90 protein-coding genes and 1 pseudogene (2 of these 91 only partly in view) are annotated in these 88,528 nt (G+C 66.4%); 53 read left to right on the plus strand and 38 right to left on the minus strand.

All coding sequences use genetic code 11. The features are described from left to right. Positions 1 to 202, plus strand: the final stretch of a protein-coding gene (tgt, locus tag OKW52_RS07880; RefSeq protein WP_264505211.1) for a tRNA guanosine(34) transglycosylase Tgt. Its footprint begins 929 nt before the window's first position; the window shows 202 of its 1,131 coding nt (coding positions 930-1,131); its start codon lies beyond the left edge, outside the window; its stop codon occupies positions 200 to 202. A gap of 31 nt (positions 203 to 233) precedes the next feature. On the opposite strand, the gene OKW52_RS07885 is transcribed toward tgt, so the two are convergent. The 3 genes from OKW52_RS07885 to OKW52_RS07895 all read right to left on the minus strand — a co-directional run bounded on the left by OKW52_RS07885 (position 234) and on the right by OKW52_RS07895 (position 2,892). Next, positions 234 to 656 (minus strand): hypothetical protein, encoded by a 423-nt coding sequence (locus OKW52_RS07885; RefSeq protein ID WP_264505212.1) that lies wholly within the window; start codon positions 654 to 656, stop codon positions 234 to 236. A 228-nt stretch (positions 657 to 884) separates the two neighbouring features. Further along, entirely contained in the window at positions 885 to 2,180 is a 1,296-nt protein-coding gene (locus OKW52_RS07890; RefSeq protein WP_181954479.1) for an HlyC/CorC family transporter, read from the minus strand. Between the two features lie 142 nt (positions 2,181 to 2,322). Then, the gene (locus OKW52_RS07895) at positions 2,323 to 2,892 is read right to left on the minus strand and encodes a YcbK family protein (RefSeq protein WP_264505213.1); all 570 of its coding nucleotides are present in this window, start codon (positions 2,890 to 2,892) and stop codon (positions 2,323 to 2,325) included. 509 nt (positions 2,893 to 3,401) lie between these two features. Between OKW52_RS07895 and OKW52_RS07900 the strand changes: the two genes are divergently transcribed. Genes OKW52_RS07900 through OKW52_RS07915 form a run of 4 tightly spaced genes read left to right on the plus strand, consistent with a single transcriptional unit; the run spans position 3,402 to position 7,688 of the window. Then, positions 3,402 to 5,012: a L,D-transpeptidase family protein gene (locus OKW52_RS07900; protein WP_264505214.1), complete on the plus strand. Its 1,611-nt coding sequence runs from the start codon at positions 3,402 to 3,404 to the stop codon at positions 5,010 to 5,012. Between the two features lie 54 nt (positions 5,013 to 5,066). Further along, positions 5,067 to 6,170 (plus strand): UDP-3-O-(3-hydroxymyristoyl)glucosamine N-acyltransferase, encoded by a 1,104-nt coding sequence (locus OKW52_RS07905; RefSeq protein WP_264417240.1) that lies wholly within the window; start codon positions 5,067 to 5,069, stop codon positions 6,168 to 6,170. Between the two features lie 15 nt (positions 6,171 to 6,185). Further along, on the plus strand, positions 6,186 to 6,479 hold the full coding sequence (locus OKW52_RS07910) for an acyl carrier protein (RefSeq protein ID WP_127104749.1): 294 nt from the start codon (positions 6,186 to 6,188) through the stop codon (positions 6,477 to 6,479). Positions 6,480 to 6,482: 3 nt separating this feature from the next. Beyond that, a complete protein-coding gene (locus OKW52_RS07915) occupies positions 6,483 to 7,688 on the plus strand; it encodes a beta-ketoacyl-[acyl-carrier-protein] synthase family protein (protein ID WP_264505215.1) in 1,206 nt (401 codons plus the stop codon). Positions 7,689 to 7,706: 18 nt separating this feature from the next. On the opposite strand, the gene OKW52_RS07920 is transcribed toward OKW52_RS07915, so the two are convergent. From OKW52_RS07920 to fabD, 3 genes are all read right to left on the minus strand, one after another. Beyond that, positions 7,707 to 8,324 carry an invasion associated locus B family protein gene (locus OKW52_RS07920; protein ID WP_264505216.1) on the minus strand — a complete coding sequence of 206 codons (618 nt, stop codon included), beginning with the start codon at positions 8,322 to 8,324 and terminating at the stop codon, positions 7,707 to 7,709. A 346-nt stretch (positions 8,325 to 8,670) separates the two neighbouring features. Continuing rightward, positions 8,671 to 9,888 carry an MFS transporter gene (locus OKW52_RS07925; RefSeq protein ID WP_264505217.1) on the minus strand — a complete coding sequence of 406 codons (1,218 nt, stop codon included), beginning with the start codon at positions 9,886 to 9,888 and terminating at the stop codon, positions 8,671 to 8,673. A gap of 316 nt (positions 9,889 to 10,204) precedes the next feature. Then, entirely contained in the window at positions 10,205 to 11,134 is a 930-nt protein-coding gene (gene fabD / locus OKW52_RS07930; RefSeq protein ID WP_264505218.1) for an ACP S-malonyltransferase, read from the minus strand. Positions 11,135 to 11,242: 108 nt separating this feature from the next. Between fabD and OKW52_RS07935 the strand changes: the two genes are divergently transcribed. Further along, positions 11,243 to 12,676, plus strand: coding sequence for a methyl-accepting chemotaxis protein (locus OKW52_RS07935; protein ID WP_264505219.1), 1,434 nt, complete (start codon positions 11,243 to 11,245; stop codon positions 12,674 to 12,676). Here OKW52_RS07935 and OKW52_RS07940 read toward each other — a convergent pair. Beyond that, complete coding sequence (locus tag OKW52_RS07940; RefSeq protein WP_264505220.1) at positions 12,649 to 13,890, minus strand: SAM-dependent methyltransferase; 1,242 nt, start codon at positions 13,888 to 13,890, stop codon at positions 12,649 to 12,651. The genes OKW52_RS07935 and OKW52_RS07940 overlap by 28 nt on opposite strands. A gap of 266 nt (positions 13,891 to 14,156) precedes the next feature. Between OKW52_RS07940 and rpsF the strand changes: the two genes are divergently transcribed. From rpsF to OKW52_RS07995, 11 genes are all read left to right on the plus strand, one after another. Continuing rightward, positions 14,157 to 14,570, plus strand: coding sequence for a 30S ribosomal protein S6 (rpsF, locus tag OKW52_RS07945; protein ID WP_264505221.1), 414 nt, complete (start codon positions 14,157 to 14,159; stop codon positions 14,568 to 14,570). Positions 14,571 to 14,596: 26 nt separating this feature from the next. After that, positions 14,597 to 14,824 carry a 30S ribosomal protein S18 gene (rpsR, locus tag OKW52_RS07950; RefSeq protein WP_127104741.1) on the plus strand — a complete coding sequence of 76 codons (228 nt, stop codon included), beginning with the start codon at positions 14,597 to 14,599 and terminating at the stop codon, positions 14,822 to 14,824. Between the two features lie 10 nt (positions 14,825 to 14,834). Beyond that, positions 14,835 to 15,416 (plus strand): 50S ribosomal protein L9, encoded by a 582-nt coding sequence (gene rplI, locus OKW52_RS07955; protein WP_264505222.1) that lies wholly within the window; start codon positions 14,835 to 14,837, stop codon positions 15,414 to 15,416. A 260-nt stretch (positions 15,417 to 15,676) separates the two neighbouring features. After that, positions 15,677 to 15,988, plus strand: coding sequence for an ArsR/SmtB family transcription factor (locus OKW52_RS07960; RefSeq protein ID WP_264507675.1), 312 nt, complete (start codon positions 15,677 to 15,679; stop codon positions 15,986 to 15,988). 145 nt (positions 15,989 to 16,133) lie between these two features. Then, positions 16,134 to 16,970, plus strand: a complete 837-nt coding sequence (locus OKW52_RS07965) for an ABC transporter substrate-binding protein (RefSeq protein ID WP_264505223.1) — start codon at positions 16,134 to 16,136, stop codon at positions 16,968 to 16,970. Continuing rightward, positions 16,967 to 17,821: an amino acid ABC transporter permease gene (locus OKW52_RS07970; RefSeq protein WP_264505224.1), complete on the plus strand. Its 855-nt coding sequence runs from the start codon at positions 16,967 to 16,969 to the stop codon at positions 17,819 to 17,821. Before OKW52_RS07965 ends, OKW52_RS07970 begins: the two co-directional genes overlap by 4 nt. Positions 17,822 to 17,825: 4 nt before the next feature. Further along, on the plus strand, positions 17,826 to 18,563 hold the full coding sequence (locus OKW52_RS07975) for an amino acid ABC transporter ATP-binding protein (protein WP_264505225.1): 738 nt from the start codon (positions 17,826 to 17,828) through the stop codon (positions 18,561 to 18,563). 122 nt (positions 18,564 to 18,685) lie between these two features. Then, on the plus strand, positions 18,686 to 19,981 hold the full coding sequence (locus tag OKW52_RS07980; protein WP_264505226.1) for a flavin-containing monooxygenase: 1,296 nt from the start codon (positions 18,686 to 18,688) through the stop codon (positions 19,979 to 19,981). Position 19,982: 1 nt separating this feature from the next. Continuing rightward, positions 19,983 to 20,879: a bile acid:sodium symporter family protein gene (locus tag OKW52_RS07985; RefSeq protein WP_264505227.1), complete on the plus strand. Its 897-nt coding sequence runs from the start codon at positions 19,983 to 19,985 to the stop codon at positions 20,877 to 20,879. Beyond that, positions 20,876 to 21,784, plus strand: coding sequence for an SDR family oxidoreductase (locus OKW52_RS07990; RefSeq protein ID WP_264505228.1), 909 nt, complete (start codon positions 20,876 to 20,878; stop codon positions 21,782 to 21,784). The genes OKW52_RS07985 and OKW52_RS07990 overlap by 4 nt, the downstream gene beginning before the upstream one ends. Then, the gene (locus OKW52_RS07995) at positions 21,781 to 23,250 is read left to right on the plus strand and encodes an SDR family NAD(P)-dependent oxidoreductase (RefSeq protein ID WP_264505229.1); all 1,470 of its coding nucleotides are present in this window, start codon (positions 21,781 to 21,783) and stop codon (positions 23,248 to 23,250) included. Before OKW52_RS07990 ends, OKW52_RS07995 begins: the two co-directional genes overlap by 4 nt. A 145-nt stretch (positions 23,251 to 23,395) precedes the next feature. On the opposite strand, the gene plsY is transcribed toward OKW52_RS07995, so the two are convergent. From plsY to hisA, 7 genes are all read right to left on the minus strand, one after another. After that, on the minus strand, positions 23,396 to 24,010 hold the full coding sequence (plsY, locus tag OKW52_RS08000; protein WP_264505230.1) for a glycerol-3-phosphate 1-O-acyltransferase PlsY: 615 nt from the start codon (positions 24,008 to 24,010) through the stop codon (positions 23,396 to 23,398). Continuing rightward, on the minus strand, positions 24,010 to 25,287 hold the full coding sequence (pyrC, locus tag OKW52_RS08005; protein WP_264505231.1) for a dihydroorotase: 1,278 nt from the start codon (positions 25,285 to 25,287) through the stop codon (positions 24,010 to 24,012). Before pyrC ends, plsY begins: the two co-directional genes overlap by 1 nt. 270 nt (positions 25,288 to 25,557) lie before the next feature. Then, a complete protein-coding gene (locus OKW52_RS08010) occupies positions 25,558 to 26,013 on the minus strand; it encodes a hypothetical protein (RefSeq protein ID WP_264505232.1) in 456 nt (151 codons plus the stop codon). Between the two features lie 47 nt (positions 26,014 to 26,060). Further along, on the minus strand, positions 26,061 to 27,101 hold the full coding sequence (hflC, locus tag OKW52_RS08015) for a protease modulator HflC (protein WP_264505233.1): 1,041 nt from the start codon (positions 27,099 to 27,101) through the stop codon (positions 26,061 to 26,063). Then, positions 27,101 to 28,270 carry an FtsH protease activity modulator HflK gene (gene hflK, locus OKW52_RS08020; RefSeq protein WP_264505234.1) on the minus strand — a complete coding sequence of 390 codons (1,170 nt, stop codon included), beginning with the start codon at positions 28,268 to 28,270 and terminating at the stop codon, positions 27,101 to 27,103. The genes hflC and hflK overlap by 1 nt, the downstream gene beginning before the upstream one ends. Positions 28,271 to 28,409: 139 nt before the next feature. Continuing rightward, positions 28,410 to 29,765 (minus strand): glutathione-disulfide reductase, encoded by a 1,356-nt coding sequence (gene gorA, locus OKW52_RS08025; RefSeq protein ID WP_264505235.1) that lies wholly within the window; start codon positions 29,763 to 29,765, stop codon positions 28,410 to 28,412. A 228-nt stretch (positions 29,766 to 29,993) separates the two neighbouring features. Then, positions 29,994 to 30,716, minus strand: coding sequence for a 1-(5-phosphoribosyl)-5-[(5-phosphoribosylamino)methylideneamino]imidazole-4-carboxamide isomerase (gene hisA / locus OKW52_RS08030; RefSeq protein WP_264505236.1), 723 nt, complete (start codon positions 30,714 to 30,716; stop codon positions 29,994 to 29,996). 197 nt (positions 30,717 to 30,913) lie between these two features. Between hisA and OKW52_RS08035 the strand changes: the two genes are divergently transcribed. Together OKW52_RS08035 and OKW52_RS08040 are read left to right on the plus strand one after the other, a co-directional pair. Then, positions 30,914 to 31,102 (plus strand): hypothetical protein, encoded by a 189-nt coding sequence (locus tag OKW52_RS08035; RefSeq protein WP_127104721.1) that lies wholly within the window; start codon positions 30,914 to 30,916, stop codon positions 31,100 to 31,102. Further along, positions 31,102 to 32,568 (plus strand): sodium:solute symporter family protein, encoded by a 1,467-nt coding sequence (locus OKW52_RS08040; RefSeq protein WP_264505237.1) that lies wholly within the window; start codon positions 31,102 to 31,104, stop codon positions 32,566 to 32,568. The genes OKW52_RS08035 and OKW52_RS08040 overlap by 1 nt, the downstream gene beginning before the upstream one ends. A gap of 98 nt (positions 32,569 to 32,666) precedes the next feature. On the opposite strand, the gene OKW52_RS08045 is transcribed toward OKW52_RS08040, so the two are convergent. From OKW52_RS08045 to OKW52_RS08070, 6 genes are all read right to left on the minus strand, one after another. Next, positions 32,667 to 33,545 (minus strand): DMT family transporter, encoded by an 879-nt coding sequence (locus tag OKW52_RS08045; protein WP_264505238.1) that lies wholly within the window; start codon positions 33,543 to 33,545, stop codon positions 32,667 to 32,669. A gap of 92 nt (positions 33,546 to 33,637) precedes the next feature. Continuing rightward, on the minus strand, positions 33,638 to 34,030 hold the full coding sequence (locus tag OKW52_RS08050; RefSeq protein ID WP_264505239.1) for a DUF2147 domain-containing protein: 393 nt from the start codon (positions 34,028 to 34,030) through the stop codon (positions 33,638 to 33,640). 83 nt (positions 34,031 to 34,113) lie between these two features. Next, positions 34,114 to 34,536 (minus strand): EVE domain-containing protein, encoded by a 423-nt coding sequence (locus OKW52_RS08055; RefSeq protein WP_264505240.1) that lies wholly within the window; start codon positions 34,534 to 34,536, stop codon positions 34,114 to 34,116. After that, positions 34,533 to 34,907, minus strand: coding sequence for a VOC family protein (locus tag OKW52_RS08060; RefSeq protein ID WP_264505241.1), 375 nt, complete (start codon positions 34,905 to 34,907; stop codon positions 34,533 to 34,535). The genes OKW52_RS08055 and OKW52_RS08060 overlap by 4 nt, the downstream gene beginning before the upstream one ends. A 46-nt stretch (positions 34,908 to 34,953) precedes the next feature. Then, positions 34,954 to 35,658: a helix-turn-helix transcriptional regulator gene (locus tag OKW52_RS08065; protein WP_264505242.1), complete on the minus strand. Its 705-nt coding sequence runs from the start codon at positions 35,656 to 35,658 to the stop codon at positions 34,954 to 34,956. 122 nt (positions 35,659 to 35,780) lie between these two features. Further along, the gene (locus tag OKW52_RS08070) at positions 35,781 to 36,677 is read right to left on the minus strand and encodes a helix-turn-helix domain-containing protein (RefSeq protein WP_264505243.1); all 897 of its coding nucleotides are present in this window, start codon (positions 36,675 to 36,677) and stop codon (positions 35,781 to 35,783) included. Positions 36,678 to 36,759: 82 nt separating this feature from the next. Between OKW52_RS08070 and pobA the strand changes: the two genes are divergently transcribed. After that, on the plus strand, positions 36,760 to 37,935 hold the full coding sequence (gene pobA, locus OKW52_RS08075; RefSeq protein WP_264505244.1) for a 4-hydroxybenzoate 3-monooxygenase: 1,176 nt from the start codon (positions 36,760 to 36,762) through the stop codon (positions 37,933 to 37,935). A gap of 106 nt (positions 37,936 to 38,041) precedes the next feature. Here the strand turns inward: pobA and OKW52_RS08080 are convergent, their stop codons facing one another. Both OKW52_RS08080 and OKW52_RS08085 read right to left on the minus strand, forming a co-directional pair. Beyond that, positions 38,042 to 39,955, minus strand: a complete 1,914-nt coding sequence (locus OKW52_RS08080; protein WP_264505245.1) for a TRAP transporter permease — start codon at positions 39,953 to 39,955, stop codon at positions 38,042 to 38,044. 13 nt (positions 39,956 to 39,968) lie between these two features. After that, positions 39,969 to 40,895: a TAXI family TRAP transporter solute-binding subunit gene (locus tag OKW52_RS08085; protein ID WP_264505246.1), complete on the minus strand. Its 927-nt coding sequence runs from the start codon at positions 40,893 to 40,895 to the stop codon at positions 39,969 to 39,971. A 137-nt stretch (positions 40,896 to 41,032) separates the two neighbouring features. On the opposite strand from OKW52_RS08085, the gene OKW52_RS08090 reads away from it, so the two are divergent. After that, entirely contained in the window at positions 41,033 to 41,683 is a 651-nt protein-coding gene (locus OKW52_RS08090; protein ID WP_264505247.1) for a dienelactone hydrolase family protein, read from the plus strand. On the opposite strand, the gene OKW52_RS08095 is transcribed toward OKW52_RS08090, so the two are convergent. The 3 genes from OKW52_RS08095 to OKW52_RS08105 form a co-directional block, all read right to left on the minus strand. After that, the gene (locus tag OKW52_RS08095) at positions 41,684 to 42,439 is read right to left on the minus strand and encodes a sulfite exporter TauE/SafE family protein (protein WP_264505248.1); all 756 of its coding nucleotides are present in this window, start codon (positions 42,437 to 42,439) and stop codon (positions 41,684 to 41,686) included. Between the two features lie 120 nt (positions 42,440 to 42,559). After that, on the minus strand, positions 42,560 to 44,353 hold the full coding sequence (locus OKW52_RS08100) for a gamma-glutamyltransferase family protein (protein ID WP_264505249.1): 1,794 nt from the start codon (positions 44,351 to 44,353) through the stop codon (positions 42,560 to 42,562). Continuing rightward, a complete protein-coding gene (locus OKW52_RS08105; RefSeq protein WP_264505250.1) occupies positions 44,350 to 45,417 on the minus strand; it encodes an AbrB family transcriptional regulator in 1,068 nt (355 codons plus the stop codon). Before OKW52_RS08105 ends, OKW52_RS08100 begins: the two co-directional genes overlap by 4 nt. 83 nt (positions 45,418 to 45,500) lie before the next feature. On the opposite strand from OKW52_RS08105, the gene OKW52_RS08110 reads away from it, so the two are divergent. Further along, on the plus strand, positions 45,501 to 46,181 hold the full coding sequence (locus tag OKW52_RS08110) for a GntR family transcriptional regulator (RefSeq protein ID WP_264505251.1): 681 nt from the start codon (positions 45,501 to 45,503) through the stop codon (positions 46,179 to 46,181). A 127-nt stretch (positions 46,182 to 46,308) separates the two neighbouring features. Here the strand turns inward: OKW52_RS08110 and OKW52_RS08115 are convergent, their stop codons facing one another. Continuing rightward, the gene (locus OKW52_RS08115) at positions 46,309 to 46,950 is read right to left on the minus strand and encodes a nitroreductase family protein (protein ID WP_264505252.1); all 642 of its coding nucleotides are present in this window, start codon (positions 46,948 to 46,950) and stop codon (positions 46,309 to 46,311) included. Positions 46,951 to 47,075: 125 nt separating this feature from the next. Here OKW52_RS08115 and OKW52_RS08120 point away from each other — a divergent pair, with 125 nt between their 5' ends. Further along, positions 47,076 to 47,441, plus strand: a complete 366-nt coding sequence (locus OKW52_RS08120; RefSeq protein WP_264505253.1) for a winged helix-turn-helix transcriptional regulator — start codon at positions 47,076 to 47,078, stop codon at positions 47,439 to 47,441. On the opposite strand, the gene OKW52_RS08125 is transcribed toward OKW52_RS08120, so the two are convergent. Next, positions 47,417 to 47,878: a hypothetical protein gene (locus tag OKW52_RS08125; protein WP_264505254.1), complete on the minus strand. Its 462-nt coding sequence runs from the start codon at positions 47,876 to 47,878 to the stop codon at positions 47,417 to 47,419. The two genes, OKW52_RS08120 and OKW52_RS08125, sit on opposite strands and share 25 nt — an antisense overlap. Between OKW52_RS08125 and OKW52_RS08130 the strand changes: the two genes are divergently transcribed. Then, positions 47,877 to 48,509, plus strand: a complete 633-nt coding sequence (locus OKW52_RS08130) for an AEC family transporter (protein WP_264505255.1) — start codon at positions 47,877 to 47,879, stop codon at positions 48,507 to 48,509. The genes OKW52_RS08125 and OKW52_RS08130 overlap by 2 nt on opposite strands. Positions 48,510 to 48,582: 73 nt before the next feature. Further along, entirely contained in the window at positions 48,583 to 49,917 is a 1,335-nt protein-coding gene (locus tag OKW52_RS08135; protein ID WP_264505256.1) for a cytochrome-c peroxidase, read from the plus strand. Positions 49,918 to 49,979: 62 nt separating this feature from the next. On the opposite strand, the gene OKW52_RS08140 is transcribed toward OKW52_RS08135, so the two are convergent. Both OKW52_RS08140 and OKW52_RS08145 read right to left on the minus strand, forming a co-directional pair. Beyond that, positions 49,980 to 51,452, minus strand: coding sequence for a CRTAC1 family protein (locus OKW52_RS08140; protein WP_264505257.1), 1,473 nt, complete (start codon positions 51,450 to 51,452; stop codon positions 49,980 to 49,982). Next, complete coding sequence (locus tag OKW52_RS08145) at positions 51,449 to 52,729, minus strand: ROK family protein (protein ID WP_264505258.1); 1,281 nt, start codon at positions 52,727 to 52,729, stop codon at positions 51,449 to 51,451. Before OKW52_RS08145 ends, OKW52_RS08140 begins: the two co-directional genes overlap by 4 nt. 215 nt (positions 52,730 to 52,944) lie before the next feature. On the opposite strand from OKW52_RS08145, the gene xylF reads away from it, so the two are divergent. The 4 genes from xylF to xylB all read left to right on the plus strand — a co-directional run bounded on the left by xylF (position 52,945) and on the right by xylB (position 57,694). Beyond that, positions 52,945 to 53,970: a D-xylose ABC transporter substrate-binding protein gene (xylF, locus tag OKW52_RS08150; RefSeq protein WP_264505259.1), complete on the plus strand. Its 1,026-nt coding sequence runs from the start codon at positions 52,945 to 52,947 to the stop codon at positions 53,968 to 53,970. Positions 53,971 to 54,071: 101 nt separating this feature from the next. After that, a complete protein-coding gene (locus OKW52_RS08155) occupies positions 54,072 to 55,496 on the plus strand; it encodes a sugar ABC transporter permease (RefSeq protein WP_264505260.1) in 1,425 nt (474 codons plus the stop codon). Then, complete coding sequence (locus OKW52_RS08160) at positions 55,496 to 56,257, plus strand: ATP-binding cassette domain-containing protein (RefSeq protein WP_264505261.1); 762 nt, start codon at positions 55,496 to 55,498, stop codon at positions 56,255 to 56,257. Before OKW52_RS08155 ends, OKW52_RS08160 begins: the two co-directional genes overlap by 1 nt. A gap of 3 nt (positions 56,258 to 56,260) precedes the next feature. Beyond that, positions 56,261 to 57,694: a xylulokinase gene (gene xylB, locus OKW52_RS08165; RefSeq protein WP_264505262.1), complete on the plus strand. Its 1,434-nt coding sequence runs from the start codon at positions 56,261 to 56,263 to the stop codon at positions 57,692 to 57,694. Here the strand turns inward: xylB and OKW52_RS08170 are convergent. Genes OKW52_RS08170 through OKW52_RS08185 form a run of 4 tightly spaced genes read right to left on the minus strand, consistent with a single transcriptional unit; the run spans position 57,691 to position 61,260 of the window. Continuing rightward, positions 57,691 to 58,632, minus strand: a complete 942-nt coding sequence (locus OKW52_RS08170; RefSeq protein ID WP_264505263.1) for a zinc-dependent alcohol dehydrogenase family protein — start codon at positions 58,630 to 58,632, stop codon at positions 57,691 to 57,693. The genes xylB and OKW52_RS08170 overlap by 4 nt on opposite strands. A gap of 37 nt (positions 58,633 to 58,669) precedes the next feature. Next, positions 58,670 to 59,872 (minus strand): 3-oxoadipyl-CoA thiolase, encoded by a 1,203-nt coding sequence (gene pcaF, locus OKW52_RS08175; RefSeq protein ID WP_264505264.1) that lies wholly within the window; start codon positions 59,870 to 59,872, stop codon positions 58,670 to 58,672. Beyond that, complete coding sequence (locus tag OKW52_RS08180) at positions 59,873 to 60,556, minus strand: 3-oxoacid CoA-transferase subunit B (RefSeq protein WP_264505265.1); 684 nt, start codon at positions 60,554 to 60,556, stop codon at positions 59,873 to 59,875. Then, positions 60,553 to 61,260, minus strand: a complete 708-nt coding sequence (locus tag OKW52_RS08185) for a 3-oxoacid CoA-transferase subunit A (RefSeq protein WP_264505266.1) — start codon at positions 61,258 to 61,260, stop codon at positions 60,553 to 60,555. Before OKW52_RS08185 ends, OKW52_RS08180 begins: the two co-directional genes overlap by 4 nt. A gap of 106 nt (positions 61,261 to 61,366) precedes the next feature. On the opposite strand from OKW52_RS08185, the gene OKW52_RS08190 reads away from it, so the two are divergent. Continuing rightward, on the plus strand, positions 61,367 to 62,128 hold the full coding sequence (locus tag OKW52_RS08190; protein ID WP_264505267.1) for an IclR family transcriptional regulator domain-containing protein: 762 nt from the start codon (positions 61,367 to 61,369) through the stop codon (positions 62,126 to 62,128). Between the two features lie 8 nt (positions 62,129 to 62,136). Here the strand turns inward: OKW52_RS08190 and OKW52_RS08195 are convergent, their stop codons facing one another. Beyond that, on the minus strand, positions 62,137 to 63,057 hold the full coding sequence (locus OKW52_RS08195) for a LysR family transcriptional regulator (protein WP_264505268.1): 921 nt from the start codon (positions 63,055 to 63,057) through the stop codon (positions 62,137 to 62,139). Positions 63,058 to 63,237: 180 nt separating this feature from the next. Here OKW52_RS08195 and OKW52_RS08200 point away from each other — a divergent pair, with 180 nt between their 5' ends. The 3 genes from OKW52_RS08200 to OKW52_RS08210 are packed head-to-tail and all read left to right on the plus strand — an operon-like array spanning position 63,238 to position 66,754. Then, a complete protein-coding gene (locus tag OKW52_RS08200; protein ID WP_264505269.1) occupies positions 63,238 to 64,368 on the plus strand; it encodes a maleylacetate reductase in 1,131 nt (376 codons plus the stop codon). Beyond that, positions 64,365 to 65,204: an intradiol ring-cleavage dioxygenase gene (locus OKW52_RS08205; RefSeq protein ID WP_264505270.1), complete on the plus strand. Its 840-nt coding sequence runs from the start codon at positions 64,365 to 64,367 to the stop codon at positions 65,202 to 65,204. The genes OKW52_RS08200 and OKW52_RS08205 overlap by 4 nt, the downstream gene beginning before the upstream one ends. Positions 65,205 to 65,245: 41 nt before the next feature. Then, positions 65,246 to 66,754 carry an aldehyde dehydrogenase family protein gene (locus OKW52_RS08210; RefSeq protein WP_264505271.1) on the plus strand — a complete coding sequence of 503 codons (1,509 nt, stop codon included), beginning with the start codon at positions 65,246 to 65,248 and terminating at the stop codon, positions 66,752 to 66,754. Positions 66,755 to 66,806: 52 nt separating this feature from the next. Here the strand turns inward: OKW52_RS08210 and OKW52_RS08215 are convergent, their stop codons facing one another. Continuing rightward, complete coding sequence (locus OKW52_RS08215; RefSeq protein ID WP_127104692.1) at positions 66,807 to 67,373, minus strand: nuclear transport factor 2 family protein; 567 nt, start codon at positions 67,371 to 67,373, stop codon at positions 66,807 to 66,809. Positions 67,374 to 67,727: 354 nt separating this feature from the next. On the opposite strand from OKW52_RS08215, the gene OKW52_RS08220 reads away from it, so the two are divergent. From OKW52_RS08220 to OKW52_RS08255, 8 genes are read left to right on the plus strand one after another with little or no spacing between them, the layout of a single operon-like run. Beyond that, entirely contained in the window at positions 67,728 to 68,891 is a 1,164-nt protein-coding gene (locus tag OKW52_RS08220; protein ID WP_264505272.1) for an amidase, read from the plus strand. Then, a complete protein-coding gene (locus OKW52_RS08225) occupies positions 68,891 to 70,036 on the plus strand; it encodes an acyl-CoA dehydrogenase family protein (protein WP_264505273.1) in 1,146 nt (381 codons plus the stop codon). Before OKW52_RS08220 ends, OKW52_RS08225 begins: the two co-directional genes overlap by 1 nt. Before the next feature lie 46 nt (positions 70,037 to 70,082). Then, a complete protein-coding gene (locus tag OKW52_RS08230) occupies positions 70,083 to 70,454 on the plus strand; it encodes a hypothetical protein (protein WP_264505274.1) in 372 nt (123 codons plus the stop codon). Positions 70,455 to 70,458: 4 nt separating this feature from the next. Next, a complete protein-coding gene (locus OKW52_RS08235) occupies positions 70,459 to 71,733 on the plus strand; it encodes an aromatic ring-hydroxylating dioxygenase subunit alpha (protein ID WP_264505275.1) in 1,275 nt (424 codons plus the stop codon). Continuing rightward, a complete protein-coding gene (locus OKW52_RS08240; RefSeq protein WP_264505276.1) occupies positions 71,730 to 72,227 on the plus strand; it encodes an aromatic-ring-hydroxylating dioxygenase subunit beta in 498 nt (165 codons plus the stop codon). Before OKW52_RS08235 ends, OKW52_RS08240 begins: the two co-directional genes overlap by 4 nt. Positions 72,228 to 72,238: 11 nt before the next feature. Further along, entirely contained in the window at positions 72,239 to 72,985 is a 747-nt protein-coding gene (locus OKW52_RS08245; RefSeq protein ID WP_246022275.1) for an SDR family NAD(P)-dependent oxidoreductase, read from the plus strand. Continuing rightward, a complete protein-coding gene (locus OKW52_RS08250; RefSeq protein ID WP_264505277.1) occupies positions 72,982 to 73,950 on the plus strand; it encodes a PDR/VanB family oxidoreductase in 969 nt (322 codons plus the stop codon). Before OKW52_RS08245 ends, OKW52_RS08250 begins: the two co-directional genes overlap by 4 nt. A gap of 14 nt (positions 73,951 to 73,964) precedes the next feature. After that, positions 73,965 to 74,462: a flavin reductase gene (locus tag OKW52_RS08255; protein ID WP_264505278.1), complete on the plus strand. Its 498-nt coding sequence runs from the start codon at positions 73,965 to 73,967 to the stop codon at positions 74,460 to 74,462. A gap of 15 nt (positions 74,463 to 74,477) precedes the next feature. Here OKW52_RS08255 and OKW52_RS08260 read toward each other — a convergent pair whose 3' ends face one another. After that, entirely contained in the window at positions 74,478 to 74,939 is a 462-nt protein-coding gene (locus OKW52_RS08260) for a MarR family winged helix-turn-helix transcriptional regulator (RefSeq protein WP_264505279.1), read from the minus strand. Positions 74,940 to 75,062: 123 nt separating this feature from the next. Between OKW52_RS08260 and OKW52_RS08265 the strand changes: the two genes are divergently transcribed. The 3 genes and pseudogenes from OKW52_RS08265 (at position 75,063) to OKW52_RS08275 (ending at position 77,883) form a co-directional block, all read left to right on the plus strand. After that, a complete protein-coding gene (locus tag OKW52_RS08265) occupies positions 75,063 to 76,085 on the plus strand; it encodes a TRAP transporter substrate-binding protein (protein ID WP_264507676.1) in 1,023 nt (340 codons plus the stop codon). 58 nt (positions 76,086 to 76,143) lie between these two features. Further along, the gene (locus OKW52_RS08270) at positions 76,144 to 76,605 is read left to right on the plus strand and encodes a TRAP transporter small permease (RefSeq protein ID WP_264505280.1); all 462 of its coding nucleotides are present in this window, start codon (positions 76,144 to 76,146) and stop codon (positions 76,603 to 76,605) included. Beyond that, a pseudogene (locus tag OKW52_RS08275) lies at positions 76,598 to 77,883 on the plus strand (TRAP transporter large permease). Before OKW52_RS08270 ends, OKW52_RS08275 begins: the two are co-directional and overlap by 8 nt. A gap of 2 nt (positions 77,884 to 77,885) precedes the next feature. Here OKW52_RS08275 and OKW52_RS08280 read toward each other — a convergent pair. Continuing rightward, positions 77,886 to 78,914, minus strand: coding sequence for an AraC family transcriptional regulator (locus OKW52_RS08280; RefSeq protein WP_264505281.1), 1,029 nt, complete (start codon positions 78,912 to 78,914; stop codon positions 77,886 to 77,888). Between the two features lie 146 nt (positions 78,915 to 79,060). On the opposite strand from OKW52_RS08280, the gene OKW52_RS08285 reads away from it, so the two are divergent. The 9 genes from OKW52_RS08285 (at position 79,061) to msrQ (ending at position 88,115) form a co-directional block, all read left to right on the plus strand. Beyond that, positions 79,061 to 80,434, plus strand: a complete 1,374-nt coding sequence (locus OKW52_RS08285; protein ID WP_264505282.1) for an aminotransferase class III-fold pyridoxal phosphate-dependent enzyme — start codon at positions 79,061 to 79,063, stop codon at positions 80,432 to 80,434. A 151-nt stretch (positions 80,435 to 80,585) separates the two neighbouring features. Next, positions 80,586 to 81,524, plus strand: coding sequence for a tripartite tricarboxylate transporter substrate binding protein (locus tag OKW52_RS08290; protein ID WP_264505283.1), 939 nt, complete (start codon positions 80,586 to 80,588; stop codon positions 81,522 to 81,524). Positions 81,525 to 81,593: 69 nt separating this feature from the next. Next, positions 81,594 to 82,133 carry a tripartite tricarboxylate transporter TctB family protein gene (locus OKW52_RS08295; protein ID WP_264505284.1) on the plus strand — a complete coding sequence of 180 codons (540 nt, stop codon included), beginning with the start codon at positions 81,594 to 81,596 and terminating at the stop codon, positions 82,131 to 82,133. A 10-nt stretch (positions 82,134 to 82,143) separates the two neighbouring features. After that, entirely contained in the window at positions 82,144 to 83,637 is a 1,494-nt protein-coding gene (locus OKW52_RS08300) for a tripartite tricarboxylate transporter permease (protein WP_264505285.1), read from the plus strand. Between the two features lie 75 nt (positions 83,638 to 83,712). Further along, on the plus strand, positions 83,713 to 85,062 hold the full coding sequence (locus OKW52_RS08305; protein ID WP_264505286.1) for an FAD-binding oxidoreductase: 1,350 nt from the start codon (positions 83,713 to 83,715) through the stop codon (positions 85,060 to 85,062). Then, the gene (locus OKW52_RS08310) at positions 85,062 to 86,147 is read left to right on the plus strand and encodes a pyridoxal phosphate-dependent decarboxylase family protein (RefSeq protein ID WP_264505287.1); all 1,086 of its coding nucleotides are present in this window, start codon (positions 85,062 to 85,064) and stop codon (positions 86,145 to 86,147) included. Before OKW52_RS08305 ends, OKW52_RS08310 begins: the two co-directional genes overlap by 1 nt. A 46-nt stretch (positions 86,148 to 86,193) precedes the next feature. Beyond that, entirely contained in the window at positions 86,194 to 86,466 is a 273-nt protein-coding gene (locus OKW52_RS08315; protein ID WP_264505288.1) for a hypothetical protein, read from the plus strand. 106 nt (positions 86,467 to 86,572) lie between these two features. Continuing rightward, positions 86,573 to 87,475 (plus strand): protein-methionine-sulfoxide reductase catalytic subunit MsrP, encoded by a 903-nt coding sequence (gene msrP / locus OKW52_RS08320; protein ID WP_264505289.1) that lies wholly within the window; start codon positions 86,573 to 86,575, stop codon positions 87,473 to 87,475. A gap of 1 nt (position 87,476) precedes the next feature. Beyond that, positions 87,477 to 88,115, plus strand: a complete 639-nt coding sequence (gene msrQ / locus OKW52_RS08325; RefSeq protein WP_264505290.1) for a protein-methionine-sulfoxide reductase heme-binding subunit MsrQ — start codon at positions 87,477 to 87,479, stop codon at positions 88,113 to 88,115. 33 nt (positions 88,116 to 88,148) lie between these two features. On the opposite strand, the gene OKW52_RS08330 is transcribed toward msrQ, so the two are convergent. Continuing rightward, positions 88,149 to 88,528: the 3' portion of a DUF302 domain-containing protein gene (locus OKW52_RS08330; protein WP_264505291.1), read on the minus strand. Its footprint extends 61 nt past the window's final position; 380 of the gene's 441 nt are visible here — the last part of the coding sequence; its start codon lies beyond the right edge, outside the window — the gene reads right to left on this strand; it ends in the stop codon at positions 88,149 to 88,151.

Below are 88,528 nucleotides of genomic sequence, written 5' to 3' on the forward strand. Positions count from 1 at the left end.
CCGCAGCTATTCGCGCGCCTATCTGCATCATGTGGTGCGGGCCGACGAGATCATCGGCTCGATGCTGCTGACCTGGCATAACCTTCAGTATTATCAGGATCTTATGCAGGGCCTGCGCGACGCGATCGCGGCGGGGACGCTGGACGGCTTCGTCGCCCATTTCCACGCGCAGCGGGCGGAAGGGGATATCGAGCCGTTGTAAGCGGCGCGGCAGCGTCCCCGGCGGGGCGCGGTCAGCGGGTGACGTTGGCGCGCAGCCCCGGCTGCCACTCGCTGAAACGCAGACTGAAGTCGCGCGAGCCCCGGGTCGCGTTGCGGGCGCGCTCGACAGCGGTGGCGGTGGCGCAGGAATACCAGGCGCGTCCGTCGACCCCGGTCAGCATCAGACAAAGCCCGGCGAATTCGGCGCTGAACTCACGGGCGTAGATGTTCCAGTACTGCTCGAAATCGCGGCTTCCGCCGTTGGTCAGGTTGCAGGCGAACATGATGCGGCTCCCGCCGTCCCAGGCGAACTGCGTCGCCCGCATGATCCGCCCCATCGCGGCGGTCGGCGCGACTTCGGCGTCGGCGATATAGCGGCCCCCCGAACAATCGAGTGCCTGAACCGGGGTGACAAACAGAGCCGCGACCGCGGCAAGAGCATAGATCAAGCGCATAAGAAGCCTTTGAGACAAAAGAAAACCCCGTGGCCCGGCGTCGGGCGGGTGCGGGGCTTCAGAGTTGCATGGCCCGGGGCGTCTGGTCAACCGCAGGTTGGGAGCGCACCGGGACTTCCCTTGCGTGCTGCGCGGTCACATCACCCGGATGCGCAGCTTGGTCAGCAGGCGGTGGGATGAAATCCCACCCACCGTAGGGTGGGGTTTAACCCCACCTTACGCAGCGCCTTACATCGCGCGGATGCGCAGTTTGGTCAGTCGGTTTTCCTGACGCTCGGCCACGGTGAAGCGGAAGCCGTGGAACTGGAACACCTGGCCCGCCTCGGGGATCAGTTGCGCTTCGTGCATGACCAGACCGGCCACCGTGTTCGCCTCGTCATCCGGCAGCGACCAGTCCATCGCGCGGTTGAGGTCGCGAATCGTCATGCCGCCGTCGATCTCGATCGCGCCCGACTCAAGGCGGGTGATCGGGTCTTCGGTGGGCAGGTCGTGCTCGTCGACGATCTCGCCGACGATTTCTTCCAGAATATCCTCAAGCGTGATCAGCCCCAGAAGCGCGCCGTATTCGTCGATCACCAGCCCGAAATGACGGCGCTGTTGCAGGAACTGGCGCATCTGTTCGTCCAGCGGCGTGGTATCGGGCACGAAATACGGCGCGCGCGCCACCGAGGCGATGTCGATCTGCGCGACGGCCGAGAAATCGCCACCGGCCTCGGACACGACGCGATGCACTTCGCGCATCAAATCGCGGACGTGGATGACGCCGACGATATTTTCGGGCTCGTCGCGCCAGGCGGGCAGGCGGGAATGCGGCGAGTTCACGCTTTGCGCGATGATCTCGGCGGGCGAGGCGTCGATGTTGACGGTTTCCAGCTGCGAACGGTGCAGCATGACCTCTTCCACCGTGCGCGACGACAGATCCAGCGCGCCCAGCAGGCGGTCGCGGTCTTCCTTGTCGACGGTGCCTTCAGAGTGGCCAAGCGCCAGCGTGCCGGCGATTTCCTCGTGATAGCTGAGCACCGCGCTGTCGGGATCGGTGCGCACGCCGACCAGCGCCAGAATCGCGCGCACGATCCAGCGCACCGCCGTGACCATCGGCGAGAACAGCAGCACGATGACCTTGATCGGGCCCGAGACCAGCGAAGCGGCGGTCTCAGGGTTGGTGATGGCATAGGTCTTGGGCAGAACCTCGGCGAAGATGAGCACCATCAGGGTCATCACCAGCGTGGCCAGCGCCACGCCGGAATCGCCGAAAATCTTGGTAAACAGCGCTGTGGCCAGCGAGGCCGACAGAATGTTGACCAGGTTGTTCCCCAGCAGCACCGAGCCGATCAGCCGCTCGCTGTCTTCGGTGATTTTCAGCGCGGTTTCAGCCCCTGCCGAGCCCTTGTCGGCCAGCGCCCGCAGTTTGGAGCGCGACGAGGCGGTCAGGGCGGTTTCGCTGCCGGAGAAAAAGCCGGACAGGACAAGGAGCGCGATGATGGCGCCGGCGGTCAGCCAGGAGGCGGTGTCGATGCTGTTCATATCCAAAGATCCAGAGGTCCGGCTTATTTAGGGGGCCGGCCCCCGATTGTGCAAGGCCGCAACCGGGCCGAATAAAGCAACACCCCCGCAACCGGGAGGTTTGCGGGGGTGTCAAGCGTGGCTGACGCTGGCAAAGGCGGGCTTAGCCGCCCCAGGTGCGGACCGGGCCGCAATCCATATGCGTGAAGTTCGAGCGCGAGTAGCGACCGACGCCCCCGGCATTGCAGGCCGACGCGGCGCGGGCGACCTGGCTGACCGAGCGGCCGCTCATGCGGACATCGGCGGCTTGACCGACCATGTGGCGCGAGTTGCGGGCCACACCGCTGGAGCGCGAGCGGAGCATCGCGTTGGTCTCGGGCGAGCGGTAGCCCGACAGCAGCAGGTACGGTTCGCTGATTTCGAGAATGTTGTGCGCCGCGGCCAGGATATCCAGCGTGCGGGTGTCGATGCGGTGGCCACGGTCAGTGCGCCAGTCGCGGAAGAAGTGGTTCACTTCGTCCAGGACCTCGGGGATGTAGTCGCCATCAACCCAGTAGATCGTGTCGAGCGTTTCGCCCGTCCGGGCGGAATGCATGTGCAGGCGGCGAATGTCGCCTGCACCACGGTTGAACCCAAATGCCTTGGACATTGTCGGGGCTGCAGTAACGGCGGTTGCGGCAAAGATGCCAAGCAGTGCACGCCGAGAAAATCCGGTGTTAACCGAGGAGGTCATTCTTGTCCTGTCCCATCCCAAGTGTCTTGTGTAGCCTTGCTGGCCTTGCTTCATGGTCATCGCCCCAGAGGGTGCCGCGTTGGCCGCGGACTGTCGGAAGAGGCGTGAGGCACGAAGATATTTTTTCGTCTGATGCTTCTATGCCACAACCTACCGCTTGGCCCAAGCATTGAGTCGCCTCGATGCGGGGTCTGCGGACAAAATAGGCGAGAATCTGCTGAGAATCGGTTAATTGATGCAGAAATCGTCTATTAACAAAGGGTTGCGGTTCGTAGTTCAGGCGAATGGTGCCGCTGAAGCCCCCCTGCGCGCGGCATTTTTCCGGTAACATCAGGCGATCCCTTGGATTTTTGGGGAACCCGTTGCGCATTTGGCGCGTTCTCCGGGGATTCGCCGAGGGTCTCGTGATTGTGAATCGACCCCGAGTCGCTGATATTGGAACAATTCTGTGAACGCCTGCGCGCTGCCGCGCGACATACGGGTGATTTTGACATTGAACGGAGATTGAGATGGGGATTGCAGGACGCAACACGCCGGGACTGCGCGCCGCGCTGATCGCGATGACGCTGGGAATGGGCGGGGTCCTGCCGGGCGTTCTGGCCGTGGTCGCGCCAACGCCGGCCGCGGCGCAACAGTTCCCTGCCTTCCGTCAGGCCCTTGCCGAAGGGGTTGCCGAGAACCGGGAACTGGCCGCCTTCTACCGCGAGAACGGCTATCAGGCTGTCTGGACCCGTGCCGAAGATGCCGCGCGTCGCACCGCGCTGGTCTCGGCGCTGAGCCGGGCAGGCGAGCATGGGCTGCCGGTCGCGCGCTATGACCTGCCGGGCCTGTTGAGCGCCTTTGGTAGCGTCGAGACCGAGCGTGACCGCGGTCTGGTTGAGGCGCGTGCCTCGATGACCTTTCTGCAATACGCGCGTGACATCCATTCGGGCGTGCTCGATCCGGGTGAGCTGATCGCGGATATCGTCCGCGAATTGCCGCGCCCCGATCCGACCCAGTTGATGACCGACCTGATTGCGTCCGAGCCGGTCAGCTTCATCCGCAACCTTGCGCCGTCTTCGCCCGAATACGCCCGCCTGTTCCGCGCCAAACGCGAGCTTGAGCAGACCATTGCCAATGGCGGCTGGGGGCCACAGGTGCAGGCTGGCAGTCTGCGTCCGGGTGACACCGGTGCGAGCGTGGTGCAACTGCGCAACCGGCTGATCGCGATGGGGTTCATGCCCCGTGTCGCCACGGCCAGCTATGACGGTCAGATGCAGCGCGCGGTGCAGGATTTTCAGGAATCCGTGGCCATCGAGGCCGACGGCATTGCCGGCAGCGCCACGATCGACGCGATCAACACCGCGCCGCAAGAGCGTCTGCGTTCAATCACCGTGGCGCTGGAGCGTGAGCGTTGGCTGAACATTCCGCGCGGTGATCGCCATATCTGGGTCAACCTGACCGATTTCGTGGTGCGCATCGTCGATTTCGATCAGGTCACCTTCGAGACCCGGTCGGTTATCGGTGCCCGGGCAAACCAGACGCCCGAGTTTTCCGACCAGATGGAATACATGGACATCAACCCGACCTGGACCCTGCCACGGTCGATCATCGGGGAATACTGGGCTGCTCTGTCCTCGGGCGGGGCAAACCACCTGAACCTGCTCGACGGCTCGGGCCGCGTCGTGCCGCGCGAATATGTCGACTTTGCCGCCTATACGCCGTCCAACTTCCCCTTCGACGTGCAGCAGCCTCCGGGGCCGGGCAACGCGCTGGGTGAAGTGAAGTTCATGTTCCCCAACGCCTATGCGATCTATCTGCACGACACCCCGTCGCGCTCGCTGTTCGGCAACCGGGTGCGGGCCTATTCGCATGGCTGCGTCCGTCTGGCTGATCCGCGCGACTTTGCCTATGCGCTGCTGGCGCGGCAGGAAACCGATCCGGTGACCTATTACCACGCGATCCAGCGCACCGGGCGTCTGACGCGGGTGCCGCTGCTCGAGCCGGTGCCGGTGCATCTGGTTTACCGCACTGCCTATACGTCGGTGACCGGGCAGATGAACTACCGCGCCGACATCTATGGCCGCGATGCGCGCCTTTATGACGCGCTGATCAGCGCCGGGGTGGAAGTAGGCGCCTGAGCGCGTTACATCGGGCGGGCGTCATAATCGACGCCCGCCCGGAGGTTTCCTGACATGCCGCACACTGTAGCGCAGATCGCAGCCGCCCTTGGCGCGCGCTTTGAGGGTGCTGGCGATCTGACGGTCACCGGCGCTGCCGAGCCTGCTGCGGCCTCTCCCTTCGATCTCGCTCTGGCCATGGACCCGCGCTATGCGGACGGTCTGGCCAAGGGCCGCGCGCGTGTCGCGCTGCTGTGGGAAGGGGCGGACTGGGCGGCGATGGGCCTGCAAGCCGCGATCTTTGCGCCGCGCGGACGGCTGGCGATGGCCGGGCTGACGCGGATCTTTGACGCCGGCCCCGCAATTGCCCCCGGCCTGAGCCCCTTGGCCGCCATCGACCCCAGCGCCGAGATCGGCGAGGGCGCGGCGATCGGCCCCTTTGCGGTCATCGGCGCGAACGCAGTGATCGGGCCGCGCGCGCGGATCGCCGAGCATGTGTCCATCGGTGCCGAAGCGGTGATCGGTGCGGACGCCCTGCTGCTGGCGGGGGCGCGCATCGGCGCGCGGGTGCGCATCGGCGACCGCTTCATCGCCCAGCCCGGCTGCGTGATCGGCGGCGACGGGTTCAGCTTTGTGACCGAGGAACGCTCGCGCGTCGAAGAGGCCCGCGCGACGCTGGGCAAGCCCGAGCAGACCAAGCCGCAATCCTGGCTGCGCATTCATTCGCTGGGGGTGACGATCGGCGATGACGTCGAGGTCGGCGCGAATACCACCATCGACCGGGGCACAATTCGCGACACGCAGATCGGCCGGGGCAGCAAGATCGACAATCTGGTGCAGGTCGGTCACAACGTGATCGTCGGAGAGGATTGCCTGCTGTGCGGTCAGGTCGGCGTGGCAGGGTCCACGCGGATCGGCAACCGGGTGGTGCTGGGCGGTCAGGTCGGCGTGGTGGACAACATCACCGTGGGCGATGACGTGGTCGCCGGGGCCGGGACGCTGATCACCTCGAACGCGCCCGCCGGTCGCGTTCTGATGGGATCGCCGGCAGTTCGCATGGATCAGCACGTAGAAATGTACAAAGCACAGCGCAGATTGCCAAGAATCCTTGCGCAAATCGCGGACCTTCAGAAAACTGTCAAGAACCTCAGGGAGAAGGGTGGCGACGGCGACCCTTGATCAGGAGATGACAGGATGGACGGTACGTTCTTGACCGCAAGTGATGACCTTCAAGGCCGGGTGATCGGAATTCTTGCCGCGCAGGCGCTGCGCGAACCCTCAGGCCTGACGCTGGACATGACACTTGACGGGTTGGGCATCGACAGCCTCGGCATGGCCGAGATCATCTTTGCCATTGAAGAGGAATTTGACGTGATGGTGCCTTTCAACGCGAATGAGTCTGACGCCGGGGCCGAGACCCTGGATCTGCGCACCGTGGGTTCGGTCTGCGCGGCGGTCGAACAGCTGCTCCGCTCGCGGCGGGGCTGAGGCATGGGCAGGCGCGTTGCTATTACCGGAGCCGGAACCGTCAACGCGCTGGGGCCCGATGTGACGACAACCTGGGCCGCTCTGGCAGCGGGCCGGGTGGCTATTGGCCCGATGGACTTCGAGGAAATCGAGCGCCTGACGGTGCGCATCGGTGCGCAGATCAGGGATTGGGACGGGGCTGCGCATTTCGCCCGGCAAGAGATGGCGCTTTATGACCGCGCCGTGCAATTCGCCTGCGAGGCCGGGCGGCAGGCCGTGGCGCAAGCCGGCCTGACCCTGAGCGACGAGGAAATCTTGCGCGCCGGTGTGGTGATGGGCACCGGCGTCGGCGGGCAGACCACGATGGATGACAGCTACCGCGCGGTGCATGCGCAGGGCAAGAACCGGGTGCATCCCTTCACCATCCCGCGGCTGATGCACAGCGCGGCGGCCTCGCATCTGGCGATGCGGCACGGGCTGAAGGGACCGGCGTTTACTGTGTCGACCGCCTGCGCCTCGTCCAATCACGCGATGGGGCTGGCGTTTCAGATGGTGCGCTCTGGCGCGGCGCCGGTGATGCTGACCGGCGGCTCGGATGCGGCGCTGTGTTTCGGCGGGCTCAAGGCCTGGGAAGGGCTGCGCGTCATGTCCCCCGACGGCTGCCGCCCGTTCTGCGCCAGCCGCAACGGCATGGTGCTGGGCGAGGGGGCGGCGGTCTTTGTGTTCGAGGACTGGGAGCGCGCGGTGAACCGTGGAGCGACCATTCTGGGCGAGATGGTCGGCTTTGCGATGACCTCGGATGCGGCGGACATCGTGCTGCCGGACCCGGATGGTGCCGTGCGCGCGATGCGCGGCGCGCTGGGCGACGCGGGGCTGAACCCTGAGGATGTGGGCTACATCAACGCCCATGGCACGGCGACCGCCGTCAATGACCGCTCGGAAGCGCTGGCGATCCGCACGGTGTTTGATGCGCCGCCCCCGGTGAGTGCTACCAAGTCGATGCACGGCCACCTGCTGGGCGCTGCGGGCGCGGTCGAGATGCTGGCGGTCTTGATGGCGTTGGGCGACGGGGTCCTTGCCCCGACCGCGGGCTGGCAGCGCGAAGATCCCGACGTGCTGGGACTGGACGTGGTCCCCAACGAAGCGCGCCGCACCAAGGTGGGCGCGGCGCTGAGCAATGCGTTTGCGTTCGGCGGGATGAACGCCTGTCTGGCGGTGCGCAGGGCCTGACGGCCCGGCGCAGGCCGTTCAGGGGTTGGCGCGCGCGGCGGCCGCTGCGGCGGCAAGACGCGTTTGCAGATCGTCATAGGCAGCGGTGAACCCGGCCAGCGAGACGTTGATCTCGACCGGCTGGTCGATGGCCACGAAAGGCGCGATGGTGACCGTGGCGCTGCTGCCCGCCTTCATGCGGGTGATCTCGTCCGGGGACAGGCCCATGCGCACGACGCAACCGACCACGGTGCAGACGCGAAAGCCCTCAACCCGCATGTTTTCTTCCTGACCGATGCGAAAGCCCAGGCCCGTGGGCAGGAAGGTTTCCAGCGGCGTGGTCACGGTCGCGCCAGCGGCGAATTCGGCACCCAGCGGCAGGGCGGCGATGCTCAGCTCGGCAATCGGCGCGTCCGAGGGATCGAGCAGCAGCTGGTACATCTCGCAGGTCTGCGGCTGACCGGCGACCTCGGGCGAACAGATGATCTGCCAGTCGCGGAAGGTGGCCGCCAGAACCGGGCCCGCCGCGTCGGGTGCGGGCGCGGTCGGGGTGGCCGCATCGGCGGCCGGGGCCGGGGCGGTCTCTTGGGCGAAAGCCATCGGCGCTGCCAGCAGCGTGGCGCTGACAAGGCCCGAAACCAGGGCAGAACGGAACATCATGGAAGCTTCCTTCAGTGCGGGGCGTTGGCATCGCCCTAGCATGATCCGCGTCGCAAGTCAGGGGAAAAACCGGGCCGTTCACGGTCAGGTCAGGGCGGTGCGCCGGGCCGGGGGGCGCGGCATCGGCCAAAAGCGAAAGGGGCCCGCAAGCTGGACCCCTTCCGACTTTTTTAGCTCCCTGTCGGACTGGCCGACTTATTGAAAGAAACGCTAGGCAGAAAAAAACAATGCGTCAACAGGAAATCAACGATCCGTGAGGAGGGTTGAAAGACGTCAATCATTGCCCCGGCGCCCGGCGATTTTGCGGGCAGTGTGACGTTTTCTGCAGCGCGCGTGAATCGGATCACGCAGCACGCGGGCGCAGTGCCAGCCAGATCAGCGCGCCGCCTGCCAGAACCAGGAAGGGCAGCATGGCCAGATTGACCAGCTGCCAGCCGGTTTCGACGTCGGAGCCCGAGCAATTCATCAATTGTCCCGAGCTGAGCGACGCCACGGTGACGCCGCCGAACACGATCGCATCGTTGACGCCCTGAATACGGCCCCGCTCGGCACTGTTGTGCGCCTGGGCCAGCATTGTGGTGCCGCCGATGAAGGCAAAGTTCCAGCCGATGCCGAGCAGGATCAGCGAGATGAAGAACTGTTGTAGCTCGACCCCCGACAGCGCCACAGCGCCGCTGCCGGCCAGAATCAGCAGCCCGGCGGCGATGATCTTCTGAACGCCAAACCGCGCAATCAGGTGGCCGGTGAAGAACGACGGCGCATACATCGCCAGCACATGGGCCGAGACGATATCGGCCGCATGGCTGGTCTGATAGCCGCAGCCGACCACCGCAAGCGGGGTCGAGGTCATCACCAGATTCATCAAGGCATAGGCCACCGTCGCGCAGATGATCGCCACCACGATGATCGGATCGCGCAAAAGCTCGGACCGCGACCGCCCTTCCATCGGTGCGCCCTGCACGGCGACCGGGGGCTTGGGGATGTCGAGAAAAACAAACAGCCACATGCCGACGAGGTTCAGCACGATCACGCCGAAATACGTGCCCAGGAAGGGGATCAGCATCGACTCCGCGGTAACTTTGACCAGCTGCGGCCCGATGATCGCGCTGAGCAGGCCGCCGGCCATCACGTAGCTGATCGCTTTGGGCTTGTAGGCGTCCGAGGCGGTGTCGGTCGCCGCAAAGCGGAAGAACCCCTGCGCGGACATGTAGACGCCCGTGAACAGGGCGCCGACCACGAACAGCGTGAACGAGCCGTACAGCAACCCCAGCGCGGCGATCACCGCCCCGAACGCCCCAGAGGCCGAGCCCAGAATGAACCCCGCCCGCCGTCCGCGGCGTTGCATGAAGGACGACAGCGGCGTGGCCGACAGCATCGACCCCAGCACCGCCATGGTGATCGGCAGCGTGGCCCAGCAGGGGTTGGGGGCCAGCGTCTGCCCGGCCAGTCCGGCGGTGGTGAAGATCATCGGCATCTGCGCGCCCAGAATCGCCTGCGCGGCAACCAGAACCCACACATTGCGCTTGGCGCGGCGGTCATCGGAGAGGGGGAGTGTGCTCATACGACCGGCGTAGCGCGGGGTTTTGGCAAAAGGAAGTGAAAATCTTCACACGATAAGCAACTGCGGCGCAGGGTCGCGTGGCCCGGGGGCAGCGGCGCTCGGCCCCATCGAGGGGCCTCGCGCCGCTCTGGGCTGCTGCCCAGACCCGCCCGGGAGGATTTTCCATCCTCCCGAACCCTCCTGGAGGATACTTCCAGACAGAAAATGGGCTCGTTAATGTTCTGTTAAGGCTACATTTTCTGTCTTCAAATATCCTCGGGGGTGAATTCGCTGAAAGCGAAGAGGGGGGCTGAAGGCCCCCTTGCCTGTTCAACCGTCAGGCCTTGAGGGCGGCGATGTCCTCGGGCGTTCCGATGGCTTTGGTCACGCTGGCGCGCTCGATCCGTTTGATCATGCCAGACAGGGCCTTGCCCGCGCCGATCTCCCAAAATTCGGTCACCCCTTGCGCGACCATCCAGGCGACGGATTCGCGCCAGCGCACCGAACCGGTCACCTGTTCGACCAGCAGCGCCCGCAACTGGTCGGGGTCGCTGACCGCCTCGGCGCGGACATTGGCAACGACCGGCACGCGCGGCGCATTCAGCGTCACGCTGGCCAGCGCTTCGGCCATCGCCTCGGCGGCGGGTTGCATCAGCGCGCAGTGGAACGGGGCCGAGACGGGCAGGAGCAGCGCGCGCTTGGCACCGCGCGCCTTGGCCAGCTCGACGGCGCGTTCGACGGCGGCCTTGTGCCCCGACACCACGACCTGCGCCGGGTCATTGTCATTGGCGGCCTGGCAGACGTCGCCCTGTGCCGCCTCGGCGGCGACCTCGGTTGCGGTGGCAAAATCGAGGCCCAGCAGCGCTGCCATCGCCCCCACCCCCACCGGCACCGCCGATTGCATCGCCGTGCCGCGGATGCGCAGCAGGCGCGCTGTGTCGCTGATGCTGAGCGCACCCGCCGCCGCCAGGGCCGAGTATTCGCCCAGGCTGTGCCCGGCGACAAAGGCGGCGTCGGTGATCGCGAAACCTTCAGCGTCGAGCGCGCGCAAGGCGGCCAGCGAAGTCGCCATCAGCGCCGGCTGCGCGTTGGCGGTCAGGGTCAGTGCTTCGATCTCGCCGTCCCAGATCAGCGTCGACAGCGATTCGCCCAGGGCCGAATCGACCTCGTCGAACACGGCACGGGCGGCGGGATAGGCCTCGGCCAGCGCGCGGCCCATGCCGATAGTCTGGGCCCCTTGGCCGGGGAACACGAAAGCACGGGTCATGGTAACCTCCAATTAGGGTTTTTCCCGGCATATCGTCACGAAAGGGTCGGCGCAATCGTCTGGCCTTTGGGGCGCGGGTCCGGGGCTGTCGGTACAAGGGAGTGCATGATGCGAGACGACAGGGGCATGGGGAAGGGTCCGGTCAATGGCGACAGCACCGATGTGATCCGCTCGATGGCTGAGGATGCGGGCGATCTGGCCGTGCAGATCGCGCAGGCGCACGGCCATGCCGATGCGATCTCGGCCGAACTGGCGCAACAGCGCAGCGTGTTCGACGGTCTCCACACCGAAGCGTCGCGGATGAATGAGGCCAGCGCAGCGGTCGAATCCGCGACGCGCACGGCGAAGCTGGCGACCGAGGCGGCGCATGAACGGCTGGATACGGCGCGCGCGGGCTTCTTGCGCGTCATGGATCAGGTACGCACCCTCACGCGGGAGGCCGACGGGATGGGCGACAGCGTCGATGCGCTGGCGCATGCGATCGAAGGTGTGCGCCGGTCGGTGGAGGATATTGCCGAAGTGGCGCAGCTGACCAACATGCTGGCGCTCAACGCACAGGTCGAGGCGGCGCGCGCCGGACAGTCGGGGCGCGGCTTCATGGTTGTCGCCGAAGAGGTGAAGGCGATGTCCGAACGCACCGCCGCCGCGACCTCGACAATCAACAAGACGCTGCAGAACCTGCGCGGCTCGGCAGACGGCATTGCGAAGACCAATGCCGCCTTGTTGGCCCGCACGCTCAGCATTCGAGACGAAACCTCGGTATTTTCCGAGTCGATGGATGCCATCGACAGCGCGATGACCGAGGTCAACGCCCAGCAAGAGCAGATCGAGGCCGCCCGCCGCGACTCGGCGCGGGCGATAGGCGTGGTCGATCAAAGCATCCGGCGGATGGACGAGAGTGTCGGCACGGCCGAGCGAGGCATCGCCGGGCTGCGCAGCGGCTTCGGCAAGATCGTGGAGACATCAGAAAGCCTCACGTCGGATTTTGCCATGCTTGGGGTCGAGACGGTGGACACGCCCTATGTCCGCGCCGTGCAGAACGCCGCGCGCGCCGTGAGTGAAGCCTTCGAGCAGGCGGTGGCGACCGGCGCGGTTACGCTCGAAGATCTCTTCGATACCCGCTACCGGCCTGTCCCCGGCAGCGACCCGCCGCAGATGACGACCCGCGCGCTTCCGCTGACCGACCAGTTGTTGCCCCGGATTCAAGAGCCCCTGTTGCAGCTGTCGCCGCAGGTGGTGTTTTGTGCGGCGGTCGATCGCAACGGCTATCTGCCGACGCATAACCGCAAATATTCCCAGCGTCAGCGCGCCGGCGATCCGGTGTGGAACGCCGTCCATTGCCGTAACCGGCGGATTTTTGGCGACCGTGTCGGGCTGGCGGCGGGCAAGAGCACGCGCCCCTTTACGCTGCAAGCCTATCGGCGCGACATGGGGCAGGGCCAGTTCGTGATGATGAAGGACGTCTCGGCGCCGATCTATGTGCGCGGCAAGCACTGGGGTGGCCTGCGGCTGGCCTACCGCGTGGAGGAGGCGAGCCTGTGATCGGTCGTCTGGGCGCGCAGGAGATAGTCACGGGTTTGCGGCACGGTCTGCACGGTGCGGGCCAGCTGGATCTGGAAGACGTTCTGCCCGGCAAAGCGAAAGGTCTGTTCCGAGGCCGCCAGATAGAATTTCCACAGCCGCACAAAGCGGTCGTCATACAGCGCCGCCGCCGCATCCCGCTGCGCCATGAAGCGCGTGTACCAGTGCCGCAGGGTTTCAGCATAGTGCAGGCGCCAGATCTCGACATCGGTGGTGATCAGGCCGCTGCGCTCGATTGCCGCCGCGGTTTCGGACAGCGCGGGGATGTAGCCACCGGGAAAGATGTACTTGGTGATCCAGGGATTGGTCGATCCGGGCGGGGTAAAGCGCCCGATGGTGTGGATCAGCGCCACGCCATCTGCGGCAAGCAGACGGTTCACCGTGTTGAAGTAGGTCTGGAAATTCGGCGCGCCGACGTGCTCGAACATGCCCACCGACACGATCCTGTCGAACTGCCCCTGAACCGCCCGGTAGTCCATCAACTCGAACCGCACGCGGTCGGTCAGTCCCGCTGCCTGCGCGCGGGCGCGGGCGATCTTGAGCTGTTCTTCCGACAGGGTGACGCCCAGCACCTTGACCCCGTGCTCTTGCGCCAGCGTCAGGCCCATCCCGCCCCAGCCGCAGCCGATATCGAGCACCGACATCCCCGGCTTGAGCAGAAGTTTGCGGGCAATATGGGCCTTTTTCTGCACCTGAGCCTGCTCAAGCGTGTCCTGCGGCGTGCGGAAATAGGCGCAGGAATATTGCCGGTCGGCGTCAAGGAACAGATCGTACAGCTTTGCCGAAAGGTCATAGTGATGCGCCACGTTTCGCTTGGACCGCCGCGCCTGATTGCGCTGGCTGATCCCGCGGCTCAGATCGCGAACGCGCTCTCGCAGGCGCGACAGCCAGGAATCATGCCCCGCTGCGATGTTGCGCATCGCCAGTTCCAGCAGCCCGTGCAGGTCATCGTTTTCGATGGTCAGGGTCTGGTCCATATAGGACTCGCCCAGCGCAAGATGCGGGTTGAGCGCCAGCGCGCGCAGGGTCGCCGTATCATGGATGGCCACGCCGACCGTCGGAGCCTTGGCGTCCGGCACGCCAAAGTGGTGTGTTGTGCCGTCGGGAAGAGTGAGCGACAGGCTCCCCACCCGGATCAGCCGGTTCAGATACATGCCCAACAGCCGCTGCCACATACCGGACCTCCAAATCCGAAAGATTTACGCAACATGTTAACGTTAATCTTTGATTGTCAGGCGTCAAGAGATCGGGTTGCGGCACGGGGCACAGCGCCCGGTATCCCCAGGCTGCGCTGGCATGAACCCTTGCGCCACGCGACAATCCCGCTATAAGGCCGCATTCCCGTCGCATCCTACGAATCCGGCGCAGACTCTCGTGGGCGGGCCGCGACGGGGCGAAAAGCCCGCCTTATGAAATGCGCCCTGATAGAAATGGAGACCGCATGCCTCTGTATGAGCATGTCATGATCGCGCGTCAGGATCTTTCCAACGCGCAGGCAGAAGGGCTCATCGAGCACTTCTCGACCGTGATTTCCGACAATGGCGGCACGATCGTCGGCACCGAATATTGGGGTGTCAAGACGATGGCTTACAAGATCAACAAGAACCGCAAGGGCCACTACATGTACCTGCGCACGGATGCTCCGTCGCCGGCGATCATGGAAATGGAACGCCTGGCGCGTCTGCATGACGACGCCATGCGTGTGCTGTCGATCAAGGTCGACGCGCATGAGGATGGTCCGACCGTCCAGATGCAAAAGCGGGACGAGCGCAGTGAGCGTGGAGACCGGGGTGATCGTGGCGACCGCGGTGATCGCGGTGACCGTGGCGACCGCGGCGACCGCCCGCGTCGTTGATCCAGGTAGGACAGGAGTAAGCCACCATGGCCACCAAACCATTCTTCCGCCGCCGCAAGGTTTGCCCGTTCTCGGGCGATAACGCACCCGCCATCGACTACAAAGATGTGCGTCTGCTGCAGCGTTACGTTTCCGAGCGGGGCAAGATCGTGCCCGCCCGTATCACCGCCGTCTCGGCGAAGAAGCAGCGTGAGCTGGCCCGTGCCATCAAACGCGCCCGCTTCCTCGCCCTGCTGCCCTATGCCGTGAAGTGAGGATCCAGCCATGCAAGTGATTCTTCTGGAACGCGTGGCCAAGCTGGGCCAGATGGGCGACGTCGTGAAAGTACGCGACGGCTTTGCCCGCAACTTCCTGCTGCCGCAAGGCAAGGCACTGCGCGCCACCGAAGCCAACAAGCAATCCTTCGAAGTCCAGAAAGCGCAACTCGAAGCGCGCAACCTGGAGACCAAGAAGGAAGCCGCCGCACTGGCCGAAAAGCTCGACGGGACGGTGTACATCGTCATCCGTTCGGCCTCGGACTCGGGCGCTCTGTACGGCTCGGTCACGCCGCGTGACATCGCCGACGCCGTCACCGCTGAGGGTTTCTCGGTCGATCGTCGTCAGGTTGTCCTGGTTGCGCCGATCAAGGCGCTGGGCGTTCACGGCCTGAGCGTCGTGCTGCACCCTGAAGTCGAAGCCAAGATCTCGGTCAACGTTGCTCGTTCGGTTGAAGAAGCCGAACTGCAAGCGTCGGGCAAGTCCATTCAGGAACTGGCCGCTGAAGCGGAAGCCGAAGCCGAATTCGAGATTTCGGAGCTGTTCGACGATATGGGCGGCGCTGTCGATGAGGACGCCGACCTGAGCTAACCCTCGGTTTGCGACGCTAAAGAACGAGCAGGGCGCGCTGTCAGATGACAGGGCGCCCTGTTTTTATGGCAAACCCTTGCGAAAACCGGGTTTGCGACCTATCTTCGCCCATAAGATCGCGATCTTTGCATTTGTTTTCATCTGGAGACGCACCTATGGACGGGCCTGCTGTTTCGGAGAATGCTGATACGCTCGACACGTCCTTCGGCGTCGACGCGGTTGACGGGTCGGGCGACTGTGCGCAGCGTCCGGTCGACACCATGGTCGAACAGGCGCAGGCCGCAGCAGCGTTTCTCAAGGCGCTGGCGCATGAGGGGCGGTTGCTGATCCTGTGCTATCTCAGCACGGGTGAGAAATCGGTGACCGAGCTTGAGCAACTCTTGGGCTCACGTCAGGCGGCGGTCAGCCAACAGCTTGCGCGTCTGCGGCTGGAAGGGCTGGTCGTTTGTCGCCGTGAGGGCAAGACGATCTATTATGCGATGGGCGACGCCCGCGCGGGGCGCACCATTGGTCTGATGTACGACATGTTCTGCAGCGAGAGCGCGGGCGACGTCGCCGCCCCTGCCGGTTGAGCCCGTCGCTTTGACAGATCCGTGACGCTTTCCGCACGGTTGTCTGCAGCACCCCCTTGCAAGACGCGGCGCGGGGGGCAAAGCTGGCCCGCATCAGGAGCTGAACCCGGATCATACCGGGCTTAACAGGGAAAGACGCGACGCCATGCCCGACAAAGTTCACCCCTTCCGCACCTTCGTTCTGGCCGCGCTGGCCGCCGTTTCCGTCGGCGTTGCCGCGCAGGCGCAAGACACCGGCACGCCCGACGATGCACGCCTTGTCAATCCCGGCATGCTGACCGTTGGCACCTCGGACCCGGTCTATCCGCCCTGGATGATGAACGATGATCCGGCCAGCGGCGAAGGCTTTGAAAGCGCGCTGATCTATGCGCTGGCCGATGAGATGGGCTTTGCCGCGGATCAGGTGCAATGGGTGCGCCAGACCTTCGAGCAGATCATCGCGCCGGGTGACAAGCCCTTCGATTTCGCCATCAATCAGGTGTCGGTCACGCCCGCACGGGCCGAGGTGATGGGCTTCAGCCAAGTCTATTACCAGTCCGACAAGGCAGTCATCGCGCTGCCCGGCTCGCCGGTGATCGGGGCTGCGTCCTTTGACGATCTGCGCAGCGCGCGCTGGGGCGCGGCGATCGGCACAACCGATCTGGCCTATCTGGAGACCGTGATGGGGGTCGCGGATGTCGCTGTCTATGACGATCAGGTCGGCGTTTTTCAGGCGATGCAGGCCGGGCAGATCGACGCGACCGTCGCCGCTGTGCCGACCGCGCTGTTCGCCACCGCCGTGCAGATCCCCGAGGCCAGCATCGTCGCCATTCTGCCGCCCGATGCGGCGGATGAGGGGCATGGCCTGATCTTCGAGCAGGGCAGCCCGCTGATCCCTTGGGTTGATGCCGCGCTGAGCAGCCTGATCGCGGCAGGCACGGTGCAAGAGCTGGTCGAGACCTGGCTGGTCGCCGACCCGGATCTGCCGATCATCACCGAATGATCCCCAAACAGCCCGACACGCCCCCGCCGCCGCCCCGGCGACGGGGTTTTGACTGGCGCACCGCGCTGGTGCCCGGCCTGATTGGCGCGGGCAGTATCGCGCTGGTGTTTGGCGGGCTGGCCTGGCTGATCTCGCAGAACGAAAACTGGCCGCGCATTCAGCGGCAGTTTTTCAGCCTGGACCATATGCTGGCCGCGCTGCCGCGCGTGGCGTACGGGTTCCTCACCAACATGCAGGTCTGGCTGATCGCCATGCTCTGCATCGGCGTCTGGGCGCTGCTGCTGGCGGTGATCCGCAGCCTGCGCGGGCCGTGGTTCGCGCCGTTCCGGCTGATGGTGGTGCTCTATATCGACATCTTTCGCGGGTTGCCGGCGCTGCTCTTGGTCATCCTGTTCGGCTTTGGCATCCCGGCGCTGCGCATTGCGGGCCTGCCCAGCTCTGGCCTGTTCTGGGGCGGGGTGGCGATGGTGCTGAGCTATTCTGCCTATGTCTGCGAGATCTACCGCGCCGGGATCGACGCCGTGCACGAAGGCCAGCGCGCCGCCGCGCGGGCGCTGGGGCTGAATGAGTGGCAGGTGATGGTCTACGCGATCCTGCCGCAGGCGCTGCGCAACGCGATGCCGTCGCTGATGAACATCGTCGTGGCGCTGCAAAAAGACGTGGCGCTGCTGTCGGTCATCGGCGTGCGCGACGCGGTGCGCGAGGCGCAGATCTATACCGCGACGACGTTCAACTACTCGGCGCTGGTGGTGGCGGCGCTGTTGTTTCTGCTGGCAACCATCCCGATGGCCCGGCTGGCCGACTGGATCACCCACCGCGACCGGGTGAAGCGTTTGCAGATGGCGGGTTAGGGCGATGATCCGCATACGGGGGCTGACCAAGTATTTCGGCACGCATCTGGTTCTGGACCGGGTCGATCTGGACGTCGAGCGGCACGAGGTGGTCTGCCTGATCGGCGCCTCGGGCAGCGGGAAATCGACGCTGCTGCGCTGCATCAACCGGCTGATCGAGCCGGACTATGGCGAGATCGCGCTGGACGGGGTGTCGGTGAGCGATGCGTCCTTTGGCAAGACCGGGCTGCAACGCCGGGTCGGCATCGTGTTTCAAAGCTATAACCTGTTTCCGCATATGCGCGTCATCGACAACGTGACGCTGGCGCCGCGCAAGGTGCAGCGTCTGGCACGGGCAGCGGCCGAGGCGCGCGCGCTGGAGGTGCTGGCGCTGCTGGGGATGGAGAGCTTCGCCTATGCCTATCCCGAGCAACTGTCAGGCGGGCAGCAACAGCGCGTGGCACTGGCGCGGGCGCTGGCCGGGCAGCCGGATGTGCTGCTGCTGGACGAGGTGACGGCGGCGCTGGATCCCGAGTTGGTCGGCGAGGTGATGGCGGCAATCCGCGGGTTGAAAGCGCGCGGCTTGACGATGGTGATCGTCACGCATGAAATGGGCTTTGCGCGGGGCTTGGCGGACCGGGTGTGTTTTCTGGACGGCGGCCGGATCATCGAGGAGGCGCCGCCCGAGCAGCTGTTCGCCGCGCCCGAGCATCCGCGCACGCAGGCGTTTCTGCATCGGTTGCTGGAGGCGGGTCGGCTTTAGGCGGCGAGGGGCGCGCCTCGGGGGCATCGAGCCCCCTCGGCGCGCTCGGGGGTGTCCCACCCCCGCCGGCGCGTTGCGCCGCCCCCGGGGCGTATTTGAGGCAAGGTGAGGGAGGGTGTGTTGTGCGTGACTTACCGATTGCGTTGATCGGGGCGGGGCCGATGGGGTTGGCCTGCGCCAAGCTGCTGGTCGAGCAGGGGATCGCGTTTCAGGGGTTCGAGTTGCATTCGGATGTCGGGGGGTTGTGGGACATCGAGGGGCCGCGCTCGACGATGTATGCGTCGGCGCATCTGATTTCCTCGAAGACCAAGACCGAATTCCGCGATTTCCCCATGGAGGCGGGGGTGGCGGATTATCCCAAGCATTCGGTGCTGAAAGGCTATTTCCGCGCCTTTGCGGACCGGTTCGATCTGCGGCGGCACTTTCGGTTCGGGGCTGAGGTGCAGCGCTGTGAGCCGTTGGGTGCGGGGCATTGGCGGGTTGTGTGGCGTGAAGCGGGTGAGGAGCACGCGGGCGAATTCAGCGGCGTGATGATCGCCAATGGCACACTGTCCGAGCCGAACATGCCGACGTTCCCCGGCGCGTTTACCGGGGAGCTGATCCATTCCGCGCAGTACCGTCACCCCGACCAGATGCGCGGCAAGCGGGTGTTGGTGATCGGCGGCGGCAACTCGGGCTGCGACATCGCCGTCGACGCGGCGCATCATGGCGAAGGGGCGGATCTGTCGCTGCGGCGGGGCTATCACTTTGTACCGAAATACATTTTCGGCAAACCGGCCGATACCATCGGCGGGGCGATCAAGCTGCCGATGTGGCTCAAGCGCCGTGTGGACGGGATGATCCTGCGCTGGTTTACCGGCGATCCGCAACGTGTGGGGTTCCCGGCACCGGATCACAAGCTGTATGAAAGCCATCCGGTGGTGAATTCGCTGGCGATCTTCCATGCGGGGCATGGGGATATCCGCGTGCGTCCCGATATTGCGCGCCTTGAGGGCAAGCGGGTGGTCTTCACCGATGGCACCAGCGACGACTACGATCTGATCATCGCCGCGACCGGCTATCTGCTGCATTACCCGTTCATCGACCGTGCCTTGCTCAACTGGCAGGGGGCCGCGCCGCATCTGTACCTGAACTGCCTGCACCCTGAGCGCGACGACCTTTTCGTGATGGGCATGATCGAGGCGACGGGTCTGGGTTGGCAGGGGCGGCACGAGCAGGCCGAGATGGTGGTGCGTTACCTCAAGGGCCTCCGCGCCGGCGATCCGGCGGCGCAGGCGATCAAGGCCCAGAAGGCGGCGGGCTTTGGCCGGCTGACCGGCGGGATGACCTATATCGACCTGCCGCGCATGGCCTATTACGTCGAGCGCGACACATACCGGGCGGCGCTGGCCAAGCATATTACGGCCTTGGGGGGCTGAGATGGATCAGATCGACGACGTCATGCTGAACTTCAGCCCCGCGTCCCTGACGCTGCTGAACGCAATCCTTGCCGTGGTGATGTTCGCCATCGCGCTGGACCTTCGGCCCGCGCAATTCCGCGCGCTGGCGGCCGCGCCGCGCCCGGTGATCGCGGGGTTCCTGTCGCAGTTCGTGGCGCTGCCGGCGGCGACCTATCTCTTGGTGCTGGTCATGCAGCCGCGCCCGTCGATTGCCTTGGGGCTGATCGTGGTTGCGGCCTGTCCGGGCGGGAATATCTCGAATTTTCTGACGCATAGGGCCGGGGGCAATGCCGCACTCTCGGTCAGCCTGACGGCGATTGCCACGCTGGGGGCGATTGTGCTGACGCCGCTGAACATCGCGCTGTGGGGCGGGCTTTATGCGCCGACGCGCGAGATCCTGCACGCGACGACGATTGATCCCGTGCAGGTGGCGGTGACGGTGCTGTTCCTTCTGGTGCTGCCGCTGGCGCTGGGGATGCTGCTGAATGGCTATAAACCGGCGTTGGCCGCGCGTCTCCGCAAGCCGATGCAGATCCTGTCGATGGTGATCTTTCTGGCCTTCATTCTGGCTGCGCTGGCCGGGAACTGGGCCTATTTCGTCGCCCTCGCCGGGCTGGTCGCCGGGCTGGTCATCGCCCATAACGCGCTGGCTCTGAGCTTGGGCTATGGCATTGCCACGCTGGCGCGGGTGGCCCCGGCGGACCGGCGGGCGATCACGATCGAGACGGGGATTCAGAATTCGGGTCTGGGGCTGATCCTGATCTTCGCCTTCTTCGGCGGGTTGGGGGGCATGGCCGTGGTCGCCGCCTTCTGGGGCCTGTGGCACGCGATCAGCGGGCTGGCGCTGGCGCTGGCCTGGGCGCGCAGGCCGCTATGACCCGCATCCTGATCACCGGGGCGGCGGGCAATGTCGGTCGGGCGCTGATCGCCGGGCTGGGCGCGCACGAGGTGCTGGCGACTGATGTCGCCCCCGGCTATGAGCGGATGGATGTGACCGGCGATGACCCGGCCCGCGTGATCGCCGCGTTCCGGCCCGAGGTGGTGGTGCATCTGGCCTCGATCGTCACGCCGCCCAAGGGATCGACGCGCGCTTTCGAATGGCGGGTGGATGTGCAGGGCACGCGCAATGTGCTGGACGCCTGTGTGGCGCAGGGGGTGCGGCGGCTGGTGGTGACCTCGTCGGGTGCGGCCTATGGCTACCACGCCGACAACCCGGTGCCCTTGCGCGAAACGGACCCGCTGCGCGGCAACGTCGAATTCGCCTATGCCGACCACAAGCGTCAGGTCGAGGAAATGCTGGCCGAGGCGCGCGTTAACCATCCTGCGCTGGAGCAGGTGGTGCTGCGCATCGGCACCGTGCTGGGCGAGGGGGTCGAGAACCAGATCACCGCGCTGTTCCGGCGCAAGCGGGTGCTGGCGGTGGCGGGCGCGGACAGTCCGTTCGTGTTCATCTGGACGCAAGATCTGGCGCGTATCCTGATCCGCGCGACGACGGCGGGCCCGGCGGGGGTGTTCAACGTGGCCGGGGACGGGGCGATGAGCGTGCAGGATCTGGCAGCGGCGATGGGCAAGCCCTTGCTGGTGCTGCCAGCGTGGGTGCTTAAGGTCGCTCTGGGGGTGGCAAAGCCCCTCGGGCTGTCGCGGTATGGGCCCGAGCAGGTGCGGTTCCTGCAATACCGGCCCGTGCTGGATAACAGCGCGCTGAAAGAGCGCTTTGGCTATACGCCCGAACTGACCTCGGCGCAGGTCTTCGCGCTCTGGCAAGCATGGGCGCGGCCATGAGAACGGCGGTGATCACCGGCGGCGGCGGCGGTCTGGGCCGGGCGCTGGCTGCAGGGCTGCAGGCGCGCGGCTGGTTCTGCGCCTTGCTCGATCTGCCGGGCGGGTTCGGCGCGCTCAAAGAGGGGGCGCAGCAGAGCCTGCATGCCTGTGACGTGACCGACCCCGAACAGGTGGCGGCCACCGTTGCCGGGCTTCGGGCGGTGCGCCCGTCGCTGGATCTGGCGGTCTATAATGCGGGCGTCACGCTGATCGCCCCCTTTGCCGCGATGGACCCGGCGGCGCATCGCCGGGCGTTCGAGATCAACTATTGGGGCGCGGTCAACCTCGCCGCGGCGTTGCTCCCCGACCTGCGCGCCGCGCGCGGCACGCATCTGGCGATCACCTCGGTCGCCGGGTTCGCGCCGCTCAAACACCGCACCGCCTATGCCGCGTCGAAACACGCGATGACCGGGTTCTTCACCTCGCTCAGGGGCGAGGAAGCGCCGCACGGCGTCCGCGTCGCGCTTGCCGCACCGTCCTTCGTGGCCACCAATCCCGGTGCAGAATACGCCGTCAGCGGCATCGGGCGACCGGGGGCGGCGACGGACGGGATCGACGCGATGACCCCGGATCAGGCGGCGGCGGTCATCCTCAAAGGCCTTGACCACGGGCGCAGTTTCATCCCCGTCGGCCGCGTCGCCGCGCTGTCGGCCCTGATGATGCGGGTTGCGCCGGGCGTCTATGAACGCCAGATGTTGAAGAGGATGGCGCGCGAGATCGTCTTGACGGCCAAGGGCTTGGGCCATGGGATAATCCCCATGCGCATCCTCTTCGCCCTCTTTGTGTTGCTGGCCGCCTGCGGTCGTCCCCTGACCGCGCCCGAGACCGATCTGGCCCACCGCCTCTTTGGCGACACGCTCGACCCCGCCGCCGTGCGCTTCTACCGCAACGGCTTTGTCGGCATGCGCCGCCACGCCTTCGCCACCCGCCCGCGCACCACCTGCCGCGAGCGCATCCTGCCGCCGCCCACCGCAGCGGTGGAATACGGCCGTGCGGCGGGGGTGGTGGTCTTCGAGACGATCCATGTTCGCCCCGATGTCCTGCAACCCGATTTCGCCCGCCGCCCCGACGGGACGATGACCCTTGGTGCAGCAATGTATCTGGTGCATGAACTGACCCATGTCTGGCAATGGCAGAACCGCGAGCGCACCGGCTATTCGCCCCTGCGCGTCGGGGCCGAACACACCGGCGGCGCTGACCCCTATCTCTTTGACCCCGCTGACAACGCCCGCTTCCTCGACTTCGGCTACGAGCAGCAAGCCAGCCTCGTCGAGGAATACGTCTGCTGCGAAACCCTCGATCCCGACGGTGCCCGCACCGCCCGTCTGCGCGCTCTGCTGGGGCAGGTGATGGAGCCGGGCGCGATGCCCGATGTCCCGGTCTGGCTCCCCTGGGATGGCCTGCAACGCCGCGGCATCTGCAGCTGAACGCGCGTCATCATCTGTCCAAAAATATCCACGGGAGGATTTTCAAGGAGGGTACGTGTACCCTCCTTGAAGCAGGGGGCCCGGGGGCGGCAGCCCCCCGGCACTAACAGTAATCGCGGGGCGGCAGCCCCCCGCAGTCCCAGCCTCAGGGCTTCTTGCGTCCGACCTTCGGTTCCGTCCCGCTCACCAGCCGCGCGATATTCGCCGCGTGCCGCACCCAGACCAGCGCCGCCAGCACCACTGCCAGCGCGATCAGGCTCTGCGGGCCCCAGAGCCACAGATAGAGCGCCGCGATGGCCGAGGCGACCAGCGCCGAGGCCGAGGAAATCCGCGTCACCGCCAGCATCACCAGCCATGTGGCGCAGCAGGCCAGACCGATGGGCCAGGCCAGCGCCAGCAGCGTGCCGAGGAAGGTCGCCACCCCTTTGCCGCCTTTGAACCCCAGCCAGACCGGGAACAGATGCCCCAGAAACGACATCAGCGCCGCCACCTGTGCGGCATCCTCGCCCGCCACAGCCCGGGCGATCAGCACCGCGACCGCGCCTTTGCCGGCGTCCAGCAGCAGCGTCGCCAGTGCCGCCGCTTTGTTGCCGGTGCGCAGCACATTGGTCGCGCCGATGTTGCCCGACCCGATGGCGCGCACGTCGCCCAGCCCCATCGCCTTGGTAATCACCACGCCGAACGGGATCGAGCCCAGCAGGTACGATCCGATCGCGATGGCGATCAGCAACAGCGGCGCGGTGGTCATTTCGGGGAGCATCAGGCAGCCTCGCGCTTGAAAACCGGTTTCCCGGCGACATAGGTTGCCAGAACCTTACCCTGCAGCCGTGCCCCGTCAAAGGGCGAGTTCTTGGACTTGGAGCGCAGCAGGAACCGGTCCAGCACGAACGGCGCATGGGCGTCAAACAGCACCAGATCGGCAGGCGCGCCCGCGCTCAGCCGCCCGGCGTCCAGACCCAGCCTGCGCGCCGGGTTCAGCGACAATGCGCGCCAGAGCTGGGGCAGGGTGAGCTGGTCGTTGTGATAGAGCCTGAGCGCTGCGGGAAGCAGGGTTTCCAGACCCACCGCGCCGGGGGCGGCCTCTTCATAGGGCAGGCGCTTGGATTCCTCGTCCTGCGGGGTGTGCATCGAGCAGATCACGTCGATCAGCCCGTCAGCGACGGCCTCGATCATCGCCAGCCGGTCCTCCTCGGCCCGCAGGGGCGGGGTCAGTTTGAAGAACGACCGGTAATCGCCGACATCGAATTCGTTCAGCGTCAGATGGTGGATCGAGATCCCCGCCGTCACATCCAGCCCGTTCTTCTTGGCGCGTTCCAGCGCGGGCAGGGTGCGCGCGCAGGTGATTTGGTCGGCGTGATAGCGCACGCCGGTCATCTCGACCAAGGCCATGTCGCGGTCAAAACCCATGCGTTCGGCCATCGGCGAGACGCCCGGCAGCCCGCGCAGCGACGCGAACTTGCCCGAGGTCACGGCGGCTCCGGCGCTCAGCCCCGGGTCTTGCGGATGGCACACAACCAGCGCGCCCAGGGACCGCGCATAGGTCAGGCAGCGCGACAGCACCTTGGTGTCGCGGGTGACGTGCTCGACGTCCGAAAAAGCGATGGCGCCGGCGTCCATCAGGAAGCCGATCTCGGCCATCTCGCGCCCCTCGCGGCCCCGGGTCAGGGCGGCCATGTGGCGCACGTTGACCGGAGCCTCGATGCTGGCGCGGCGGCTGAGGAAATCGAGCGATTCGGGCGTGTCGGTGGCCGGGGTGGTGTCGGGGCGGGTGATGAACGTGGTCACCCCGCCCGCCGCCGCGGCCTGACCCGCCGAGCGGTAGCTTTCCTTGTGGCGCGCGCCCGGTTCACCGACATGCACACCCCAATCGACGATCCCCGGCGCCAGACATTTGCCGCGCGCGTCGATCACCTCGGCCCCTTGGGGGGCGGGCGCGTTCAGCGCGGTTATGCGGCCATTCTCGACGGTCAGCGAGCCTGAGGCATCGGTGCCCGCCTCGGGGTCGATCAGCCGAGCGTTGGAAAAGTGAAGGATCATGCGCGCCGCCTTGCTTGCCGTCCGGGCGGCCCTGAGGCCACCGGGTTCGGGCGGGCTTATAACGCCGGATGGGCCGGGGCGCTACTGCTCAAGCGCGTGTCGGATCAGCCGAAAGCAAGGCCTCGGCGCGGGGGCTGGCCAGCACCACCAGCAGCGGGGCAGTCAAGCGGGCGGCGTGACTGCGGGTTGTGGCATGGCAGCGCCCCGGCGTCACAGGGTCCATGCTGCGCCGGTACGCTTTTGTCCCCTAGACGGTCCCCTTTGCGCGGTTCACGACGCGCGGCTTCTGGCGCGGGCATCGCGGGCGTTGATGATCTTGGTGATCACCTCGGTCTCATCGGCCAGAAACTTGAGCAGATGTTTGTCGCCCGATCTGGTGATCAGCTGCACATCGCCCAACAGGGGCCGCGCCTTGTCGATTTCAAGCAAAGTCACCGAGCTGACGCCACCGGCCAGAATGAGCCGCCGGTCGGTCAGCAGCCAGCGCATCTTGAAGGTCTCGCCCGCCAGATACAGCCCGCGCACCGCGACAGCCAGAACAGCGCCCAGCGAGCCGATGGCGGGGTAAGGCGAGCCGATCAGCCACAGCACACCACCTGCCAGCGCCATCAATCCGACCGCCATGATGCCGTGATCGCGCCAATAGCGGTTGCGGTCCGGGGCGAAGGTGACGAGCAGGCGCTCGTCCGGCTCCAGCAGCGGGTGGTCGATGTCGGCGGGGGTCATGCGGGGGTCCAATAAGGCTGCGCCCCCGAAGCGGGGGCGCAGGAAGGTCAGTTTGCCGGAGCGGCTGCGGGTTCCTCGGCGGGCGTTTCAGCCGGTGCCGGAGCCGCCGGAGCGGCGTCCGCCGCAGGAGCCGGAGCGGCTTCCGCCGCAGGCGCCGGCGCTGCTTGCTCTGCCGCGGCGGCATCCTCCGCATTGTCAGCGGTGATCTGCGCGCCCGTCCCCGTAGGGTCGATCTGCCGCAGGAAGCGGAAGAAGTCGCTGTCCGGGCTCAGCACCATCGAGGAATTATCGCCCGTCAAAGCGCGCTCATACGAGGTAAGCGACCGCGAGAACGAGAAGAACTCAGGGTCCCGGCCGAAAGCGTCGGCATAGATCCGGTTCCGCGCCGCGTCTGCTTCACCGCGCACGATCTCGCTGTCGCGACGGGCGCTCGACACCAGTTCGACCACGGTACGGTCGGAAAGGGCACGCACCCGCTGCGCGGCTTCGTTGCCGCGCGCGATCTCGTCAGCGGCCTCGCGTTCCCGTTCAGCCCGCATCCGGGCATAGGTGGCGGCAAGGTTCTGCTCGGGCAGATCGGTGCGCGTCAGACGCACGTCAACCACATCCACACCCAGCGCCAGCGCTTCTTGCCGGGCCTGATCACGGATCTGGTTCATCAGCCCCGTACGATCCTCGGACAGCACCGCATTGGACGGCACCGACCCCAGAACCTCGCGGATGGCCGCGTTCAGGATCCGCTCGATGCGCCCCTGAGCCGCACGCACGCCTTCCACGCCGACGGCCTGACGGAAGCGTTGCACGTCCGAGATGCGCCAGCGCAGGAAGGCGTCGACGACCAGTCGGCGGTCATCGGCGGGCGTCACTTCCAGCGGTTGGGTTTGCAGGCCCAGAATACGCGCGTCATAGCGCACGACTTCCTGGATCAGCGGGATGCGGAAATAGAGACCGGGTTCGGTGCGGACCTGTTTGACCTGACCGAACTGCAGCACCAGCACGTTTTCGCGCTCATCAACGATGAACACGGACGACAGCGCCAGAGCGACGGCAATCACCAAAACGGGGATAAACAGCGTGAGACGTTTCATCAGTTGCTCCCCTGGTTCGTGGTGCGGCTGGAGGTGCCAGAGGGTGCATTGCGCACCATGTCGAGCGGCAGATAGGGCACGACGCCCTGTCCGTCAGAGCCGCCGACATTGTCGAGGATCGTCAGGTTCATGCCACCGAGCACACGCTCCATGGTTTCCAGATACATCCGCTCGCGGGTCACTTCGGGGGCGTTGCGGTACTCTTCCCACACGGCCAGGAAGCGGCTCGCTTCACCTTCGGCGTTGTTGACCACCTCGGCGCGGTAGGCCTCGGCTTCTTCCAACACCTGTGCCGCTTCACCGCGTGCGCCAGCGACGACGCGGTTGGCATAGGCATCGGCCTGCCGCTCAAGCCGGTCACGTTCCTGGCGCGCGGCCTGCACTTCACGGAAGCTGTCGATGACTTCACGCGGCGGATCGGCGCGGTCAAAGTTGATACGGATCACGTTGATGCCCGACTGATAGGTGTCGAGCACGCCCTGCACGGCCTGCAGCAATTCGGCTGCAATGGTGCCGCGATCGCGGTTGAGGATGGGCGACAGTTCCGAGCGCGCAATGATGTCGCGCATCGCCGATTCCGCGACAGCACGGACGGTGTTGGACGGATCCGCCAGATTGAACAGATAGTTGCTGGGATCGCGTACGTTCCAGACGACCTGGAATTCGATATCGACCACGGCTTCGTCGCGGGTCAGCATCAGGCCGGTATCCAGCGCCGAGCGTCCGGTGCCGACTTCGGTCACCCGTTCGGTCGTGACCTGCACGATCTCGGCCGAAATGAACGGCCAGGGCGCAAAGTTCAGACCCGACGTGCCGGTGCTGTATTCCTGCCCGAACAGCAACTCGACCGAGCGCTCTTCCGGGCGCACGGAATAGACCGAGACGTAAAGCCACAGCGCGGCCAGTGCCAGAGCACCCAGCGCGATACCCCGCCCTGACAGGCCCGGGCCGCCCGGGCCACGCCCGCCGCCCGATCCATTGCTGCTGCCACCGCCGTTACCGCCCATCAGGACTTTCAGCCGTTGCTGGCCCTTTTTCACCAAATCCTCGATTTCGGGGATCTGCGGGCGTTGGGGATCATTGCCGCCGCCGTTGGGTCGGTTCCCCCCACCCGAGCTGCCACGGTTTCCACCGCCGCCGCCCCACGGGCCTCCACTGTTGCCTGACATGGCCTCTCCTTGGTTCAGGTCTGTCATCATCTCGGTATCACCGACTCAATTGGGCACTAAGGGCGCGGATTCAAGCGCAATCGCCCCCGGTTCCCTGCGGCTGACTGTCATAGTACCCGCGCAAGCGGCGCGGGACCAGTCAACGAGTCGGCTTGCGCATCAACACCAGTTCTTCGCTCATCGTCGGATGAACGGCCATTGTGGCGTCGAAATCGTCTTTTGTCGCGCCCATCTTGACCGCGACGGCGGCAATCTGGATCAACTCACCGGCGCCGGGTGCGACGATGTGACAACCCAGAACCCGGCGCGAGGCCTTGTCGACGACCAGCTTGAACAGCGCCTTGGTGTCGGTGCCGATGAAGGCGGTCTGCATGGGCCGGAAGCTGGCGAGATAGACCTCGATCTCGCCCTGCGCGCGCGCCTCGTCTTCGCTCAGCCCCACCGTGCCTGCCTCGGGCCGGGTGAAAACGGCGCTGGGGACGTTGGTGTGGTCCACCTTGACGGGGGTGCCGCCAAAGACGGTATCGGCAAAGGCGTGGCCTTCACGGATGGCGACCGGCGTCAGCTGGATGCGGTTGGTGACATCACCCACGGCAAAGATCGACGGCACGTTGGTCTGGGACCAGTCATCTACCGTCACCGCGCCCTTGTCCAGCACGACACCCGCCTCTTCCAGCCCCAGCCCCTGCGTATTGGGCACCCGACCGGTGGCAAAGAGCACGGCTTCAAAGATCCGCTCGCGACCCTGCGTGTCGCAGGCGCGGAACCGGCCATCGTCCAGTTTCTCCAGCGCGGTCAAGTCGGTGTTCACTTCCAGCGCGATGCCCTGCTGGGTCAGCGCGGCGGCGACATGGTCCTGCAGATCGGCGTCAAACCCGCGCAGAACTTGCTGTCCGCGGTACATCTGCGTGACGCTGGACCCCAGCCCTTGCAGGATGCCCGCCATCTCGCAGGCAATGAACCCGCCGCCCAGCACCAGCACCGAGGCGGGCAGGCGGTCCATCAGGAAAATCTCGTTCGACGTCATCGCGCCGACACCGCGATACGGCTCGGGAATGAACGGCGTGCCGCCGGTGGCGATCAGGATGTGCTTGGTGGTCACCCGCCGCCCATCGGCCAGCACGACAGTATGCGGATCGGCCACGGTGGCGCGCTGGTGGTAGATCGTCACGCCCGCAGTTTCGGCGTTGCGGGTGTAGATGCTCTCCAACCGGTTCAGCTCGGCATCCAGCCGGTGCCGGAACCTGGTCCAGTCAAACCGGCCCTTTTCAACCTGCCAACCGTAAGCCGCGCCCTCGTCGATCGAGGCCCCATGCCCGGCGGCGAACACCATCAGCTTCTTGGGCACACAGCCCCGGATCACACAGGTGCCACCCATGCGGAACTCTTCGGCCATCGCAACCTTTGCGCCGTGATCGCTCGACGCAATCCGCGCCGCGCGCACCCCGCCCGAGCCACCGCCGATGACGAAAAGATCATAGTCGAAATCGGGCATGCTGGGTCTCCGTCGCATCAGGTTTCGCCCTTACCTAAGCGGCCCACCCCGCAAGGGCAAGCGCGGGTGCCGGGCCATTTTCTGTCCCTAAATATCCTCGGGGGTGAATTCGGCGTCAGCCGAAGAGGGGGTCCGAGGACCCCTTCTTGCGCGCCGCGCCAGCGGCGCGCCGGGTCGCCCGAGGGCGCGGCGGCGGCAGCCGTCTCGGCCGAGGGCGAAACCGCCCGCTTATGCCTTCAACGTCGCCAGCGCCTCGGCCAGATCCAGCTTGCCATCATAGAGCGCCCGCCCCGAGATCGCCCCATCCAGCGGCGCACCGCTGTCGCGCAGCGCGATCAGGTCGGCCAGCGACGACACCCCACCCGACGCGATCACCGGGATCGAGGTCGCCCGCGCCAGCGCTGCCGTCGCCTCGACATTCGGCCCCTGCATCGCGCCGTCGCGGTCGATGTCGGTGTAGATGATCGCGGCCACCCCGGCATCCTCGAAGGCGCGGGCAAGATCGGTCACCATCACGTCGGTCTCTTCCGCCCAGCCCTTGGTCGCCACCCGCCCCTTGCGCGCGTCGATGCCTACGGCCACCTGACCCGGGAACGCCCGTGCCGCCTCGCGCACCAGCGCCGGGTTTTCCACCGCCACCGTGCCCAGAATGACCCGGCGCAGGCCCTTGCTCAGCCACGCTTCGATCGTTGCCATATCGCGGATGCCGCCGCCCAGCTGGCAGGGTACGCTGACCGTCTGGAGGATGCTCTCCACCGCGCCCGCATTGACCGGTTTACCGGCGAAAGCACCATTGAGGTCAACCAGATGGATCCACTCGGCCCCCTGATCGGCAAAGGCCTTGGCCTGCGCCGCCGGATCGTCGTTGAACACGGTCGCCTGCTCCATCGCGCCTTTGTACAGGCGCACGCATTGGCCGTCTTTCAGGTCGATGGCAGGGTAAAGGATCATGGGCTCGCTCCGGGGTTGCTCGGGCGTCGGTTTAGCGCCGCGCCGCGCCGGATGCAAACCCTGACTGCCGGGACAATTGCTTGACCGTATAGTCAAAAACCAAGCAAATTCAAAGAGAAAGCCGTTTACTGCTTGCACGGCTTTCCGCGCCCTCCTAAACCACCCCATCCCGAAAGACGGGCAAGGAGAGTGGAACGATGAACACTGGTCGCAACTTCGGTCCCTGGCTGGCCGCCCTGGCCATTCTGGTCGTGGCCGGGGGGTTTGTCCCCTACGGCCTGCTTGCCGGTCACCGGGGCTGGTTCACCACGCTTTTCTGGGGCGGCTTTGGTCTGGCCGTGGTGGTGCTGATCGCCGCGGGTGTCAAAGGCTGGAAGGACGAATGATGCTGTCACCTCTCACACTCTGGGCCGCGATTGCCGCGTTCGCCGTCTTCGGGCTCGGCCTTGCCTGGCGCGCCACGCGCGAAAACACCGGCACGGCCGAGGATTACTACCTCGGCGGCCGCAGCTTTGGCGGCCTCGTTGCCGGGCTCAGCTATGCGGCCACCACCTATTCCGCCTTCATGCTGGTCGTGCTGACCGGCCTCACCTATCGCGGCGGCATTGGCGCGCTGGGGTTCGAGCTGATCTATTTCGCCGGTCTCGGCCTGCTGGTCATCTTCGCCCCCCGTTTCTGGCTGGCCGCCAAGCGCTGGGGCTTCATCTCGCCCGCTGAAATGCTCGGCGCACGCTACGGGTCGGTCTGGGTCGCGCGGGCGGCGGCGCTGGTCGGGCTGATCTTCCTGATGCCCTATTGCACGACGCAGATGGCCGGCATCGGGTTGCTGCTGTCGGGGGTCACCGGCGGCGAGATTTCGCTCTTTCAGGCCGTGGCCACCGGCGCGCTGCTGGCGGCGATCTGGACCCTGTTCGCCGGTCTGCGCTCGGTCGCCTGGACGGATGCGGTGCAGGCAGTGGTGATGCTGGTCTCGGCCGCGCTGGCAATCGGCTTCGCCGTGGCGGCCATCGGCGGCTGGGGTGAATTCGCCCGCGTCTCGATGGAAACGCAAAGCGAGCGGCTCAGCGTCCCCGGTCCGGGCCTGTGGAGCCTCAACACCTTCGTCGCCCTGTCGCTGCCGTGGTTCTTCTTCGCCATCTCCAACCCGCAGGTCAGTCAGCGGCTGTTCATCCTGCGCGATATGGCGTCGATGAAGCGGATGATCTTCTGGGTGCTGGGCTTCGGTCTGATCTTCACCCTGATCGCCGTGATCTGGGGCTTTGCCGCGCTGCAACTGGCACCGGGGCTCGAGAACACCGCAACCGCCACGCCCGCACTGCTGATCTCGGGCGCGATCCCGGCACCGGTTGCCGTGCTCTTGATCCTCGGCATCCTCGCCGCCGCCGTCTCGACCCTCGACAGCATCGCTCTGACGCTGGCGGCCATGGTCGCGCGCGATCTGATGACCGACGCCCAGCCCAAGGCGCAGATCCTGACCGGGCGCATCGTGGTGATCTTTGTCATTCTCTTCGCCAGCCTCTTCGCGCTGCAGAAGGTGCAGATCGTCGACCAGTTGGCCGCCTTGTCTGCTGCCGGTCTGATGGTCACCGTCCCGGCGATCATCGGCGCCTTCTTCTGGCGCCGGGCAACAGCGGCGGGGGCGCTGGCGTCGATCCTCGGCGGTGCGGCGCTGGCGGTGTGGATGGCAATGATCCAGGGCGTGAGCGTGTTCAATCCGGTGCTGGCGCTCAGTGTCGGCGGCGCATGCCTTGTGCTGTTCGTGCTGGTCTCGCTGCTCACCAAACCCAAAGCCAAGGCGCTGGATTTCGCCACCGAACTGCGTGCCGATCTGGACAAACACGGCGCGTGGTAAACCGCGCGCCCATCATCTGTCCCTAAATATCCACGGGGTTTCCAAAGGGGGCGTGCCCCCTTTGGCGCAGGGGTGCGGGGGCGCGCAGCCCCCCGCCCTTACCCGCGCAACCGCCGCCAGATCCGCCCGTCGATCACCGCCAGTCCCAGCGCGATCAGCGCCATGCCCGCAACCTGACGGGCCAGCAATGTCTCGCCCAGAACCAACACGCCCAAAGCAATCGCACTGACCGGAATGAGGAAGGTCACCAGAAACGCATTCACCGCCCCGGCGCTGGCGATCAGGCCGAAGTAAAGCTGATAGGCCAAGGCCGTCGACAGCACCGCCAGCCCCACCAGCGCCGCCAGAACCGGCCAGCCGGGCATCGGCAGGGTCCACGGTTGATCCACCACCAGCACCACCGGCAGCAGCATCAGCGCCGCACAACTGACCTGCCCGAAAGCCGCGCTCAGTGGCGGCATGCCGCGAAACCGCCGCCCCCAGACCCCGGCCAGCGCATAGCTCAGCGCAGCGCCCAGACAGGCCGCCTGCGCCAGCACGGTGCCCGAGCCCCAGGCCCCGCCCATCATCACCGCCACACCGGCAAACCCCGCCAGCACGCCCAGCGCCTTGGGCCAGCTCAACCGCTCGTCCCGCGTCGCCAGATGCGCGACGACCACGCCCCAGAGCGGAGTCGTGGCGTTCAGGATCGAGGCCAGCCCGCTGGAAATCTGCCCCTGCGCCACGACGAACAGGGTGAAGGGCACGACGTTGTTGAAAAACCCCATCACCGCCAGCGCCGCCCAGACCCGCCAACCTTTGGGCCACGGCACCCGGATCAGCGGCAAGACCCCCGCCAGCACCAGCGCCGCCAGCCCCACACGTGCCAGCACGATGGTCAGTGGCGGCAGGACCGGCACGGTGACACCGACAAAGAAAAACGACCCGCCCCACAGGACGGACAGGACAATCAGCCGCAGCCAGTCGGGACCGGACATTCAAACCCCCAAAGGTGATCAGGGCGTCAGACTGCCCGCGTCCCTTGTGCGGGTTCCGGGCCGCTGCCCGCGACCCGGAACCTGCGCAAAGCTCAGTCGGCGCGCGTCCAGATCTGGTCGCGGCAGATGAACAGCACGCAGCCCGCCACGGTCAGCTGGCTGCCCGCCAGATCCATCCGGGCGCGGTAGGTCTGGTCGCGGTCGGGCGCATAGATCTGCCCATCGCGGTATTCGCCATTGCCGCGCGGCTCCATGTCCCAGACGATCTGGCGTCCGGCATTGGCCGAGGCAAAGGCCTCGCCGCTGGCATTGCGCGACTCGGTCAGCGTGCCGCACAGCCGGTCACCACACATCGAGATGGTGATGATGCCGGAATTGCCGTTGTCATCGGGTTGCGTGGCCCAGCGGCCCTCGGCCGGGTCGGCCAGCGCGGCGCTGCCGCAAAGGGTCAATGCGGCGGCCAAAGTGAGTGTCATGGTCTTCATGGTGAACGTCCCTCCCTCGTGCGCGAAATCATCGGGCCTGGCCCTGCGTCTGGCAAGAGCCGCGATAGCGCCCTGCCGCGCCGTCAGCTTGAGACCGCGCACATCGCCTCTTCGATCAGGTCCATGTCCGAGGCGGGGATCTCGAACAGCCCGTACCGGAACCGCGCGCCCCAGGTCGGACCGCCAAAGGACAGATGCGCCAGCAGGGGCCGGATCGGCGCATCGCGGGTCGCGTGCCAGTGCACGTCGCGGCGGAACGGCTGAAAATCGCCGCTCATCACCCCGACATAGGGCGCGCCCTCGGCCACCACCCCCAGCGCGGTGAAGGCCTGAACCGGCGCCCCGGCGCGGATCTGTTCATGCGGCGAATAATAGACCACGCGGTCGCCCGGGGTCAGGCGGCGCAGCGGCGCCGCCTTCCCGTGGTTGACCTGCATGAACCCGCCCGCGCGCCCGATCCGGACATGGTCGGCCGAGGCGACGGCGATCCAGCAGCGCGCGCTCATCGCGGGCTCGGGACATAGGGGCGCAGGCGGTGGCCATCGGGATCGGCAGCGGTGAAGTTCAGACCAAAGTCGAGCTGGGTGACGGGCTGCAGGATGGTGACGCCCTCGGCCTTGAGCCGGTCGTGCAGCGCCTGCAGCGCACCGGCATCGGGCAGCGTCACCGCCAGCTCGGACGAGGCCGGGGTGACAGCGTCCGCCGCCGGGGTGACTTCACGGGTCCGCCACAGCCCCAGCTGGACGCCGTTGCCCAGAACCAGCAGCGCGAAATCGGGCGCGTCATGGATCACCGGCGCGCCCAGTGCCCCGGCATAGAAACGGGCGCTGGCCGATGGGTTGCTGACATAAAGGATGAACATTGAGCTGCGTTGCATGGGGTATCTCCAGGGTTTCGATGACCCCTTGTCGCGCAGGCCAGTGTCAAACCATGTCAGCATCCCCCGCCAGCCGCACCTTTTCCGCATCACGCCAGTCGCGCAGCAGCCGCAAGCGGCGCACCGGATAGCGCTGGTCGCTGACGGTGCAGGCGGCGATGCGGTCATTGCGGAAATGGCGCACGGACTGGCGCAGCTCGCACCAGGCAACGATGACCTGAGTTGTGTCGAAGAACCCCATGGCAAAAGGCCAGATCACGCGCTGGCTTTGCGTGTCGGCCTTGTCGCGGTAGAGGATCTCGGCCTTGCGCTCGTCCCGGATCGCACCGCGCAGCGCGGGCATGAAGGGGGCCGATACACTCGGCGCGCGCGGCACCAGCAAGGGCGAGGTGTCGACGAAGAGCCGCAGATCCTCGGGCAGCACCGCACCGATGCGCGCCAGAGCCTCGCTCGCCGCCCCGGCCAGTGCCGGGTCGCCGCGCCCGGCAACCAGCCGCGCGCCCAGCACCAGCGCTTCCAGCTCATCGCGCGAGAACATCAGCGGCGGCAGCAGGAAACCGGGGCGCAGGACATAACCGACCCCGGCCTCGCCCTCGATCACCGCGCCCTGTGCCCGCAAGGCGTCGATATCGCGGTAGACGGTGCGCAGCGAGGTGCCGGTTTCCTCGGCGATGCGCGTTGCCGCCAGCGGACGGCGATGGCGGCGCAGGATCTGCAGCACGGCAAGGAGGCGTTCAGAGCGGGTGGTCATGGCGCGCAGGATCGCGCAGGCGGCGGGCGACCACAAGCGGTAGAGCAGGGGGCCTTCCGCCCCCCTCTTCGGCTGACGCCGAATTCACCCCCGAGGATATTTAGGGACAGATGATCGGGCGCTCAGGCGGTGTCTTCGAGGCGTCGACGAAAGGCGCGCGGCGAGAGGCCGGTGGCACGGGTGAAGACGCGGGTGAAATAGGCCGGGTCTTCGTATCCCAGCGCGTAGGCGATGCGCGATACGGGCAAGTTCGTGTACACGAGGTTGCGGCGGGCCTCGCGGATCAGGCGATCCTCGATCAGGACCGAGGCCGGGCGGCCGGTGGCCGCGCGGGTGACGCGCGACAGGTGGGCGGCGCTGACGGACAGCGCCTTGGCATAGTCGGCCACGCCCCAGTGCCGCAGATACTGCGCGTCGATCAGCGATTCGAACCGGGCGAGCAATGCCGGGCTGGCGTTGGGACCGGCCACCGTGCCCCGCTGAGCCAGCGCGCGGGCGGTCTGGCCCAGCAGCAACCCCGCCAGCGACCGCAGGATCTGCGCGCGGGCAAAATCGCGCCCGTCATAGGCGCTGAAGATCGCGGCCATGGTGGGGGGGATGTCGGCCTGAACCGTCAGGATCGCCGGTTTTGCGAGGATTTCACGCAGGCCTTCGCCGGTTTGCAGGCTCTGGTCCAGCATCTCGGCGGCGAAGGTGACGACAAAGCCATGGGTTTCGGGTGTAAAGGAAAACCCGTGCACCACGCCGACCGGCACATTGACCAGCGAGCCGGGCGGCAGCGCGTGGCGCTGGCCATCCAGCGTGGCCGTGCCGCCACCGCTTTGCAACAACAGCAACTGGTGCAGGCGGGCATGGCGGTGCACGCTGAGTTCCCAGTCGTGCAGGCGCGAGCGGATGCCGATGGTTTCGCAATGCACCACGTCGGGCAGGTCGTCGGCCTCGCCAAAGAGGTTGAAGTTGGGGATCGGGGGGCAGGGGCGCGGGTCATGCGCGATTTGTACAAGTTTTGGCTCGCCCAAGCCATTTCAAATATCGCGCATGTGCCTAATCTGATCGGCAAGCGGTTCCCGGAGTCGGGGGCCTCATGCGGAGGAGATCACCATGAAAACCCAAGTCTGTATCATTGGCGGCGGGCCGTCGGGGCTGCTGTTGAGCCAGCTTTTGCATCTCAAGGGCATCGACACCGTCGTGCTGGAGCGCCAAAGCCGCGACTACGTGCTGGGCCGGATCCGGGCGGGCGTGCTGGAGCAGGGCTTTACCGAACTGATGCGCGAGGCGCAGTGCGGCGAGCGGATGGACCGCGAGGGCGAGATCCACGAGGGGTTCGAGCTGTCGGATAACGGCGTCATGCGGCACGTGGATCTGGAGAAATACACCGGCGGCTCGACCGTGATGGTCTACGGGCAGACCGAGGTGACGCGGGATCTGTACGAGGCGCGCGAAAAGCTGGGCGGGGTGGTCATCCACAACGTCGAGGACGTGGCGCTGCATGATCTGAACACCGACACCAAGCCCTATGTGACCTATACGCTGAACGGCGAAGAGGTCCGGGTGGACTGCGATTATGTGGTGGGTGCGGACGGGTACCACGGGCCGAGCCGCAAGGCGATCCCGGCGGATGTGCTGACAGAGTATGAGAAGGTCTATCCCTTCGGCTGGCTGGGTGTGCTGAGCCGCACCAAGCCGGTGAACCCGGAACTGATCTATGCCAAGCATGACCGCGGGTTTGCGCTGTGTTCGCTGCGCTCTCAGGTGCTGAGCCGGTATTACATTCAGGTGCCGCTGACCGACAGTGTCGAGGATTGGTCGGACGAAGCGTTCTGGGATGAGCTGAAAAAGCGCCTGCCCGAGGATGTGGCGGCGCGGCTGGAGACGGGGCCGTCGATCGAGAAGTCGATCGCGCCGCTGCGGTCCTATGTGGCCGAGCCGATGCGCTGGGGGAACCTGTTTCTGGCCGGGGATGCTGCGCATATCGTGCCGCCGACCGGGGCGAAGGGGCTGAATTCGGCTGCGTCGGATATCTATTATCTGTATCACGGTCTGGTCGCCCATTATCAGAACGGCGATGACAGCGGGCTGGACAGCTATTCGCAAAAGGCGCTGGCGCGGGTCTGGAAGGCGCAGCGGTTCAGCTGGTGGATGACCTCGATCCTGCACACCTTCCCCGACAATCTGCCCTATGATCAGAAGCTGCAGGGGACGGATATGGAATATCTGTTCTCGTCCGAGGCTGCCATGACCTCGCTGGCCGAGAACTATGTCGGGCTGCCCTACTAAGGGATGTCCCACGATGGGACAGACCTGCGGTTCGTGAGATAACAACGGCTTGACCCGTCGCATTAACCCGGCCTTAGGCTTTGTCCCAAGGCCGGGTTTCTTGCGCCTACGCCGGTTTGCGGGTCTGGCGGAAGATCAGCACGCCGACCAGCGCCAGCCCGACAAGGCGGGCGGCGATGATCTGCGGTTCGCTGTCCGTGACCGGACTGGGCCAGATGACCAGCGCCGAGCCGACAGCCAGCCCCAGCCGCTCGACCCCCGACAGCGTCGCCAGAAACCAGCCGCCAAAAGCCAGCGTCAAACCGCTGACGCCGACGGCGGCCATAGCGGCAGAGAGGGTGATCTCGGTCGCGGTGCCGACCATCAACAGGCCCGGCATGGTGGCAAAGAGGAAGGGCACCAGCAGTTTCACAAAGCCCAGACGCACGGCTTCCACGGCGGTCTTGTTGGCATCCCCGCCCGAGATCGACGCCGCCGCATAGGCGGCCAGCGCGACCGGCGGCGTGATCGCGGAGACCAGCCCGTAATAGAAGATGAACATATGGGCGACTATGGGCTCCATCCCCATGCGGGTCAGCGCGGGGGCGACCAGCACGGCGAGCAACAAATACGCCGCCGAGGTCGGCAGGCCCATGCCCAGAAAGAACGACACCAAGGCGGTGAGCGCCAGCAGGCCAAACAGGCTGCCCCCGGCGACATCGACGATCAGGCCCGAGAGCATCAGCGCCAACCCGGTCAGGTTGAGCACGCCGATCACCACCCCGGCGGCGGCAACGGCAACGACGATGGGCAGCGTGGCCATCAGCGTGTCACGGCAGACGAGGGCGAGGGCGACGAGGCCGACCCGCGTCTCGGCCCGCCACGGCGAGATCACCAGCGCGACGACCATGCACATCACGGCGGCGCGGGTGGGGGTGTAGCCCATCGCCAGAAACCCGATCAGGCCCAGCAGCGGCAGCAGCAGATAGCCGCGCCGGATCAGCACGTCCTTGAGCAGATGCAGACCGGCGGAGGTGTCGCGCGCAAGGTTCAGACGGCCTGCTTCCAGCCAGACGGCGATCATCAGCGCCAGCACATAGAGCAGACCGGGGATCAGCGCGGCCAGCGCGATGGTGGCATAGGGAACGCCGATGATCTCGGCCATCAGGAAGGCGGCAGCGCCCATCACCGGGGGCAGGATCTGCCCGGCGGATGACGCCGCAGCCTCGATCGCGCCGGCCAGATTGGCCGAATAGCCTGCGCGTTTCATGAGCGGGATGGTGAAGGTGCCGGTGGTCACCACATTGGCCACAGCCGAGCCGTTGATCGTGCCCAGCATGGTCGAGGACAGCGCCGCCGTCAGGCCCGGCCCGCCGCGCATCCGCCCGGTGAGGCCGCGCGCGAGATCGACGAAAACCTCGCCGGTGCCGATCTTCATCAGCAGATTGCCGAGCAGGGCGAAGAGGAAGATATACTGCACGGCCACGCCCATCGGGACGCCGTAAATGCCTTCGGTCGAGAGCATCAGCATCGAGGCAAGGCGGCGCAGGGTATAGCCGCGATGGCCGTATTCGCCGGGGATCAGGTGGCCCAGCATGGCATAGCCGACAGCCAGCACGACCAGAACCAGCAGCGCCCAGCCGACGCTGCGAATGACCAGAAGGACCAGCGCGGCCATCAGCCCGGCGAAGATCCACATATCAATGGATTGCGCCATGCCGCCGCGCATGACGATGGCCATGTAGCTGTCCTGGATATGCAGGCCCGGCAGCAAGGCCAGCGGCGCCAACGCGTAGCTGAGGGCGCGCAGCCAGAGCCATTTGCTTTTGAGCCCCACCACCAGCAGGCCCCCCGCCGCGATCAGCGAGAAGAACATCGCCCGCAGAACGAGCGCGGTGATCAGGCCGAAATACGCGCCGTAAATCACCAGTGTCGTGGCCGCCACCGCAAGGGTGGCGACCATGAGAGAGATCAGCGTGGTCTCGGCGGTCGAGCGGTGTGGCGCTTCAAGTCTGAGCGCCGAGATCCAGTCGTTGATCATCATTCCGTTCCGTTTACTGGGCGTCGAAATAAGCAGCCGCGCCCGGGTGCATCGGGATCGGCACGTTCAGCGCGTCGGTGTTGTTGATCCGGCGGGCGATGCCGTGGACCTGGATCAGCTGGTCGAGGTGATCGAAGATGGCGGCGGTCATGCCCTCAACCAGCGCCGGGTCGGCGTCGGTGCGGGTGAAGATCGTCGCCGGGTCGTTGATCACGGTGATGTCCTGCGTCACATCCGGGTAGGTGCCGGCAGGGATGTCGTAAAGCTGGTAGAAAGGGAACTCTTCGAGCATGCCCGCAACGGTGGCGGCATCGACGCTGAGCAGCACCATATCGGCGCGCGCATCAAGGTCGATCAGCGCCGCGACCGGCGCACCGGCCAGCACGACAGCCGCATCCACGGTGCCATTGGTCAGCGCATCGACGCCCTCGCTGTAGGACAGGAACTGTGCATTGTTGGCATCAAAGACGCCGTAGGCTTCGAGCAGGCGCATGGCCAGAACGGCTGCGTTCGACCCCGGAGGGCCCATGCTGACCGGGTGCCCGGCGAGATCCGAAAGCGAGGTGATGCCGGTCTGCGCCGTGGTCGCGATCTGCAGCACGGCGGGGTAGAGATACGCCATCGAGGCGACATCCTGCGGATCGCCCTCGAACGCGCCGATGCCGTTGGCGGCCTCGTACAGCGTCGAGGACGACGAGAAGCCCATCTCCATCTCACCAGCGGCGGTGCGGCGGATGTTCTCGACCGAAGCGCCGGTGACTTCGGCGCGGGCGGTGGTGTCGGGCATGTGCTCGGTGATCAGGTCTGCCATGCCGGCGCCCAGCACGTAGAACAGCCCGCCGGTGCCGCCGGTGCCGATGGAGACGCGTTGCTGCGCCGTGGCGGGGACGGCGAGCGCGGTCGCCAGTGCCGCAAGGGCGAGAGTTTTGGTGAAATTCATGGTGTCCTCCCTGGGGTTGCAGAGCGTTCGGCTTGCGGGCCGGTGGGGCTCGGCGTGTCGGGCGAGTTAGTCGGAAATCGTTGCGCTTGTCCAGTTTCCCACGACATATGGGGGCCATAAGCGCAAGGGAGCGGGCCATGTTCAAGACAGTGACGGCAACGGACGGGCACAGCTTTGCGTGCTGGATGGAACCGGCGCAGGGGGTGCGGCGGGGCGGGCTGGTGATCTTGCAGGAGATCTTTGGCGTTACCGATCAGCTCAAGGGCGTCGCGCGGCAGTATGCGGCGCAGGGGATCGAGGTGGCGATTCCGGCGTTGTTCGACCGGCAGGAGCGCGACGCGGTGATTCCGTTCGATCAGGGCGCGCGCGGGCGCGCGCTGATGCTGGCCTCGGATCTGGAAGCGACGATGCGCGATGTGGCGGCGGCGGTGGCGGCGCTGGGCGGTCCGGTGGCGGTGATGGGGTTTTGCTGGGGCGGCGGGTTGGCGCTGCGGGCGGCGCAGGTGCTGGATATTGCCTGCGGCGTGTCCTTCTATGGCACAAGCCTGCCGCGGTATCTGGACAAACCGCTGGTCAAGCCGATGCAGGGGCATTTCGGCCTGAGCGACGACCACACCCCGCCCGAGGTGCTGGCGCAGGTGCGGGCGGCGATGCCGGGGTTCGGGATGCATCTGTATGAGGCCGGTCACGCCTTTGCCAATGACGCGCGGCCAGCCTCGTATGTCGCCGGGGCGGCGGAGCTGGCGCATGAGCGGACGGCGGCGTTTCTGGCGCAGCATCTGGGCTGATCAGAGCAGGGGCTCGATCCCCGACCAGATCAGCTGCAGCGCCAGCAGGAACAGGATGATGTCCAGCGCCTGTTTGAAGCGGGCATCGGTCAGGCGGTTGAGCACCCGCTTGCCGGTCCAGGTTCCGGCCAGCCCGCACAGGATCAGGGCAGCGATGAGCGGGGCCCAGACGGCATAGGCGAAGCCGAGCACGCCGAAGGCCACCGATTTGAGCAGGTGTTGCAGCGTCAGCAGCGATGCAGCGGTCGCCACATGGCTGTGGCGATCCATGTCGAGCGATTTGACGTAGGTGTTCACGAAGGGGCCTGAGGCGCCAAAGACCATCGACAGGATGCTGGTGACGGTGCCGGTCACCAGCGGCCAGTCGCGCATCCATGCCGGGGGCCTGGCCAGCACCGTCCAGATCAGGAACAGCCCGACGCCGATCAGCACGACAGAGGGCGGGATGGAGATCACAAGGGACGCGCCGATGGCGATGCCAAGGATGATCCCGGCGCCGAAGCCCCAGACCGCGCTCCAGCGGATGTAGCGGGCCATCATCGCCGTGCGCCCTGCGTTCGAGCCGAATTGCACCACGCCATGCACCGGCACCAGAGCCAGTGGCGGCAGCAGCGAGGCCATGACCGCCAGCATCAACCCTCCGCCGCCGATGCCGAGAGAGATGGTGATGAAGCTGGCGATAAAGCTCGTCGCCATGAGCGCGAGCGCGACGGCGAGCGTGACATCGGGCGGCAGGTAGGGGGCGATCAGGTCCATCGCGGGGATCCGGTTGGCAAAAGATCAGACATTGGGCGCGTTGCAAAATCAGGTTGGTTTTGTGGCAGGTTTCGGACCACTCACCCGGTCAAGCCGGTCAGGAATGTTGGATAACTGCGATCACCGCCCCACCGCATAGGCCTGCATCAGGCGCGGCGTCGCGGCGGCGCGCAGCAACCCGTCCGGGCGGCGGCTGACGGCGGTCAGGCGGCCGGCAGACCACGGGGCGGCAACTTGCAGATCGTGTCCGGCATCGCGCAGGGCTTGCAGAGTCGCCTCGGGGAAAGCCGGTTCGGCCAGCAGATGCGCCGCGCGAAAGCCGCGCGGATCGAAGCTGGCCTGCAGGTGTTCGGTGTGGAACAGCGGCGCGTCGATGGCCTCTTGCAGGTTCATTCCGTGATGGATGAGGCGCAGCAGGAAGGCCGATTGCCATTGATCCTGCTGGTCGCCTCCGGGCGTGCCGAAAGCCACGCGCGTGCCATCGGGCCCCCGCGCAAACGACGGCGACAGCGTGGTGCGCGGGCGGCGACCGGGGGCGAGAGAGCTGGGCAGGCCGTCATCCAGCCAGAACATCTGTGCGCGCGAATTGAGCGGCATGCCCAGCCCCGGCACGACGGGCGAGCTTTGCAGCCAGCCGCCCGAGGGCGTGGCGCTGACCATGTTGCCCCAGCGGTCCACCACGTCCAGATGCACGGTGTCGCCGGGGGCCTTCAGGTGGCCCATCGTCGGCTCGCCGATCCCCGGGCCGGTGTTGTCGGCCCGCTTGGCCAGCCAGCGCTGGCGGAAGACGGCAGCATCGGCCTGCCCTTCGAACCCGTGCAGCATCGAGGGGCGCAGCTGGTCCGAGGCGCGCTCGGTTATCAGCGCGCGGCGCTCAAGGCCATGGGCGCGCGACAGCAGGATCTCGGCCGGGATCTCGGCATCGGCGGGGTCGCCGTAATGCGCCTCGCGGTCGGCAAAGGCGAGTTTCAGCGCCTCGGTGACAAGGTGGACGAATTGCGGGCCGGTGGGGTCCATCGCGGCCAGCGGGTCGGCGGCGAGGGTTTGCAGCACCTGCAGCAGCACCGGCCCTTGCGACCAGAAGCCGCCCTTGTAGACCTGCCAACCGGCGTGGCGCACGGTGAGCGCGGGCTCATAGCTGGCCGACCATCCGGCCATATCCTGCCCGGTGAGCACGCCCTTGTGGCGCGCGCCGCTGGCGTCCATCACATGCGCATCGCGCATCCAGTCATCAATCGCCTGCGCGATGAAGCCTTGCGAGAACACTTTGCGGGCGGCGTCGATCTGCGCCTCGCGGCCTGTTGTCCCGGCGACTTCGGCGCACAGACGCTCCCATGTCGCGGCAAGATCGGGGTTGCAAAACAACGCGCCCGCCTTGGGCACGGCGTTGTCCGGCAGCCAGACGGCGGCCGAGGTCGGCCATTCGTCGCGGAAGAAATCGGCAAGGCCGGCGATGGCGGCGGTCGCATTGGCCAGCATCGGCACGCCGTTGCGCGCATAGTCGATGGCGGGGGCAAGGACATCGGCCAGCGGCCATGTGCCATGGTCGCGCAGCATCAGCATCCACGCATCGAAGGCGCCGGGAATGACCGTGGCCAGCAGACCCGAGCCGGGGATCAGGTCCAGCCCCTGATCGCGGTAATGGGTGATCGTGGCCCCGGCGGGGGCGGTGGCCTGACCGCAGATCATGGTCGGCTGGTCGTCATCGGCGGGCCAGATCATCGCGGGCATGTCGCCCAGCGGGCCGTTCAGATGCGGTTCGCAGACATGCAGCGTGAAGCCCATGGCGACGGCGGCGTCATACGCGTTTCCGCCGCGCTCCAGCACCGACATGCCGACCGCCGAGGCGATCCAGTGGGTCGAGGACGTCATGCCGAAAGTGCCGGAGAGTTCGGGCCGGGTGGTGAAGCTCATGGCGCGTCCTTTTGACGGATGCGCATCAGGCGGGCGGCGATGGGGGCGCCGGTGATCACCAGAAGGATGCGCAGGATATGGTGGACAACCACATAGCCCAGATCCGCGCCCGCGACGATGGCCAAGACGGTCATCTCGGCCTGACCGCCGGGCGCAAAGGCCAGAAACGCCTCGACCGAGGGGGCGAGACCCAGCGCGTAGACGATTTCCGACATGATCGCGGCGAGCAGGGCAAGGATCAGCACGAAGCCGACGCCCGCCGCCACATCGCGCTTGATCTCGTGCAGGGTGACGCCGGTGTAGCCGACGCCGATGGCCGAGCCGATGAAGAACTGCGCGACATAGATCGCCTCGGCGGGCGGGCGGTGGTGGATGAACCCGGCCAGCGACAGCGCCCCGGTGACGATCAGCGGGCCAAGAATGGAGGCCCCGAAGAGGCCGATCTTCTCGCCGCCCTTCCAGCCGATCAGCCCGGCGGCGGCCATGATCAGCATCTCGCCGACCGGCAGATCGCGGGCGGGTTCGCCGACCGGGTGGGACATCGACGCGCCAAAGACCTGCGTGATCAGGATCGGGGCCAGCGTGACGATGATCAGCACGCGGGTGGCATGGATCAGCGACAGGGTGCGGGGGTTGGCCCCGGCCTCGGCCCCGAAAATGATCATGTCCTGCAACCCGCCGGGCATGGCTGAATACCACGCGGTCGCCGCGTCATAGCCGCAGACCTTGCGGAAGAACGGCACGCCGATCAGGCCGATCAGCGCGATGTAGACCGGGATCAGGGCGATGGAGCCGATCATCGAGGGCAGGGTGGCGATCAGCGCCGGGGTCAGCGCGGCACCGACGGCAATGCCAAGAATGGTGCGCGCGCCGACGCCGATCTGTCCGGTGCCGCGCAGGGGCATGCCCAGCAGCGCGGCGAGAAGGCAGGCGAACATCGGGCCGAAGAGGAAAGGCAGCGGCAGGCCGATCAGGATAAACGCGACGGCGCCGACCATGGCCAGCACCAATGTCAGCGCGCTGCGTTGCCAGGGTGAGAGCGAGGTGAGGCGGGGGGTGGGCATGACAGCGTTCCTTGACGGGTGTTGTGTCCTTGACGGGTGTTGTGTGCGATTGTATACCTATGGATGCAATCTGCAAGGTGCCTATGAAACATTCCGAACCCAGTGCCGATCTGCCGCAAGGTCAGGACGCTTACCGCCGCTTGTTGGCCGAAATCCGCGCCGGGTCGCTGGTGCCCGGCGACCGGCTGCTTGAGGTGGATCTGGCGCGCCGACTGGGGATCTCTCGCACCCCGGTGCGCGAGGCGATCCGCCAGCTTGAGGCGGACGGGCTGGTGATCCATGTCGCGCGTGTCGGCGCGGCGGTGCGCAGTCTGGATCCGGGCGAAGTCACTGAACTCTATGAGATGCGCGGCGTGCTGGAGGGGACGGCGGCGCGGCTGGCGGCGCGGGCGGCCTCGGTTGTCGAGCTGGACGAGCTGGCGGCGATCAATGCCGAGATGGCGGCGGGGTTTGGCAATCCTGCGCGGCTGTACGAGCTGAACCGGCAGTTCCACGCCGCCCTCTTGGACGCGGCGCGCAACCGCTATCTGGCGCGCTCGCTGGCCGGGTTGCAAAAGACGCTGTTGCTGCTGGGCCCGACGACGCTGGAAGAGGATGAGCGCGCCCGCAATGCGGTGACCGAACATGAGTCGGTGCTGACCGCGCTGCGCGCGCGCGATGAGCTGGGCGCGGAAAGCGCGATGCGGGCGCATGTCGCCGCCGCGCATTCGATCCGGCTGCGCCAGTTCCGCAACCGGGCGGCGGGCGCGGATCTGGAAAGCTGAGCGAAAGGACCGGTGCCAGTGCGCTGGGTGGACATGCAAAAGGCGCCCGGCGGGGTGCCGGGCGCCTTTCAGGGTTTTCAAAAGCAGTGAGGGGCTGCCTAACGGTGCCGTGGCAGCCGGGCTCAGCTCAGTCCAGCTGCGAGACGAGGGACTCGCGCGATTTGCGGACCTTGGCCATCGGCAGCAACCAGTCGCCAGCGGGCTCGCGGTAGCCCAAGGGCAGCAGCACCACCGAGCGCAGACCGCGCTCGCGCAGGCCAAGGATCGCGTCCACCGCGTCCGGGCTGAAGCCTTCCATCGGCGTGCTGTCGACTTCCTGTTCCGCAGCGGCCACCAGCGCAACACCCAGCGCGATATAGGCCTGACGCGCAGCGTGGGCATAGTTCACGTCGGCGTCACGGGGCAGGTAAGCGGCTTTCAGGCCTTCATAATAGCCTTGCAGCGTCGGCGATTCGCCACGCGCGTCGACGTTCAGCGCCAGCACTTCGTCGATGCGCTCGGCGGTGTAGTTGTCCCATGCCGCGAAGACCAGAACATGCGAGCCGTCGGTGATCTGCGTCTGACCGCCCGCCGCTGTCGCGATCTGGGCCCGCAGCTCGGGGTTGGTCACGACGATCACTTCGAACGGCTGCACGCCGCTCGAGGTCGGGGCCATGCGGATCGCCTCGACAATGGCGTCGACCTTGTCTTGCGGCACTGCTTTCGCCGGGTCCATTTTCTTGGTTGCGTAGCGCCAGTTCAGGTGGTCGCTCAGGGTCTTGGTCGTCATGTCTTGGTTCCGATTGTCAAAGCCCGCAATGGGCGGTATTCTTTTGTAACCGACGATGTATTGAGAACCGAAGCGTGCTTCAAGAAGGCACAGGTTTGACCCTCGGTTACAAAAAGGGAACCACCATGCTGGACAGCGAACAATGCCCTGACTGCAAGCGGATCGGCGCCGTTCTGTCGCGGGTGGGCGACCGGTGGAGCGTGCTTGTCGTCGTCTCGCTGGCCGAACACGGGACGTTGCGCTTCAATGAGCTCAAGCGCACGCTGGGCATCTCGCAGCGCATGCTGAGCCTGACGCTGAAGGAAATGGAGCGCGACGGGCTGGTGAGCCGGACCTATCATCCGACCATCCCGCCCAAGGTGGAATACACGCTGACCGCGCTGGGCCAGTCGTTTCGCCAGCCGGTGACGGCGCTGAGCCGCTGGGCCATCGAAAATCTGGGCCGGATCGATGCGGCGCGGACGGCCTATGACGCGGGCACGGCGCAATAAGGCGTGGGCCGGGCAGGGGTGACGCGCTGTCGGCGCGGCTTGCCGGGGTGCGGCTGACAAGGGACGGGCGGACCCCCTCGCCTGTGGCTGGTTGCCGTGTTAACCAACCCTGAAACCAGCCGGAAACTGCCATGATCCAGATCTTTTTGACCACGCTGCCGATCTATCTGATGATCGTTTTCGGCTATGTCGCCGTGCGCAGTGGCTATGTCGCGCAGGCGCATATCGGTGCGCTGGCGCAGTTCGCGCTCAAGATCTGTCTGCCCGCGCTGATCGTCTTTGCCGTGGCGATGCCGCATGGCGAGGACGGGCTGAACCCGTCGTTCTTTCTGGCCTATATGGGCGGCTCGGTGATCACGCTGCTGCTGGGCTACGCGGCGATGCGGCTGTTGCTGCGTCAGGCCGCGCCGGATCTCGTGGATTCTGGCGCTGGGCATGGCGAATTCCAATTCGGGCTTTCTGGGTTTTCCGATTGCCAGCCTGATCTTTGGCCCGCAGGGCGCGGTGGTTTTCGCGATGACCATGACGGTCGAGAACGCGGTGATCATTCCACTGGTGCAGATCCTGACCGGGGTTTCAGGCTCGAACGAGCGCAAGCTGGGCGCGGTGCTGCGCGAAGCGCTGGGGCGGATCATCGCCAACCCGCTGCTGATCGCCGTGGCACTGGCGCTGGTCTGGCGCGCGACCGGGCTGTCGATGGGCGTGCCGGTCGAGCGGGCGGTAACGTCCTTGGCGATGGCGGCGGCCCCCGTGGCGCTGTTCGTGATCGGCGGCACGGTGGCGTCGATGTCGGTGAGCGGGCATTGGCGGCGGGTCTCGGCGGTGAGCATCGGCAAGCTGGTGGTGCATCCGCTGCTGGTGGCGGTGCTGCTGTTTACCCTGCCCGGAGTGCCTGCCGATCTGATTCCGGTGGGGATCTTGTTCGCTGCCGTGCCGATGCTGACGATCTATCCGATCCTCGCCGCGCCTTTTGGCCTGCGCGAGGTCTGCTCGACGGCGCTGATCGTGGCGACGGGTCTGTCGGTGGTGACGGTGACCGGGGTGCTGGTGCTGCTCAACGCGCTCTGAGCCCGCCTGCCGCCGTATTGCGCGATCGGCCGGGCCGTGCCACCCTGCTAGCGATAACGCAGGGAGGGGCGGGATGCGGATCTGGGTGAGCGGCGTGGTCGTGGTGGTTGCCGGGGGCTTGGGCCTGCAGGCCGGGGGCACGGCGGGCACCGGGTTGCCCGCGCCGCTGAGCGACGCCGATTTCCGCCCGGTCGATCCGGCGGCGGCGGCGCTGGGGCAGCTGTTGTTCTACGATCCGATCTTGTCTGGCAACCGCGAGGTCGCCTGCGCAACCTGTCATCATCCGGCCTTCGGCACCTCGGACGGGGTGTCGCTGGGGCTGGGCGACGGCGGGATCGGTTTGGGGCCGTTGCGGCGGGCGGATGCGGACAATCTGCCCGAAGAACGCGTGCCCCGGAACGCGCAGGCGTTGTGGAATCTGGGCGCGGTCGAGTATCGCTCGATGTTTCATGACGGGCGGGTCGAGGTGGACCCATCGCGGCCCAACGGCATGCGCACACCGCTGGATGACGACATGCTGGTCGGGTTCGACTCGCTCTTGTCGGCGCAGACGATGTTCCCCGTGATCTCACCGGATGAGATGGCCGGGCATTATCAGGAGAACGAGATTTCCACCGCCGTGCGGCTGGGCATGCTGACCGGGCCGGACGGGGCCTGGGCGCGGCTGGCGGCGCGGGTGGCGGCGGTGCCGGGCTATGCCGAACGCTTCGCCGCCGTTTACCCTGAGATCGCGGCGGGGCGGGCGATCGGGTTCACTGACGTAAGCAACGCGATTGCGGCCTTCATGGAGGTCGAGTTCCGCAGTGACAGCGCGCCGTTTGATGCCGTGCTGCGCGGCGAGGCGACGATGGGGCCGCAGGCGGCCGAGGGGATGGCGCTGTTTTATGGGCCTGCGGGCTGTTCGGGGTGCCATTCGGGGCCGTTCCTGACCGATCACAGCTTTCACGCGATGGGCGAGCCGCAGCTGGGGCCGGGCAAGGGCGCGCGGTTCGAGACGCATCACCGCGACGAGGGGCGCTACCGGGTGACCGGGGCGGCGGCCGACTGGTATGCGTTCCGCACGCCCGCGCTGCGCAATGTCGCGCTGACCGCGCCCTATGGGCACGCGGGCGCGCACCGGACGCTGGAGTCGTTTCTGGCCGGGCACGGACAGGGCGCGGCGCTGGCGGTGTATGAGCGCGCCGAGGCGGTGTTGCCCGCGCTGGACGGGGCGGATTGGGCGGTGATGGACGACCCGGCGCAGGTGGCGGCGATTGCGGCGGCGGCCGAGGGCGGGCCGGTGCTGGCGGCAGGGCAGATCGCGGCGCTGGTGGCGTTCTTGCAGACGCTGACCGATCCGGTGGCGGTTGAGGGACGGTTGGGGGTGCCGGACGCGGTGCCTTCGGGTCTGGTGGTGCCCAACCCCTAGGGCCGGGGCGGGTCGCCTGCGCGGCCTTGGGCCGCGACACCCGCCCGCCCGGCCAGCGCCTTTCAGCGCGTCAGGGTGAGCGATTGGTTGGTTGTCGCGTCGGTTTGCGTGGTGGTGCCATCCGGCCAGTCGACACGGATCTGTGCCGTGGTGGCGGGGCCGAGGCCGAAGTGGAGCGGCACCGATTGCCCCCCGGCGTGGCCGCCCCCGACGGTGACCTGTTGCGACTGGCTGCCGCTGTCGGTGGTGACGGTGACGCGCGCGCCGATGGCGCGGGTGTTGCCGCCGGGTTGGCGCAGATCCACGGCGAGCCAGTGGCCGGTGTCGGCGGTGGTGTTGCGGTACAGCTCCAAAGGGGCGCGGCGGTTGACGACGATCAGGTCGAGGCGGCCGTCCCTGTCCAGATCGACCAGCGCCGCACCGCGTGCGCGTTCGCGGGTGGCGATGCCCGCCTCGGTCGCGTGTTGGTGGAACGTGCCGTCCGGGGATTGCATCAGCAGGTCGTTGGGGTCGTGGATGGCGTTCGTCGGCATCTGGTCGACATTGCCCTTGGCGATGAAAAGGTCTGACAATCCGTCATTATCCACATCGCCGAATTGCGCGTGCCAGCCGGTCGAGGGGCGGCCATCGCTGCCATCATGCGGCAAGGTTGCATAAGTGCCAATCGAGTAGGGTGCTGCCGCGTAGGTTCCGTCGGGTTGTGCGATTTGTAGCAGTTGGTCGCCCATCGAGGTAAGCATGACCTCATCGCGCCCATCGCCGGTCAGGTCGCGCGAGGCGATGCCCATGCCCCAGAGCGAGACGTGTTGCCAGCCGTCCTCGGGCGTCAGAAAGCGGTGCCCGGCGATGTCATACATCTGCTCGTAGCCGCCGCGTACATAGTAATGCCGGTCGTTGGAGATGCGCAGCGTGGGGCGGTCGCGGGCGTCGCGGGCGGCGAGCATGGAGAGGGCGCAGAAGCCGGGGTCAAGCGGTTCAGCGCGCCAGGTCTGGGCTTGCGGGATCAGGAGGGTGTTGGAGTCGCAGGCCTGAAACGGGCCGGTGGGATTGCTGCGGTCGACATAATGGCCGATGGCGAGGGTGGGGCGCTCGCCCTCCCACCAGGCGGTGAAGGCGGTGGTCCAGCGGTCCTCTTGCGGCAGGTTCCAGGCGTCGGTCACGTCCTCAAAACTGCAATCAAGACCGCCGCGCAACACGCGGTCGGCACCGGCGCGCAGGATGTAGAGATCAAGGATGTCGTCGCCGTCCATGTCCAGCGGGTAGGCGCCGGTGCTGTCGGTGATTGTTGGAAAAGGTGCAGGGGTGAACGCCATGCCCCCGCTGTTTAGCAGAAACAGCATCGGATTTGTGCCACCGGCGGCGAGCACTTCAGGCAGCGCGTCGCCGTTGCAGTCAAAGACGGCGACGCCACCGCCGACGAAATGCTCCCAGCCGCCCGCGTAGATATGCTCGGGCAGGGTGGCGGACAGATCCGCAAACTGCGGGGTGGCGAGGGCCGGGGAGGCCAGCAGGATCAAACCAAAGCGCCAGATCATGCCACGGCCCCCTGACCGAGTGCTGTGTCCGTGACGTAGCTGAGCGCCAGCGCGGCGGCACCCCGGGCCCAGACCATGTCACCCCAGTTGTGGATCTCGATCCGGCACGCGGTGCGGCCGTGGTTCAGGGTCAGCGCGAGGGTTTCGGCGATGACCTCGTCGGCGTAAAGATAGTCATAGCGCATGCGTTCGCCCGACAGGATGATCAGCTCAGGGTCGAAGATCTGGATGACATTCGACAGCCCCAGCGCCAGATAACGCCCGGCACGACGAAAGATCGAACGGGCGGCGATGTTGCCGGTCTTGGCCTCGGCGAACAGAGCTTCGAGCATCGCTTGCGGGCTGGCCTGATTGCGCGGGTTGCGGCCCAGCGCGGTGGCAGCTTCGCGGGCGAGGGCGTAATCGGCGAGATAGGCTTCAAGGCAGCCGCGCTGGCCGCAGCGGCAGAGCGCGCCGTCGAGATGCACCTTGGTGTGGCCCAGTTCCATCCCCATGCCGCGCGTGCCTCGATAGAGACGGTTGCCGACCACCAGTCCCATACCGACGCCGTGCTCGATGGTGACGACGGCGAAATCGGACATGGCGCGCCCGGCACCGAACCACAGTTCGGCCAGCGTCAGCATGTTGGCATCGTTTTCGATCAGGACCGGACGGCCCAGACGCTGCGTCAGGGCGTCGCGGGCGGGCAGGTCGGTGCCGATGAGCAGCGGCGACCACGGGACGGCGCCGGTTTCAGGCTCGACCAGACCCGACAGGCCGATGCCGATGGCCGAGATGGCGTCGAGGGGCAGGTCGGCTTCGGCCAGCAGGCGCGTGACCAGTTCGGCGGTTTCGTCGCAGATCTGGTCGAGCGATTTGCGCACCGGCGGGGTGGGCAGCATGGCTTCGGCCAGAATGGTGCCCGAGAAATCGGCCAGAACAGCGGTGTGGCGTTCGTCCGACAGCTTGATGCCGATGACGCGGTGCGCCTTGGGCACGACGGCAAGCGAGACGGCGGGCCGCCCGCGCGCCGGTTCGCGGCGGTCGCGGGTAATTTCAGCGGTCTCGCACAGATAGCCCTGAGCGATCAGGTCCGAGGTCAGCTGCGTCACCGACCCGGCGCTGATCCCCAGCGCGCGCGAGACATCGGCGCGGGCGGCGATGCCGGTGGCGCGGACATGTTCGAACACGCGCTGGCGCAGGGGTTTGGTGTCGGTGGCGGGGCCGGGCAGCAGGGGGCCGCAGCCCGCGTATCCCTCGGGCGCGTTGACAACCGGAGGCAGAGGCACGGGGGACATATGTTCATTCATCGAATTATTAACCCTCGCTGCGCTGCGGCGGAAACGCGATTGGCGTATTGTTCGCGCAAACTTATGGCGTATCACGCTAATCCGGTGAGATTCGTAAGGCAATAAGGGAATATTTATTTTGACAGGTGAAAAAAAGAACCTATGCTTTTGCTGTCGGGTCAACCCCGCACCCCGGATTCGGGGCATCACCAGGGAGGAGATGCATGCGTAAAGCAGTATTCGCCGCTGTCGTTGCGACAGCGGGTATCACCACATCATTCGCAGCTCAGGCAATCACGGTTGGCGTCAGCTGGTCCAACTTTCAAGAGGAGCGCTGGCGCACCGACGAGGCGGCGATTGTCGCCGCGCTGGAAGCCGCAGGGGCCGAGTATGTGTCGTCGGACGCGCAGTCGTCCTCGGCCAAGCAGCTCAGCGACATCGAGGCGCTGATCGCGCAGGGTGTGGACGCGCTGATCGTGCTGGCGCAGGACGCGCAAGCCATCGGTCCGGCCGTGCAGGCCGCAGCGGATGAGGGCATCCCGGTCGTCGCCTATGACCGTCTGATCGAGGATCTGCGCGCCTTCTACCTGACCTTTGACAACGTCGAGGTTGGCCGGATGCAGGCCGAAGCCGTGTTCGCCGCGGCCCCCACGGGCCGTTACGTGATGATCAAGGGCTCGCCCACCGATCCGAACGCGGACTTCCTGCGCGGCGGCCAGCAAGAAGTGCTGCAGGCTGCGATCGACAGCGGTGCGATCACCATCGTCGGTGAAGCCTATACCGACGGTTGGCTGCCTGCCAACGCGCAGCGCAACATGGAGCAGATCCTGACCGCTGCCGACAACGGCGTCGACGCGGTTGTCGCCTCGAACGACGGCACCGCTGGCGGTGTTGTCGCGGCGCTGACGGCGCAGGGGATGCAGGGCATTCCCGTCTCGGGTCAGGACGGCGACCATGCCGCGCTGAACCGTGTCGCGCTGGGCACGCAGACCGTGTCGGTGTGGAAAGACGCGCGTGATCTGGGCCGTGTGGCCGCCGAGATCGCCGTCGCCATGGCCAACGGCACCGCGATGGCCGACATCGAGGGCGCGCAGGCCTGGACCTCGCCGTCGGGCACGGAAATGGTGTCGCGCTTCCTGGCGCCGGTGCCGATCACCGCTGACAACCTGGATGTGGTCGTCGATGCCGGCTGGATCACGCAAGAGGCCCTGTGCCAAGGCGTGAGCAACGGCCCGGCGCCGTGCAACTGATCTGACTGTCTGGCCCCGGCGATTGTTGTCGCCGGGGCCTTTCCCTGACGCACCGTGGCTTTGCCGGTGCCCGTCCGCCCCCCTGTGTGAGAGAGACCGCCATGAGCGATACCGCGCGCCCCGTCGAGCAACCCCGGCGCCGCTCGCTGCTCGATTCCCTTGAGATCGACACGCGCCTGCTGGGCATGCTTCTTGCCTTTCTGGTGATCTGCCTTGCCTTCAACTACATGACCGGCGGGCGTTTCCTGAGCCCGCGCAACATTTTCAACCTGTCGATCCAGACGGTCAGCGTGGCGATCATGGCCACCGGGATGGTGTTCGTCATCGTGACGCGGCACATCGACCTGTCGGTCGGCGCGTTGCTGGCCACCTGTTCGGCTTTCATGGCAATGACGCAGCAAAACTGGTTGCCGGGGTATCTGGGGCTGGAGCTGGGCAGCCCGCTGATCGCGCCGGTTGCCATTGCCGTGGGGCTGGTTGCCGGAACGGTGATCGGGGCGGCGCAGGGCTGGTTGATCGGCTATCTGACGATCCCGTCCTTTATCGTGACACTGGGCGGCTTGCTCGTCTGGCGCAACGTGGCGTGGTATCTGACCGGCGGTCAGACCATCGGCCCGCTGGATGAAACGTTTCAGCTGTTTGGCGGCATCAACGGCACGTTGGGCGTGACGCTCAGCTGGGTGCTGGCGGTGCTCGCAGCGGCGGCGGCGGTGTGGTCGGTCTTCTCGGCCCGGCGCGCCAAGCTGGCGCATGAATTCCCGGTCAAGCCGCTGTGGGCCGAGGTCGTCATGGCGGCGATCTTTGCCGGTGCGATCCTTGGCTTTGTGGCGATCCTGAACGCCTATCAGGTGCCCGTTGGCCGGTTGCGCCGGATTTTTGAGGAACGCGGCGAGGTGCTGCCGGATGATTTCACCATGGGTTATGGCCTGCCGATTTCGGTCCTGCTTCTGATCGTGCTGGCCGTGGTGATGACGGTGATCGCCCGCAAGACGCGGCTGGGCCGCTATATCTTTGCCACCGGCGGCAACCCGGATTCGGCCGAGCTGTCGGGGATCAACACCCGCCTGCTGACGGTCAAGGTCTTTGCCCTGATGGGGTTTCTGTGCGGGCTGTCGGCGGTTGTCGCCTCGGCCCGTCTGACCAACCATGCCAATGACATCGGCACGCTGGACGAGCTGCGGGTGATCGCGGCGGCGGTGATCGGCGGCACGGCGCTGTCGGGCGGTATCGGCACGATCTATGGCGCGATCCTGGGGGCGCTGATCATGCAGTCGCTGCAATCGGGCATGGCGATGGTCGGTGTGGACGCGCCGTTCCAGAACATCGTTGTCGGTGTCGTGCTGGTCGAGGCCGTGCTGTTGGACATCGCCTACCGGGTGGCCGCGATCCGGCCCAAGGTGCTGGCCGTGCATCTGATCGTGCTGCCCGTGCTGATGTGGCTGTGGTTTGGCTGGCCGTTCGGGCTGGGGGCTGCCGTTGTGGCGGTGCTCGCCTGGCAGTGGATGCGCAAGAAAGGGGTGATGTGATGACCCGGACGGATACTCCTTTGATCGAGATGCGCGATATCTCGGTGTCGTTTGGCGGGATCAAGGCGGTCGACCGCGTGAGTGTGGATCTCTATCCCGGTGAGGTTGTCGGCCTGCTGGGCCACAATGGCGCGGGCAAATCGACGCTGATCAAGTGCCTGTCGGGCGCGTATCGCAAGGATGCGGGTCAGATCTTTGTCGACGGTGTCGAGGTCGACATCCAGAACCCCCGCGACGCGCGGGAGTACAATATCGAGACGATCTATCAGACGCTGGCGCTGGCCGATAACCTCGACGCGGCGGCGAACCTGTTTCTGGGCCGCGAGCTGACGACAAAGCTGGGTTTTGTCGATGACGGCCGCATGGAGGCCGAGACGCGCAAGATCTTTGCCCGGCTCAACCCCAATTTCCGCAAGTTCAAGGCGCCGGTATCGGCGCTGTCGGGCGGGCAGCGGCAATCGGTGGCGATTGCGCGTGCGGTCTATTTCAACGCGCGCGTGCTGATCATGGACGAACCGACCGCCGCGCTGGGTCCGCAAGAGACGCAGATGGTGGCCGATCTGATCAAGGAGCTGAAAAAGCAGGGCCTTGGCATCTTCCTGATCGACCACGATGTGCATGCGGTGAAAAAGCTGTGCGACCGGGCGGCGGTGATGAAAAACGGCGAGCTGGTCGGCGTGGTCAAAGTCGATGAAGTGACCGAGGATGACATTCTGGGAATGATCATTCTGGGCAAGAAACCTGACCATCTGGCGGCCTGACTTATGTATATCGGATTGGATCTGGGGACGTCGCCGCTCAAGGCGATCCTGATGGATGATGACCAGCGCGTGCTGGCCGAGCATACCGTTGCGCTGAGCGTGCAGCGGCCGCATGACGGCTGGTCCGAGCAAGACCCCGCCTCGTGGGAGCGTGCGGCGATTGATGCGCTCAGGGCGATCCGGCAGCAGAACGACTGCCGGGGACTGCGCGGCATCGGGCTGTCGGGGCACATGCACGGCGCGGTTCTGCTGGACAAGAACGGCGACGTGCTGCGCCCCTGCATGCTGTGGAACGACACCCGCAGCCATGCCGAGGCCGCTGAGATGGACGCCGATCCCCGGTTCCGGGCGGTGACGGGGAATATCGTGTTCCCCGGCTTCACCGCGCCCAAGGTGGAATGGGTGCGGCGGCACGAGCCCGAGATCTTCGACAAGATCGCGATGATCCTGCTGCCCAAGGACTACCTGCGCTATGTGCTGACAGGCGAGTATGTGGCCGAGATGTCGGACGCGGCGGGGACCAGCTGGCTGGACACCGGCGCGCGCGACTGGTCGGACGATTTGCTGGCTGCGTGCGGTCTGTCGCGGGCGCAGATGCCGCGTCTGATCGAGGGCAGCGCGCCCAGCGGCGATCTGCGCGACAAGCTGGGGATTGAGCTTGACCTGCCGATGCTGGTGGTGGCCGGTGGCGGCGGTGACAACGCGGCGGCGGCGATCGGTGCGGGCGTGGTGAAGGATGGCTCGGCGTTTCTGAGCCTTGGCACCTCGGGCGTGCTGTTTGCCGCGAATGACGGCTACCGGCCTGACCCGGCGACGGCGGTGCACACGTTCTGCCACGCGCTGCCGGGGACATGGCATCAGATGGGGGTCATTCTGGCGGCGACGGATGCGCTGAACTGGCTGTCGAAGCTGACCGGGCAGTCGGCGGCGCAGCTGACGCACGGCCTGGGCGATCTGCGCGCGCCGTCGCGCACGCTGTTTCTGCCCTATCTGGGGGGCGAGCGGACGCCGCATAATGACAGCGCCATGCGCGGGCAGTTCCTGCATCTGGACCACGCGACCGACGCGCAGGCGGCGGCGCGGGCGGTGATGGAGGGGGTCAGCTATGCCTTCGCCGATTGCCGCGACGCGCTGGGCGCGACCGGCACGCGGATCGACCGGGCGCTGGCACTTGGCGGCGGGGCGCGGTCGGGGCACTGGCTGGACATGCTGGCGACGGTTCTGGGTTTCCCGCTGGACGTGCCCGAACAGGGCGAGTTCGGCGCGGCGCTGGGCGCGGCACGGTTGGGGATGATGGCGGCGACGGGCGCGGGGGCCGAGATTGCCACGCAACCGCCCGTCGCGCGCAGCCACGAGCCGGACACGGCGCTGGCCCCGGCCTTTGCCGAGGGGCTGGCGCGGTATCGGGCGGCCTATGGGGCGTTGAAGGCGCTTTAACTCAGGCGCAGCAAGGGTTTGCGGCCACCGGGGCGTTGGGACTCGGTGACGGCGGCGCGCCAGTCGGTCAGGGCGAATTCGGTGGTCTCCGGCAGGGGTGCCGCGCGCAGCAGTGGCCAGAGCCGGGCGAAGCGCTCTTGCCACGCGGCAGGGGTCAGCGCGGCGAGGCTGTCGCGCAGGTGAAACCGCGCGTGCCGCGCGCGGACCGGGCCTGCGGGGCGCAGCGGTTGGCCGGTCAGCAACCCGTAGCCGATGAGCGTGGCCTCGGGGGGCAGGGCTTCCAGCACAGCGGTGGCGACCGGGCCGCCCAAGGCATCGAACACCAGATCGGCACGGTGGGCGGCGGTCAGCACAGCGGCGGTGTCGGTCTGTGCGACGGGGGTTATCCCCAGCGCTTGCAGGCGCGGGACACGGGACGGCGAGCGGTAAAGGCCGGTGACCGAGGCCGCGCCCTGGGCCAGTGCCCAGAGGCCGAGATAATCGGCGCAGCTGGACCCCGCACCGCTGAGCAGCACGTGACGCCCTTGGACGGGCCAGAGGTCGAGCAGGGTCAGCGCGGCGAGCGGGTTGATATAGGCGCGCGCGGCGGTGGTATCGGGGATGTCACCCGGCACCGGGATCGCCAGCGCGGGGTCGCTGTTCAGATGCGTCTGCCACGTGCCCTCGCCGCGCAGGGGCAGGACGCGCTGGCCGATCAGGGCCTTGTGCGCGGGCGGGGCGGCGATGACGCGGCCAAGGCCCTCATAGCCCGCAGCCAGCGGTGGGGTGATGCGGTGGGCATAGGCGCCGGTGATCGGGATCAGGTCCGAGGGGTTCACCGGCGCGAGGGACATCGCGACGGTGAGCGCACCGGGCACAGAGGGCAGCTCGGTTTCGTCCAGCGTCAACTGGTCGAGCGGCTGCCCGAAGGCGCGGTAGAGGAGGGACTGGCGGCGCATGGGCGCGGTGTCGCGCCCCGCGCCGCCGGGGTCAAGGTCAGACGCGTTCCAGCGCGATGGCGATGCCCTGACCGACGCCGATGCACATGGTGGCCAGCGCGCGACGCCCGCCGGTTTCCATCAGCTCCAGCGCCGCCGAGCCGGTGATGCGGGTGCCCGACATGCCCAGCGGGTGCCCCAGCGCAATCGCCCCGCCGTTGCGGTTCACGCGGGCGTCGTCATCGGCGATGCCGAGTTGGCGCAGGGTGGCGAGGCCTTGTGATGCGAAAGCCTCGTTCAGCTCGATCACGTCGAAATCAGCGGCGGTCAGGCCCAGCCGGTCCATCAGCGCCTGCGACGCCGGGGCAGGCCCGATGCCCATGATGCGCGGCGGCACGCCCGCTGTTGCACCGCCGAGGATGCGCGCAATGGGGGTGAGGCCGTATTTGCGCGCGGCAGCTTCGGACGCGATGATCACCGCCGCCGCGCCGTCATTGACGCCCGAGGCGTTGCCCGCCGTGACCGTGCCATCTGCGCGGACGATGGGTTTCAGGCGCTCCAGATCGGTCAGCGTGGTCTGCGGGCGCAGGTGCTCGTCGGCGTCCACGGTGGTGACGCCCTTGCGGGTCTTGATCTCGACCGGCGTGATTTCGCGCGCCAGACGGCCCGAGGCCTGCGCCGCGCCTGCCTTTTGCTGCGAGCGCAGGGCGAAGGCGTCCTGATCGGCGCGGCTGATGCCGAAATCCTGCGCGACGTTCTCGCCGGTTTCGGGCATGGATTCCACGCCATACGCCGCCTTCATCGCCGGGTTGATGAAGCGCCAGCCAATCGTGGTGTCATAGACCGCGTTGGTGCGCGAAAAGGCGCTGTCGGCCTTGGGCATCACGAAAGGCGCGCGGGTCATGCTTTCGACGCCGCCGGCGATCATCAACTCGGCCTCGCCTGCCTTGATGGCGCGGGCGGCGGTGATGATCGCATCCATCCCTGACCCGCAGAGCCGGTTGATCGTGGTGCCGGGCACGCTCACCGGCAGGCCCGCCAGCAGCGCGGCCATGCGGGCGACGTTGCGGTTATCCTCACCGGCCTGATTGGCACAGCCGAGGATCAGGTCACCCACCGCGTCCCAATCAACGCCGGGGTTGCGGGCGGCCAGCGCGCGCAGCGGGATCGCGGCCAGATCATCGGGGCGCACGGGGGCCAGCGCGCCGCCGAAGCGGCCAATGGGGGTGCGGATGTAGTCGCAGAGATAGGCGTCGGTCATTTACAGCTCCGGGACGGTCAGGTCTTGGACGGGGGCGTCGATGTGCAGCGGGGCACCGGTGACGGCTTGCAGGTCGTCGAGCGACAGCGCCGCCAGTTTCTCGCGCAAAACAAAGCGCCCGGCGTCGATATCAATCACGGCGAGCGAGGTATAGACCCGCGTGACGCAGGCCACCCCGGTCAGGGGCAGGGTGCAGTGCGCGACCAGCTTGGGTTCGCCCTTTTTGGTGGTGTGTTCGGTGATCACGGCGACGCGCTTTGCCCCGTGGACCAGATCCATCGCGCCACCGACGGCGGGCACGCCGCCCGGCCCTGTGGACCAGTTCGCCAGATCGCCCGATTGCGCGACCTGATACGCGCCAAGGATCGCCACATCCAGATGCCCGCCGCGCACCATGGCAAAGCTGTCGGCGTGGTGGAAGAACGAGGCGCCGGGGTTCAGCGTCACGGCGCGTTTGCCGGCGTTGATCAGATCCCAGTCTTCCTGCCCCGCTGCGGGGGGCTGGCCGAAATCGAGCAGGCCGTTCTCGGTGTGATAGATCGCGCGGCGACCGGCGACCTGAAAACGCGCGACCATCTCGGGGAAACCGATGCCGAGGTTGACGTAGGCGCCATCCTCGATGTCCTGCGCCGCACGCCAGGCGATCTGGGCGCTGGTGAGTTTGACGGTGTCGAGCGTGCTCATGGATAGACCACCTGTTCGCGCGTCAGGACTTCTTCCTGCGCGGGGTTGGGAACGGCGACCACGGCATTCACAAAGATGCCGGGGGTGATGACGTGCTCGGGGTTGATCTGGCCCAAAGGCACGATGCGGCTGGCCTGCACGATGGTCTGCGCGGCGGCCATCGCCATCAGGGGCGCGAAATTGCGCGCAGCCATGCGGTAGGTGAGGTTGCCGTGGGGGTCGGCGTCCTCGGCCTTGATCAGCGCGATGTCGGCTTTCAGCCAGCGCTCTTGCACATACATCCGCCCGTCGAAGTCGTGCTGGGGTTTGCCCTTGGCCAGATCGGTGCCATAGCCGGTGGGGGTGTAGAAGGCAGGAATGCCCGCACCCCCGGCGCGGATGCGTTCGGCCAGCGTGCCTTGCGGGACCAGTTCCAGCTCGATCTGACCGGCGAGATAGGCTTCGTTGAACACCTCGGCATTGGCCGAGCGGGGGAACGAGCAGATCATCTTGCGCACGCGGCCCTGTTCGATCAGGGCGGCCAGCCCGGCGTGGCCGGTGCCGGCGTTGTTGTTGATCACCGTGAGGTCGCGCGCGCCGTGGTCGATCAGCGCATGGATCAGCTCGATGGGTGAGCCAGCGCCGCCGAAGCCGCCGATCATCACCGTCATGCCATCGCGGATATCCGCCACGGCGGCGGCGAGCGAGTCGCGTGTCTTGTCCATAGAGGGCTCCTCTGAAACTGGCTCAGCGATAGCGCGCGGGGGTTGACGGACAAAGCGGATTATTCGGATAGTGAACTTTGTTCGGATTATGAAGGTTAATGTTCGCATGGCGATCAAATCCACCGATTTCATCGGCTCGCTGGCCAAGGGGTTGGCGGTGCTGGAGGGGTTCGGCGCGCAGGGGGCGCGGTTGTCAGTGTCGCAAGCCGCCGAGGCGGCGGGGCTGGACCGCGCCGGGGCGCGCCGCTGTCTGCTGACGCTGGCCGAGCTGGGCTACCTGCAACATGACGGCAAGTTCTTTACCCTGACGCCCAAGGTCTTGCGGTTGGGGATCGGGGCTTTGGCGGCGATGCCCTTGGCGCAGGTGGTGCAGCCGTGGCTGGAACAACTGTCGGAACGGATCGGCGAAAGCGTTTCGGTCAGCGTGCTGGACGAGACCGAGATCGTTTATGTCGCGCGGGCGGCGCAACGCCGGGTGATGTCGATCGGGCTGATGCCCGGCTCGCGCCTGCCGGCGCATTGCACGTCGATGGGGCGGGTGCTGCTGGCGGCGCTGCCCGAGGGGCAGGCGTGGGGGCTGCTTGAACGCTCGGATCTGGCACCGAGGACGGTCTATAGCGTGACGGATCTTGAGGCGCTGAAGGCGCTGCTGGTGCAGGTGCGCGGGCAGGGTTTCGCGCTGGTGGATCAGGAGGTCGAGATCGGCCTGCGCAGTTTGGCGGTGCCGCTGCGCAACGGGCACGGAACGGTGGTGGCGGCGCTGAATGTCGGCGTGGCGGCGGCGCAGCGCAGCGCGGCTGAGCTGGTGGAGCAGGTGCTGCCGCAGCTGAAGGCGGTGCAGGACGGCGTCGCGCGGGTGTTGTTCTAGGCCGTGCGTCAGACCGGCGCGTTCCAGCGGCCATCAAAGGCATGAGCGCGGAAATGTTCGACCAGCGCGTCGATGAACAGGCGGGTGCGCGCGGGCAGGTGGACCCGCGAGGGGAAGACCACATTGGTGGTCAGGCGTGGCAGATCCCAGTCGGGCAGCACGCGTACCAGCCGCCCGGCATCGAGATCGGCGTCGATCACATAGATCGGCTGGGACAGGATGCCGATCCCGTCCAGCGCCGCGCGGCGCAGCAGCCGGCCGTCATTGGCGGTGATGCGGCCCTTGACCGGCAGGCGCAGGGTCTCGGACCCGCGGGTGAAGGACAGGTGCTCCCAGTCATCCGACAAGGTGTAGAGCAGCAGGTCATGCGCGGCCAGATCGGCGGGGGATTGCGGCGTGCCGTGGGTCTTGAGGTAGTCGGGCGAGGCGGCCAGCACCCGCGGGATCTCGGCCAGTTTGCGGATGGTGACCGAGCTGTCCATCTCGACCCGGCGGATGCGGATCGCCAGATCGAGGTCGCTGTCGATCACGTCCAGATAGCGGTTCGAGATCTGCAGATCGACGTCGACTTGCGGATAGCGGCGGGTAAAGGCGCGGATCACCGGCATCAGGTGGATCTGCGCGAAGGACAGCGAGGCCCCGACGCGCAAAACCCCGCGCGGCTCGACCGAGACAAGGCTGATGCTCTCTTCTGCCTGTGACAGCGTGGCGAGGATGTCGCGGGCATGCTCGGCGAAGCGCTCGCCCTCGGGCGTGAGCGACAGATGGCGGGTGGTACGCTGGACCAGCCGCACGCCCAGCCGGTTTTCCAACCCGCTGAGGTGACGGCTGACGCCCGAGACCGACATGCCCAGCGTATCGGCGGCGCGGGTCAGGCTGCGTTCGTCTGCGACACGCACAAAAGCAGTCAGTTCCGAGAAGCGGTCCATTGTTGACCTCAGCGCAAGAAATTTAAGGGAATATTCACATAAAGCGGCGCGGCACTCAAGCCGCAGGTCTGACGGGGCGTGGAATTCTTGCGTGTGTTGCAAAAGTGTTTCCCAATTAACGTGATTTATCCCGCAACTATGCAGTGCCACACTCGGCCACCTGAGTTTGGTCTGGACCCGATGACGCAAGACAACGCCCCCCTTCACGCCACTGGCCCCGCGCCCCTTCCGGGATACGATGGCCGGGGCTTCACCTATGTTGCGCGTCCCGGACGCGTGGTGTTCGGCACAGGCACGCTGGCGCAACTGCCTGCCGAGGTGGACGCGCTGGGGGCCAGCCGCGCGCTGATCCTGTCAACGCCGCAGCAACGCGGGCAAGCCGAAGCGGTGGCGCAGTTGCTGGGCGCGCGGGCGGTGGGCATCTTTGACGGCGCGGCCATGCACACGCCGGTCGAGGTGACGCAAACCGCGCTGGCTGTGCTGGGCGATATCAAGGCGGATGTGCTGGTCGCGATTGGCGGCGGTTCGACGACCGGGCTGGGCAAAGCCTTGGCCCTGCGCACGGATTTGCCGCAGGTGGTGCTGCCGACGACCTATGCCGGGTCCGAGATGACGCCGATCTTGGGCGAGACCGAGGGCGGCGTGAAGCGCACGCAGAGCAGCGACAGGGTGCTGCCCGAGGTGGTGATCTATGATGTGGCGCTGACGCTGGGCCTGCCGGTGGCGATGTCGGTGACCAGCGGGCTGAACGCCATCGCCCACGCGGTCGAGGCGCTCTATGCCCAGAACGCCAATCCGGTGGTCGATCTGATGGCGCTTGAGGCGATCGGCGCGATCAGCGCCGCGCTGCCGGTGATCGTGCGCGAGCCGGGCAACGGGCAGGCTCGGTCGCAGGCGCTGTATGGTGCGTGGCTGTGCGGCATCTGTCTGGGGGCGGTCGGCATGGCGCTGCATCACAAGCTTTGTCACACGCTGGGCGGCAGCTTCGGGCTGCCCCACGCCGAAACCCACACCGTCATCCTGCCGCACGCGCTGGCATATAACGCCCCGGCGATCCCCGGCGTGATGGCGCGTCTGGCGCGGGTGCTGGGGCCGGACCCGGCGCGGGCGCTGTTCACGCTGGCGGCTGAAGGGGGTGTGCCGACCTCGCTTGCGGCGCTGGGCATGCCCGGGGACGGGCTGGACCGCGCCACCGCGCTGGCGCTGGCCAATCCCTATTGGAACCCGCGCGCGCTGGAGGCGGCCCCCTTGCGGGCGTTGCTGGCCCGCGCGCAGGCGGGCGCACCGCCGATGCTGGAGGAGAGAGCATGAGCGCGTATTTGACCGAAGAAACCTCGACCCAGACCGTCAACGCCCGGATGGACACCAGCGCGGACCCGCGGCTGCGCCGGGTGATGGGGGCACTGGTCGAACACCTGCACGCCTTCATCAAGGACGTCGAGCTGACCGAAGAGGAATGGGGCGTCGCCATCGATTTCCTCACCAAGACCGGCCAGATCTGCGGCGACACGCGGCAGGAATTCGTGCTGTTGTCGGACGTGCTGGGCGTGTCGATGCTGGTCGACGCGATCAACCACCGCTTCGAGCAGGGCGCGACGCCAACCACGGTTTTCGGCCCGTTCCACGTCGAGGGCGCGCCTGAGCGGGCGATGGGCGCGTGTATCAGCGCCGATGGCAAGGGCGAGATTTGTCTGTTCGAGGGGCGGGTGACCGATCTGGACGGCAACCCGGTCGAAGGCGCCTGTCTGGATGTGTGGTCCGACAATGCCGACGGGTTCTATGACGTGCAGCAGCCCGGCATCCAGCCGCAATGGAACAACCGCGGGATTTTCCGCACCGGGCCGGACGGGCGCTATGCGTTTCGCGGCATCCGTCCGATCTCGTACCCGATCCCCGATGACGGGCCGGTCGGCAAGATGCTGGCGGCGCTGGGGCGGCATCCGTGGCGGCCTGCGCATATGCATTTTCTGGTCTCGGCCCCGGGCTTTCGCCGGGTGATCACCCACACCTTCGTGGCGGGCGATCCCTATCTGACCTCGGACGCCGTGTTCGGCGTCAAGGATGCTCTGATCGTCGATTTCGAGCGGGTCGAGACCGCGTCCGAGATCTGGCGCGCGCCGTTCGATTTCATTTTGCAGCGCGCCTGAGCGCTGCGGTTTCCCATCCCTCTGTACAGAAAGACAGCGACATGAAGATCAGCCCCCCTGACGCCCTCGTTTCGGCTATCGCGCCGGCGGTTGCCGATTTCCTCAAGGCCCCCAAGATGCTGATCGGACGCGATCAGGTCGCGGCGGCCAAGGGCGCGACCTATCCGGTCTATAACCCCGCAACCGGGCTGGAGCTGGCGCAGGTGCCCGCCGGCACGGCCGAGGATGTGGATCTGGCCGTGCGCGCGGCGCAGGCGGCATTCACCGGGCCGTGGTCGCAGATGCTGCCGGTCACGCGGCAGAACCTGATGTTGAAACTGGCGCAGCTGATCGAGGATAACGGCGAGGAACTGGCGCAGCTCGAGACGCTGAACAACGGCAAATCGATCATGCTGTCGCGTCTGGTCGAGGTGCAATCCTCGGCCGAATACATCCGCTACATGGCGGGCTGGGCGACCAAGATCCAAGGGTCGACGCTGGATGTGTCCATCGCGATCCCGCCGGGCATGCAGTATCAGGCCTATACCCGCAAAGAGGCGGTCGGCGTGGTGGCGGCGATCACGCCGTGGAACTTCCCGCTGAACATGGCGGTGTGGAAGATCGCGCCCGCGCTGGCGGCGGGGTGCACGGTGGTGCTGAAACCGGCGGAGGAGACGCCGCTGACCTCGATGCGTCTGGCGCAGCTGTGTCTTGAGGCCGGGTTCCCCGAGGGCGTGGTCAACGTGATCACCGGCATGGGCGAGGATGCGGGCGCGCCGCTGGTGGCGCATCCGGGCATCGCGAAGATCACCTTCACCGGCTCGACCGAGACCGGCAAGCTGATCGGCGTTCAGGCGATGAAGGACATGAAGCGCGTCACGCTGGAGCTGGGCGGCAAGGCCCCGATGGTGATGTTCGACGATATGGATCTGGACCTGCTGGGGGCGGCGGCGGGGATCGGCGCGTTCTTCAACTCGGGCCAGACCTGCTGCGCCGGGACGCGGATCTATGCGCAAAAGGGCATCTACGAGAAGGCGCTCGAGGTGATCGCCAATGTCACCCGCAGCCTGCCGATCGGCCCCGGCCTGAACCCCGGCAACCAGATCAACCCGGTGGTCTCGGCCCGGCATCAGGCGCATGTCAAAGCCTGCATCGCGCGCGGCATCGAGCAGGGGGCGAAGCCTGTCATCGGTGGCAGCGCGCCCGAGGCCGGCTTCTACGTCGCACCCGAGCTGTTCACCGATGTGCGTCAGGATATGGGTCTGATGCAGGAAGAGATTTTCGGCCCCGTCGTCACCATGACGCCCTTTGACGACCCCGAGGACGCGATCCGCATGGCCAATGACACGCGCTATGGTCTGGGCGCGTCGATCTGGACCAGCGATCTGAACAAGATGATGCGCTATGTGCCGCGCATTCAGGCCGGGACGGTCTGGGTCAACAGCCACAATATTCCCGACCAGAACATGCCGTTTGGGGGCGTCAAGCAATCGGGCATCGGGCGCGAGCACGGGGCGGGGGCGCTGGACAACTACCTCGAAACCAAGTCGGTCTGCATCGCATACCGTTGACAACAAAAGGGGCGGCCTGCGGGCCGCCCCTTTTGCTGCGTGTCGTGTGACCTCAGGGTTTCATCAGCATCGATTTGGACGGGTAGTCCGACGCCCAGGTCGCGGGCAGGGGGGCGACGAAGACGTTCTCGGTCCGGGTCCGGGTGATGCGCCACTGGCCGTCGGCCTCTTTGCGGAACCCGTTGAACAGCCGCGACGAGCGCAGCAGCGCCTTGCCGTCGGAAAAGAGCCAGGGCTGCATATGGACCCATTGGCCATCCGCCGTGACGCCATCGGCGTTCACGTAGATCTGCTCGGACGTCAGGTAGTGACAGTTCAGGATCAGCGCCGGGTCTTGCTTGCCGCCCCAGAAACCCTCGAAGTGCTTGCGGATCGCGGGCGCTCCGACGGCGCGGCCAAACTGGTTGTCGTAGTATTCGCCCACGCCTTCCCAGACGGCGTCTTCGGTATAAAGCGCCATGATCAGGTCGATGCGCTCGGCATCGTCGGCGACGCCGAATTCCGGCATCGGCGTGTCGCACAGAAACATGTAGCGGGCTTGAATGCGGCGGATCTCGGCCTCGGCTTCGAGGATCTCGATGCGGCGGGTGAGGGCGGCGAGTTGGGTGTCTTGGGTCATGGGACCTCCTGAGCATCGGCCATCGGGGGCCGGGGTACGATGCGGGAACGGTAAAGACACTGGGCTTCGGGTCAAGCGGTAATATTCACGTAATTCCGATCGTACCGCCGCAAAACAGTCTTGCGAATTTCGCAAAAGATAACGGTAATATTCATGTTATCGTTACACGGATGAGCGCCCGGCGACAGGACGCTCCCTGGCTGGTCCGCCACAGGCGACCGGCCCGCGATGCTGCGCGCGCATCTGTGTAAGGCACTGTAAAAACTGCAGATCACGCGAAATTTGTGCTTGATCGCTTTTCGTTTTACGGTAATTTTCACGTAGTAAATCACGCAATGAAAAGCCGACTCACCCATGTCCGTCCCTCCGACTGTTGCAAAACACGCCCTTGTCGCCCCGCTGGATCTGGGCGGTGACGGCCTGCGCGTGGTGGTCAAAGATTGCATTGATATTGCCGGTTACGCGACGCGCTGCGGCTCTCGCGCCTTTGACGACGCAGTGCCTGCGGACCGTCATGCCGAGGTGGTGCAGGCGCTGCTGGACGCCGGGTGCCGGATCACCGGCAAGACCAACATGCACGAGCTGGCATACGGCATGACCGGGGTGAACGAGGCTTACGGCACGCCGGTCAACCCGCGCTGGCCGGACCGGATTCCGGGTGGCTCGTCCTCGGGCTCGGCGGTGGCGGTGGCGGCGGGGATCTGCGATTTCGGCGTTGGCACCGATACCGGCGGTTCGGTGCGCCAACCGGCGATCTGTTGCGGCGTCTACGGTATCAAGCCGACCTATGGGCGGATCTCGCGCAAGGGGCTCAGCCCGGCGGCATCGTCGCTGGATTGCGTCGGCGCTTTCGCCCGCGACATGGACATGCTGATCGCCGCGATGCAGGCGATGGACCCAAGCTTTGCGCCCGTCACCCTGACCACCGCACCGCGTCTGGCGCGCATCAAGGCCGAGCTGGACGACGAGGTCGGTCAAGCGCTGGTCTATGCCCTGATGGAGGGCGCTCCCGAGGTCGACTACGTGACGCTGCCCTCGCTGGAGGCGGCGTTTGCGGCGGGCATGACGGTGATCGGCGCGGAAACCGTCGCGGCCTTCGGGCATCTGCTGGATGAGGGCGCGCCTCTGGGCGCTGACATCCGTGCCCGCCTGACGGCCAGCCGCGCGATCACCCCCGACCAACTGGCGCAGGCCGAAGCCGTGCGCGCGGCGTTCACCGCCGAGGTCGACGCGGTGCTCGCCACAGCCGAGGCGCTGATCACCCCGGCGCTGCCGATGGTGCCGCCGACCCTGACCGAGGCGCAAGACCCCAAGACCGTGCTGCCGCTGACGCGCTTTCTGCGCCCGTTCAATCTGAGCGGCCACCCCGCGATCGTGATCCCCTCGCGCCGCCCGTCCGACGGGCTGCCGGTCGGGCTGCAACTGGTGGGGCGCAAGTATGACGATGCCCGGCTGTGCGCCATTGCGAAATGGCTGGCCGAAAGCCTTCCGGCCTTCAAGGAAAAGGACGCTGTTTGATGAGTGTGACAACCGAGCTGAAACCCGATCTGGCGGCCGAGAAAGCCCGCGTGCTGGCACAGATCCGCGCCCGGCGGGCCGAGTTCACCGCGCTGCGCCATGTGCCGGTCGATATGGTGGCCGAGCTGAAGAAGATCGGTGTTTACCGCGCCTTTGTGCCCGAGCGGTTTGGCGGCGACGGGCTGACCCCGTCGCAGTTCTGCCGCCTGATCGAGGATATCTCTGCCGCCGACGCCTCGACCGGCTGGGTGGCCAGCTTCGGGGTTTCGGCGACCTATCTGGCCGCGCTGCCGGTCGATACCTATGCCCAGATCTTCGGCAAGAACCCTGACACGGTATTCGCGGGCGCGATGTTCCCGCCGCAACCGGCCGAGATCGTCGACGGCGGGTTCAAGGTGCGGGGGCGCTGGCCGTGGTGCTCGGGCGTGATGGGGGCCGATATCGTCGGTGCCGGGATCAAGGTGAGCGGCGACAACAGCCCGCTGCCGCGCGTCGCGGTGATGCCGCGCAGCAAGGTGACGGTGGACGAGACCTGGCGTTCGGTTGGTCTGTCGGCGACCGGCAGCCACGACACGGTGGTCGAAGATGTGGTGGTCGCGCCCGAGTGGACCTTTATCCGCGGTGGCAAGCCGATGATGGAGGACCGCGTGTTCCACTATCCGGCGATGGCGCTGGCGGCGCAGGTGCTGGCCGTTGTCGCGCTGGGCACCGCGCGCGAGGCGCTGGACTGGCTGCACGGCGACGCGATGCGCCGGGCCTCGATCACCGGTGCCCCCAGCCCGGGCGCGCGCCCCTATGTGCAGGCCGAATACGCCAAGGCCGAGAGTCTGCTGATGGGCGCGCGGGCGGCATTTTACGACACGATTGACCAGGCCTGGGAGCAGATGCTCACCCAAGGCGCGGTCGACCGCCAGACCCATGTGCGTCTGCGGATGGTCGCCAGCAAGGCCGCGCATGACGGGGCCGAGGCGGCGCGGCTGGCTTTCGTTCTGGGCGGCTCGGACGCGATGTTCACCGGGCATCCGCTGGGTCGCTGCATGATCGACGCGGCCTGCGTCGCCCAGCACGCCTTTATGGGCGAGGGCACCTGGACCGCTGCCGGGGCCACGCTGTTCGAGCAGCCCACCGTGCCCGGCTTCCCCTGATCCGCCCCCTGCGGGCTGCCCCTGATTTTCCGAAAAGGACCGTTTCATGACTGACCAGACCCCGATCCGCACCTTGTTGTGCATGAACAACCACCAAAGCTTTTTCGATCTGCCCTTTGACCAGATCGGCAAGGTCTGGAAGGCAACGCAGGCCTATATGTCGGGTGTCGCCGGTATCGAGGGCGCCACGATCATCGGCACCTTCGATGACGACCAGACGATGGTCGGCACCTCGCGCGGGTTTCCCTTCACCTGGTACATGCTGGTCGATTTCCCCAACCGCGACGCGGTCAAGGCTGCCTGCAACCTGCTGCGCACCATCGAGGTGGGCGACGACGGTCACCGCCTTTGGAAATACATGAGCGTCGAGGCCCGTCTGGGCCGCGCGCTGGAAATCCCTCAAGCCCACAGGAGCTGAACCCATGTCCCTGGACACGCCGAAATTCAGCGATCTCGACGCGCTTTACAGTGCCGACTCCAAAGTCGCGACCGCGATGTACGAAGACCCTGACCTGTTCGCCGAAGAGATGGAGCGCATCTTCAAGCGGACCTGGGTCTGGGTCGCGCATGAAAGCGAATTCCCCGACAAGGGCTCGTTCAAGCTGTCCACTGTCGGGCTTGAGCCGGTCATCGTGGTGCGCGACCGCAAGGACAAGATCCACGTCATGGTCAACCGCTGCCGCCACCGGGCGGCGACGGTCTGCGAGGTCAAGAAGGGCAAGACCAGCTCGTTCCAGTGCCCGTACCACGGCTGGGGCTATGGTCTGGACGGCAGCCTGCGTGCCTTGCCGTACCCTGAGCAATACGGCGACGATTTCGACAAGGCGCAGCATGGTCTGCTCAAGCTGCGGGCCGAAAGCTACAACGGCATGGTGTTCGCGACCTTCAACGAGGACGCCGAGCCGCTGGTCGATTTCCTTGGCCCGCAGGTGTGCCGCTACATCGACCTGTTCATGAAGCAGGGCGGCGGGTTCCCGATCAAGGTCTTGGGCGAGCATCAGTTCACCGTGCCGATGAACTGGAAGGTTCAGCTGGAGAACACCACCGACGGCTACCACTTCCCGGTCGTGCACAAGAGCTTCATGCAGACGCTCGACGGCGAGACGAACGACATGTTCGACTTTCTGGAAAAGGGCAAAGGCTGGGTCGAGGATCTGGGCAACGGCCATTCGGTGATGGTGATGATCCCCGAGCTGATCGATCTGGATGACAACCTCGACGCGCCGATCCCCGACCGCTTTGCCGAGCTGGCGCAGGAGCTGCGTGACGACGGGTATCCCGAGGATCAGGTCAAGAAGATCGTGCGCGCTGTTGGCGGGGCCGGGTTCAACCTGAACCTGTTCCCCAACGTGTCCTTCAGTCTGGCCTTCTTCCGCGTGCTGACCCCGGTCACCGTCGAGCGCACCGATATCCGCCACATGGCGCTGGGCATGGACGGCGGCCCTGCCGCCGCCAACCGGATGCGTCTGCGGCTGCATGAGCATTTTCAGGGGCCGATGGGCTTTGGATCGCCCGATGACGCCGAGGTCTGGGAACGCGTGCAGCGCGGGACCAAGGGCGGCGAGGCGCTGCCGATTCTGGTGAACCGCGGTCTGATCGACGAAGTGCCCGGCGAAGCGGGGCCGAAGGGGCATATCAGCGCCGAAACCGGCATGCGCGCGGCCTACACGATGTGGAAAAGGATGATGGCGCAATGAAGGACGTGACCAACACTCAGGATCTGGCGCTGCTGTCGCAGGTCAGCGCCTTCATCTGGGCCGAGGCCGATATGCTCGACGCCAAGGCCTATGAGGACTGGCTGGAGCTGTGGACCAGGGATGGGCTCTACATCATGCCGATGGGCGAGGGCGAGGATTACGCCAACAGCCTGAACCTGTGCTACGACAACGACAAGATGCGGCGCGATCGCATCGGGCGGTTCCGGCAGGGGTTCTCGATCTCGTCCGCGCCTGCGGCGCAGACGGTGCGGGCGATGTCGCGCTTCGTGATCGAAAAGGTCGAGGGCGATACAGTCACCGTCCGCTGCGCCGAGCAGCTGGTCGAGGACAAGTTCGGCCGCCAGCGCCTGTTCGCCGCCAACACCACCTACACGCTGATCCGCCAGCCCGAGGGCGGTTTCAGGATCGCGCAGAAGGTGGCGCGGTTGCTCAATTCTGACGGGATGCTGACCTCGCTCAGCTATCTGTTCTGATGGGGGCCCCTTTGCCAGAGCAAATCCAGACCGCCGTGATCACCGGTGCGGCGAACGGTTTTGGTGCCGTTGCCGCCCGCGCGCTGCACCGCGCGGGCTACCGCGTCATCATCACCGACATCGTGCACGAACCGGCGCTGGCACTGGCCAACGCGCTGGATCTGGCGGGCGACACGGCGGTTGCCGCGACGCTGGACGTCACAAAGCCTGAGGATTTTCAGGCGGTGCTGGACAAGGTGGTGGATCGCTGGGGCTCGGTCGAGGTGTTGGTCAACAACGCCGCGCGCACGGCGGTCAAGCCGGTGCTCGACATCGACCCGGCCGATTTCAACGCCATCCTGACCACCAATGCGGGCGGCACCTTTGCCGGCAGCCAGATCTTTGGCCGCTATTTCAAGACACGCGGCTATGGGCGGATCGTCAACATGGCCTCGCTGGCCGGACAGAACGGCGGCACCGCGACGGGCGCGCATTATGCCGCCTCGAAAGGCGCGATCCTGACGCTGACCAAGGTTTTCGCCCGCGATCTGGCGGCGTTCGGGGTGACCTGCAACGCCATCGCGCCGGGGCCGATGGACACGCCGCTGGTGCGTGAGGTGCTGGGCGACGGCATCGACAAGGCCATGGCGGCCATTCCGGTCGGCCGGTTGGGCGATCCTGACTTCGTGGCCGAGATGGTGGTGATGCTGGCCAGCCCCAAGGCGGCGTTCGTCAACGGCGCGTGCTGGGACGTGAACGGCGGGATCTATCCGCGATGAGCACTGGCACCCCCCTGACCCTGCGCGTCACCGAGCGGCTGGATGACCGCGGCGCAATCGCCCGTATCCGGCTGGAGCCGGTGCAGGGCACCTTGGTGCCGTTCACCGCAGGCGCGCATCTGGACCTGCATCTGGTCGAGAACACGCTCGATCTGTGGCGGCAATATTCGCTGTGCTCGGACCCGGCGGAAACCGGGTTTTACGAGATCGGCGTGCTGAAAGACCCGGTCAGCCGGGGTGGCTCGGAGGCTGTACACCGGCTGGCGGTCGTCGGGGCCGAGCTGAGCGTCGAAGGTCCGCGCAACCATTTCCCGCTGGCCGAGGACGCCGCGCAATCGGTGCTGATCGGCGGCGGGATCGGCATCACGCCGATGATCGCCATGGCCAAGCGGCTGCACGCGCTGGGCCGCGATTTCGTGCTGCATTACTGCACGCGCTCTGAGAGCGTCACGGCGTTTCTGGACACGCTGCGCGCGGCGCCCTTTGCCGACCGGGTTGTGTTCCACTTCGACGATGGCGCGGCAGACCAGAAGCTGGATCTGGCCCGCGATCTGCCCGCCCCGGCGGCTGACACGCATCTTTACGTATGCGGGCCGCAGGGCTTCATGGACTGGGTGCTGGGCGCGGCCGAGACGGCAGGGCACGCCAGCGGGCAGGTGCACCGCGAGTATTTCTCGGCGGATGTGGATCTGACCGGCGAGGGGTTCGAGGTCGAGGCGCGCGCCTCGGGGATCACGGTCAAGGTTGGCCCCAAGGACACCATCGCCAAGGCGCTGATGGCGGCGGGCGTGAAGCTTGAGGTCAAATGCGAAGAGGGCGTCTGCGGCACCTGTGTCACCGACGTGCTCGAGGGCGAGATCGACCACCGGGACCAGTTTCTGACCGACGACGAACGCGAAGACGGCGATCTGATTTGCGCCTGCTGTTCGCGCGCCAAGGGTGCGCGGCTGGTGCTGGACATCTGAAAGGGGACAGCGCGATGGAACTGACCGAAACACAACAGGCGTTCCGCGAGGGCATGAGCCGTCTGGGCGCTGCGGTGAACCTGATCACCACCGACGGGCCGGGCGGGCGGCATGGCATCACCGCCTCGGCGGTGTGCTCGGTCACCGACAACCCGCCGACGCTGCTGGTCTGCGTCAACCGCAACGCCTTTGCGCATGACCGGTTCGTGCAGAACGGCGTGCTTTGCGTCAATGTGCTGGCCGCCGACCATCAGGCGTTGTCGGGTCTGTTCGCGCGCTATGTCGAAGGCGTGGACCGCTTTGCCCATGGCGACTGGACGCTGGCCGAGACCGGCTCGCCGGTGCTGGCCGATGCCAATGTCGCGTTTGACTGCAAAGTGACGGCGACCCATGCGCAGGGCACCCACACGGTGTTTTTCTGCGAGGTCGTCGCGGTGCGGATGCGCGAGACCGCGCGGCAGGGGCTGGTGTGGTTCAGCCGGGACTATCACCATCTGGCAGCAGAACGCTGAATGGCCGCGCAGGGATCAGAGCTTTTGCAACTGGACCTGCGCCTTTTCCAGCAAGGTGTTCAGCTGCGCGACCTCGTCGTCGGTGAAGGCCTCGAAGGTCGCCTCGAAGATCCGCTTTGCCTCTTCCATCGCGGCCTTGCGCAGACGGTCGCCGTCGGGCGTCAGGCACACCTCGGTCACGCGCCCGTCGCTGGGGCGCACGCGGGTCGTCACCAGCTTCTCGCCGATCATCCGCTGCACGATCTTGGTCGTGGTGTTCAGCTTGAGCGCCGAGAAATCCGCGATTTCCGAGATCGACAGATATTCGTCTTCAAACAGGCACATCAGCGCGCGCCAGCGGGCGATATCCAGCCCCAGCGGTTTGATCCGCCGTTCCAGCGCGTTCACGTAGCCCGCGCTGACATGGCTGACCCAGAAGAACGGCCAGTGGCGTTTGAAGTGGCTGGGATTTTCATCCAGGCGCGGTTGATTGGTCATCGCTCGAAGTCCTCAGACAGCCCGCACCGCGCCGTGCGGCGCTGCATGCCCGCGACCGGCTAGCGCCAGAGCGGATCCAGTTTTGCCTAACTATAACACTCGACAACAGGAAGGAACGTGAAAATGAATGCAATCTCGAAATTACTCGGCGTCACGGGGCTGGCATCCGCGCTGGCGTTTGGCGCGGCTGAGGCACAGACGGTTCTGACGCTCAACAGCTGGCTTCCGCCCTCGCATCCGCAGGTCGCGCAGCTGATGGTGCCCTTCGCCGAGGATGTCGCGCGGGTCACCGAGGGCCGCGTGCAGATCCAGATCCTGCCCGCGCCGCTGGGGCCGCCCTCGGCGGCGTTCGATCTGGCGCTGAACGGCGTCGCGGATATCACCTATTCGGTGCAGGGCTATACGCCGGGCCGGTTCCGCACGGCGGCGCTGGCGGAACTGCCCTTCCTGAGCGATGACGCGGTGGTGTCGTCGGTGGCCTATTGGCGCGTGCAGGACGCGATGCTGGCGCAGGCCGGGGAATACGCGGGGGTCAAGGTGCTGTCGGTGTTCACCCATGGGCCGGGTGAGATTTTCTCGTCCTCGCCCATCGAAACTGTCGATGACATCGACGGGCTGAAGATCCGCGTCGGCTCGACGGTGGCGCATGATCTGGCGACCCTGCTGGGCGCGGTGCCGATCGAAGGGCCGTCGCCGCGGGCCTATGAGCTGCTCAGTCAGGGCGTGGCGGACGGGATCTTTTTCCCGTTCGAGACGGTGAATTTCTTCAACCTGCAGGATCTGGTGAGCAGTGCCTTCACCGCGCCGGGCGGTATCTACAACACCGCGATGTTCATGGTGATGAACCAGGGCGCGTGGGACCGGCTGTCGGCCGAGGATCAGGCCGCGATCGAACCCCTGCTGGGCGAGGCGCTGGCGCGTCGCGCCGGTGAGATGTGGAACGCAGCCGATGCGGCGGGTCGCGCGGCGATGGCGGACAGCGTGACGTTCCATCAGGCGACCGAGGCCGACGTGGCGCAGCTGCGCGCGCGGTTTGCCCCGGTGGTCGCGGCCAATCTGGCGCTGGTCAGCGAGACCGGCGTGGACGGCGCGGCGGCCTATCAGATGCTGCTGGACGAAGTGGCTGCTCTTGAGGCCGGACACTGATGCAATCCTTGCGAGACAAGGCCAGCAGCTTTGGCGCGCTCCCCGACCGGGGGCGCGCGTGCTGAAACTGGCGATCCAGCTCGTCTGCAGCGTGCTGCTGATGGTGATGATGGTGCTGACCGTGACCGATGTGCTGGGCCGCTATCTGTTCAACGCGCCGGTACGCGGGGCGACGGAAGTGACGGAGTTGTTGCTGGCGGCGGTGATCTTTGTCGGGCTGCCCGCAACCACGCTGGATCGCGAGCACGTGACGGTTGACCTGCTGACCGGGCGCATGCCCGGCTGGCTGCGCGCGGTGATCGCGCCTTTGGTGCTGCTGGCCTCGGCCGGGGTGCTGGCGGCGATTGCCTGGCGGCTTTGGGTCGTGGGCGCGCAGATCGGCGGCTACAACGGCACAACCCAGTCGCTGAAAGTCCCGCTGGCCCCGGTGATCGAGGGCATGGCGGTGCTCTGCGGGCTGGCCGTGCTGATCATGCTGGCTCAGCTCTTGCCGCGCCGCTCGGAGCACGCCGATGGCTGAGTGGGAAATCGGAATCGCGGTGCTCTTTGCGCTGTTGCTGGTGGGCGTGCCGATCAGCTTTGCGCTGGCGCTGGTCGGCACGGTCGGCACCGCGTCGATCATCGGCATCAACCCGGCGCTGTCGCTGCTGGGCCAGACCTATGCCGAGAACAGCCGCAGCTACACGCTGTCGATCCTGCCCTTGTTCCTGATGATGGGCAATTTCGTCGTGCAATCGGGCATCGCGCAGGATCTTTATACCGCCGCCTATGCCTGGCTCAGGCACAAGCGCGGCGGGCTGGCGATTGCCACGGTGGTCGCCTGTGGCGGGTTCTCGTCGGTGTGTGGCTCGTCGCTGGCGACGGCCTCGACCATGGCCAAGATCGCCATGCCGTCGATGCGGCGCTTCAGCTATCCCGACCATCTGTCGACCGCGTCCATCGCGGCGGGCGGCACGCTGGGCATCCTGATCCCGCCGTCGGTCATTCTGGTCTTTTACGGGATCATGACGCAGCAGGACATCGGCAAGCTGTTTCTCGCCGGAATCCTGCCGGGGATTCTGGGCGTTCTGCTCTATGCGCTGGCCGTGCGGATTTCGGTGGCACGGCTGCAAACCGATCTGCCGGTCGAACCCAAACTGCCGCTGATCGACCGGATCCGGGCACTCAAGGGCATCACCGGGGCGCTGGGGCTGTTCGTCTTCGTGATGGGCGGGATTTACCTTGGCGTGTTCACCCCGACCGAAAGCGCCGGGATGGGGGCAGGGGGGCGTTTCTGCTCGCGCTGGTGCAGGGCCGCCTGACCCTGCAAGACACGATGAACACGCTCTATGAAACCGCCAAGACCACGGCGATGATGTTCTTCATCCTGTTCGGCGCGCTGACGTTTGCCAATTACGTCAACCTCTCGGGGATGACGCGCGACGTGCAGTCGCTGGTCATGTCGATCAATGACCCGCTGTTGGCGCTGCTGGCAATCACGGCGATCTATCTGCTGCTGGGCTGCGTGCTGGAGGGGTTGTCGATGATCACCCTGACGGTGCCGATCTTTTATCCGATCGTGGCGGCCCTGGGCTATGATCTGATCTGGTTCGGCATCTTCGTCGTGATCGTGACCGAGGTCAGCTATATCACCCCGCCGGTGGGGCTGAATGCCTTCGTGCTGCGCGCGGTGGTCAAGGATGTGCCGCTGGGCACGATCTTTCGCGGGCTGACGCCGTTTCTGGCGGTGGATGTGCTGCGGGTGGCGCTGATCGTGGCCTTCCCGATCATCGTTCTGCTGATCCCCAACATGATGTGACCCTACGCGTCCGGCTCGTGCGGGCCGGGCGCGTTTTCCTCCCAGCCTTTGCGCGCGCGCCAGAAGGCGGTGCCATCGGCGTATCCCAATGCAGTGGCGACATCGCCGACGCGGGTGCCGAGCGCCAGAAGCCGGTCGGCGGTGGCGCGGCGGCGGTCGGTGACGATCTGGCGCAGACTGGTCCCTTCCTGAGACAATTTGCGCTGCAACGTCCGCGGGGATTCCCCCATCCGCGCGGCCAGCGCGACCAGCGTGACCGGCGTTCGGCCCAGCGTGGCCGAGACCAGCGCCTCGATCTGCTGGGTCACGGTGTCGGCTTCGGGGATCAGGCCGATCAGTTCCGCGATGTGGCGTTCGAGCGCCGTGATCAGGGGTTTATCCTCGACCCGGACGCCCTGTTTCGAGAAATCGGGGTCGATCAGGATGCGGTTGGCGGCCTGCCCGAACTGCAGCGGGCAGCGAAAGCACTTCTCCAGCACGCTGGTGTCGGCAGGTGCCGGGTGTTCGAATTGCACGCCCAGCGGCGGGGTGCGGCCGCCGAAGCCGCTGCGCAGGATCTGCATCAGCGAGACCATCGAGAACTCGGCATCCTGCTCGCGTGGCCAGGCTTTGTCGGTGGCGATCCGGTATGAGAACACATGCGCATCGGCGGTCTCGACGAACGAGGCTTCGGTCATGTGCTGCAAGGCACTGGTATAGCGGGCGAAGCGGTGCAATCCGGTGGCGATGCTGCTCGACAGCGACAGCAGGATGCCGACCGGGCCGACATCGCCCGCGCGGATCTCAAGCCCCAGCCGCGCGCCAAGCGCCGGGTCGCGCATCTGCACCGCCGCATCATCGAAGAACGCCAGATACGCGCCCATCGGCACCGCGCCATACGGATCGTCCAGCAGGCTGCGGCTGATGCCGTGGCGGCGCAGCAGAAGATCGGTGTTCTGGCGCGAGTCATCAAGCTTGCGCGCAATCGTCGCCAGAACCGAGCTGCGCACGGCGGCAAAGAGCGACGAAGAAGGCAGATTTGCAGACGGCATGGCGCAAATTATCGGATAATTGGCGCGTGTTCCAATGGTTTTTGGGCCGAGTCCTGCGAGACTTTTCGTAGGATTCCGGGCGCGGGATCAGGTCAGACTGGCCCCAGCGCGCTCAGGCCCCCTTCAACGCAGACAGGACCAGCGCGATGCTTGACCGCAATAACTTCCTGAAGGACCAGAACACCCTTCACCAATTCCACCCGATGACACACCCGCTGATTTCGCGTGAGCATCGCCCGCAGATCATCGTCGATAGTGATGGCTGTTATGTGACGGATATCGACGGCAACCGCATGGTCGATGGTCTGGGCGGTTTGTGGAACGTCAACGTCGGCCACAACCGGGCCGAGGTGAAAGCCGCAATCGTCAAGCAGATGGACCGCATCAGCTATTATTCCTCGTTTGCCGGGACGGCCACCGCGCCGTCGATCGAGCTGTCGGCGCGGGTGTGTCAGATGGGCGCGACCGAAGAGGTCGACAAGGTGATGTTCTCGGCCAATGGCTCGGATGCGGTGGAAACCGCGCTCAAGCTGGCGCGGCAATACTGGAAGCTGGTCGGCGAGCCGATGCGCACCAAGTTCATCTCGCTGAAACAGGGCTACCACGGCGTGCATTTCGGCGGGCTTTCGGTGAACGGCACGCCGTATTACCGCACCGTTTACGAACCGCTGCTGCCCGGCTGTTTTCAGATCGACACGCCCTGGACCTATCGCAACCCGTATTCCGAAGACCCGGCCGAGCTGACCAACGCGGTCATCACCCAGCTTGAGCGCACGATCTATCATGAAGGCGCGGGCACCATCGCCGCCTTCATCGCCGAACCCATTCAGGGCGCGGGCGGGGTCATCGTGCCGCCGGCGGATTTCTGGCCACGGCTGCGGGCGGTCTGTGACCAGCACGGCATCCTGTTGATCGCGGATGAAGTGGTCACCGGCTTTGGCCGCAGCGGGTCGATGTTCGGATCGCGCGGCTGGGGGGTGAAGCCCGACATCATGTGTCTGGCCAAGGGGATTACCTCGGGCTACGTGCCCTTGGGCGCGACCACGCTGAACAAGCGTGTGGCCTCGGCCTGGTACGACGGGTTCACGCCTGAGGGCGTGATCATGCATGGCTATACCTCGACCGGGCACCCGCTGGCCTGCGCCGCCGCACTGGCGGTTCTGGATATCGTCGAAGGCGAGGATCTGCCGGGCAACGCCGCCCGAATGGGCGAACGGCTGATGGCCGGGCTGAAGCCACTGGCCGAGACGTGCTCGGTGGTCGGTGAAGTGCGGGGCAAGGGGCTGATGATCGGGCTGGATTTCGTGTCCGACAAGAAGACCCGCACGCCGATCGACCCCGGCACCGGCATTGTCGAGCGCATCGCAGGCTATGCCCGCGAGAAGGGCGCGATTGTGCGCCCGGCGGGCTCGGTCATCATCCTGTCGCCGCCGCTGGTGATCGGCGAGGCCGAAATTGACGTGATCATCGACGCGCTGACCTATGGGTGTGCGCGCTACGACGCAGAAACCCGGGCGTAACGTCCGGGCCTCAGCCTGACCCGGATGCCAGCAAGACGCGTTCAGGATGTCCAAAGGATGTGCAGAGCGCGAATCCGGGTCAGGTTGCAATAAAAAGAACGTGAAATACGATATAAGAACCACCACTATGGACCCCAACAGGAGCCAAGCCATGACAAAAACACTGCTGACCCTTTCGACCGCGCTGCTCGCGCTGATGCCGCTGGCCGCCGCCGCCGAATACCCCGAACGCCCGGTCGAGTTCATCGTGCCCTGGCCGCCGGGTGATCTGGAAGACGTGCTGACCCGCATGATCGCCGACCGGTTCCAGGCGACCTACGGCGTTCCGGCCGCCGTGGTGAACAAGCCCGGTGGCGGCGGCGGTCCGTTCCCCGGCGCGGTCGATGTGGCGCTGGCGCCGGCCGATGGCTACACGGTCGGCTCGTTCGTGATCGACGTGCCGCTGGTCGGTCCGCATATCGGCATCCCGCCGCTGACGCCCAATCCTTTCGATCCGATTGGCATCTTTGTGACCTATCCCTTTGTCATCGCGACCTCGGGCGATGCGCCTTATCAGACGCTGCAAGAGCTGGCGGCCTATGCGCAGGACCATGCGGTCAGCCTGGGCCATTTCGGCGACGAGACGACGCCCGCGCGCCATTCGATGGCTTTGGCGCAGGCGCTGGGTTTCTCGTATGCCAGTTCCTCGGCGTTTGACATGCTCGACTGCAACACGCTGGCCTCGGGCGATGCGGATGTGATCAACACCACGCTGCAACTGATCCGCCCCTGTCTGGACAGCCTGACCATTCTGGCTGCCGTGACCAACGAGCGGATCTCGATCCTGCCCGACGTGCCGACGGCGGGTGAAATCGTGCCGGAACTGGATGTGTCCACGTGGAACGGTCTGTTTGTACGCAGCGATACCCCGCAAGATGCGCGGGATCGCATCGCGGCGGTGGCGGCAGAAGTGATGGCCTCGGACGAGGCGACACAACTGGCCGCAGACACGGGCGCGCTGATCTACTGGATGGATGCGGCCGCATCCCAAGAGCAGATGGCCCGCGACGTCGAGACCTTGGGTCGAATCAGCGCCTTTCTGGGCGAGTGATCCGCCGATCCTGAAAACCGCATGACGGGGTCCGGGTTGTCCGGACCCCTCACCACTTGAGGGATCATCATGCAGCGCGTCCTCAGTTTTCTGGAAATGTTCCGCCGGTCGCGCAGGCCGGGCGATCTGATTTTTGCCTTGGGGTTTGTTGCCCTGTCAGCCGTTCTGGCCGCCATGCTTCCGTGGCAGGTGCGCTGGGTGCCGCGTCTGGCCGCGCCGGCGCAACCGGCGTTCTGGCCCGCGATCGGCGTCGCGATGATGCTTGGCTTCGGCCTGCTGCATCTGGCCTCGACCTGGGTGTCGCCCCGGCTGGCCGGCCGGCGCGAGGAGGTGTTGCTCTGGCTGCGCTCGCTCGAGTATGTCGTGTGGTTCGTCGCCTATGTGGTGATCGTGCCGCTGCTTGGCTACCTGCCCGCAACGGTACTGTTTGCCATGACGCTCAGCTGGCGGCTGGGCTATCGCACCGCGCGGACACTGGGGCTGGCGGCGCTGTTCGGCTTAGGCACGGTGCTGGTGTTCAAGGCCGGCCTGGGTGTGCGCATCCCGGCAGGGGCGCTGTATAGCGGATTGCCCGACAGCATCCGGTCTTTCGCCATGAGCCGGCTGTAAGGGGGCAACCATGTCAGACATTATTTCCGCCGTTCACCTGCTGATGCAGTGGCAGGTCGTCGCGGCCGTGCTGATCGGCTCTATCGGCGGGGTCATCATCGGCGCCATTCCGGGGATCGGCCCGGCTGTCGCCATCGCGATCCTGCTGCCCGCCACCTTCTCGCTGGACCCGCTGGTCGGGCTGGCGCTGCTGTTGGGCATCTATGGATCGTCGATGTATGGCGGCTCGTTGCCCGCTGTGCTGATCAACACGCCCGGCACCGCTGTCAACGCGCTGACCACCTATGACGGTTACCCGATGACCCAGCAGGGCCAGGCGCTGCGCGCGCTGGGGCTGGCCTATGGTGCGTCGTTCTTCAGCGCGATTGTCTCTATTCTGGCGCTGGTCCTGCTGTCTTCGGTTCTGGCCAAGGTCGCGCCGCTGTTCGGCTCGCGCGAGATCTTTCTGGCGGCGCTTCTGGGGGTCATTCTGGTGATCACCGCGCACAAGGGGCAGGTCGCCGCCGCCGGGATGATGGCCGGGCTGGGCATCTTGCTGCAATCGGTCGGCATGGAGCCGGTGCAATACAGCATGCGCTTCACCTTCGGGCAGGACTGGCTGATTCAGGGGCTGGATCTGATCGTGGTGGTGCTGGGCCTGTTCGCGTTCTCGCAAGCCTTCCTGCTGATGGTCGAGCCCGAGGACAAACCCACGGCCAAACCCATCGAAGGGTCGATGTTCCGCGCGATTTGCGAGGTGTTCCGCTACTGGCGCACTGCGCTGACCGGCAGCGGCTATGGGGTGCTGATGGGGATCATCCCCGGCGTGGGCGAGTTCACCGCGCAGTTCCTCAGCTACACCACCGCGCGCAAACGCTCAAAAACGCCCGAGATGTTCGGCAAGGGCAGCCCTGAGGGGCTTGTGGCCTCGGAAAGTGCCAATAACGCGGTGCCGGCGGCGGCGATGATCCCGCTGCTGGCGCTGGGCATCCCCGGCGAGGCGCTGACCGCGATGATGCTGTCCGTGTTCTATGTGCACAACGTCATCCCCGGCCCCGCGCTGTTCCGCGATCAGCTGGATTTCGTCTATGCGCTGTATCTGGCGCTGCTGGTGCTGAACGTGATCGTCATCGTGTTCATGCTGGTGTCGTCGAACTTCCTGATCAAGGTGATCCGCATCCCGACGCGCTATCTGGGGATGATGATCCTGCTGCTCAGCTTTGTCGGCGTCTACAGCCTGCGCAATTCGGTGATCGACTGCATGCTGGCTGCCGGGTTCGGGGTGTTCGGGCTGATCCTAAAACGGCTCAACGTGCCGATCGTACCGCTGATCTTGGGTATGGTTCTGGGTTCGATCATGGAGGTCAAGCTGCGGGCCGCGATGGGCCGGGTCGACGGGCTGGCCGATTTCGTGTCGCGGCCGATCTCGGCGCTGCTGGTGATCGCGATCATCTGGCTGGTGATCAATGCCATCCGCACCGGTGTGCGCGACATGCGGCTGCGGGCGGCCTTGGCGGCCGAATAGACCGCGACGCATCGGGCTTTTCGCGCCGGGCGGTCCGTGACAGGATCGCCCGGCGTTTTCCATTCGGGGGCTGTGATGTCGGCTGAAACTGCGTTCGCCGGGGTGGTCGGGGCCGAGCATGTGCTGGGGCCCGCGCGGCTTGCCCTGCGCGATCCCGGTTGGTGCGCGGGCTCGCAGGGGGCGGGGCTGCTGGTGCGGCCCGGCTCGACGGCAGAGCTGGCAGAGGTGATGCGCGTCGCCGCTGCCGAGGGCCTGTCGGTGGTGGCGCAGGGCGGGTTGACCGGGTTGGTTGACGGGACATGGAGCGCGCCGGGACAGGCGATCGTGTCCTTCGAGCGCATGGCGCGGATTGTCGATCTGGACGCAGCGCAGGGTGTGGCGGTGGTGGAGCCGGGGGTGACCTTGGCCGCTTTGGATGCCGCGCTGGCGCCGTTGGGCCTGATGGCGGGCGTCGATATCGCTGCGCGCGACAGTTGCACGATTGGCGGGATGGTGGCGACCAATGCCGGGGGCACGCGGGTGCTGCGCTACGGGATGACGCGCGCCTCGGTGCTGGGGCTTGAGGTGGTGCTGGCCGATGGGACGGTGCTGGACCTGATGGCGCCGCTGCTCAAGAACAATGCGGGCTATGATCTGAAACAGGTGTTTATCGGGTCGGAGGGGACTCTGGGCTTGGTGAGCAAGGTGGCGCTGCGGGTGTTTGCGCGCCCGCAGGGAAGTGCCTGTGCACTGGTCGGGCTGGAACCGGGTGCGCTGGGCGCGGTGATGGTCGCGCTGCGGGCGGGGCTGGGTGACGGGCTGGCGGCAATCGAGGCGATGTGGCCGGGGTATTACGACACTGTGGCCGGGCTGATCGGGCTGACGCGGCTGCCGATGGCCGGGCAGGGGCTGTATGTGATTGTCGAGGCGACGGGGACCAGCGATGCCGCCGCGCGGTCGGCGTTGGAGGCATGTCTTGAGCCGCTGCTGGAGGCCGGGCTGCTGGCCGACGCGGTGATCGCGCAGTCGCAGGCCGACCGGGCGGCGATCTGGCGCATCCGCGAGGAAAGCGGCGCAATTGATGCGGCGTATGGCGTGGCGCTCAGCTATGACGTGGGGCTGCGGCTGGCGGATCTGCAGGGCTATGTGGAGCGGCTGACGGCGCGCTCGCCCGCGCCGCCGCTGGTGTTCGGGCATGTGGGGGATGGCAACCTGCACGTGATGTTCGCACTGCCCGAAGGGGTAGAGCGCGCGCCGTTTGACGCGCTGGTCTATGACACGCTGGCCGAGATTGCGGGGTCCACCGTCTCGGCCGAGCACGGGATCGGGCTGGAAAAACGCGCCGCCCTGCAGGCCGCGCTGCCACCGCCGGTGCTGGCCGCGATGCGCAGCCTGAAGGCGGCGTTCGATCCGCAGAACCGGCTGAACCCGGGAAAGGTGCTGTGATGTCCAACCTCGACCCCGAAAACTGGGATGACTACCGCCAGCAGGCCCATGCGCTGCTCGATGCCTGCATCGACCGGCTGGCGAGTGCGCGGGAGCATCCGTGGCAACCGCTGCCCGAAGCCGTGCGCGCCAGCTATGCGCTGGATGGTATGGCGCGGGGCGAGGGGGCTTTGGCGGTCGAGCTGGCCGAGAGCGTGCTGCCGCATGGCACCGGCAACACGCATCCGCGGTTCTGGGGCTGGGTGCATGGCACGGGGCTGGCCAGCGGCGTGATGGCCGAGATGGTCGCGGCGACCATGAACGCCAATCTTGGCGGGCGGGCGCATGGCGCGGTCGAGATCGAGCGCGCGGTGATAGAGTGGACGCGTGGCGTGATGGGGTTTCCCGAGGGCGCGAGCGGAGTGTTCGTGACCGGGACATCTCAGGCGACGGTGATCGCGCTGGCCTCGGCCCGTGTGGCGGTGATGCCCGAAGTCCGCGCGCGCGGGCAGGGGGCGGTGCCGCTGACCGCTTATGCCGGGGCTGGCGCGCATAACGCGGCGCGCAAGGCGATGGAGCTGCTGGGCATGGGCCACGATGCGCTGCGGCTGATCCCCGAGGGGCCGCAGGGCATGGACCTGCATGCCTTGGCGCAGCGGATCGAGGCGGATCGCGACGCGGGGCGGCAACCCTTTGCGGTGATCGGCACGGCCGGATCGGTGGATCTGGGCCGGTTCGACGATCTGAACGCGCTGGCCGATCTGGCGCGGGCGCAGGGGCTGTGGCTGCACATCGACGGAGCATTCGGCGCGTGGACCCGGCTGGCGGGTGCGCCGTGGCGGCGGCTGAGTGACGGGATTGGGCGGGCGGACTCGCTGGCCTGCGATTTCCACAAATGGATGTTCGTGCCCTATGATTGCGGGCTGGTGCTGATCCGCGACGAGGCCGCGCACCGCGCCGCCTTTGCCGCGCGCCCGGCCTATCTGGCGGCGCAATCGGCGGGCCTGGGCGGCGGCGAGCCGTGGTTTTGCGACTACGGCGTGGATCTGTCGCGCGGCAACCGGGCGCTCAAGGCGTGGTCGGCGATCTCGCGCGCATGGGGCTGACGGGCTGGGCGCTGCGATCACCCGGTGCTGCGCGCTGGCAAAGGCGATGGGCGACGGCGTGACCGCCCGCGCGCCCATGGCGCTGATGGCACCGGTGGTGTCGAACCTGTGTGTGTTCACGGCGGATGCGGGCTTGCCCGCGCCTGCGCAATCCGCGCTCAACACAAGCATCGCGCAGGCGTTGCAACTGTCGGGGATGGCGGTGTTCTCGACCACCTCGGTTGACGGCGTCACCTGCCTGCGCGCGGCGATCACCAATCACCGCACGACAGCGGCTGATATCGAGGCCGCGTTACAGGCTGTGGCCGCCGAACGCTGATCTCACGAATGTTTTATGCAGTTTTTCGCGCGGGACACGAAACATTCCGGTCTCTAGGCTCGTAAGGTCACTTGAACGCAGATGCGCACCGCAAGGAGATCCGCTCATGGCCTATCGCTGGAAGAACGACCTTTCCCCCGCCGACGTCACCCCCAAGGGGCTGTGGCTGAACCGGCGGCAACTGATGGCGGGTGTCGGCGGCACGGCTGCGCTGGCCATGGCCGGCGGCTCGGCCCGGGCGCAGGGGCTGGAGCCCAACACGCTGGAGCAGATTTCCACCTATAACAACTATTACGAGTTCGGCACCGGCAAGGATGATCCGGCGGCCTATGCCGATGCGCTGGTCACCGATCCGTGGGCGATCACGGTTGACGGGATGGTGGACCGCCCCGGTGAATACGCGCTGGCCGATCTGATGAGCGGCCTCACCGTTGAGGAGCGTATCTATCGCTTCCGCTGCGTCGAGGCGTGGTCGATGGTCGTGCCGTGGAACGGGGTCGAGCTGGCCGATGTGCTCGACAAGGTCGGCGTGCAGTCAAGCGCGCGCTATGTCGCCTTTGAAACCGTGGTGCAGCCCGAAAACATGCCGGGCGTCGCGCGGCAGGTCATTCCCTTCCCCTATGTCGAGGGGCTGCGTCTGGATGAGGCCCGCCACCCGCTGACCCTGCTGGCGACCGGGATATATGGCCAGCCGATGCCCAAGCAGAACGGCGCGCCGATCCGTCTGGTCGTGCCGTGGAAATATGGCTTCAAGTCGATCAAGTCGATCATCCGCATCACCCTGACCGATACCCAGCCGCCGACCACCTGGAACCGTCTGAACCGCCGCGAGTACGGCTTTTACTCCAACGTGAACCCTGAGGTGGATCACCCGCGCTGGTCGCAGGCCAGCGAGCGGCGCATCGGTGGCGGCATCTTCTCCAGCCGGCAGGACACGCTGATGTTCAACGGGTACGGCGATCAGGTTGCCTCGCTGTACGACGGCATGGACCTGCAGGAGAACTACTGAGATGGACATCGCGCAACGCCTTAACCGGGCCACCCGGCAGGTTCCGGCGTGGCCGGTCTATCTGATCGGCGCGGCTTGGGCGGGCTGGCTGTTCTGGCTGGGTGTTTCCGGCCAGCTGGGGCCCGAGCCGATCAACGCGCTTGAGCGCCGCTATGGCTTGCTGGCGCTGCAGGTGCTGGTGGCGGTGCTGGCGGTGACGCCTTTGCGTGTCTGGACCGGGATCAGCCTGATCAAGTACCGGCGCGCGCTGGGGGTCACGGCTTTCGGCTTCGTGCTGGCGCATTTTCTGGTCTGGGCGGTACTCGACCTGCAAAGCCTCGCCCGGATCGGCGGCGAGATCGTCAAGCGGCCCTATATCACCATCGGCTTTGGCGCGTTCCTGATGCTGATCCCGCTGGCGATCACCTCGAACAACGCGTCGATCCGCAAACTCGGTGGCGCTGCGTGGCGCAGGCTGCACAAGCTGACCTATCCGGCGGTGCTGCTGGGGGCGATCCACTTTGTCTGGCTGGTGAAAGGCTATCCGATGGAGCCTTTCCTCTATCTGGGCGCGGTGATCTTCCTGCTGGCCCTGCGTCTGGTGCCCAAACGCAAACCCGCAGCGCGCTCAGCGCCGCAGGCAACGGCGACCGCCCGGTAAATCCGGGCGGCCAGCCTTTTTATCCCGCCTTTCTTACTCGGTCACTTCGGCGACGATCCCGGCCAGCAAGTCGTTAACCGGTGCCATGCTCTCGGCGTCGCGGTGCATGTAGCCGATCATCACCTCTTCGCCCGGGCGTTCGATCACGTCGATCCCGTAGGGGCAGTAGGCGATGTTGCGCCAGTCGGCCTCCATCACCGCGCGCGAGGTGGCGGCAGAGCAGAACATGAAGATCTCGGCATTGGTAAACAGTACCACCTCGCTGCCGATATCGGCGCGGGTGCGCTCCAGCATCTCGCCGACATGGCTGGTATAGTCGATGTTCAGGCCCCGCCCGACGATGGCCGATTCCAACGCGAAGGTGGTGTCTTCATAGGACATGCCGCTGGGGGTCAGGACGAACTCGTCAGCAA

This window comes from Pararhodobacter zhoushanensis, assembly GCF_025949695.1.
GTDB classification, from domain to species: Bacteria; Pseudomonadota; Alphaproteobacteria; order Rhodobacterales; family Rhodobacteraceae; genus Pararhodobacter; species Pararhodobacter zhoushanensis_A.

Coding starts and splice junctions, on each gene's coding strand:
- OKW52_RS07885 (WP_264505212.1), bottom strand. CDS start 656: ATGCGCTTGATCTATGCTCTTGCCGCGGTCGCGGCTCTGTTTGTCACC.
- OKW52_RS07890 (WP_181954479.1), bottom strand. CDS start 2,180: ATGAACAGCATCGACACCGCCTCCTGGCTGACCGCCGGCGCCATCATC.
- OKW52_RS07895 (WP_264505213.1), bottom strand. CDS start 2,892: ATGACCTCCTCGGTTAACACCGGATTTTCTCGGCGTGCACTGCTTGGC.
- OKW52_RS07900 (WP_264505214.1), top strand. CDS start 3,402: ATGGGGATTGCAGGACGCAACACGCCGGGACTGCGCGCCGCGCTGATC.
- OKW52_RS07905 (WP_264417240.1), top strand. CDS start 5,067: ATGCCGCACACTGTAGCGCAGATCGCAGCCGCCCTTGGCGCGCGCTTT.
- OKW52_RS07910 (WP_127104749.1), top strand. CDS start 6,186: ATGGACGGTACGTTCTTGACCGCAAGTGATGACCTTCAAGGCCGGGTG.
- OKW52_RS07915 (WP_264505215.1), top strand. CDS start 6,483: ATGGGCAGGCGCGTTGCTATTACCGGAGCCGGAACCGTCAACGCGCTG.
- OKW52_RS07920 (WP_264505216.1), bottom strand. CDS start 8,324: ATGTTCCGTTCTGCCCTGGTTTCGGGCCTTGTCAGCGCCACGCTGCTG.
- OKW52_RS07925 (WP_264505217.1), bottom strand. CDS start 9,888: ATGAGCACACTCCCCCTCTCCGATGACCGCCGCGCCAAGCGCAATGTG.
- fabD (WP_264505218.1), bottom strand. CDS start 11,134: ATGACCCGTGCTTTCGTGTTCCCCGGCCAAGGGGCCCAGACTATCGGC.
- OKW52_RS07935 (WP_264505219.1), top strand. CDS start 11,243: ATGCGAGACGACAGGGGCATGGGGAAGGGTCCGGTCAATGGCGACAGC.
- OKW52_RS07940 (WP_264505220.1), bottom strand. CDS start 13,890: ATGTGGCAGCGGCTGTTGGGCATGTATCTGAACCGGCTGATCCGGGTG.
- rpsF (WP_264505221.1), top strand. CDS start 14,157: ATGCCTCTGTATGAGCATGTCATGATCGCGCGTCAGGATCTTTCCAAC.
- rpsR (WP_127104741.1), top strand. CDS start 14,597: ATGGCCACCAAACCATTCTTCCGCCGCCGCAAGGTTTGCCCGTTCTCG.
- rplI (WP_264505222.1), top strand. CDS start 14,835: ATGCAAGTGATTCTTCTGGAACGCGTGGCCAAGCTGGGCCAGATGGGC.
- OKW52_RS07960 (WP_264507675.1), top strand. CDS start 15,677: ATGGTCGAACAGGCGCAGGCCGCAGCAGCGTTTCTCAAGGCGCTGGCG.
- OKW52_RS07965 (WP_264505223.1), top strand. CDS start 16,134: ATGCCCGACAAAGTTCACCCCTTCCGCACCTTCGTTCTGGCCGCGCTG.
- OKW52_RS07970 (WP_264505224.1), top strand. CDS start 16,967: ATGATCCCCAAACAGCCCGACACGCCCCCGCCGCCGCCCCGGCGACGG.
- OKW52_RS07975 (WP_264505225.1), top strand. CDS start 17,826: ATGATCCGCATACGGGGGCTGACCAAGTATTTCGGCACGCATCTGGTT.
- OKW52_RS07985 (WP_264505227.1), top strand. CDS start 19,983: ATGGATCAGATCGACGACGTCATGCTGAACTTCAGCCCCGCGTCCCTG.
- OKW52_RS07990 (WP_264505228.1), top strand. CDS start 20,876: ATGACCCGCATCCTGATCACCGGGGCGGCGGGCAATGTCGGTCGGGCG.
- OKW52_RS07995 (WP_264505229.1), top strand. CDS start 21,781: ATGAGAACGGCGGTGATCACCGGCGGCGGCGGCGGTCTGGGCCGGGCG.
- plsY (WP_264505230.1), bottom strand. CDS start 24,010: ATGCTCCCCGAAATGACCACCGCGCCGCTGTTGCTGATCGCCATCGCG.
- pyrC (WP_264505231.1), bottom strand. CDS start 25,287: ATGATCCTTCACTTTTCCAACGCTCGGCTGATCGACCCCGAGGCGGGC.
- OKW52_RS08010 (WP_264505232.1), bottom strand. CDS start 26,013: ATGACCCCCGCCGACATCGACCACCCGCTGCTGGAGCCGGACGAGCGC.
- hflC (WP_264505233.1), bottom strand. CDS start 27,101: ATGAAACGTCTCACGCTGTTTATCCCCGTTTTGGTGATTGCCGTCGCT.
- hflK (WP_264505234.1), bottom strand. CDS start 28,270: ATGTCAGGCAACAGTGGAGGCCCGTGGGGCGGCGGCGGTGGAAACCGT.
- gorA (WP_264505235.1), bottom strand. CDS start 29,765: ATGCCCGATTTCGACTATGATCTTTTCGTCATCGGCGGTGGCTCGGGC.
- hisA (WP_264505236.1), bottom strand. CDS start 30,716: ATGATCCTTTACCCTGCCATCGACCTGAAAGACGGCCAATGCGTGCGC.
- OKW52_RS08035 (WP_127104721.1), top strand. CDS start 30,914: ATGAACACTGGTCGCAACTTCGGTCCCTGGCTGGCCGCCCTGGCCATT.
- OKW52_RS08040 (WP_264505237.1), top strand. CDS start 31,102: ATGCTGTCACCTCTCACACTCTGGGCCGCGATTGCCGCGTTCGCCGTC.
- OKW52_RS08045 (WP_264505238.1), bottom strand. CDS start 33,545: ATGTCCGGTCCCGACTGGCTGCGGCTGATTGTCCTGTCCGTCCTGTGG.
- OKW52_RS08050 (WP_264505239.1), bottom strand. CDS start 34,030: ATGAAGACCATGACACTCACTTTGGCCGCCGCATTGACCCTTTGCGGC.
- OKW52_RS08055 (WP_264505240.1), bottom strand. CDS start 34,536: ATGAGCGCGCGCTGCTGGATCGCCGTCGCCTCGGCCGACCATGTCCGG.
- OKW52_RS08060 (WP_264505241.1), bottom strand. CDS start 34,907: ATGCAACGCAGCTCAATGTTCATCCTTTATGTCAGCAACCCATCGGCC.
- OKW52_RS08065 (WP_264505242.1), bottom strand. CDS start 35,658: ATGACCACCCGCTCTGAACGCCTCCTTGCCGTGCTGCAGATCCTGCGC.
- pobA (WP_264505244.1), top strand. CDS start 36,760: ATGAAAACCCAAGTCTGTATCATTGGCGGCGGGCCGTCGGGGCTGCTG.
- OKW52_RS08080 (WP_264505245.1), bottom strand. CDS start 39,955: ATGATCAACGACTGGATCTCGGCGCTCAGACTTGAAGCGCCACACCGC.
- OKW52_RS08085 (WP_264505246.1), bottom strand. CDS start 40,895: ATGAATTTCACCAAAACTCTCGCCCTTGCGGCACTGGCGACCGCGCTC.
- OKW52_RS08090 (WP_264505247.1), top strand. CDS start 41,033: ATGTTCAAGACAGTGACGGCAACGGACGGGCACAGCTTTGCGTGCTGG.
- OKW52_RS08095 (WP_264505248.1), bottom strand. CDS start 42,439: ATGGACCTGATCGCCCCCTACCTGCCGCCCGATGTCACGCTCGCCGTC.
- OKW52_RS08100 (WP_264505249.1), bottom strand. CDS start 44,353: ATGAGCTTCACCACCCGGCCCGAACTCTCCGGCACTTTCGGCATGACG.
- OKW52_RS08105 (WP_264505250.1), bottom strand. CDS start 45,417: ATGCCCACCCCCCGCCTCACCTCGCTCTCACCCTGGCAACGCAGCGCG.
- OKW52_RS08110 (WP_264505251.1), top strand. CDS start 45,501: ATGAAACATTCCGAACCCAGTGCCGATCTGCCGCAAGGTCAGGACGCT.
- OKW52_RS08115 (WP_264505252.1), bottom strand. CDS start 46,950: ATGACGACCAAGACCCTGAGCGACCACCTGAACTGGCGCTACGCAACC.
- OKW52_RS08120 (WP_264505253.1), top strand. CDS start 47,076: ATGCTGGACAGCGAACAATGCCCTGACTGCAAGCGGATCGGCGCCGTT.
- OKW52_RS08130 (WP_264505255.1), top strand. CDS start 47,877: ATGGCGAATTCCAATTCGGGCTTTCTGGGTTTTCCGATTGCCAGCCTG.
- OKW52_RS08125 (WP_264505254.1), bottom strand. CDS start 47,878: ATGCCCAGCGCCAGAATCCACGAGATCCGGCGCGGCCTGACGCAGCAA.
- OKW52_RS08135 (WP_264505256.1), top strand. CDS start 48,583: ATGCGGATCTGGGTGAGCGGCGTGGTCGTGGTGGTTGCCGGGGGCTTG.
- OKW52_RS08140 (WP_264505257.1), bottom strand. CDS start 51,452: ATGATCTGGCGCTTTGGTTTGATCCTGCTGGCCTCCCCGGCCCTCGCC.
- OKW52_RS08145 (WP_264505258.1), bottom strand. CDS start 52,729: ATGTCCCCCGTGCCTCTGCCTCCGGTTGTCAACGCGCCCGAGGGATAC.
- xylF (WP_264505259.1), top strand. CDS start 52,945: ATGCGTAAAGCAGTATTCGCCGCTGTCGTTGCGACAGCGGGTATCACC.
- OKW52_RS08155 (WP_264505260.1), top strand. CDS start 54,072: ATGAGCGATACCGCGCGCCCCGTCGAGCAACCCCGGCGCCGCTCGCTG.
- OKW52_RS08160 (WP_264505261.1), top strand. CDS start 55,496: ATGACCCGGACGGATACTCCTTTGATCGAGATGCGCGATATCTCGGTG.
- xylB (WP_264505262.1), top strand. CDS start 56,261: ATGTATATCGGATTGGATCTGGGGACGTCGCCGCTCAAGGCGATCCTG.
- OKW52_RS08170 (WP_264505263.1), bottom strand. CDS start 58,632: ATGCGCCGCCAGTCCCTCCTCTACCGCGCCTTCGGGCAGCCGCTCGAC.
- pcaF (WP_264505264.1), bottom strand. CDS start 59,872: ATGACCGACGCCTATCTCTGCGACTACATCCGCACCCCCATTGGCCGC.
- OKW52_RS08180 (WP_264505265.1), bottom strand. CDS start 60,556: ATGAGCACGCTCGACACCGTCAAACTCACCAGCGCCCAGATCGCCTGG.
- OKW52_RS08185 (WP_264505266.1), bottom strand. CDS start 61,260: ATGGACAAGACACGCGACTCGCTCGCCGCCGCCGTGGCGGATATCCGC.
- OKW52_RS08190 (WP_264505267.1), top strand. CDS start 61,367: ATGGCGATCAAATCCACCGATTTCATCGGCTCGCTGGCCAAGGGGTTG.
- OKW52_RS08195 (WP_264505268.1), bottom strand. CDS start 63,057: ATGGACCGCTTCTCGGAACTGACTGCTTTTGTGCGTGTCGCAGACGAA.
- OKW52_RS08200 (WP_264505269.1), top strand. CDS start 63,238: ATGACGCAAGACAACGCCCCCCTTCACGCCACTGGCCCCGCGCCCCTT.
- OKW52_RS08205 (WP_264505270.1), top strand. CDS start 64,365: ATGAGCGCGTATTTGACCGAAGAAACCTCGACCCAGACCGTCAACGCC.
- OKW52_RS08210 (WP_264505271.1), top strand. CDS start 65,246: ATGAAGATCAGCCCCCCTGACGCCCTCGTTTCGGCTATCGCGCCGGCG.
- OKW52_RS08215 (WP_127104692.1), bottom strand. CDS start 67,373: ATGACCCAAGACACCCAACTCGCCGCCCTCACCCGCCGCATCGAGATC.
- OKW52_RS08220 (WP_264505272.1), top strand. CDS start 67,728: ATGTCCGTCCCTCCGACTGTTGCAAAACACGCCCTTGTCGCCCCGCTG.
- OKW52_RS08225 (WP_264505273.1), top strand. CDS start 68,891: ATGAGTGTGACAACCGAGCTGAAACCCGATCTGGCGGCCGAGAAAGCC.
- OKW52_RS08230 (WP_264505274.1), top strand. CDS start 70,083: ATGACTGACCAGACCCCGATCCGCACCTTGTTGTGCATGAACAACCAC.
- OKW52_RS08235 (WP_264505275.1), top strand. CDS start 70,459: ATGTCCCTGGACACGCCGAAATTCAGCGATCTCGACGCGCTTTACAGT.
- OKW52_RS08240 (WP_264505276.1), top strand. CDS start 71,730: ATGAAGGACGTGACCAACACTCAGGATCTGGCGCTGCTGTCGCAGGTC.
- OKW52_RS08250 (WP_264505277.1), top strand. CDS start 72,982: ATGAGCACTGGCACCCCCCTGACCCTGCGCGTCACCGAGCGGCTGGAT.
- OKW52_RS08255 (WP_264505278.1), top strand. CDS start 73,965: ATGGAACTGACCGAAACACAACAGGCGTTCCGCGAGGGCATGAGCCGT.
- OKW52_RS08260 (WP_264505279.1), bottom strand. CDS start 74,939: ATGACCAATCAACCGCGCCTGGATGAAAATCCCAGCCACTTCAAACGC.
- OKW52_RS08265 (WP_264507676.1), top strand. CDS start 75,063: ATGAATGCAATCTCGAAATTACTCGGCGTCACGGGGCTGGCATCCGCG.
- OKW52_RS08280 (WP_264505281.1), bottom strand. CDS start 78,914: ATGCCGTCTGCAAATCTGCCTTCTTCGTCGCTCTTTGCCGCCGTGCGC.
- OKW52_RS08285 (WP_264505282.1), top strand. CDS start 79,061: ATGCTTGACCGCAATAACTTCCTGAAGGACCAGAACACCCTTCACCAA.
- OKW52_RS08290 (WP_264505283.1), top strand. CDS start 80,586: ATGACAAAAACACTGCTGACCCTTTCGACCGCGCTGCTCGCGCTGATG.
- OKW52_RS08295 (WP_264505284.1), top strand. CDS start 81,594: ATGCAGCGCGTCCTCAGTTTTCTGGAAATGTTCCGCCGGTCGCGCAGG.
- OKW52_RS08300 (WP_264505285.1), top strand. CDS start 82,144: ATGTCAGACATTATTTCCGCCGTTCACCTGCTGATGCAGTGGCAGGTC.
- OKW52_RS08305 (WP_264505286.1), top strand. CDS start 83,713: ATGTCGGCTGAAACTGCGTTCGCCGGGGTGGTCGGGGCCGAGCATGTG.
- OKW52_RS08310 (WP_264505287.1), top strand. CDS start 85,062: ATGTCCAACCTCGACCCCGAAAACTGGGATGACTACCGCCAGCAGGCC.
- OKW52_RS08315 (WP_264505288.1), top strand. CDS start 86,194: ATGGGCGACGGCGTGACCGCCCGCGCGCCCATGGCGCTGATGGCACCG.
- msrP (WP_264505289.1), top strand. CDS start 86,573: ATGGCCTATCGCTGGAAGAACGACCTTTCCCCCGCCGACGTCACCCCC.
- msrQ (WP_264505290.1), top strand. CDS start 87,477: ATGGACATCGCGCAACGCCTTAACCGGGCCACCCGGCAGGTTCCGGCG.